The following is a 113610-nucleotide window of genomic DNA, read 5'->3' as shown; positions in this document are numbered from 1 at the left end:
ATCAAAAGTTCAACCATGATAGGGCTGTACTCACGTTCACGTTCATAGACAGAAGTACGTAAGGATAGGTTCATTGCCACTTGCCCTACGAGTTGTTTATCGGCTTTAAAAGCATTATAGATGGATTGTACCCCTTCGATAGGAAGAGTTTTGTCTTCGAGAAGTTCGATTAATGTTGCGGTATCAGAAGCCGCAATAGCATTGCGAAGAGCAGTGTCAGCCATAATTATTTCCTTTCATATTATTGTGATAAAAATAATCGTCATACTATCAAAAAGTGATTAAAATGTAAGTATTAGTTATAGCATGTAAGTCAAAAAAAAGGGTGAGCTGTATAAGAAAACGTAAAATAACGGGCAATCATGCTTTATTTCGATTTTGTGATAAATATGTAACAAATTGTAATGCTAGTGTGTATCAAAAAAAGTAATTTACCGTTTATTAAGAGTCTCATCTCTATAATGGAAGCGGTAATTCCGTAAATTAACGCACCAATGTGTGCAGATTCAAATAGAAGAAGGAGCACGGATGAACAGATTGCTAAGAACACTATGTGTTGCGGCATCACTGTCGGCATCGACCGTACTAATGGCAGCCGATGGGTATAAGGATAATAATATTCTTATCTCTGCCGAAGAAGCGGCCAAGCTGATTGGTAATCCAAAAGTGATGTTCGTATCGGGTGATAACGAAGATATATATAAATTGGGCCATATTAAAGGGTCGGTTGAGATGTACGCTCACCATCTACACCATTCAGAGATTGATGGTGAGATGCACTGTGCACCCCTTTATCGCTGTATCGATGATGCCGAAAAGTACATTGGAGGCAAAGGGGTTAGTAATGATATGACCATTATTGCGTACGATGACTTCAAAGGTCCGAATGCAACGGGTGTGTATTCATTTTTTGACAGCTACGGTCATAAAAATGTAAAAGTACTAAACGGCGGGCGTGCGGCTATGATGGCAGTCGATCCGGCTCAAAAAGAGTACGATGCTCTCAATAAAGAGCTAAAAGCAGCGACTAAAGCAGCAAAAGAGGCTAAAGAAGCATTGACAAAAGAGGGTGCTGACAAAGCTGCTCTTGATGCAACAATTGCCAAAGCACAAGCGGACAGCAAACTGTTGAAAGATAAAATGGCTGCAGTTGAAAAACGTCTCCTTGTCGTCAAAGGGGATGAAGTCTTAACGCCAAAAACCTATAAAATTGATCCTAAGAAAATCAAATGGAACGTAATTGCGGGTAAAGAAGAAGTGAAACACGCAATGGAAGATATCCTTAAAAACGGTAAAAAATCCAAATACGTCATTATCGATTCTCGCGGTATCGCTGAAGTCGTCGGTGAGCGGAAAGTGGATAACGTTGCACGCGGCGGGCACGTTCCGGGTGCAACATTTATCGAGTGGAGTCAAATCTCTGATGCTGATAAAAAGCTCTCTTTCAAATCAGCGGCTGAGATTCAAAAAGTATACGATAACTATGGTATTACACCGGATAAAATAATTTACGCATACTGTCACGTAGGTGCGGGACGAAGTTCGGAACATATTACGGCACTTCAATTGTTGGGTTACAAAAACGTCAAAGTATTCACAGGAAGCTGGGATGTTTGGGGTAACGACATGAACCTTCCGATTAAACGATAAGGCTAAGACTATGACAAAAGTAATGAACAATCAACGCCGTGACTTCCTGAAAGTTTCAGGGATGACGGCAGCGTTAGTAGCCTCACAAGGTTCACTATTCGCTAAAACCAATGTAATGTCAGTTGAAAACGGTAAAGAAAATTATCCGAATACCAACTATACTGAAGATATGTATCGTAACGAGTTTTCGTTTACTTATGGGAAGAAAGAGGAACACGGGTTTGCATACCACTGTGTTAACTGTCAAGGTAACTGTGCTTGGGAAGTTTGGTCTCATAACGGTGTTGTAACCCGTGAGAACCAATCGGCTCGTTATCCGGTAATCAATGCAAAAATCCCTGACTTTAATCCTCGCGGATGTAACAAAGGGGTACAGCATTCACAAGTCATGTACCAAAAAGACCGTATTCTTTACCCGATGGTTCGTGTCGGTGAACGCGGTGAAGGTAAATGGAAACGTATCAGCTGGGATGAAGCGGCTGAGCGTGTATGTCAAGAGATTTTCAATTGTATGACTGATCCTGAACGCGGTCCGGACAAATTGATGGTTCACGCCGGTACGGGTCTTCTTACTGAAGGTCGTCGCGGTGCCCCATTGCGTTTCTCGACACAGCTCGGTGCGATTCGTATTTACCCATCATCCTACCTCGGAGATATGTTCTCGGGTGCGGCGATTGCGTACGGTGAAGGTAACCTTGGTTGTACATGGGATTTCATGTATAACGTCGATACTGCGGTAATGTGGGGCGGAAATCCATCGGTTTCTCGTATTCCGGATGCTCACTTCGTGTGGGAAGGGAAATACAACGGGGCAAAAATCATCACGATTACCCCAGAGTTCAATGCAACGGCTAAATCATCCGATCTTTGGATCCCGATCAAAGCTGGTTCAGATAATATCCTTGCAATGGGTGTTATCAACGTTATTTTGAACGAAAAACTTTACAAACCAGAGTTTATGAAAACCTTGACCGATCTTCCGTTCTTGGTTGATACTAAAACTCAAAAAATGATCCGTCGCACCGACATGGAACATGCCGCGAATGATGAAGATCATCACAAATACAATGAAGAATTCTATTGTATGAATAAAGCAACCGGTAAAGTTGCATTGATGCCGGGTACTGAGGGGAGCAGTGAGAAATCACTCCGCCTTGATGATCACGGTATTGTTCCTGAACTCGAAGGGTCATGGACAATTAAAGATATGCACGGGCACGATCGTAACGTGACCACGGTATTCGAAATGCTCAAAAAATCAGCGGCAAAATTCAGCCCTGAATCGATCCAAGAAGTGACCGGTGTTCACCCTGATACGACTCGTCAGCTTGCACGTGATATCGCGATCCCTAAAGTCGTTGAGATCACAACCGGATTCTCGTTGAACAAATATTTCAACGGTGTAATGACCATTTGGAATATTGCGTCTATTTGTGGGTTGACAGGACGTATGGGACCATACGGCGGGATTAATACGGAAAATGAATTTACCCTCTCAGGTTTGGGTGCACTTTCTGGATTTAGCGGCAAATACAACGCACGTTTCGGATCAGGTTTCGTCGGTGAGTTCGTATTTGGTGACGGTATGAAAACGTTTGATCAATACTTCGGTGACGAAGACGTTAAACGCGCTCAAAACGGTATGTCTAAAAAAGAGTACATGGCGGTATTGGGCGAAATGCTTAAATCAGGTGAAAACGATAAAGTGAACCAAGCTTCTAAACACGGTAATGTGAATAAACCGTGGTGGCAGCCCGATTGTGCTCTGATCGTAGCCGACTCAAAATTCCGTCGTAATAAAGGGAATGAATATCGTAAAGCGTTCTTGAACAAAACGAAATTCTATGCGTATGTGGATTACCGTATGTCTGAAGCGGCACAATATGCTGACATCTTGCTTCCGGCGAAATCACACTATGAAGTGTATGACCTTCGTACTTCTCCGGGTTATCACCGTTTCACCAACTTGGCTCAGCCGGTTGCAAACATCAAAAACATCGGTGAATCGATGGATGAATGGTCAATGTTCACTTTCTTGGCTAAGAAAATGGAAGAGTTGGCAAACCGTTCCGAAAACATCTCTAAAGCAAAAGTTAAAGATCATCCGAAATTCGCGAAACCGGGTTTCCATGATTTGACTATTTTCCACAAAGAATTTACCAACACCGATGCCGAGTCTGAGGGTGCGGGTGAAGTCTACCTCGGAACCGATAAAATGGCAGTACAAGCGGCATTGGAAAAATGTGAGCAGTATGAGCCGTGGACGATGGAGAAAATGTACAAAGTGGGCGGTTTCTTGCTGATCAATGAAAAAGCGGCAAAATCATCTCCATTGTATTCTGACCGTCCGTTTAACTCGAACGAAGACCATTTGTATAAAATGGAGCGTTTAGAGACGGTTTCAGGTCGTCAAACATTCTACGTTGACCATGAGATGTACATCAAAATGGGTGCGGCAACCAACACAGGTATGGAAGGGATTCGTCCGCAGTCGAAAGACTATCCGTACGTGTTTATGACACCGCATGCTCGTTGGTCTATCCACTCGAACTACAAAACGTCACGTACGTTATTGCGTCTTCAGCGCGGCGTCCCTGCAGCACAAATTAACCGTGTGGTTGCAGAAGCTAAAGGGATTAAGGATGGTGAAACTATCCGCATTTACAATGCTCTCGGCGAGTTCTATGCGATGGCGAAACTCTCTTCATCTGCACCGGCAGATGGGTTGGTTCTTGAACATGGATGGGAACCGTACATGTATTTGAAAAACAAAGGGCACAATGAAGTTGTACCAACGTCATTGAATCTGCTTGAGATGGCTGATGGATGGGGGCACTTGAAATTTGGTGGCCTATGGGATGGTAATCAGTACGCTTATGATGGCGCCGTGAATTACGAAAAAGCAAAAGACGTACAGTATTAAGGGGTTTAGATGTCTAAAAGACAATTAGCAATGGTAATGGACCTGAACAAATGTATCGGGTGCCAAACATGTACCGTAGCATGTAAAACGCAATGGACGAACCGTAACGGTCGTGAATATATGTATTGGAATAACGTTGAGACCTATCCAGGTACCGGTTATCCAAAAAACTGGATGGAACTTGGCGGCGGATTTGACGCTGCAGGTGACCTTCAGCCGGGTGTAATCCCTAACCTCGAAGCCGATTACGGGGTACCTTGGGATTACAACTACGAATCATTGATGGGCGGACAAAGCGACAGCAACCATTTTCATCCGCACGTTTCTCCAACATGGGGACCGAACTGGGATGAGGACGAAGGTGCGGGTGCATTCCCGCAAGACAACTATTTCTTCTATTTGCCGCGTATTTGTAACCATTGTACAAATCCGGGCTGTTTGAGTGCGTGTCCTCGTGATGCGATTTTCAAACGTGAAGAAGACGGGGTTGTATTGGTTGACTTGGATCGTTGTCAAGGTTACCGCTACTGTATCGCGGGATGTCCATACAAAAAGATCTATTTCAATCCGAAAATCTCTAAATCAGAGAAATGTATCCTTTGTTTCCCACGTATTGAGCAGGGCTTGCCACCGGCATGTGCGCAACAATGTGTCGGACGTATCCGTTTTGTCGGATTCTTGGATGATGAAGAATCGCAAGTCCACAAATTGGTACACAAATACAAAGTAGCGTTGGGTCTTCGTTCAGACTACGGTACGCAACCAAACGTATACTATATCCCTCCGACCGAATCTCCGGCGAAATTTGACGCTGAGGGTAAAATCATCGAGGGCTCAACCCGTCTTCCGATTGGCGAACTTGAAAAATTGTTCGGACCGGAAGTTCATGCTGCGATTAAAACACTTAAAGCGGAGATGAAAAAGCGTAAAGAGACCGGTGTAAGTGAGCTTATGGATCTATTGATCGCATACCAACACTCCGATATGTTCCGTTTGGACAACAACTACTACCAACAAGTAGCGAAAGAGAATAAACGTAACCCATTGGCTCCGGTCGATACACGTTACATCGCCGGTAAGTTTACAAAAGCTGGAGGACACCACTAATGAAAAAGCTTCTTACAACTATTCTTTCATTGGGTCTTGCCGCTTCTGCGGCACTCGCGGCTGATCCCGCGATTACAGCACTAAAAGTATCTGAACCTTTGGATACGATTAAAGCTGATTCGGCTGTATGGTCAAAAGCAAAGTTTGAAACCGTAATGCTTTATCCGCAAACCGCAATCTATATGAACGATAAAAAAGCCAATTCGCTTCCTGAAAATGTAAATCCAAAAGCAAAAAAAGCACAGGTTGCTGCCCTTTATGATGGCAAAAACATTGCCTTGCTTGTTAAATGGGCTGACGGTACGAAAGATGTGCAATCGAATGTCTCGACAACCTCTTACAGTGACGGTTTTGCCGTTCAATTTGCTGGGGTAACGAAAGTACCACAAGTACTTCCATACATCGGTATGGGTTCAACCGGCCGTCCGGTAGTCGTACACCTCCAAAAAGCAATGGAGAAAGTGTACGAGCCAAACGGTAATAAAGACGTTGCTCATCAGATCAATCGCCAGCAAACGGGAGTATTTGGTCAAGAACTGGCTGAATTCGACGCGAAAGTGGCAGCTTTGGCAAATCACGACTATGAGAAAGTTTTTGTCGGTGAAGGGTACCGTTCTTTGACAGAAATTAAAGACGGATCTGTCAAATCAAGCTCAGCTATGACGTATGCAGCGAACGGCTGGAGTGGAACACTGAGCCGTCCTCTTAAAGACGAATATGTAAACTTGAACGGTACCGTTCCTGTATCGATCGCCGTATGGGACGGTACAAAAATGGGACGTAACGGTATCAAAAACTTAAGCCCATGGATTGCTATTAATCTTGAGGGGCAAAAATCGAATGCAGCAATGCTCGCCGAATTGTCAACTGATTCAAAAGGTAATGTGGCAAAAGGTAAAGAAGCGGCTGCCGCAAACGGATGTAACGGATGTCACCAAATCGAGACGGTTGATCCGACGTCATTTTTGGCACCGTCACTGAAATATGTCGGGGGTTACTCTTCAGTTGCCTATTTACGTGAGTCAATCGTAAAACCCTCAGCCGTTGTCGTGCCGGGGTATAACCGCAATGCACATGCCAATACCCCTTGGTACAATATCGAAAAAGGGAAACGTGTTTCTACGATGACCGATTATGGTTTCTTGGACAAAGATACGGTTGAGAATATCGTAGCGTATCTCAAATCTCTCAAAGCGGAGGTAGAATAATGAAAAAGCTGTTATTGCTATGCGCTGCACTGGTATTTAGTGCATTCGCCAATGAGCCAGAAGAGTTTGAAGGTCTCCTAACAACTCCGGGATGTGCCGCTCAAGGTGCATTTGCCGATTGTTATTTGGAAAACTATGTGTGCGGGTCAGACGGATGTTTTCGTACAACTGAAGCCGGTGTAACGACAAAAGATGCGAAATATGCATTGTATCAACACGCTACCGGTAAAGTTTATACCATTGACACCACTAAACTGAAACTTTCTGAAATGCGAGAAGGGATCAATAAAAACGGCGTTATTGTTATCGGTACACTTGATACTGCTACCAATACGATTAAAGCAACTGAGTTTAAGTCTCCTCCACCGCCGAAAAAATCGTTTTTTAAAGGGTGTTTATAAGCACCTTTCTAACCCCGTTGGGGTTAGAATCTTAATTGTCCAAACTTTGCTGTCTTAAAGTCCTCCTATGACACAATCCCTTACTTTTTTTTAGGAACATTTTGAATGAATAACGAATACCGACTTTATATTTATGCTTTTTTGTCTCGCGTCATGAGCGATACCCCTGACCGTCGTTTTATCCATGATCTCAAAAATAATGCATCACTCTTAGAGATTATAGGTGAAGAGACAGAGAGATGGATTAGCTCTTCAGAGATAGAAGAGATATACGATCAACTCAATACGGATTACACCTCAATGTATATCCTTAATACCCAGCCGGTAGAGTCGTTTGTCCTCGATGCGAAGAATGAGACGCTAGTAGGGCTTCAAAATCCTGTTATGGGATTTTATTTTACCCATGGATTTGAAGTCAACATGGATCAAACGCAGATTATGGCACCGGATCATTTGGGAATCGAGTTTGCCTTTATGCAAACACTGGTTTATCGAAATGAAGAAAAGTCGCAATTTGAATTTTTAGATCAGCATATATTTCCATGGGTAGTTCCGTATATGATGGGGATGAAGAGTATGGCGGATACGCCGTTTTATCGGGATATGTGTGATTTTATCATCGAATTTTTAAGTGCTGACTATGAGTATTTGTCTCAAGGATCACAGAATGGGTAACATTAATTTTGTTCAAAAAAGCAACCTTTTTAGCTATACGGCAACCCGTTGTTTACGAAATGAGTATTATCACAACGATTGTACAATCTGTATCGATCTTTGTCCTAAAGGGGCTTTTCATATCGTCCGTAACAAGCTGACACTTTTTGAAAATGAGTGTGTCGAATGTGCAGGGTGTATCGGAAGCTGTCCAAGCGAGGCGCTGGAGATCGAGAGTTTCGATCCGAACGGCTACGCTGCATCGTACCAGCATATCGAAGAGGCACCGACGCTATCGTGTAAAGTTACGACACCGTGTTTGGGTGTTTTTGATGTTGAGCATTTTACGGTTATGGCATTGCGAGGTGAGCGAAACGTAACGTGTGATATGAGCCACTGTAGCGGATGTGTTCTTAATGAAAACGGAAAGTTGGAAACATCAATTCGTGAGAAGATCACGGTGACAAACCAGTTTTTAGAGACGATTCAAAAGCCTCATCGTATTGAAACCATTGATGAAAAAGAGGAGCAAGCAGATCGTCGTGCCCTTTTTAGAAAAGGGTTTGAAAAAGTAAAAGAGTCTTTGGTTGAGGAGTCAGTTGCTCATGTTTCGATGACAACAGCCCATCATAAGCTCCCTGATCAGAAGATGCCGCTCAAACGCATTTTGCTTAAAAACTCTCTCAAAGAGATTGTTGTGGGGCTAGAGCAAACAGAGTTTAAAGAGAGCAGTCCGCTGTTTTTTAATAAACAAATTAATTTTGAAACCTGTACCAACTGCGGAGACTGCACCCAGTTTTGTCCTACCGATGCACTTTTTCCAACCAGTGATAAACAGGGGATTTATTTTTCTCAGGGCAAATGCATCGGATGCGGTATTTGTGAGGATATCTGTAAACCCAAAGCGATTAGTGCCAAAGAGGGCTTTGATTTGGTGAGTGTGGCGTATGAGCGCTCAGAACAGCTGGTTCGTTATGAGATGGTAACGTGTCATGAGTGCCGCTGTCCTTACCCCTACAAAGGGGGCGATCCGATCTGTGATCGTTGTAGCAGTTTTATGGTCAATCACGCCAATATGTTTACGTTAGCGCGGGATATGTAATCCGCGCTTACTTTTTATCCATCGCGTCTTTTGCACCTTTAAGGGCACCTTGCATCGTTGATTTTGCAACACTCCACGCTCGTACCCCCATCGCTTTTGCATCCTGAGCCGATTTTGAGTTGAGAATTTTTGCACTTTTTTCAGAGACGTTACGGGTTAGTTTTGAAAGACGATTTCGCAGAAGTTCAACGGTCTCTTTGGAAAGATGTTTGATCTCTTCGGTATCGAACCGGATATCATCGCTGATAGCTTCTAAACGCCCGATCATGACCGATGAATTACGGTTTTTTAGGGAGTGGATCACTTGGGTGAAAAGGGTATCAATATTATCGAGCTCTTCTTCAATCGTTTTGTACTCGGCACGGTAAAGGGCTTTTACCTCTTCAGGAACGTAGAGGAGGTATTGATGGAACTTTTCGATCGATTTGTAAAGCGCTGAGCGGATACCGAGCAAGGTGCCGCGTAAAATGCTCTCCGCTTGGTTTGGTGTTGCTTCTGCCAGGTTTAATGCGCTTTGGAGGATACTTCCTAAGATTCGTCGAATACGAACGGCATTAAGGACATTGGCATTAAGGGTTTCAAAGGTGATCTCTTTGATGATTTCATGGAGTGTTTCTTCAATGTCGGAACCTTTTTCAAGGGTTGTGATAATGGCACTTTCAATCATCTCCTCGAGAATATCGAGAAGATCGACGGATTGAATCTTGATTTGGTGGAGTTTCTCCAGCATCGTCTCGTTTTCACCAAATAATTTTTCCAATATATCAAAAAAGCGGTATTTTAATTGTTGAAGTTCATCGCTTTTTCGGGAAATGTGACGCTCAATCTGCTCTTTTTGAGCCATGAGATCTTCGAGCTCATTGTGAAAAGAGCGGGTGGATTCTTTTAAAAAAGCAGTCGTATACTCACGCAACTCTTGTATGGGCATATCAGGGATATTTTGGGCTGAAAAATGCTCTTGGATATCCGTCGTATATGTGTCTGTATTCATTGTTTGATCCTTTAGAGTACCATTTTAACGTGTTGATGAGCTTTGAGTGTTTCATAAAAATAGGTACGTTCGTCCTCATTATGCACCAAGAGTTCTAAGTTCATGCTGATGTACTTTCCCCCTTTACTGGTGTTTGAGGGGTTGAGAGTATAGTGACGTTCGGTAAAGATTTCCATCACGGCGATCTCGATACCGGCACGCTCAAATCCGACTACTTTATAGCACCAGTTGCATGGATACTCTAACTTTAGTTTTTCGGTTTCATCGTTGATAATCACCACTTTTGCCTCCTGATTTTGTTTCAAGTTGAATCGGACCGATCACCATCCCTTTATCGATGGCTTTGAGCATGTCATAGATCGTGAGCAATCCGATACTTGTTCCGGTCAATGCTTCCATCTCGACCCCTGTCTGACCGCTCAGTTTTGCAGTAACACTCAGGCGGAATCCCGGTAATTCGGGAAGCTCATCAATGTCGCAGTTGACACCGCTGAGGTTGAGCGGGTGGCACATCGGGATAATATCTGAGGTTTTTTTCGTCCCCATTATGGCGGCAATTACGGCGGTTTGAAGGACAGGCCCTTTTTTTGCGGTTTGTTGGATGACTGCATCAAATGCGTCTTGACTCATTGTAATCAGTCCACTGGCAACTGCTACACGCGATGTGGTATTTTTATCAGAGACATCGACCATTTTTGGACGGTCACGCTCATCGAGATGGGTTAAATTCATGTATGTACCCTAATAATCTTTTTATTATTATAGCTTAGAGTTGTAAATCGGGCATTGATTAAAAAATAACCATATTGTTGATAAAAAATGGGCTATAGTTTTGTCATGAGATTTTGGTGGTGCTAAAGGATAGTACGTAATTCCGAAATGTTCATAAAACCTCCTTCAAGATTCCTAAGGATTGCCCTGCAGTGATGACTACAGTGCGGGGCAAGACTGATAACTATAATTACACAATTAATTCGCCTTGAAAAGGCAAAAACTAAAAAATAAATTATAAGTGAAAAATGATGCAAAATTTAGTACGAAGCTATGCCGCAAATGCCCCGTTGATCGAAAAATTTATCCTTACTTCCTTAGGTCGAGTCAGTTTAAAAACTTTCAATGTACAGCTTGCCGAGCGTCTTTATAAAACATTTCCGAGTTTGGAACTCATTTACAAATGCGATGAAGGATTTGTCCAAAATTCACCCAATATTTATGCGGATCGTGAAGAGGGACACCATGCCGGAATCGATCGTGCCTATTTGGTTGATGAGGTGGCTATCCAAAAAGGGTGCCAGGTCAGTGAACCCTATATCTCAACTGCAACCGGGCATTTGTGTATAACGGTTATTTATGCAGTTTCAGACGGGTATCTGTTTTTGGATTTCCGGGTACGGAGTTTGTTAGAGAGATTTGATCTGATTGAGAAAAATGATGTATTTAAACGGATCAATCGCTCATCGTATGCGGTTATCGGCGGCGGATTACTCTTTTTTGGGGTATTTGTTGTGCTGTACGGCTTTTATACTTTTATCGGATATTTGGTTGGAAGTGAACCTCTCAGTATGGATACGGTTTTTAAACCGATTATCGCTTTAACGCTGGGACTTGCCGTTTACGATTTAGGGAAAACGATTTTCGAGCAGGAGGTATTACCGCGAACCCAGCATGTCAGTGATGCGTTTAATGCTAAAACACTGCTCAATTTCTCCGTTTCGATCATTATCGCTTTATTGATTGAGGCCCTTTTGGTTGTCTTTAAGATCGCGCTTCATGATTATAAAGATTTACCGTATGCATCGACGCTTATCGCGGCATTGGCATTTTTACTGTTGGTGTTTGCCGTCTTTATCTATTTGGTACGAAAAAGTGAAAAAGAACCGTGCAAAAGATGTGAGGAAGAGGAGAAAATGAATGTTTAGCGTTAAATACGTTTAAGTGCCTCTTGGTACTCGTGCGGATGGTTGAGGTTAGCAAACGGCTCTTCATCCGTAAATTCAACGTAAAGCGTATTAGAAGAGGCAAGGAGTTTGCCCAATCGGTGATCCCCTTCGGCTAGCATCCGTTCAAACTCTTCGAAAAGAGATCGGTGGTAGATTCCGCACAGCGGATGGCTTCCTGTTTTTGTTGTGGCGATTACTGCATCCAACTCTTCACTATCCGAATCAATCAATTTTTGAAATATCGATGCATCCACAAAAGGTGTATCGACACTTAAAACCATTATCCGATCATCGTTGATTGCTTTAAAAGCACTGACAAATCCTGCCGTAGGGGCATAATCAACTTCAATCGGATCGAGAATAAATTCTGCCTTAAAAGAGAACTTGTCAGCGCTTTTGGTTGAGATGGCTACATGCGCAAAGAGTTGGGTGAGGCGTTGGTATTGAAACTCGCTCAGCGATGAGAACCCTCCGAAGGGGAGGAGCGATTTATCCTCACCCATCCGAGAGCTTTTACCGCCTGCAAAAATAATGCATGGAAGAGAGAACATTATTGAGCAAACGCTGCGGTGAGGATTTTATCCATACCCGGAGTTGCACCGCTTTGAAGATACTCAAGAACCAAGGGCGAGAATTTATCGATCATCGAGGCGTCCATCCCTAAAAATGAGAATTGAGAGCCCAAAGAGCCTAGTCCGAGTAAACCGGCAGGTGCGGCATTGAGAAGTGTGGATGCTTGGGGTACTTGCTTGGTAAGAGCTGCGAAATCGGTTGGTTTCATGTTCCCTTTCGCATCATTAATCACGGCTGCTGCTCCTCCGATCGCTTGGGTCGGCGTAACACCGAGGGTTGTCGTGATGTTTTTAATCAACGGGTTAGAGGTGAGGGTGCTATCGGCGATAGGGGCAGCGCTTTGGGCTACGGGAGCAATGCTTTGCATAAGTGAACCGAAATCCAATGCATTCGCATTGGAAACCAAAAGCAATAAAGCGGCGAGAGTAAGTGAACGCATGGTAATCTCCATCTATACTATTTTTTGAATTATAACGGGATACCCGTTATCTAAAGAGCTATCACATTATTGTGAATACTTTGAATGCTTACCCGATTGGCAATTTCAGCTTTAAAAAGTAATTTTTGTTCTTCTTCGATAAGTTTACTGTATCTTTGTTGAACTTGTGCGACGGTCTCTATATCGGGAGCTGTTTTAGATAAGATGAAGCGGATAGGAACCCCGCTCTCATCAACTACAGGCACAATGTGCAGTTTTACCCAGCAGCTTTGAGCTTCTTTGTACCGATATTTAACATACCCTTGCCATGAAATATTATGACTTATGGTATCCCACATGGTTGTATAGATACTTTTGGGCATATCAGGATGGCGTAAAATTTTATGCGAAACTCCTATTAGTTCACTTTTTTCATAGCCGGATATTTCATAAAAAGTTCGATTGGCATATGTAATCGTATCAAACTTGTCAATTTCAATAATCATCGGTGTACCGGCATAACAAACAGAGTTATCAAAAGAATTGTAAATCACGCTTTTCTCCTTTTATGGATGTCGTCAAGTTATTGACAAGTAATACGTGAAGTATAAAAAAACAATGTGAGTGGATTGTCGCATTTTGATGGGTGCACGTGAGGGGGAGGGAAAATCTCTATAGCGATAAACCCTTCATCATCGTCGCGTGGTTTTCGACCCGTTTTATCATCGATGTTCATATACTGGAGCCGATGATGATCGGCGAGGAAGATACTCAAATATTTACTCAGCGGTTGGAAGAGGTTATTAAAAAGGCGTTCACCCTTTATCGGGTATCAAATCTGGCATAAGTTTCGATGCGAAAAATGCGTTGAATTTTAATCGTATATCCCCTCTTGGAGAATCGGTAGTTAGATAGTCCATTTCCAATAATTTCTTAATCAATGACGAAGCGGTTCGTTGGCTTTTGCCGATAGTTTTTTCAACTTCGCCTCGCGCTAGTTCCCCGACAAGAAGCAGTTTATTAAACAGCATCTCGCTATTTTGGGGGAGAGGTTCGATGTTGTACATCCCTTTTTGAGAAAACTCCACGAATCTTTCGATTCTCGCACTCAGTGTACTGAGCTTTAAGCTTTCATCCATAAATCGAATCTGATCGAGTGCGCTCTCCAACATAAAGTGCAAATAATATTTTAATCCCCGTAAGGACAAATCACCGTTTCCATCCGTCGCGCCTTGGCGAATCATATCGGCATGGGAGAGATATTTTTGGTAGCCGCTTACGTCTCGCGCTAAGCCCCGCGAAATATTCCATAACCCGTATCCATGAAGATTCATACTTTTTAAAAGGGCATCGAAATAAAGCCTAGAGACCCTGCCGTTTCCGTCTAAAAACGGGTGAATCCATGTAAGTCTGTGGTGTGCGGATAATGCGCATAAAAGCTGCATCGCTTTGGTTGTATTGTGAGCGTATTGACGATACATTTTCTCGAAATATCCAAAAATCATCTCAATTTCTTCGTTTGGAGGGGCGATATGGTTGCCTACTTGTACATCATTGGCGCGGAATTTCCCCGGAACCATTTGTAGAGTATGATCCTCATGTGTAATCGTCAAAAATGACTCCATCCCCTCTTGGGTATAGAAATAGTGATGAATTTCTCGAACAAAATTGCGATCATATACCTCGTTTTGGATAGATAGCTTTTCAATATGGCGTTGTGTCTGTATGTGTGCCAAAGAGAGCTTCTGCAACGATTTTTGAGACGAATTAGATGAAAAGTCTTGACGCATTGCTTTTTCAATATCGATGGGGTGGGTGCTTTGCGCTTCGATTCGGTTGGAATAATAGCTGTTGGTCACACGCAGAAGCTCTTGGATTGCTTCAATATTATGGATATTGAGACCTCCCGCTATCTGTGCGCTTTCGATACACACTTGCTCAGAGAGAATCAATAGTTCATGATCAAATACACCGTTGATGTCGATGGGTAATAGCGGAGATATTTTCATTGTGACCCCTTTTGGAAAGTATACATCATTGCCACTAATTTTGCAAGTAGTAACAAGCAAATTCATTCCTATTTTATGGCTATTTAAACAAAATATGTACCTAGTTTATAATAGTAAATTGCCACTATTTATACATCACTATTTTCTAAATCGTGCCAAATTTATCGTTATAAAATAACATTTCAAGTAAAATTATATGAATTATGAGTTTGTGTCGCTTCCTATATTGGGTAAGTGTTTACTCAGCAGTTGGAAGAGGTTATTAAAAAGGCGGGGGAGAGGGATGTATAGGTTTCAGAATAAATTCAGCAAAACACCCGTAATATTTCTATATGTCTAAGTTTTTAGGATTATAGTTATGAAAACCATTGATATCCATACTCACCTCCTCAGCAGTGACGTTGTATTCCAACGCTCGTACGACAAACTCGCCCTCCGCTTTTTCGCCAAAAAGTTCGGGATGGATCCCAAAGCCCTCGTGCGTGATCCGTATGGCGAATACACACGCGCACTGGTTTCATCGGTCAGAAACTCTCAGCACATCGAGAAAATCGTCCTCTTCGGCGTCGATGATCGGGTCGATGATGCGGGGAAAAGTCTCCACAAAGACATCACCGTCTGTGCGACGAATGAAGATGTAGCGACGTTGTACCGAGGGAATGAGGATGTCATCATCCCCTTTTTCTCGATCAACCCTAACCGCCCCGATGCCCTCGATCTCATCGACCGCTACGCCGATGCGGGATTTCGCGGGGCGAAATTTTTGCAAAACTACTGGGGGGTCGATACCCGTGAGGAGCGTTACCGCCCCTATTTCGACAAACTCGCCGCACGGGGATTGCCGCTGATCGTCCATGTGGGGAGTGAGAGCAGTGTGCACTCTTTTAAATCGTGTGAGAGTATCGAGATGTTGGATCATCCGCTGGAAGCGGGAGTGCAGGTGATTTGTGCGCATATGGCTCTGAGCTATGAACCGCGCCGTATTTTTCAGGCACTCTCCAAAAACCCGAAAAATTTTAATGACGAGTATTACATTCTCCTTGAAATGCTAAAAGAACATGATAATCTCTACGCCGATATCTCCGCCCTCCTCACCCCCGTTCGGGCAAAAGTGTTGCGCCATCTGAGCCGACAGAGTGACATCCATCACAAGCTCCTCTTCGGCACCGATTTCCCCGTCCCTTTTAGTACGGTGTTCAACAGTTATGATCTCCCGTATCGCAAACGGTTCGAACTCTCCCGCGAAGCAAACCCGTTTGATCGTTACAGCAAAGCGATTTTAGAGTATTTCCCCGCAGAGAATCCCATTTATACCAATTACACCAAGATATTAGGAACAGAAGCATGAAAACCAATTACACCGATGTCCTCCCACCCGAATGGAAACCGATGTCCGATATCTTTACCGCGTTAGGGGATGAACACCGGCAGCGGATGTTGATGCTGTTTGAACCGGATGAGCGGCTCACCGCAGGACAAATATCGGAAGCTTCGACACTGGCGCGTACCACTGTCTCGCATCATCTGAAAATCCTCCGTCAGGCCGAAGTATTGCTGAGTGAAAAAAAGGGGAAAGAGGTATGGTTTTGGATTAACAAGCCGTTACTCGAAAAAACGTTCGGAAATGTACTCAACTATTTGCAAGGAAACACTCAATGATTAAAGCGATTTTATATGTGATCGTCCGCTTTTTATTTCGGGTCAAGGTGGTCGGAGAGTTCCAGCGCGAAGAGAATCACACGGTGATCATCGCCAACCATCAGTCCTTTTTGGACGGGTTGATTTTGGGGCTGTTTTTGCCGATTCAGCCGGTATTCGTCGTTAATACCGAGATTGCCAAACGTCCTCTCGTTCGGATGTTTTTATCCTTGAGCGAATACCTCGTCGTTGATCCCTCCAATCCGATGGCGATCAAACAGATCATCCGCCTCGTCGAGAGCGGACGAGCTGTGGTTATATTCCCTGAGGGGCGGATCACGACCACTGGGAATTTGATGAAGATTTATGAGGGGTCGGCATTCGTCACCCTCAAAACCGAAGCGACGATTCACCCTGTTATCATCGAGGGGGCGACGTTTAGCACCTTATCGCGTATGGGAAGCGATCATCCGACACGATGGTTTCCTCAAATCACTCTCACTTATTGCACCCCGACACGACTGCGCATCAGCGAGGGGGGGAGTGGACATGAGAGACGGACTAAATCGGGTGAAGCGATGCGGACACTGTTGCAAAAATGTCTCTTTGAATCACGCCGTCCGAATGATCTCTACGGTGCATTTCTCGATGCGCTGTCGATCTATGGAAGCTCACGAAAAATTATCGAGGATACCAAACAGATCGAATACACCTACCGCCAGCTTCTGGCGATGACATTGGGGTTGGGTAGATTGCTATCACGTCACAGTGTGCCCTCAGAAGCGATCGGGGTATTGATGCCGACGGCGGTTCCGACATTGGCCCTGATATTGGGGCTTAGCGCGCAAGGGCGAACCCCTGCAATGCTCAACTTTACCGCCGGAGTTGACGGACTGCAAAATGCGTGCGAAGGTGCTCAAATCAAAACGATCATCTCCTCCAAAGCGTTTGTGGAACAAGCGAAACTCGAAGCGAAATTGGGTGCATTAAAAAATGTCCGTATCCTCTACCTCGAAGATTTAAAAGAAGAGATGGGGTTAATGGATAAGCTCTGGCTGATGGGATATGCCCGCTATTTCCCCAACTGCGTACGGGTTAAATCCGATCCCAAGACACCCTGCGTTATCCTCTTTACCTCCGGTTCGGAGGGGAAACCCAAAGGGGTTGTCCTCTCGCATGAAGCGATTTTGGCGAACATCGCCCAAATCCGTGCTATCGTCGATTTTTCAACCGAGGATAAGGTGCTTAACGCATTGCCGATTTTTCACTCCTTCGGACTCACGGCGGGGACACTGTTACCGATTTTGGGAGGGATACGCCTCTTTTTGTACCCATCACCTCTGCACTATCGGGTGATTCCTGAGATTGCGTATGACCGATCGTGTACGATACTCTTCGGGACGAGCACTTTTTTAAATCATTATGCTTTACACGCCCATCCGTACGATTTTTATCGCCTCAGATACGTCGTTGCCGGGGCAGAAAAGCTCTCGGCGAGTGTCAAAGAGCTGTGGTTTGAGAAATTCGGGATACGGATTTTTGAAGGGTATGGAGCGACCGAAACGGCTCCCGTTATTGCCGTCAATACCCCTATGGCGTACCGCAGCGGCACCGTAGGGCAGGTTTTACCGGGGATTGAGACGAAACTCATTCCGGTACCGGGGATCGATGAGGGGGGGATTTTACACGTCAAAGGTGCCAATGTCATGAGCGGCTATCTCCGCGCTGAACGTCCCGGGTTTTTAGAGAAACCGAGTTCCGAGGCCGGAGAGGGGTGGTACGATACGGGGGATATCGTCACGATCGATCACGAGGGATTTGTCCGCATAGCGGGGCGGGTAAAACGGTTCGCCAAAATTGCGGGGGAGATGATCTCGTTGGAATCGGTCGAGAAACTCGCCCTCAGCGCTTCACCTGCATGCTATCACGCCGCATCGTCTCAAAGTGATGAGAGCCGTGGTGAAGCCCTCGTCCTTTTCACTACCGATAAAGAGATGAAGCGTGATATTCTCCAACAGAGCGCCCGCTCAGGCGGATACCCTGAAATCGCCGTCCCGCGCAAAATCGTCTATGTCGATGCCATCCCCGTACTAGGCACTGGTAAAACCGACTACGTCACCCTCAAAGCAATGGCGGCGGATGCATGAGCGGTCCACTCTATCTCCTTAAAACCCGCCGTTTTGCTCCGCTGTTCGGAACCCAGTTTTTAGGGGCGTTTAATGACAATCTCTATAAAAACACTCTCGCGGTACTGCTCACCTTTCAGGCTGCTGAGTGGACATCGATTTCATCCGCACTTCTCGCTCCTTTGATCGGTGCGGTTTTTATCGCCCCGTTTTTTCTCTTCTCGGGACTATCGGGTGAGATTGCCGATCGACTCGATAAAGCGCGTCTTGCTCGGATCGTCAAAGTGTGGGAAATGATCATGATGATTGTTGCAGCGGCAGGATTTGCAAATCATTCCTTTACGACACTTTTGATGGTGGTATTTGGGATGGGGATGCACTCGACTCTCTTTGGTCCCATCAAATACTCGATCATTCCGCAGCATATGAAGGAAAACGAATTGATCGGTGCCAACGCTTTGATCGAGTCGGGGACATTCGGAGCCATTTTACTGGGTACGATTGCCGGGGGGGCACTCGCCGCGATCCCCAATGGTGGAGTGATCGCTTCATTATGTGCGCTGGTGGTGGCCGTAGTTGGGTATCTTTTTAGCCGTTACATCCCCTCTGCACCGCCGCCGAGCCGTGAAGAGCCGTTTGCGTTCGGGTTTTGGAAACATACCACGGATGCAATCGCTTTGGCATACCGGGATCGGCTTGTTTTTTTGGCAATTTTAGCTATCTCGTGGTTTTGGCTCTACGGCGCACTCCTCCTCTCGCAATTTCCCTCCCTCGTCAAAGATTTATTGATGGGAAGTGAGGGGACGGTAACATGGATCCTCGCCCTCTTTACTTTGGGGATCGGTATCGGTTCGGTGCTGTGTGAACGGCTAAGCCATCACCGTGTCCGCTACACTCTCGTGGTCGCCGGAGCCGTCGGTATGGCGGTTGCCGGGGTCGATTTCGCATTGGGGATCGGGACGTTTGAACCTGATGGTATCTTGAGTCAGAACCCTCATTTCTGGCGGATCGTTGCGGATGTAACACTGCTGGGAATCTTCGGCGGACTCTACAGTGTCCCTCTTTATGCGCTGTTACAGGAGCGAAGTGCACCGGAGGCCAGATCGCGGATCATCGCCGCAAATAACATTCTTAACGCACTTTTTATGGTTTTGGGAGCGGTAGCGACGATGGCAATCCTCTCAATGGGCTACAGCATAGCATGGTTGTTTGGAATTGTCGCGCTAGCAACGGCACTGGTGGGGAGTATTATTTATAAAGTGAGGAGAGAGAAATGAAAAGAGTGGTAATGGGAGTTTCATGTGCGTTATTAATCATAACAGCCCCTGTATTTGGTGTAGATCACACACAATCGGATCTGTCACATATTGTTGATAGTGCCCGCCATAATGACGCGGTAGCGGTAGAGAACCTGATCCAGCGTTCTCTGATACTCCGAGAAAAGATCCCTACGTTTGTAGAAGCGGCGGATAAAGCAACAAAAGAGCACAATGGGGCAATCCCCTCCGCCCTTTCCGTTTCTATCGCCTCTTCTATCGGAGAAGCCGATGCGATCCGTACCACCTTGTTCCCGTACGCACTGCGCTATCGAAATACCCTCTATCGTACCGATGAATCACTGGATGACCGTGACCGTATCGAGTCGATTTTAATCTCGATGGCTGCTGCGCTCACTCTTTATGACAATGCCCATTTTATGGAGGAACAGTTTGCTTCCAAAAGTGCTCTGCGAGAAAAACTCAACGAAGCGTATCCTGAATACGGTGTAGAGGGTAATTTCTATAAAGATTCTCTGATGCGCGCCTCGACTCTCACCTACCGTTCTTCCATGCTTGACGCGATCCGTTTTTTTGAGGGAAACCGCCAAAGTATTGCGTATCATATTGCGAAAGCCGATCCCGCCATCCAATCTCTTTATGCGTACATCGATCACTCTGCAATGCGTGCAAAACTCGGAGGGGATAACGCCTTTACCCAAATCTCCGATCAAGTTGGTGTACTGCTCTCCCGAACAATCGAGTTGCCGTTTAGTACGGTTGAAAAACTCAAATTCAATCTCTCCAAAGGGGTTGGCAACACGATGGGAATGGTACGATGGAGAAGCGGTAAACTGCGTAATGATCGGGTGTTTCTATCGGAGTTCTCAGAACATCTGAAACCCGGTGATATTCTCCTCGAGAAGACCCCGTTTGCTCTGACGGATAAAACGATTCCGGGACATTTCGGACATGCGGCGATTTACATCGGAACCTATGATCAGCTCCGCGAAATGGGAGCGCTTGAAACCCCGTTTGTCCGTAAACATCTCGATCAAATACGCGAGGGAAAAGTAATCCTCGAAGCGCTTCGTGAGGGGGTGGTACTGAACCGTGTGGAAGATTTTATGAACATTGACGATGTTGCGGTGTTACGCCCGAGCCGAATACAAAGCGACGCGATGCGTACGTCGCTTGATCTGGCGATGAGCCATTTCGGGAAAAAATACGATTTTGATTTTAACGTCAACACCACAGAAACAATCGTCTGTTCTGAACTGGTCTATGCGGCTTATCCGCAGATCGATTTTATGACCAAAAAGGTTTTGAGCAGTTTCACCATTTCACCCGATGACATTGCTAAACTCGCTTCAGGAGATACAGCCGCTCCATTGGAACTCACATTTTTTGCGCATGATGGGAAAAAGGTGTATGTAAAAGGGGAAAAAGAAGAAGGGGCTAAACTCTATCGAACCCTTGTTGGGATCGAAGAGAAGTATCGTTAAGAGAAAATTTCTTAACTTATGGTTGCAGGATCAGTGATATATCCTGTAATTGCCGAAGCGGCAGCCACGGCAGAATTGGCGAGATAGACTTTCGAGCTGCGTGAGCCCATACGTCCGACAAAGTTGCGGTTGGTGGTTGCAACCGCAACTTCGTTATCACCTAAGATACCCATATATCCACCCAAACATGCACCGCACGTCGGGTTGGAGACAACGCCGCCCGCATCGATGATGATATCCATGTATCCGAGTTTTGTCGCTTCACGTGCGATACGCTGTGTCCCCGGTGTGACGATAAGACGGACATCCGGATGAACGCGTTTGCCGTTAAGAATTTCAGCGGCGATTTTAAGATCACTCAAACGACCGTTGGTACAGCTTCCGATAAATGCCTGATCGATTTTGATCTGATCAGAGACAGCTTGGCTGAGGCTGTGACCGTTGGATGGCAAGAACGGATAGGCGATAACAGGTTCGAGCGCAGCAACATCGATTTCAAGGATTTGAACATACGTTGCATCTTCGTCAGAGTAATGGATCTTCGGTTCACGTGCGAGAGGTTTATCGGCTAGGAACTCTGCCGTGATCTCATCATACGCCACGATCCCGCTTTTCGCCCCCGCTTCGATCGCCATGTTGCACATACTGAAACGATCATCCATCGTGAGGTAAGGGATCGTGCTCCCGACGAATTCGAGCGTGCGGTAGAGTGCGCCGTCAACCCCGATCATGCGGATAACTTCGAGGATAATGTCTTTCCCCGTTGTATAGGTTCCCGGTTTTCCACTTAATACTACTTTGATAGATTCAGGAACTTTGAACCAGTTTCCTCCGGTGATCATTGCAAACGCGAGGTCAGTTGAACCCATCCCTGTCGAGAATGCTCCCAATGCACCGTGAGTACAGGTGTGGGAGTCGGCACCGATGATGACGTCACCCGGGATAACCAACCCTTTTTCCGGAAGCAATGCGTGTTCGATTCCCATGTCTTTTTCATCGAAAAAGTGTTTCATTTGATATTTTTTAGCGAAATCACGGCTGATGCGCGCTTGGTTCGCTGATGCGATATCTTTGGCAGGGATAAAGTGATCCAAAACGATGGAGAACCCCTCAGGGTTGGCAAGCTTTGTTGCACCCGAATCTTCGAACGCTTTGATCGAGATGGGGGTGGTGATGTCGTTTCCGATGACCATATCGATCGGTGAGCGGACGATTTCACCGGCATAAACGGTGCGTCCGACGTGCTCGGAGAAGATTTTTTCAGTAATGGTTTGGCGCATAAGAGTTACCTTTTAAGGGTCTAAATAATGGCGCGATTATACCATATCGAGTCTTAGCGTTTTGGAGTTGGTTTGACACTTTTAGGGGTATCGCAACTTTTTGCTCCGCACGATTTGCTTTTGTCGTTATCACACCCTTTTTTCGCACTGTCGCACATTTGAGGGGAAGTGATAAATTTCATATGGTGTTGATACATCCCTATGAGGGTCGGAAATTGTTTTTTTTGCTCATCATTTAAAACCAGATAAATGGTGTCTAAGAGATCGATTTGCGCTTTGAGTGCTTTTGCATCGGGCGAGTTTAGTGCGTAAGCCCCCGGATTGAAATTACCGCCTTGGAATGCTTCGGTAGGGATCAAAGGGGTTAATGAACGAACCTCTTTTTTATAAAGATGGATAGCGGTTCGAATATCGCCGTTCTCCCCCATCCCCATTTGATCCAATGCATAGGTGATCGGTTCGATCAACGGGGGTGTATTCTTATATCTCCCACCGCAACTGTTGGAAGGGTTAGAGCAAGCGAATGCTGTAATAGTCAAAAAACTAAGGGCGATAAGTAAAGGTTTCATAAGGAACTCCTGATTCTGGATGGGTAAATCATACACTCGTATATTATAAGAAAAACTAAATTAATTGTGCTAAATAATTTCTACAAAATTTTAAACAATCTGAAAATAATCATTTTCAGATTGACAAAGTGTTAACACTCCAGTATCTTAATCCGTCTATAATAGAAAAACTAAAACAGGAGTTGTTATGCGCCATTTTTCACCCTCATTTAGAATCTGGCATTGGTTGAATGCCATTGCAGTATTCGGACTTTTTATCACCGTTGTGTTGAGAGAGAGTGTTATGCACAAGGCAAATATCGGTGCAATCGTACAAGCCAAAATGGCTGAGCTTGGGACTATTGTCACCGATGAGCAGGCAGTGATGATCGGCAAAGCAGTCCGTTCACCGATGTGGGATTGGCACATCTATTTAGGAATTGCGGTTGCCGTTTTATTAGTATGGAGATTGGCGATAGTGGTCAAAAACGGATTCGGGTTCGATGATAATCCTGCCATGCAAAAGGTATATCTCCTTTATCGAGCGGTATATGGGGTGATGGCGATTATGTCTCTCAGCGGTTTGGCGCTCTATTACAAGATTACCGGTGAAGCCAAAGAGAATGTTGAGACATTACATCTGGTCTTAGGCTGGGCAATATTTGCTTTCATCGCACTCCATATCATCGGCGTGATACTTGCCGAGAAAAAAGATCAAAGCGGTTTGGTATCGCGGATGATCAATGGGAAGTAAAGCTTAAGAGCTTCTATGGTTTCGTTTTCTCATCCTTTAGAAACTCTTTCTTGACAATCCAAAGATAAAAAATCGGAATTAGAATTAAGGTCAATAATGTCGATGTGATCAATCCGCCAAGCATTGGGGCCGCTATTCGTCCCATTATTTCGCTTCCTACCCCTTTGATGTAGAGCAATGGCATAAGTCCTGCCATAAGACTAAAAACTGTCATCAGCTTAGGCCGTATTCTCTTGGCCGCACCGTCTATGCACGCATTCAGCAATGAAACGTATTCTCTTTTGCCTTCCAGTCTTTTTTCATCAACGGCTTCTTTGAGGTATATAAGCATCACGATGGCAGTTTCTGCCGCAACCCCAAGAAGGGCTAAGAATCCGACTATTACGGCGATACTCATAGAAAATCCCAGTAGCTTTACAGCAAGCAGACCGCCTACGAAACTAAACGGAAGGGTAAAAAAGACGAGCGCCGTAAGACGTATATCCCTAATCGAGGCGAAAATCAGCATAAAGGTAAGAAGCAGACTGATCGGAGCAATAAGAATCAGCGTTTTTTTGGCGCTTTCGAGATATTCACTCTGTCCTGTCCATTCATACCGGATACCTTGCGGTACTTTGATTGTTTCTATCACTTTTTGTGCTACTTGCTTATACTCAGAGGGGGTTATCGTCTCTTTTGGCATGATATAGATGTAGCCGACCGGCAGCGCTTTTTCGGTTTTTATCTCCCCCGGTGCTTCTATGTAGCTGATGTCGGCGAAATCCGAGAGAACATGTTGTCCTAATTCGGTTTTGATGAGGATGTTTTTGATCGCTTCTATGTCACCCCTTGCTGAGGCATCCAGCCTTACAGATATAGGGTATCTGTGTGTTCCTTGGATCATCGTGGAAACACTTGATCCACCTACGCTTAGTGCTATAGTCTTGAATATTTCGTCTCTGTTCAGCCCGTATTGGGCTATCATATCGTCCTTGGGTTTAATATCGAGATAATATCCCGTAGCAGCCTTTTCGGCAAATACTGCCGAACTTCCTTCCAGTTTGTTGAGCGCTTTACTGATTTCGTTCGAGTATTTTTCAATATCCTCAAAATTTTGACCGTAAACTTTTATACCAAGCGGTGTCCTAATACCCGTAATGAGCATATCTATACGCCCTCGGATGGGGTAGGTCCATGAATTTGTCAGCCCTTCGATTTGAAGTGCTTTGTCCATCTCCTCCATCAGCTTCTCTTCGCTCATTCCGGCTCTCCACTGATCTTTCGGCTTTAGCGTGATAATGGTTTCTATCATCGCGAGGGGAGCGGAGTCGGTCGCCGTATCCGCTCGTCCGGCTTTACCGAATACGGTTTGGACTTCTGGGAATTTTTTGATAATTTGGTCTGTTTTCTGGGTAATACTTGATGCCAAATCGACGCTAATACCCATAGGTGCAACAGGCATATACATGAAAACTTCTTCGGAAAGTTTAGGCATAAACTCCCATTTAAGAGTGTTGTATAACGGGTAGGAGAGCACCATAGTGCCGATAAATAGTATTAAAGCCGTCTTTTTGTAGCCCATAATTTTACGCAGTAAAGTCTCGTAGTGCTTTATAAAAAAGCTGTTTATCCGTGAATCTTCTTCTGCTTTAATCTTATCATTTAAAAATATGGTCATTAGTGCCGGAGTGAGGGTAATGGCGATAATGGCACCAAAAAGCATAGCAAAACTTTTGGTAAATGCCATTGGCGAAAAGAGCGCTCCCTCCTGACCCGTCAGTGCAAAGATCGGCATGAAGCTTACGATAACGAGCATGAGTGCAAAGAAGATCGGGCGTCCTACTTGCTTTGAGCTTTCTAATATCGCGTCAAGTTTGATGGCATAGGTGAGCGCTAGCCCCTGTTTCCTTTTTTCAATGATATGCTTATGGGCATTTTCAACGAGGACGATGGACGCATCTACCATGGCACCTATCGCAATGGCTATTCCTCCAAGACTCATGATATTCGAGCTCATTCCAAACGATGTCATCGCTAAAAAAGTAAGCCCGATAGTAAGCGGAAGGGTGAGGACGATAACGGCAATACTTCCTGTGTGTCCGAGAAAAATTGCAACGATGATGGCGACAGCGATCGCTTCTTCGATAAGGGCTCTTTTGAGGGTATCAACCGCTTTTTCAATTAATTCACTTCGGTCGTAGACGGGTACGATCGTTACATCCGGGCCGGTAAGTGTTTTTAGCTTTTCTTTGACATCTGCTATGACTTTATAGGCATTTTCTCCTATTCTGGCGATAACGATACCCCCTACCGTCTCGCCCTCTCCGTTTAGATCCGCAACTCCTCTTCGCTCCGAAGGGGTAAGATTTACGCTTGCAACATCGCGTATACTCAAGGAGAGACCATTGTTGGCAAGGAGCGGTGTATTAAGTATCTCCTCCTCGTTTGCATAGTATCCGCTGGTTTGCACCATATTTTCAAAGCCATTTCGCAGTACAACCCGCGCACCATCTGAGACGTTCGTTTTTTCTATGGCATTTGAGATATCCAAGATGGAGAGATTGTAGTTAACCAGCGCATTTTGATCTGCGGTGATTTCATAATTTTTGACGAAACCCCCGATACTTCCTACTTCACTGACGCCCGGTACTGAAAGCAGTCCGAAACGGAGAAAATAGTCTTGATAACTTCGCATATCGGCTAGATTTAATGTCGCGGAGGTAAGGGCGTATTGGTATACCCAGCCAACACCCGTGGCATCCGGCCCCAGCGTTACTGAGGCGTCTTTCGGAAACGATTTTATGCTTTGGCTGAGCTTTTCGAGCACCCTTGTTCGAGCGAAATACAAGTCTGTTTTGTCTTTGAAGACAACATAGATCAGTGCCGTTGAAAATCCGCTAAATCCTCTGACCGTTTCGACATTGGCCAAAGATAAAAATGAGGTTGTTAGCGGGTAGGTAACCTGCTTCTCTATGATTTGCGGGCTTTGTCCTTCCCATTTAACCTCGATAACAACCTGTGGCGGAGTGAGATCAGGCAAAGCATCGAAAGAGGCATTTTTTACCCCCCAAAAGGAGGCTAGAGATAAAAGGGTAAAAAGTAAAAAGATAAAAATTCGGTTTTTGAGTGAAAACTCAATAATTTTTTCTATCATCTTAGTATAACCCGTTTATTTTAGCGTCAGCATCAAGCATGAACAACGCATTGTTAGCCACCTCTTCACCTTGCGTGATACCGTCTACTATTTGATACGTATAAGCATCTATCTTTTTAGCCGTTATTTCCAGCGGTTCGAATTTATTATCGACTTTGACGAAAACAAACTGCTTTTTACCCCGCTCAAGTACGGCAGTTTTCGGGAGCGCCAAAATCCTCCCCCCCTTGGATTCAATACGGGCTTTGGCAAACATATTGGCGACCAAGTGTCCATCGTTTTGCAGGCTTGCACGAGCGGTTAGGCTCCTGTCGTTCTCATTGATTTCGGGAAGAATTTGGCTGATCTTTGCCTTGTAGGTTTTAGATGCCCCGTTAAAGCTCAGGAGTACGGTAGAGCCTTTTTGCAGTGTAGGAATATCACGTTCGTATATTTTGATATCTACCCAAAGCGTCGAGGTATCGGCGAGTCTCATGAGCGGTTTACCTGCTTCTGCGAACGAGCCGGCAAATAGAGATTTTTCCACTACTGTACCGTTGTAGGGGGAGTATACGGCAACTGTTTTGGACGCGGTTTTGGAGGAGAGGGTTTTGGCGATGTCTGCGTTTGAAACACCCAGTAGCGCGAGTCTTTGCTTTGTTGATTCAAGTAACGATAGTGCCGTTTTTGAAAAAGTCTCATCCTCAAACGCTTTTGATTTTTCGACATACTCTGCTGTTTTTATGAGTTCCTCTTTTAATGCTAAAATTTCAGGACTGTACACAGTAAAAAGTAAAGAACCCTTCGAGACTTTTGCATACTTTTCATCTACCGATATCTTTTCGACAAAACCTGAAAACTTTAGGGTGATTTCTTTTGTAGATGCTTCTTTAAAAGAGGTTTTTGCAAAAAATTCTTTTTGGGGTATGTTGTGTGTTTCTTGGACCTTAACGGTTGATATTTTGTAGTTCTGTGCATATACGGTAACGATGAGGATCGTAAGCAAAAGGGCTTTTTTCATAGTTCTTCTCCGCTAAGTTTTTTGATTTGTGCGAGAGCAATATTGGCGTCATAGGTGTAGTTTATCAACTCTAATTCAAGGCTAAGGGCATCTTTTATGGCACTTATGACATACGCTTTCGACGAATCGGTTGTTTTGAGTGATGCAAGGGCTGATTCGAGTAAGTGTGAGAGTTGCGTTTTTAGAATTTTATCGGTTAATGCGTAGTTTTTTTGCGCACTTTCTAACTTTATTTTGGAGCTGTCAAGTTCATACGAAAGGGTATTCTTAAGATTTTCACCTTCCTCTATTTTGGCGCTTAATTCGTATTGTGTCTTCTTGATTAGGGCATCTTCTCTGCCGTATATTTGCAGTGGGATGCTGACTCCAAAAAACCAATAATTACGAAATTCAGAATCAGCGCTGGCATACCCTAGGCTTAGCCCTATGTCCGGTATTTGTGAGAGTTTCTCGCTCTGTAACTCTTTTCCTAATGAATCAACCGTCGTATTGAGAGAGGCGTACTCTTTTGAGTCCTCTATGACTATGGATTTAACGTCAGTATTCGGTACTGAAAATGGTATCTGAATCTCTTTCTCCACTTTTACCCCAAAACTTTGAAGCTTTCTAAGTTGAGTTTTCTCTTCGCTTTCCAAATCGATCATTTTGCGCATAAAAAAGGCGATTTCCATATCACCTCGAATAAGTTCGTTATGAACTGTATTTCCAACAGTATTGGAAGCTCTCAAAAGTTCCAATGCAAATTTAAGTGTTTGCAAATATTTGTCGTATGTTTTTTTGGTTTCTTTTGCTTTTGCTAGATCGTAACCGCTTTGTTTAAGAGCAAATTCAAGATTTAGCTTTTTTTGTGACACCGTGTGTTCTAAAGATTTGGCAACTAATTCTTTTACCTCTTTTTTTACACTTAGTTTCGCTGTAAGGGGGATGTTTTGTGATATGCCAATCATTACCTGCTGCATAGGTTCGATATTTCGTTTGGTAGGATTGGTAAAGTCTATGTTGGTTACTTGTACATCGAGTTGAGGGTTGTCCAGTTTACCCGCGATCTTTGCATCCTCCTGCGCCGCTTTTACTTCGGCCTCAAGTGCCTTGATCTCAGGATTCTGCACGAGAACATCGGCTATGAACGCATCAAACGTTTGAGCATTTAATACACCTGCACAAAGAAGCGCCAAGATAACCTTGTTCATAACTACAAACTGACTGAAGTTTTGTATCGTTTTCGTTTGCCATCCGTATCTACTATGGTTACAGAAACTTGCCATGTGCCACTCATAGCAAAGTTAAGAGAGCCTTTATAAATACCACTCTTCCCTTTTAAATTCATTTTATCACTCATCTCCGGCATCCCCGGCATTTCAGGCATAAACGCTTTGATTTCTACCGATTTTGGGGCAAGCGGTTTACCCTCTTTGGTTAGGGTAATCGTCAGATTGTTTTGCCCTACCATTAAATCTTTGTCAGATTGTATTTTTACCGTTATGTCCGAGGCTTTACCGCTCGTATTAAGCGGTGCAGCAAACAAAGCACCTATGGATAGTAAAAACACCAATATAATTTTTTTCATTTTTTTACCTTTTCTGTTGTGATAAGCATATCTTATAGCAATAGAATCAATAAAGCAAGAATGAAATGTTAATAGTATTAATTAGGAGTCTTATTCTTGGGCTTCGTGAGTATCTTTAAAGGTTTCGCGAATGGCGAGAAACTCACCTAATCGCTCAAAAAAGATGTCAACGAGATGAGGATCGAAGTGCCGTCCTCTCTCCTCTTTGAAGAGGGAAAAAATTCGCTCATCATCCCACGCTTTTTTATAAACACGGTCGCTTCCAAGTGCATCAAATACATCGGCGAGCGCTGTGATACGCCCATAGATATGGATCTCTTCTTCTTTTAATCTTTTAGGATAACCGCTACCGTCCCATTTCTCATGATGTTCATGGGCAACAATGGCGGCGGCTTGGAGCAGGGCTCTGTTGGAGTGTTTAAGCATCTCATACCCTAAGGCGGCGTGGGTATCCATGATGCGTCGCTCCTCTTCGTCAAAACGTCCCGGTTTGTTCAAAACCGCATCGGGGATGGCGACTTTTCCGATATCGTGCATCGGAGAAGCCTGTTTGAGCATTTCCGCTTCCTCTTCATCCAATCCGTAATACAATGCGAGAAGTTTGGAATATTCTGCCACCCTTTTGACGTGATTTCCTGTCTCCTTGGAGCGGCTTTCCCCGATAGAACCCATCGTAAAGACGACTTCTCTTTGGGTCTCTTCGATTTCTTGGTTAAGATCGGTGATTTCGTTTAGGGCATGACCCATTCCGCTGATCATGGTATTGAAAGATCGTGAAAGCTCTCCGATTTCATCGTCTCGTTTAATGTGTACTTGCTGGGTGTAGTCGCGTGTACGGGTAATTTTTTTAGCGGTATTGGAGAGGGTCATGATCGGTTTGATCAAATGCGTTGCGATGAAATAAGCGGCAAGTGCAATAAAAACAGCACCGCCGAGCAAGAAGAGGATAAACCATAGTTCGTATTTGTACAAAAGACGATAGGCAAATTCTTTTTTCTCTTCCAAGACGACGGTGAGATCGGGAGCATTTTTAAGTGTTTTGGATACTTTGAGAGAATCCTGAAAAAGAGAAGGACGTAGGGATGTCGTTCCATCGGCATGCTGAATGTAATAGTGTCTTTGTTGCGTATTGGAAAAAAAGCGTTTGAAATTTTCTACCGGATAGCGTACATGGAGTATCCCGATCGGTTGCGTTGAGAATGTCGAGTAGACGTTAACGCTCAAAAAAGATTTGAAACGGTTTGTTTTTCCAATCGTATTGAAATCACTGGAAGCGATAATCATCCCATGGGGGTCGGTAAGATAAAAATCCCCCACTATTTTTAGATCATTTTTTTTCGATAACAACGCATTACTGATACGTCGATCTAAGTCTTTGGTATAAACATCGTTCATGATATCCGATTTTGCTAGGAATGCCATATCATTGTGCAGCGTTAGCAGATGTTGGTCGATACGTTCAACACTCAAGTGCAGTTGGGTATTCATCTCCTGCGTAACGGCATCGTAGAGTTCCTGACGGAACGAGTTGCCTACCAAAAACATAGTTAGAGCGTAGGGGATGAGGCTGACCGCTAGAAAGAGAAGAATCGTTTTGAGTTTAAAACTCATAAATGACCTTTACACTCGAATCAACCATCGAGGAGGGGATGTACCCGATTGCTCCTTCGACATTTTGGACGAATGCTTTGATGGATTCATGAGAAGGCTGAGTAATGGGAGGGGTTAGCCCTTGGAAATGCTGTTTGACCCAGTAGGTATTTAGACGGTCTCGATCCATTTTTAAAATTTCATTTTCGAATGTAATTCGAGAAGGGTCTTGACCGAGTAGATTGAGCGGAATGATCTTTTGATTCCCGATGGCGTGACGTTTCATCAAAAAGAGATCCCGTATTTGTTGGGACGTAATTTCTGAAAGAGTGATCTTTTTAGAGATAATAATACTGTACTCCGCACCGAATAAACTCCCATAAAGAAAGTAAAAAATCAACAATTTTTTCATCAGAAGAGTACCGAAAAGGAGAGTAGGGTACGGTTCTCATTTTCTTGAGAATGCCACTGATATTCCCCTTTGATAGAGATAGGATAAATTGGACGGTAGCTGTATCCGAAAATACCGATGTGGTCTTTATAATCACGATGCTGATCATCGTAATATTCGTAACGTCCTACAATAGCGTGTTCGTTTGAAAAATGATAGACGCTTTGGAAATATCCGCTGAGGGTAAGATCGCTTTTGGCATGCTGATAGTCGGTTTGAGCTGTAATGGCTTCTGCGCTTAGGAGGAGAGAACCGTTATCGTATTTTACATTTCCTTGTAAAAAACGTGTTTTTTCATCCGAGTTTAATGCGATAAATTCCCCGATACTTCCGCCGAAACTTGTTTCCATGGAGAGCTCATGTTCTAAGGATAAACCGTAAAAATGGGTATTTGGGATATTGATATACTCTTCATCCATATCGTGGGTTGCTTGGCCGAAGAGATGATAGCGGGTTGTACTGCTTTGGGGTAGATAGCCGTTCATATCGATACCGGTCAAAAATTTCGGGAATAAAAGAGAACTGTAGAGGGGGTTGGATGTGGTGTCTCGTAGAACATTAATCGGTTCAAGATTCCAATATCCGATCGGAGTTATCTGTTTACCAACGCGGAAATTAAAGGTATCGGACATCCAAATATCCATGTATAAACGTTCGATATGAAACTTTTGACTTCCCCCTTCATTCCCATTGGTAAGGTGTTTATGATAAAATCCGACTGCTTCGAGTTCTGCTAAATACGAAACATTAGATCCGATATTACCGTATGCCATAACGGCAACATCGTCGATTGTAAAAGTATCTGCTTGTTGATTGGATTCAAATTCAGTGGAGACATAACCTCCCGCTGTTAAAGAATCATGAAGATTGAATCCATGACCAAATTCGTAAGGGGTTGCATAGAGAGGTGAGGTTAAAACTATGAGATAAAGGGATAAAAATCTAAACTGCACAAACAATCCTCAATAACTGAATCTTTTCAAAATTGTTTTTATCGTATCATAAAGTCAGATAAGATTTGCTTGTAATTTAGCTGTTGAGCTTAAATTCCAGAGTAAAATCTATCTCTATCGGTAGAGACGGAAGGAAGTTATAATACCGCTAAAAAAGGATAATACTGTGACAACCATCTGGCATAACCCGAAATGTTCAAAATCACGTGAAGCGTTGAAATTGCTCGAAGAGAAAGGGGGATCTTTTGAGGTATTCAAATATCTTGATACCCCCCCATCACGAGAAGAAATTACCGCTTTGTTAAAAAAACTAGGGATTTCAGCTCGGGAGCTGATGCGGACGAAAGAGGATCTGTATAAAGAGTTAGGGTTGGCAGAAGTGAATGATGAGGAGAAGCTGATCGATGCGTTAGCGGAATATCCTAAACTCATTGAACGCCCGATTTTGATCGAAGAAAATCGAGCGGTGATTGGTCGTCCGGTCGAAAAAACGATAGAGTTTTTAGGCTAAGTTCGGAATTTTTGGAGCTTTTGATTTAAATCTACGGTATTGAGATCAAGTCCATGTGCGACATTGGTAATCTGGGAGATACTGGTTGTATTGGACGTGGCAATGACATTGATTGAATCGATTTTGGTTGAAATCAACTGCATCCCCTCATTTAGTTCTACCAGTCCCTGATTGGAGTGATGGATACTCTTTGCCGCTATCGTCATGAGTGATGATGAGGTTTGAATTATCGTTTGAACCGCATTGGAATCTTTGGAAACCAGCTGGATCGAAGTAGCCGATTTATCCATTTTTTGGCTTGTATCGGTGATCGCAGCGACGATTGTACTGATGGTACGGTTGATCTTTGACAGGCTCTCTTGGGTCCGTTCGGCAAGTTTGCGTACTTCGTCGGCAACGACGGCGAATCCTCTTCCGTGTTCTCCGGCACGTGCTGCCTCGATAGCGGCATTAAGCGCTAAAAGATTGGTTTGATCGGCAATGTCCCCGATGATATTGAGTACCCCTTTAACCTCTACCGCTTGAGAGCTAAGCGTTTTAAGATCATCCGAGAGAATCAGTTGGGTTTGGGAAACGGTATGAATATCGTCATTCATCCGGGTAATTTGTTTACTGGCCTGGGTGAGTTGCGTAGAGGCTTCTTGGATTTTAGTATTCGTTTCTTCAGACATGCCGGTAGAGGTATGAATGATTTTTTGGAGGGTGAGGATATGGTTATGGCTTTGAGAAATATCGGTTGCGCTGGTTTCCAAACGCTGTTTAATCACTCTGCAAACACTGTAAAGTTCTTGGGCCGAGGAGATACTGTTATCGGATGAACATTTCATGCTGCTCATCATTTTTTGCAACTCTTGCATCGAATCATTCATATCTTTGGCCGCTGTGGATAACTCATCATTTCCGTTTGAATCGATCCGTTCAAGAAGATTTCCTGATCGAAGATGTTGTGCAATCTGAGTGAGATCGGCGATTTTTTTGAGTAAATATTTGGTGATATAATGAAGCACAATATGGACGATAATCATTCCGATCGGGAATGAGAGGAGAATGAGCCACAGCGTTTTTTGAAAATCTTTTTGAGCAATAGTATAGAGATTATTGGCATTGGTAATCTGTAACTCGATCAGCTCGTCAAGCTGTTCGCTGGCGGGGGTGATACTGTAGGGAAAATCACTTTGGATCAGATCTAACACGCTCATCAATTGCTTATCTTTTATGGCTTGTTCGAGTAATAGGATAGAACGTTCGGCGCGGTCTATGATTACTTTTGCCGATGAAATCTTTTGTGCTTCTTCGGGTGTGACCGCACCTTTGAGATACGCATCCCATTGTTCTTTAAAATGCTTATGGGATTTTTCGACCGATAACAGCGCTGAGTCGAAATCTTCTGTCCCTTGTGAAAGGTTCGTTGCTGTGATTAGAATCTCTTTGTCGATGGAATTTTTACAGCTGCGAAGATTCTGAAGCGGTTGAAGACTTTGGGTATGGATGGTCGTTAATGAGGTATTGGATAAATACATCCCTATAACGCCGATGATGATTGCGACTAGAGCAAACAACTGTGCCATGATGACAATGAGGGTAATCTTTTGACGTATTGAAAGCCGTGCGAAAAAGGAGAAAGACATACCGTACACCTTTGATGGGGGTACGGCAGTTTAAAATCTTATGGTTACAATGAGGTCACATTAATATTCTCAATAGATAATTCGGTCATTTTTGTCGAGCCATTTTGTGAAAAGTTCTTTTCCTCTTTCCGTATCGACAGCTCGAAGATCAAGAGCTGTTTCGGGATCGCGGATCATGGTATAAAAAATCCTATCATCAAACCCGCCTTTTGCGGCATCGTCCATGGATGAAGCATAATAGACGGTAGGGATTCGTGCCCAAAAAATCGCTCCCATACACATGGGGCACGGATAGCAGGTGGTATAGAGAATACAGTCGGAGAGATCGGATTTTCCTAATATATGAGAGGCTTTTCGGATGGCATTGATCTCTGCATGAGCGGTGGGATCGTTGGTCTGCAACACTTCATTATGCGCAGAAGCTATTATAAGCTCATCACGCATAATGAGTGCACCGAATGGCCCTCCGTGGTTGTTGAGCATCCCAAATACCGCTTCATCGTAAGCGATCTGCATCCAGTGATTCATGGTGCGCTTATTTCCCTGCACAAGAAGGGGCGAAGAGTTCAGGACGGTATTCAAAATGCATGGTGTCATAGTGATACCATCGTCCTCCCCAGATAAAGCCGTGTTTTTCAAAAATACGAACAATAGAGAGCGGCATAGTATTGCGGTAGCCGATACGGGCGGTTTCGGAGGGAGCTTCATCTTTCCAGTATTGGGTCGTATTCGGAGCCAAATCGATGGCGATTCCGTAGCTGTGCATCGATAGGCGCTCAGTGTCTTTGATCACACGATAGCAATAGGTGGTGGCCCCTTCCGCCCAAATGCGATCCGCTTTAGGAAGTTTTGCGATCTCTTGACCGATGAGAAAAAGTTTTTTATCGACTCCTCCCACTTTATTAACCGGAAGTTTTACGGAGCCTTTGAGTGTCGGCCAGTTAATACGGACGAGATTTTTTTCGATGGTTTTTTGATCTTTGCCGTAGAGGGCTTGGAAAAACGGTTGGTAGCGGAGGCGGCCCGGACTAAAGAGATACGGCGGGGGTGTCTCTATTCCCCCTGCATCATAGGGTTGCTCTAACTGGGTAGCGAGATCGGCATTGTCGATTTTTTCATTCCACGAGGTTTGAGGTTTTTGGGTGTGGTAAGGAAAACGTGTTCCGTCTTTGAGGATGATGGCCGATTCATCCGCTGAAGCGATGAGGTTCGGGTATCCATCCAAATAACATTGAGGACTACTCCATCCCAATGTCGCCGCAAGGGCTAAGACCCCTGAAAGTGTAAAAAGTTTCATATTTTCTCCTAAGTGGATGTTATTTTACCCAATTATCATCCTAAACATTTCACGTTTCCTTCACACTGAAATGTCATGATACCTCCATCTTAACTCTAGGAGTATCCTATGAAAACGATTCAACCTTGGATGGTGGTTATGACTGCCGCAGTAATTTTAACATCAAATGTGTACGCTTCAGGCGGACATGATCGGGGAGGATATGATCGAGGTGGGCGATATGAATCTCCTCGACATATGAGAATGTCGAATTATTCTCATAATGACCGCCGACATCATAGTGCTAATTGGGTTGTTCCTCTCGTGATCGGTGGGGTACTCGGGTATGCTCTCTCTGAACCGCGACGGGAGTCTGTAACCTATGTTTCCAGTGTACGCTCTCCGGTCGTTTATACGCCGCAGCCGGTTTATGAAGAACAATGGGTCTATTTTAGCGATTGCGATTGTCAGCGTCGCGTATTGGTGCCGGTACGCTGAGGTATTTCTCTTTTTTTGCGGTGTACATTGAGATGTCTGCCGCTCGGATTAAATTTTCTTCATCTACGGCATCGTCCGGATAAAGTGCCATTCCGATACTGGCATGGGGATAAATAATCGTTTCATTTTCGATATTGATAGGTTCACAGATAGCGGTTTGTATGGTTTCTAGAATAGTATCCAAATGATTTTCTCCTTTAATGTCTTCAATAATGACAATAAATTCATCCCCTCCGTAACGACAGACGGTATCGGTATTGCGCAAGCATGCCTGAAGATTTTGCCCGATACTTCTTAGCAGTATATCTCCTGCTTCGTGGCCGTATTGATCATTGATTTGTTTGAAATCATTGAGATCAATAAAATAGAGGGCAATCTTGTTACCGTTGCGTTGAGCGCGAAAGAGTGCTTGGGAGAGACGATCGTTCATCGCGGTTCGATTGAGGGTTCCGGTCAATGCGTCGTATTGCGCACGGTAGGTGAGGGCATCAACATGAGAACTTAGCACCGTAATGTCGTGCAGATTGGCGATATAACTGACCAGACGGCTGCGGTGATAGATGGCGGTAATCGAGACACTGAGGACTTTGCTTTTTCCCTCAAACGATTTTGTAATGCGCCCTCTCCAGGTTTGTTCGGCATTAAATTGGGATTTTAAGGTACTAAATGTGAGACGATCTTCAAATAAAAAGGTTCCGATATGATTGCCGTATACGGTGTCGGGATCACTGATGTTGAGGAAAAAGAAGCTTCGGTTGGCGAATTCGATAAACCCTTTTTCATCGGTGTAAAAAATGGCGTCACCGGCACCCTCTAGGGCCGTAGAACGCTTATGCAAATCATCGAGGATTTTTTGGGAGACGGTGATGTCTTGCGCCATACATAACATCTCTCCATCGGTCCCCTCAAGCAACCGGTTTCGCCATTCGCAAAAGATCTCTTTGTAGTGGCGCGTAACATTATAATTTTTGGAGTGACTAAGCCCATCTGCTGAGGCTTTTTTGAGAATAGTGTAGACGTGCGCTTTGTCAAATTGAGGGACTAAAAAATCGATGATCTCTTCCCCTATTGCTTGGTCACGTTCCCAGCCGAAAATGATCTCCGCTGTTTCATTCCACTCGATAATTCTATGGTTTTTATCGATAACGATATGGGCGACGGGAGAATCATTAAAAAATTGTTGATAGCGGTTCTGGCTTTGGAGTAAGCGGCGATTGAGAAAAACGGAGTGTACAACCCATAAGGCCAGTACGATAACGAGAGAAGGGACCGCTAAAAGCTCCATCACATATTAAAAATGCAATTGAAATCAGTAGGTTGAATGGAAAATAAACTACTGATGATAAAAGAAAAGAACATGCGGGAACTCATGGGAACAGGTGATATCCTTCGTTAATTTTGATCATTATATTGCGTTATTAATTATTTTAACATTAAACAATTTTGTATAAAGCTCTTTTTTTTGAGAGTTCTAGCGTTATAATAAAGAAGCATAACAAAAAGGTATACCTATGTTTTTCCCAACCCTTGGGTTAATCGCAACAACAAATGTGATAACGGTTGATATCCATCAGAGTATTCAAGATGCCCTGAATAAAATGCATTTGCATAATCATCGCAGTATTATTGTTGTGAATCAAACGCTTCATCATATTATTTCGACCAAAGACATTATTCGTTTAAAGCTGGAGGGAATCTCGTTTTCAACCCCCCTTTCTCAGGTAATGCTTCGCCCTTTGCCGATGATTGACAAAGAGAGCAACATCGTCAGCGCTCTGAATCTCACCAACGATATCGACGAGCATATTTGTGTCTGCAATGCGGATGGAAGTTTGTACGGATTGGTGACCAACAGCGATATCGTCGCGAGCGTTGATCCTCAGGTGATTCTCGATTCGCTTCAAATTGCCACGATTTTTGAAAAAAAATACGGCTACAAAAGCTTTGCTCCGGATACCCCTATGTCGGAGATTCTGGAGTTTATGAAAGATTCTCTGAGTGATTGCGTGATTATTCAAAAAGGGGGCGAAGCGGTTGGAATCCTCACTTCAAAAGACATACTTCGATTTATCGGAGATGAAGCACACAGCAGTATGAAAGTGTCAGACATCATGTCTTCTCCGGTCGAAACTCTCAACCAAAAAGCTTCGATCAATGAGGGGTTGGAATATCTGCGCAAACGCCCCTATAAGAGAATCGTAGTAACCGATGATGAGGGGCATGTTGCGGGTATCGTGACACAGCAGGATTTGATCTCCAGAACGTATCTCAAATGGTCACAGCTGATGCAGGATCATTTTAAACAGTTCGAAGAGATCACCCAAATCCTCCAGCAAAAGAATCAACATTTAACGCAGCTTGCGACCAAAGATCTTCTCACAGATATCCATAATCGCCATATGTTTATTGAACTTTTTTCGAAAGAGCTTTCTCAGCTGAAGCGTCAGAGTAATAAACTGGCGTTGGTGATGATTGATTTGGATCATTTCAAACAGATTAACGACACGCACGGACATAACATCGGTGATGCAGTTCTTAAACAGTTTGCGTCATTGGTGACCGGTTCGGTCCGTGAAGCGGATCTTTTTGCCCGTTGGGGCGGAGAGGAATTTGTCTTGCTGCTCCGTAATGCAGGATGCGAAGAGGGGTATGGTGTGGCGGAAAAAATCCGCTCACTTCTCGAAGCGGAAAACTTCGACGGGGTCGGACAGGTGACATGCAGCATCGGAATTACCGAAGTGAAGGGTGAAGACACTCTCCACACGGCGATAGAGAGAGCGGATGATGCGATGTATGCGGCCAAAGATGCAGGGCGTAACTGTACGATTGCGTGCGAGAGCAGAGAGTGAAGCTGATTACCTTAAAATCGCTCCTCTCCGAGAGTCCCAGAGCATTGCAGGGCGATCAGAGCATAGCAAATGCTCTGGCGATGATGACGGAGCTCTCAATCAGTTCGATTATCATCGTAAACAAGGAGAACCGCCCGATCGGGATTTTCACGGAGCATGATGCTCTGCGTGTTGTTGCGGATGTGATTAGCATAGAGACCGCTTTAGCGGAAGTGATGACAACGGACCCTTTTTGTGTCGAGAATACCCTTTATTTGCATGATGCCTATACGTTGATGGAGGAGAAAGGGTATCGCCATTTGGTCGTTGTAGATGAACTCGGGTTGTTTGCGGGGGTAGTGAGCGAGGGGGATTTTCTACGACATATCGGCTTTGAACAACTGGGAAAATTCAAGGTCGTTTCCGAAGCAATGAGCAGTTCGCCGCTCATTCTTGCTCTGGATACCCCTCTTTTTGAAGCGGCAGCTGCAATGCGGGAACGTAAATGCGATTATGGGGTGGTTCTTGAGGGTCCCCATCCTGTCGGAGTCGTTACGGAGAGAGATATTGCTCACTGGTGTGCTCAAAAAGAGATAGGGGAGACGATGGTAAACGAACTCCTCCATCATGATTGCCATCTGATCCACAAAGAGATTCCACTCCAAGAAGCGGCAACATTGATGGAAGCGCACGGTATTCATCAGCTGATTGTTGTGGATGAGACAGGGAATCTTGTAGGACTGCTCAGCCGGCATGATGTTCTTCATGCGGTACACGGGGCCTATTTTGAATATTTAATCCGAGTTATCGATCACAAAAATGATACGATTAGCAAAATAGGGGAGCAGAAAAAAGAGCTCAAAATCGAGAAAGAGTCGATTGAAAAAAATGCGTTGAAGCTTCGAAAATTGTTCGAAGCCCTTCCTGATGGGGTTGTTCTGCTGGAGAGTAGCACCATGAGAGCGGTCGAGTTTAATGAAGCGGCTTACCAGCAGTTGGGATACGATTCAGAGGAGTTTGCCCTGTTGGGGATTCCTGATTATTGTACGACGGAAACACCCGAAGAGACCCGTCAGCATATCGAAGCGATTGAACGTGAAGGGAAAGACAGTTTTGTGACGCAGCATCGTACCAAAGATGGGAGTGTGATCGATGTGTGGGTGAATGTAATCGCGATTGATTTAGGCGGAGTCCCACACATGATCGCGGTTTTTCGTGATATCACCGAGCAAAAGAGGATTGAGAGACATTTACAAGAACAGCAGGCAGAACTGGCACATCAGAGCACTTTTTTACGAACCCTATTGGACAATATTCCCGATTTGATTTTTTCAAAAGATTTAGACGGAAAATATTTGGCCTGCAATACTATGTTTGAACGTTTCTTCGGTGAAAAAGAATCCGCAATTATCGGAAAAACCGATTTTGATTTTGTGGATGCGGCATTGGCGCAATTTTTTCGTGATAACGATCACGCGGCGATTCGGGGAGGAAAACCGCGTAATAATGAAGAGTATTTGATGTTTGCCGATAAAAGCTATGAGGGGCAGTTCGAAGTTACAAAGGTCCCGATGAAAGATGCTTCGAGAAACGTGATCGGAATGCTCGGAATTGCACGGGATATTACGGAACGGAAGCGTTATGAAGCACAGTTGGAAACGTTGGCAAATTACGATCCTCTAACGGGTTTGGCGAATCGTGCTTTGTTAATGTCACATCTTCAAAATTCGATTGTTCAGGCGAAGCGGCATACGGCACAAATAGCACTCTTAATGTTCGATTTGGACCGTTTCAAAGACATTAACGATAGTTACGGACACCATGCCGGAGATGAACTGTTGCAGGTTGTCGCAGAGAGGTTTTCATCCCGCTTGCGAGAAGGGGATATTATCAGCCGTTTGGGGGGTGATGAATTTGCCGTAGTGCTGGAACATTTAGCCCATGCTGAGGATGCAGGACGATTAGCGGAAGAGATGATCGAGGCGTTGGGAGCGGAGTATAAGCTCTCCAGTGGAGCGTCTATTCATATCGGTTCAAGCGTAGGAATTGTTTTATTCCCCGATCATGGAGAGGATGCGTCAGAGCTTTTGCAGCATGCCGACGCGGCACTTTATAAAGCCAAAGCAGAGGGGCGGGGAACCTATCACTATTATACGGATGAACTGACCGATTCGGCACGTAAGCGGATAGAGTGTGAAACACGTTTACGGCGTGCGGTGATGAATCAAGAATTTGAAGTCTACTACCAGCCGCAAGTGCATATCGCAACGGGTCGTATTGTCGGAGCCGAAGCATTGATTCGCTGGAATTGTCCTGTGCGAGGTCTTGTCTCTCCTACCCTTTTTATCCCGATCGCCGAAGAGACGGGACTGATCGGAGAGATTGGGGAGTGGGTACTGAATGAGACGTGCAGACAGGGGAAAATCTGGCTTGATCAGGGGCATCGTCTGACGTTAGCCGTTAATCTTTCCGCCCATCAGGTTCGCCACCAAAATATTCCGGCGATGGTCGAAGATGCTCTTAAAAAAAGCGGGTATCCAGCGGATAGGCTTGAACTCGAACTGACCGAAAGTGCCTTGATGCAGCGTGAAGAGGAAGCGGTCGCCATGCTGCATACCCTTCGTGCTCACGGTATCCGTTTGGCGATTGATGATTTCGGTACAGGGTATTCATCGCTCTCGTATCTCAAACGGTTTCCGATCGATGTGTTGAAAATCGATAAAAGTTTTGTGGACGATATTCCGTTTGAATCGGATGATATGGCGATCGTTACGGCGATCATTGCCATGGGGCAAGCTTTAGGCTTTCAGATTCTTGCCGAAGGGACAGAGCGTATCGAGCAGATTGAATTTTTGAGGGAAAAAGGGTGTACGATGTATCAGGGGTATTTTAAAAGCCCGCCGGTTCCGGCAGCGGAGTTTGCAAAACTCCTCGCATGAGGATAAACGTTCACGTTATTCGACGCGATTGCGTCCACGCTCTTTCGCGAGATAGAGTTTTTCATCGACTTGCATGACAAATTGATCTATCGTATCTTGCTGGATGGGTACTGAGCTGCCAAGAAGGACGGAGACCACTCCGATACTGACCGTGTAGCGGATGGATACTTCATCCAACAAGACCTCTTTCTCAGCCGTTATATCACATATTTTTTGCCCAAGGAGAAGCGCCTCTTCTTTACTTGTCGTGGGAAGCAAGATCATAAACTCTTCTCCTCCGAAGCGAAAAATATAATCGGATTTACGAAGTGTCTGCTCCAAAATACCGGAAAAATGTTTAAGTACGATATCTCCTACTGCATGACCGTAGGTATCGTTGATCTGTTTGAAATGGTCCAAATCACACATCATCAGAGAAAACTCTCTGCCGGTTGCCTTGGAGATATCGAGCTTATTGAGCATGATTTTATCAAACAGCCGACGGGTTAGCAGATGGGTGAGCGGGTCTTTGGCGCTCTCTTCGATCTCGTTAAGAAAAGCAATCTCATTTCCGATCTCAAGAGAATAGTAATCGATCCGCTGCATAAGATGGATCAAGGTTGCAGGGCGAGCTGTTTTACTTTTGCAATAGTTGATGACATTGGCTGCCAGATCATGGAGATTGATATGGAGTTTGTCGATCACTTTAAAATGGGATGTTGAGAGGAGATAGGTGGTGGTTGCGCTGTGCATCCACTGGCCAAATTCACAGAGGTTTGGGTTAAGTTGGGGATAGGTATCGTCAAATTTATTCTCTTGGACATAGTGAATCAGATTAAGTATCCAACGAATATGGGACTCATAATGGATCATAAATTTTTTATCGGGCATGATCGCGATATGGGAGAGGCGGAGTTCGCCTTTAAGGGTAAGCTGCATGAGAAATTTTTGCAGGTACAAAACACTGATTCGATCTTCATGCCCTTCAAAATAGCGGTTTATTTCACCAATATTCTCAAAATCCTGTTGTTCGATAAGGGTGCCGAGAAGTTTTCGGGCGACGGTGATGAGCTCACTGTATAAAAAAAGGTAGGATATCTCGTATTCGATGGTAAATTGGACGAGCGTGAGGGTGTTTTTTTCAATCTCTTCTTCGGTGCTCGAGAGGAGAAGATCTAAAAACAGCTGTTTATGCTCGATGAGAGCTTGGGTGTAGAGACGGCTATCGGTGCTACCGGTATGCATACTTTCGAGATTAATACCGAAATCATGGATACACTCTTGAATATCCGGGAAATAGCGTTGAATCGTTTGCATAGGAACTCTCTTTATTGGATGAGCTTTATGAAGTATTGTAACGAAAAAATAAGAATAATGAATAAAAGTGCTTGTCCGCAGAAAAGAGAAGTTTTAAAAACTCCTCCTCGGGTATTATTTTAAGGTAGCGATATGTGCGGCGAGAATTTTAAGATCATTGTCACTTAGACCATCTAAAGAGGCTTGCATCGTCACTTTTTGATCACCGCCGAAACTTCCCGCTTTGTATCCCATGAGTTTTGTCAATGCCGCCGTATCCCCTGCGATCGCTTTGCCGGAGATGGCAGCATCTTTGCCGTCTACACCGTGACATTCGGCACATTTGGCTCCGTAGAGCTTTGCCCCATCGGCGGCTACGAGGGCGGAAACACCCAATACCATCAACATCAATATTTTTTTCATGCTGTTCTCCTTTTTACTATCGTATGGGGTTTATTGTAGCACACTTATTTTACCATCTCCATAATGCCCATAACAATTTCGACGGCGATGAGGACAATGATGATCCATTCTAAAAATTCACTTTTTTTGTGGTTGATGATGTCCATAACGAGCATGACATCCTCTTTGATTTGAGAGAGTTTGGAGAGGGCGATTTCGTGACGGTCGTAGAGCTCGAGGATAAAGGCAAGACGGTTATAGAGATTTTCCGCTTCTTCGTTATCCCATAGAATATTGGGTTTGTCGAGTAACAGCAGATTACTGACCATATCATGGCGGGTGAGGGCAAGACGTTTGGCAAACTGCATGAGATGCGAACGCCGGCTGATCGAGAAATGATGAATCGATGCCACGATTCGACGGCTTTGGGAGAAGAGGGTGTCGAGCCGCTTTTCGTAATGTTCCAATCCGACGCTTTGCGAAATCGCCAGAGCGATGACATTGAGGCTTAACACGGTATCTTCTCGGAGGATAATCACTTGATTGGTGATGCTGAACGCTTCGGGGTGATTCGGATCGATTTGGATGGGGTAATCTTGGGTGATCAGTTTTTGTTCATCTTCCATCGATATGCCCAGCGTTGAGAGAGCGCTCAAAATAGTTTTTTTCTCATCCGCAATCAGTGTCAAAACGCCAAAAGGGGCAAGGAGCGCATGCAGGGTATCATTCCGGCCGTAGTAACCGTTTTCAACCCCTTTGTTCATGGTTAAATCAAAGGAATACTCTAGGGCTGATTTACTGATTGGATGATCGAGATAAAGAGATAATAGGTTCATGATTTTCTCCTTTAACCGAAGATTGGTTGTTGATAGTGTATCATTCCTTTATTACAGTGAGGTGATAATGCAAACTAAAATAGCTATCGGACTACTAACACTAGGGCTCAGTTGGGCTCATTTGAGCGCTGATGTATCGGAGATGATTTTTTATCCGCAAGCCGATTTTTCAGAAGGAATTTTTCACTTTAATTATCAAGGTGCTAAAAATAAAAACTACGGATTTATGTTTGATCGCGGATTTGATTCAAATCGGATTGTTTATGTCCGACCTGAAGAGCATTCGATTGAAAAATTGAAAGACGGAAGCGTTAAACTCTCTTTTGCCAATACCGATCGCTATTCGTATGTGCAGCGTGCGTATAAAGACGATTTTTTGGTATCGGAAGAGAACGGTGTCTATAAAATACTCCTCAGCGGCGGGGATTGCAAGGGGAGTCCTGATTGTGTGACGGCAGAAAATATCCTTACCGTTAATGTACCGAAAGGGTATGGTGTCCGTAAATATCAGGGATTGGATCAAGATCTCAAGCCCCTTAAAAACCCGATATGGCAGGCAAAAGGGAATACGTATACGCTGACCGCCCGTGATGTCAAAGGGGCGTGTGTGATGATGGAGATTGAAAAACTCAAACCGGGTCAAACCATAACGCCGATGGTAGTTGCCGCCAATGAGATCAAACCGCTTAGCGCGCCGGAACCAACCCCAACGAACGTTCCGGTATTAACGCCTCCGGTTGCGGAAGTCAAACCGGTCGCTGTTGTCCCTGTGAGCAAAATTACGGCACCGGCAATCATCACACCAACCCCTATCGTAAAAACCGAACCGAAAGTTGAAAAACCGATTGCGGTTGCGGCGAAGCCGATCATTGAAAAACCCTTAGCAACAACTCCAGCACCGGTAGCGTATTTCCGCAATTTTCAGCTGTTTGACAATCGGATAGTCGCCCTCAACGAAGCGGGAAAAACACGGTTGAATGAGTGGGCAAAAGTGTTCAAAGTCTCTGGAAACAAATCGATTATCATCAATTCGTATACCGACGATATTCCGCCACAGCGTCTCAAACATCTTTATGCAACGAATGAGATTATCTCTGAAGCACGGGGAAAAGTGGTCGCGGAGTATTTGGCAACGCAGGGGATTGATCCGAGTATCATTACGGTAAACGGGATGGGAGATGCCGATCCGATTGCTCCCAATACGACCGAAGAGGGGCGATCCAAAAACCGACGGATCGAATTTATTCTTAATTAGACCTCTTGTAGAACTATTAAATCCTACATCTGCTCATAAAGATCGAACAGATCGACCCCATCGGGGAGGCGCGGTTTGCCGTCTCGGAAAGAGCGGGTATGCGCGATAAGCCGTTTGAAATGTTTACGCAGATGATACGCATCCGGGACATTGGGACGGAACCAATCCCCTTTGGCACTAAAGAGCCAGTCGATAACCGCTTTCACATCCAGTAGGGTATATCCCCCTGTTTCAATGAGGAGTTTTATCTGAGCGGCCCAGCTCATGACATCGAACGGCTCTTCGAATTGAGGGTCGATGGAAGAGAGATGGCGGATGAAATATTGCGCCATCTCGAACTCTTCGGTGGTCGGTTTTGCCTCAGCGAGGGTTTGCTGCGAAGCGATAACCGGAGCATTGGAAGCGATCTCTTTGCGTACCCAACGCTCAAACTCCGCACACCAGTCGAATGAACGGTTGTTTTTAGAGCGCTGATAGAGGTTAAAATCTTCAAACAATTCTCGACGTAATCCCTCTCGGTCACACAATTCGAGCGCGAAAGCGTGGAGTTCATCGAACGTATCGTTGTTGATATTGAGAAAATAGCTGCTGTCGCTGTACTCGCTCGCTGTGAGAGCCATAACCGGTGATGGGAGGGTGGCAATCGGTGCAAAGGCATAGTAGATCATTACCCCTTGCGCTGTTTTGCGGCGGATCGTTTTTAAAATCCCTTTCTTCACCATAATATCGAGTGCTTCGATTACTTCACGAGGGCTATGACGAATCACCTGGGCGAGGGTAGAGGCATCGATATCACCGGGTTTGTCACCCCACTGCTGGGTATGACGGGCGATGAGGGGGAGAAGTGCGCGTTCCATGAGACTGAGATCTTCACGATCGATCAAAGCGAGCGGGAGAGTAATCATTTTTGCTTGACCGATCGGAGCAATTTGGCTTTGAACCCTGCGGCAAGGGTCGTGTTTTTATCGCGTTCACGACGCAATATTTCGTTACGGTACTCGTGGGTGACACGAGTTTCAAAGAGGCTCCGGTCGAGTGAAACATAGTCGTAAATCCACCGTTTACTGAGGGCTTTTACCACGTTAATATCGGTCTCATCGAGTAGACTTTTTTCTTCACCCTGACGTTTGATCGAGGTAAAACGGATAGACTCGAACCGCTCAAGCGCACTTTTCTCCCCATCTCGCACCAGACTGATCTCGCGGTGCAAATCGTACATCAGAGCGTAGAGCTTTTGCGCTCTCTCCTGAGCCTCTTGATCGATGGGGGTAAGCATCTCACCCTCAAACTCTTCGGCAATCAGGGAAATCTTTTCAAACCCGCTTTTATACGGCATAGAGCGTGACGAGAGGCGGCGAAAAAACTCACGATAATGGGAGGGCTGAATCGTGCGCACTAAGTCGGCAACGTGCGCGCGGAGGTTGATATCCTCCTCGATTTTGAAATATTCCATCAACGAAGTGACGAATTGGGCGCGGATTTGATCTTCGGTTGGTCGGTTTTGCTGCATGTTTTATTGTATCAAAAAATGGCTTTAAGAAGTGCGGTGTCACTGCACGTGGGCTTTGCGCCGAGTAAAACACAGTGTTAGCGTAGGACAAGGGGCTTTGCTCCTTGTACGTGAAGGATACTCAAGTGGCAAAAAATAAGGTAAAATGATGACGGGTATTTGCAAAGTACCCTAAATTTGCACTAAGAAGAGTTTTATGCTCACAATTAACGAAACGGTTATCCCTGATGGGGATGATGAACTTGGCGACAACCTCCTCTATTACGACTATAACATCGATCATCTTCTCTCGTTAGAGGCCAAAGGTCTTACGATGGAAGATGAGGGGTATATCAGTGCATTTCGTTCATTCGAGGGAGAGGTGTATGAAAATTACATCTACGAAAAACTTCTCCGTTACGCCGCTAACGAACCGCAGATTAAAAGTTTTATTATCAAAGGTCCCCACAAACATCGTACCCGCGCCCAAAGCGATGCCCTCTCGGTAAGCTGGAAAGGGCAGATCATCTACCGAGCCCGTCACAAAGAGATCGGCGAGTTTGACGGATTGCTTTTTACCGATAAAGAGCTCTTTTTTGTTGAGATGACCCTCGTTAAATCGGTAAGCAATCTGAAAAAACGGCTCCGCAAAAAACGGGCACTTCTCGAAGTCCTTTTTCCCCGTTATCAAGTGAAAGCTTTGTTGGTTTTAAATGAGGGGGCAACCGGGACTTCCGATCTTCCGCCGTATGCCTCGGTATGGCTTACCAAACCCTACAGCGCCCGTCATATTTTAGACCGCCTCAGCAGTAAATCCAAGCGCGATCCGATGATTCGTGTCGAGAGTACTAAGATTGCCCATGCCGAAGAACTCAAAATTGCGGCATTTAAATATTACAGCACATTAACGTGGATGAGCCGATCACTGCGCGCCAAAGATCCGATCGATGTGGAATTTTTCCGACGCAATGCAACCCAGCGTTATCATGATATTTATACGAAAGTCTATGTCGGGTATCTCTCTGTCGAAGATTTTAAAACCCTTGCCCCTGATCTCTCCTGGAACGGTTCAAATGCGTCGCGTGTTGTCGTCGCAATCGAAAAAGACCACTCGGGCGGATATTTTCTTACCTATTTTATCCGTCATAGTTCCAAGAAACTCGATAATGTCACGATCTCTTCGGGGATAAGCAAGGTGGCGAAAAAAGATCCTTTTGGGATTACCCTCACCGAGATGAATCATTTGGATAAAGTGATGGATCAGAGTTTTGCCCTCACGTTGGGACAGCACAAAGAGCTTGAAACGATTTTAAGCAAACTGACTCATTAAGGTCTATTAACCGTCAATTATCCTTTTTTCTTTTATACTTTCGTCAGTTAATCAGGTATAAGGATCTATTATGAAAAAGGTTATCATTTTGTTGATGGTTGCACTCAGTGTTTGGGCGGCTCCGTATAAAGTAGGTCAATCGGTAATGCCGCTTGATCTAAACGATCAGTTCGGTAAACGTCTTACCCTCAAAGCGATGCCGAAAACGCTGATTATGGCGTTTGAAAAAGGGACGGGAGCCACGGTCAACGAGTATCTTACTGTTCAAGAAAAAGGGTATCTGGTAAAAAATAAAGCGGCATTTGTGGCCGATATCAGCCAAATGCCAAAATTTATCACCGAAAGTTTCGCATTGCCGAAAATGCGCAAATATACCCATACGGTGCTTTTGATCCAAGATGAAGAGCAGGGGCTTAACTTCCCCTATCAGGAAGATAAAATCACCGTGATGAAATTTCGCGGGAACTTTCTCACCAAAGTTGAATTTATAGAAACTACAGCCGAACTTAAAAAAGCGATTGAGCAGTGATTACACCGCTCAAAGCTCTTCGTAAAAACCGGTTTAAAACGGCCCTCATTTTTATCAGTATGAGTGTTTCGATTGCCGCTATTTTCCTCATCAGTGCTATTTCCGGGGGTGTGGTGAGCATGTACAGCTCGATGCTCAAAACCGATGGGGATATTATCGTTACCCAAAAAGGGATTGCCGATACGTTTTTCAGTGATATTAACCGCTCCGTTACCGTAGAGATTTCCAAAATGGGAGGGGTCAAAGAGGTGAGTGCCCTCATTTTAGGGGCAGCTCCCGTCGATCCGCTTCCTATTGTCGGTATTTACGGTGCAAGTGAAAACCGTTTTAAAAGCTATACATTGACAAAAGGCTCTTATCCACGCTCCGGTGAAGTGATGCTGGGGTCTAAGATCTATGAAACCCTTAAGCACCCTGAAACGATATCTCTTTCAAAAAAAGAATTCAAAGTCAGCGGTGTGTTTAAAAGCCGTATCGGTTTCGAAGACGGTGGGGTGGTTATGAATCTGGGGGATGCGGGAGAGGTATTTCACAAAAGTAGCTCTATTTTTCTGATCGCACTCGATGATTTGAGCCAAAGTGATACCATCATAGAGCAGATCAATACTGCAAATCCTGAAATGGAAGCGAAAACAACCGACGGATTTATCGATTCGTACAACCAGTTCAAGATTATCAAAACCAGCTCCGACGTGATCGGGGCCATGGCGTTTTTAATGGGGATATTGGGCATCGTGAGTATGATGAGTATGGTGGTGAATGACCGCAAGGGGGAGTTTGGAATTATGCGTTCCATCGGGCTCTCTTCGAGCACCATTATTTTAAAGCTTCTAAGTGAGACGCTGATTATCGCGGTTCTCGCCTATACCGTAGCACTTGGGGCTTCGCTGGGGATATTGGAGATGATAGAGCATGCCGATAAATTTCAAGGATACATCAATGGAGAGATCACGTTTGCGTTAGCGTTAAAAGTGTTTATTGTATCGGTTACGATGGCGCTGTTTGGAACACTTCTTCCTGCCATTTATGCTTCTCGTATCGACCCGATGAGCTTGATTCAACGAGGTGGAGCATGAAGATCGAAGCACTGGGACTGGAACACTTCTACGGTCATGAGAAAGTGTTGAACGGGGTTGATATCGAGATTTTACCGGGAAGCTTTACGGCGATTATCGGCGAGAGCGGAAGCGGGAAAACAACGCTTCTCTCTATTCTCTCAACGTTATTGCAACCATCGCATGGAAGTGTCCGATACGATGGGAAAACCCTGAGTGAATTGGGGAATATCGACCATTTCCGACGGGAACATATCGGGTTTGTTTTTCAATTCCATTATCTGATTTCTTATTTGACGCTCCGTGAAAACGTGGCGTTAGCAGCCCTCGATCCGACATTAATTGATCCACTGATGGGAAGTTTGGGGATTGAGCGGCTGGGGAAACGCTATAGCGATGAGGTCTCCGGCGGAGAGCGCCAGCGTGCCGCGATCGCCAGAGCCCTTATCAATCACCCCTCCGTCGTGTTCGCGGATGAGCCGACGGGGAATCTGGATACGAAAAATGCGCTCGGGGTGTATGAACTGTTTAGAGAATTTTCACATCAAGGGACAGGATTCGTGGTTGCATCTCACGACAAAAAAATTGCTGACTACGCAGATATAATTATTGAGATGGAGGATGGTCTTGTTAAGCAAATTCATAAACAATGAACTCCCTCTCGCGCTTGTTTGGCTGATTTTCGGACTCTTCGCAGGGCTCGTTTATGCGGTCGAGATGTTGGGGCTGGACGGGTCGATGACGCTCCTTTCTCCTGAGAGGGCACGGTCGTTACATATTTCGCAGATGTTGTACGGATTTTTCCCGTTGATGCTCTCACTGCTGCCGTTTGCGCTGTTTCAAAAAGAGGGAGTTTTGTCCGAAAATGCGATAGGCCATTTGCGCCGTTATTTCGTTGTTTGGAACCTCTTTTTACTCTTCATGTCTATGGCACTGCTGTTTGGAAATATTCGGGGATTGCCGTTTTACGATTTCCCTTATCAGCTGAACTTCCTCCTTGCTTTTAGCGGAGTGTTTTATCTCCTTGCCCTCGTAGATGCCTTGCGCCGCTATGAAAAACGTCCTTTGTGGGTCAATGTATCGCTTCTCGCTGTGATTGTTGCACCGATTGCATTGGTGGTGTTGATGAACCCGCAATACGGTCAAGTAGAACAGACCCTTGTCGGACCCCACGGTGATAATACACTGGGGATGAGTTTTACCCTTATTCCCCTCTATTATCTGCTCATCAAGCTTGTTGCCACACAGGAATTCAAACCTCGCTGGCATGGGTTATGGATTGTGCCGTTGGTCGGTTATGCACTCTCTCTCATTATCCGTAACTTCTTTCATAATCTCAGTTACAACGAAGAGTGGTTTTTTCAGTATTTGACGCTCCTATATCTTCCGCTGTTATGGGTTTGGCTCCGTGATGCGGGGGTGAATTTTAAAACGAATCCGTATCTGATCCTCTCGATTGCAGCATTCGTCTTTGTTGATTTGCAGGGAAATTTCCTCTTTATTCCCGAAATCCGCGCTTTGATCCATCGTAACGATTTGGTGGTCGGACATGCCCATATCGCGATGGGACTTGGGGTGGCGTTTATGGCACTTGCGATCATGCACCATCTTTTGCCTAATCTCTTTCGTCGAGTCTACGCCGTACTTTGGACGGTATTGATGGCACTGATGGCGCTAACCCTTAGTGTCGCCGGAATCATTGAAGCAGGAGGATTTATCGGAGCGATTGAGCCGTTTTTGGGAATACGTGCCCTGATTGGTGCCTTACTCGTTGTCATGGTCCTTTGGATTACCTATGAGCGGATTCGATTTCGACTCGATTCGCCCCTCAAATTCTATCATTTGAGCGGTTTTTTGAGTGATGCAGGAGGAGGGGTGATTCTTATCCTCGGCGGTGCGGCACTATTTCCGTTACTTGGATTTCAGTTTAACGGGACGTATGAGTACATTGTTTTTGCTTTTATGATCGGGACAGGATTGATGCACTGGTATGGAATCCACAGTGATCCGCACCGTTTTGCGGAGCTTAGTGCGAGCGTGAGGGTTTTGTGCGCTTCCGTATTTGCCGCACTCTATATGGCGGGTGCGCTGGATGGAATTGCCCTCTTGGTGGCACTCTATGACACCTCATTTGCTTTGGTGTATTGGTTGTTTTTACGAGGCAAACAGTGAACCTTCTCGTTATTGTACTCAGTTCACAGCTTCTGTATTATCTCCTTATCGCACAAACAGGGGTAGTGGGTGCGTTTGATTCCCATATCCATGACCTTTTTACCCTCCCTATCGGCGGAGTAATGGGGGCACTTTTTAATGCGCTTTGGCGACACAAAGATCTAAAAACTGAACTTTACTTTTTGTTTGGGGTTCAGATTATGATTTCGTGGTTTTACCCCAATTACTCGCTTGGGATGTTGTTGGCACTCGGTTTTGTTGTCGGATATACGACACCACTTCTCCTTTATATCTTTGGTTCGCAAGGGAAGCTTCAGCTCTCGTTCGGGCTTGCTATTTCGTATGCCATAGGGACAGCTATGTATACCTATCCTTTTGAAGATAGAGGAGTTATCGCTCTTGTTTTGCCCCTTATTTCTATTGTGGCCTTACGGTTTTTTCATCTCAATCGTCTGCTACAGATTGAGTACAAAAAATTTCCGTGGCGGCTTGTAATCGTGATGATGCTCTGGATCTTTGCCGATTCAGCCCTCTTTGAAACACTGAGCCGATCGGAAGCTATGGACATTTGGAGCGAATATACATTGCTGATTATAGCTTCTCATTTAGTGGGAGTTTATGCCGCATACCATTTTGGGGATGAACTCTTAAAACAGATTCCTGTTGTTTTGGGACTGTTCATTGTGAGTTATATTTTGTATTGGCTAGAAAAACCTATCGGACTCGCGATTGTCTATCCGATTGCAATTTCGTACTATAATGTCCTTGTATTTCATAAATTGATTCAACTGCGCAATATCAGAGTGACCGCTTTGGCGATGATCGGAGTTGGATGGATTGCAACATCGGCTGCTAACGCTATTGCGTTAGAACATCAGCTTTGGATTGCTGTGACGGTACTCGGGGTATTTTCCCTTCTTTTTCCATTTTATTTTAGGAGAGTTACATGAAAAAAATAGTGAGTTTAGTAGTGGTTTTAGTGGCAACGTCCACATTTGCGGGGAATTTGAGCTTTGAATCCGGAAGCATTAAAGCACATACGGAAGTTTTTGGGGATTCAAGCATTGACCCTGTGACGAAAAAAATTGTTTCAGATCTCAGTATGGATAAAGATCCTTCGACATTGAAAGGTTCAGTAGAAGCATCGATGCTCGATTTGATCAGTGATAACAAAAAGCGTGATGAACATATGCGTGAAACGATGGAATGTGATCGATTTCATATGGCGGTATTTGATATCAAAGAGGTCGTGGTAAAAGGGGGAGACAACGTACTCCTTAAAGGTTCAATGAACCTCCATGGTGTAACGAAACCTATGAGCTTTGAGGGGGCTGTTACACAAGACGGCAGTAAAGTCCGTATTAAGGCTTCGGGTATGATGAAAATGTCAGATTTTGGGATCAAACCCCCGAAAATGGTTTTTTTAACCGTACGTGATCAGGTTGATTTGAATGTTGATATTTCGCTGAAACGATAAATCTCTCCGATACGCAATGTGCGCGAATGAAACGGATAGGGCGCGGACAGGGTTAGTTGCTCGAACCACTCGATCGGCTCATCCAAAGTATCGTCTGAGAGTTTAAAGGTTCCGTAATGGATCGGTATCAGGGTTTTTGCCCCTAAATCTCGTGCCGCTTGGAGCGCTTCAGGCGGTGAAATATGGAAATGTCGCATAATCGGCTCGGGTCGGTAGGCACCGATCGGTAAAAATGCTTCATCGATATCAAATCTCTCTCTAATCTCTTTAAAATGCTCCCCCATCGCACTGTCACCGCTATGGTAGAGCGTATGATCGCTGTTTTGGATCACATATCCACCCCACAACGCTTTGTTCATGTCAAAATGGATACGATTGCTCCAATGCTTTGAGGGGACAAGAGTGATAAATAATCCTCCTACCATGACCGATTCCCACCACTCCAGTTCAAAGCATCGTTCACGTGTAATTTTCCCTTTTAAATATCGCCAAAATCCATTCGGTGCAACGATAATCGTTTTTGGATTTTGTTGCAATAAAAATAAAACGGATGCTTTGTCGTAATGGTCATAGTGGGCATGGGTAATGAGGATGACATCGGCACGTAATTGCTTTTTGGGGAGGGGGAGTACACTGTATCGGCGATACAGCGGGAGATTTCCGAGTACCGGATCGATTGCTACCGTTGTCTCTCCCATCTTGAGCCACAAAGATGCGTGTCCCAGCCAGAGGGCATACTCACCGCTTGGTAAATCTTCTTGCGTTATGATGCTCCGGTTGGTCGCAATTTTCTCACGACGATGCAGTAATTTGGATAATTGCCATTTTAGAATCGTTGTTAAAGAAATTTTCGGTGACGTATAGTGTTGCATTAACCCTGCTGGTGTGATCCGTCACAGTAGGGTTTACGCCCTGAACGCCCACATCGGCAAAGCCATTTGTCGGTTTCTACTTCGACGGAAAATTTGATGGGTGTTTTGTCGGTTCCACTATGGCTCCCATCACAAAACGGGAATGTTTTTGAAAGACCGCAAGTACAATACAAATACTCGGTATTGGCATCGAGTGATGCTTTGAAAGGCTCATTAATAAACTTGGTTTCCATGATACACCTCCATTTTTTGATTCCATAATTATCATTATAACCGCATTTTAGAGAATTAAAAGGGGGTTCGCAATAGTATTCGCTTAGTACAATTAAGGCAGAAGATGGAACCGTTTGCATTTATTATCGGCTTATTGCTTTTGGGTGTTCTTCTCCAGCGAACGGATGCCCCGGTCGATTTGGCCAAAAGTCTCAATTTTTTTGTTATTTATGTCTCTCTTCCTGCAACAATATTGCTGCAAGTTCCTAAGATCCATATGGATATGTCAGCATTGGGTGTCGTGCTTATTCCATGGTTATTGTTGCCGATTACCGTAGCTATCGTTATGGTAATGACAAAAAATCATCCCCCTGAAGTTCGTGCCGCTTTGTTGCTTGTCCTTCCGTTGGGAAATACATCATTTGTCGGGATACCGATTGTTCAAACACTTTTAGGAGATGCGGCAATCCCTTATGTCCTAATGTACGATCAGTTCGGGACGTTCTTGATCCTCTCCCTCTATGGCAGCGCTGTTTTGGCCCGGTATGAAACGGGACACATCCATAAACGGCTGATTCTCAAAAAACTTTTTTTGTTTCCCCCTTTTTTGATGCTGCTGGTAGCGATGATATGGGGCGAAATGCCCTCACGCATGATCCCTTACTTACAGATACTCTCTGCTACGCTTGTACCGGTAGCCTTGGTATCGGTAGGGTATTCGCTCCGGATTCGAGGGGGGATTGATTATCCTCTCTTTACAAAAGCTCTTATGGTCAAATTGATGGTAATGCCGTTGATTGCATTTGGAATTTTGTTTGCGATGGGAACTGAGCCTCTCGCACTGAAAACGGCGGTGCTTGAATCGGGGATGCCATCTATGATTACCGCAGGTGCATTGGCAATTGCGGCAGGATTTGCTCCGGCACTTAGTGCGGCGTTGGTCGGTTACGGGATTATCATTGCTTTGGTCACTTTGCCGATAATCGCTTATCTTTTGGAGCGGCTATAGCTATTCGAGCATCTCTTCAGATTCACCGAGCTGCAAGACACCTTGCTCCGCCAAGGCTTGTACCACATCGACAATTCGGCGTTGCGCGGCTTCAACCTCTTTCATTTTAACTGCACCTAAAAATTGGAGTTCTTCGATAAAAGCGTCTTTGGCACGTTGGGACATATTGGCAAAGAATTTCTCTTTGAGCTCTTCGGCCGCATTTTTCAGAGCCAGCATCAGATCATTTTTATCGGCTGATTTGAGAATTTCGCGAATACCGGCACCGTCGAGATCGACAATATCTTCGAAGGTAAACATCATCTCTTTGATCGATGAAGCCAGTTCTTGATCCAACTGCTCGATTTGTGACAAGGTCGCTTTGGAGACTTTCGTACCCAAACGGTTGAATACGTCGGCAACAGAACGCGGTCCGCCCACCTCGACTTTGTAGCTTGCCAATGATTCGAGTTTGGATTCTAAAACCGTACTGACCCGTTTGATAATCGCAGGGGTAATATCTCCCAGTTTTGCCATACGCATTGCCACTTCAGCGCGCAGTTCATCGGGGAAGATATAGAGTGTTTCAGCCGCAGCGGAAGGGTCCATATGGGCTAAGATCAATGCAACCGTCTGCGGATGTTCCGTCATAATAAAATCGGCCAGTTGCTGAGGCTTGATTTTGGCCAAAAAGGCAAAGTTTTGGCTGCTCTGCATCGTTTTACTGAGACGTTCCAATACTTTTTTCGCTTCATCCGGCCCCAGCGCTTTGTATAAAATCTCCCGGGCGTATTCAAGACCGCCCGTGTTTAGGTATTGATTGGACTGGACAATCGCGTAAAACTCTTCTAAAACTGCCGCACCGATATTCTTTTCAATACTATTGTTATTAGCGATATGTTTGGAAATTTCAGTAATGGCTTGGATGCTCATTTTTGAGAAAAGGGCAGAGGTAACATCTTCACCCAATTGAACTAAAAGGATGGCAATCTTTTGGGTCATGCTCATTTCATCAAAATACGCCTGCTGTGTCGGAGATAAGTTCATAATATCGCTTTAGTTTGATTCAATCTGTAATAGCTGATATTATAACTCATTGCTGTGGGTAAACGGGAAAAAAAATGTTTTTATTTTTTTTGTCGGGAGAGTTGATTGTATATTCCGGTTCCCACGATGAGCAACGTTACCCCAATTATGAGATAAAAAGCGTTAATGAGTTGACTGTAATCATCCAACACAATTTTAAATACGGCCATAAGAGATTCGATCGAGAGAGCAATAATGATGGAGGTCAAAAATTTACTGAGTGTTTTGTTCTGGAGGTCGTTGCCGTAATTGAAGGTTTTAAAGAGAACCTCGTTTTCAATCAGTGTTTTGGCCAAGTCGTAGATCGCAAGTCCGATCGTAATTGAAATGATCGATGTGAATATCTCATGCATAACAAGCTCTTTCGACATGGAAGAGGTCAGCATATTTAAGAAGATATAGGCTCCGTAAAAGATTAAAAAAACTGAGACAAGACCCAATAGTAATCCTCCGCATCCCATGACAAAGCGGTTGATTTTTTCAAAAGCACTGTTGTGTTCAATCAAACGAAGCTCTTCAAGCAGTTTGAGCATATCAAAATCAGCAACAATATAACGGTCATTTTCTTGTTTTACGGCGGTCAATGTCGGCAATCCCGTAATGTGATGAAGATAAGGATTGCTGATATGAATCGGTTCTTCTACAAAACTGACCCATTTGAAATAAAAAGATTTATCGGCACCGTTGCGATCCTCATCAATGTAGTTTCGGCCAAAATCGGGTGAGGATTGGGTAAAGGTATTATCGACGGAATAGATAACTTCAGATGATCGTTCACTTTCGAAAAATCGCCGCATATCTTTAGCGTCATTTGTGGGAGGATGGAAATTTGCTATTGCGGTACGAAGATAAAATTGAACACTGTTTTTGTGTTCGGTATAGATACTGATGATCCGTTTCATGAAAACTCTCCTTCACTGAATTTTCAATCTATGTTGTATCACCTATAGCATTAAGAGCCGTATGCAATATGAAGGTATATATGAAAGTTAAGGATATGTTTGTGAATTGAGGGTTGAATAAATGTTAGGAAGAAGATTTAAATGTGATGGCGGGCCACCAAGGATTTGAACCTTGGGAGGTATAACCCTCGCCGGTTTTCAAGACCGGTGCAATCGACCACTCTGCCAGTGACCCGTATAAGAATGAAGCTATTTTTTACATTTTGGAGGTGGTACCCAGATTCGAACTGGGGGTCAAGGTTTTGCAAACCAGCGCCTTACCGCTTGGCCATACCACCATCCATTTGTGGTGCCCGGAGCCGGACTTGAACCGGCACAGTGTTACCACCGAGGGATTTTAAGTCCCTTGCGTCTACCGATTTCGCCATCCGGGCAACGATAACAAAAAATACCTCAGTTAAAGCATCGGTTTCTCGATATTTCAACTGAGGCATATGGAGCGGGAAACGAGGTTCGAACTCGCGACCCCAACCTTGGCAAGGTTGTGCTCTACCACTGAGCTATTCCCGCATTGTTTTTGTGGACTGGAAGTATAGCAAAAAAAGTATGGTGTGTAAAGAGTTTAGCCTCTTTTTTTGTTATTTTTTTTGAGGTATATCTTTTTAAGAGTTCCACTGCGCTATAATCGCGTCAATTTAAACCAATATAATACTAAAGGAATCCCATGCGTAGTGATACTATTAAACGCGGATTTGATAAAACCCCCCACCGAAGTTTGCTCCGAGCAACGGGATTGAAAGACGAAGATTTTGATAAACCGTTTATCGGGGTCGCGAACTCCCATATCGATATCATACCGGGGCATTTTTTCCTCCAAGAATACGGCCGAATTGTGAAAGAAGCAATCCGTGAAGCGGGCGGGGTTCCATTCGAGTTTAACACCATCGGTGTCGATGATGGTATCGCAATGGGGCATGATGGGATGCTCTATTCGCTTCCAAGCCGTGAGTTGATAGCCGATTGTATCGAGACGGTGATGAACGCTCACAAGCTGGATGGTTTGATCTGTATCCCTAACTGTGACAAAATCGTACCGGGGATGCTTATGGGTGCGTTGCGGGTTAATGTACCGACGATTTTCGTTTCCGGTGGACCGATGAGCGCAGGGCATAAAAAAGACGGTACGCCGATCGATTTGGCGACGGCGTTCGAAGCGGTCGGAAAACATGCCGATGGTAAAATGTCCGATGAAGAGCTCTATGAAATCGAGTGCGAAGCGTGTCCGAGCGGTGGGAGCTGTTCAGGAATGTTTACGGCTAACTCGATGAATACTCTTTGTGAAGCGATGGGGGTTGCCTTGCCGGGTAACGGTACGGTGCTTGCGATGACACCGGAACGTATCGAGATGGTAAAGGCGGCGGCACGCCGTGTCGTCGAGATGGTCAAAGACGAAAACAGCGCGAAATGGAATATGCGCAATATTCTCAATGATAAAGCGATTCACAATGCATTTGTTATCGATATGGCAATGGGGGGAAGCTCCAATACGGTTCTCCATTTGCTGAGCATTGCTAAAGAGGCAGAGGTTGATTTCGATATTACAAAAATCAATGAAATCTCTGAAAAAGTGGCGCATATCGCGAAAATATCTCCGTCATTATCGACCGTTCACATGGATGACATTAACCGCGCAGGCGGTGTAAATGCCGTTATGAAAGAGGTAAGTCGACGTGGTGGTGTATTGGAACTGGATGCGATGACGATTACGGGTGAGACATTGGGTGAGCGGATCAAAGATGCGGTGATTAAAGATCCGAATATTATCCACACCAATGAAAATGCCTACTCTCCGGTCGGTGGTCTCTCGATCTTGTTCGGTAATCTGGCTGAAGAGGGTGCGGTGGTTAAAACGGCGGGAATTACCCCTAATATGCGACAATTCAAAGGTTCTGCCGTTTGTTTTAACTCTCAAAACGAAGCGATTGCCGGCATTATGGGCCATAAAGTTAAAGCGGGTGATGTTGTTGTTATCCGCTATGAGGGTCCTAAAGGCGGTCCGGGTATGCAAGAGATGCTCGCCCCTACGGCACTTATCATGGGAATGGGATTAGGGGAGAGTGTTGCTCTCATCACTGACGGACGCTTCTCTGGGGCAACCCGTGGTGCATCTATCGGTCATGTGAGCCCTGAAGCGGCTGAGGGCGGTTTGATCGCTCTTATCGAAGACGGTGATGAGATCGAACTCGATGTTGATAGCCATCTTTTGCAGCTCAATGTCAGTTATGAAGTATTGGAGCAACGCCGTCTCCATTGGAAACCGATCAAAAAAGAGATCCATTCCAAATGGCTCAAACGCTACAGTCTCCTCGTCTCCAACGCCTCTAACGGTGCTGCGTTAAAAACAGAACTGTAAGTCTCATTTTTTCCCCACACGGTCACAGTATCGTTTTGCATTTAAAAGACGTTCTTTATGCCCTGCATCGGAAAGGGCTTCGGGAACGACGTTGCGCAGGTAATATTCGACGTATTTGCACAAATTTATGCTCCCTTGTATTCCGGCTTCAGTTTTAAATTTTTGGATCAGTGTTGAGCGTTCGGAATTGAGAAAAAGTGCTTGATTGAATTCATATCCGAAGAAGTTGAGAGATTCGCTAAATTGATAGGTAAGTTTTTCTTTGACCTCGTTAAAGTAACGTAAGAATTCCTCTTTATGGGCCTCTTCGAATGTTTTTAGTCTCTCTTGTATCTCTTCGAGCTCATGCCGATGGCTTCCGATAATATGGATAGTATCAACTTGGTCTCGGCGTACTTTTTTGAGCTCATTTTCATACTCATCTTTATTGGCGATGGAATCGACATCTTGTTTGAATTGTAGTTCCATCACTTCACGTTTAGCGCTTAGCCCTTGTTCTTTAGTAATGAGCATTTGAAGTTCCGCTTTGAGGAGTTCAAATTGATGCTTTTGCTCAACATACCCCTCTTGTGCGAGTAAAAAGTTTTTTGTATAGACACGCTGGGCAATGTTGGTTCGTTGCTCAAAATCGTTGTAGCGTTCGCTCAGGTAGCGGATGGTGTTAAATTTACTGATAAGTTCTTGATTGTAGATGGTGGTGTCGATATCTTTAAACATTCCGGCGGCGGAGTAGATGAACTCTTTAAAAACATCGAATCGAAAATCTTCGTCAAAATCAAAACCGATAGCATTAAAATATTTTTTTACGAGTTTAATATCATCTTCAAAAAAGTTCATAACTACTTGTTTTTGAGATATAGAAAGAGGTATCATCAATTTTGCTCACTCACGCGTACTTATGGTTGGGTTATGATAGCGTATAATTGTGAAAAAAAAGGTTTCACGTGTGCGGAGTATTTGGAATTATCGGTGACTACTCTCCTTCCAAAGCACGTGAAGCCTTAAAGAGATTAGCGCATCGCGGACGGGATCATTGCGGCATTGTGGAAGGGGAGGGATACTTTCTGTCGCACCAGCGTCTTTCGATTACCGATGCGCATGCACGGTCTCATCAGCCGATGCGCAGAGGTCGAGTCCTTATCAGTTTTAACGGTGAAATCTATAATCATACGGCACTTCGGGAAACACTGCATCTTACACATTGGGAGACGGACAGCGATACTGAAGTGATTTTAGCCGCGTATGAACGATGGGGGATTGCATGCGTAAATCATCTGGAGGGGATGTTTGCATTCGCTTTGATCGATGGGGATAAGCTTTATCTCGTCCGTGATCGATTCGGAAAGAAGCCCTTGTTCTATCATCAAAACACGGACACATTGGTGTTTGCTTCGGAGATAAAAGCGATTAAACCTTTTTTATCCTCGGTTCGAATGAACGATGAAGCGCTCCATTCGTATCTCTCTTTTTTAGCTCCGACACCGCCGCATACATTTTATCAGGGTATAGAAAAATTAGAGAGTGGTGAGTGGCTCTGCTATGAACACAATAAGGTGACAAAGCATCGTTATTATAATGTGTTGGAGAGGTCATTTCCGATGATAAGCGATAGGAATGAAGCATTAGAACGTATTGAAGAAGAACTGTACCGTTCTGTCGGTGCAAGGCTTGATACGAACGTACCCGTTGCGGCATTGCTTTCAGGTGGATTGGACAGTGCTATGATTTGTGCGATTGCGGCACGTCAGGGTAAAAAACTCCCCGTCTTTACCCTTGGATACGATGAATACGGTGCGTATGATGAGCGGGTAAACGCTGCTATTACAGCGGAATATCTTGGGCTTGAGCATACGGAAGTCATTATTTCACAGAATGATTTTCACGAGCATCTGGACGAACTATTGATTCACATGGATGAACCGCTCAATGATCCTGCCGCATTGCCGCTCAGCTTGTTGATGAAAAAAATCGGCTCGCAAGGGTATAAAGTCGTCTTAAGCGGCGAAGGCTCAGATGAACTTTTTTTAGGATATCGGCAATATTTTGAATATTTCGATATCGAAAAAGCGGCTTCTTTGCACCATAAAAACTGGCTCAAAAAATATTTTCACAGCCATTTTTCGATGAACCGTGAGTGGGAATGGTACAAACGGGTTTTTGATGAGTCATTGCTTTTTAGAACTTCGGGAGAAAAATTTACCGATTTACAGCAAAACAAATTGTTACGTCGTAATGTTCGGGATAATGAATCACTCCGATTTTTGCAAGAGTATCGTGAAATATTTGAACAAAGCGGACACAATGATCCGAGTATGTGGTACAGCATGATCGATCTGAAACTCTTTGTGGGTGAACACTTTCTCGCTAAGCTTGATCGGGTTTCGATGGCACATACGATTGAAGCGCGAACCCCGTTTTTGGATCATACTTTGGCGGAAACCGTTTTAAGTATTGATCCTGTATTACGTATCGGAAATGGGCAAACTAAAACATTGCTAAAGCAGGTTGCTCGAAATTATCTGAGTGATGAGATCATTAATCGTCGTAAAAAAGGGTTTGCCAACCCGTATATGGAGTGGTTGATTGCCTCGGAACGTCTGGAATTGATACGGGAAGTGAATGATAAAACGGGATTATTTTATCCCGAAGTGATTGAAGAATATCTGGATTTGGCCCGTCGAGGAAAATTTAAACAACACGTATGGGGACTTTATGTCCTCAGTCATTGGATTAAGAGGGAGTTATTGTAATTTCCCCAACATTTCAATGGAGCCTTTTTCAAACTTCGAAAATGCAAACCACTTTTTACCCAAATCTTTGAGACTTGCACCGATATGATATATCTCCTCGTCATCGAGGATCAAAAAACGATCATGTGATGCGGAAAACTCTTTGATCTGTATGGGTGGATATTGGGCATTGTGTTTTTTGAGATCAAGTGAGAGTTGTGAAGTAATCATTTTCGTGTAAATGGTCGCTTTGCAACCATCGGCTCTTTTGGTTAACAGAACCAACACACTCTCATCCACATAATTATCGATGAGGACAATGGATCTTTTGGCACTTTTGATCAGATCACTAACAAACACATAAGCATCGAAAATCTGATTTTCATAAAATATTCCATAATCAGGTCGTAGATCTTTGGATTCGATTGCACTAAAAAGTTGATTGAATTTTGCATCATGCTTTAAAAGCTTTTGCTCAATCGTATCGATTTTTTGAAACAGCACCCCATTATGGGAAATAAATTTGCGCATGGTAACAAAGGTTCGTATGATTTTTACACTCATGTCCACTGCCGTCGGACTCTTTAAAATAGCACTGAGCATCGAAACACCTTGTTCTGTAAAGGCATAGGGTGCTCTTCTAAGTCCCATTTTCTCTTTATTGGAAGTCACAAATTGTGACCTCCAATTCTCCAACTCATCTTTCGTCAGTTGAAACATAAAATCAGAGGGGAATCGCTCACTATTGCGTTTGATGGCTTGATTAAAAACTTTTGTCTCCACCCCATACAACTCTGCCAAATCTCTGTCCAACATCACTTGTAATCCGCGAAGAGTGTAGATTTTGTTTTGGATGTTGTGTTCGTCTATGATAGAAATTTCATTCACGGCAAATCCTCATCATCGTGCAGGATACTATTGTGCGATTGTACATTACCCGATGAAGAAGATAAAAAATATGGCAATTTGAAATAAAAAATATTAAATTATATTCACCCTTCGACCGGCTCAGGGCGAACCGTTACTAAGAGTTTATTTTTTCTCCATGAGTAGTGCCAATTCCAATGTTCCGCTGATATAGTTGGCAAAGAAGCTCATAATCCCTTCATCATTTTCAGTAAAATCACCGTGGTATTTATTGAGGAGTTGAATGACACCGATTACTTCTTGACGCGAGTTAAAGATGGGAACAGCGAGGATATTTCGGGTCACGAAACCACTTTTTTCATCGATTTTGGCTAAAAAACGGCTGTCTTCATACGGATTATTGACGAGTTGCGCTGTTTTTTTATGAACGGTGTCCCCGACGATTCCCGAATCGATACCGATCGCAATCCGGCCGATTCCATCACTTAGTTTTGTCCAGAGCATTCCACCGCTTTGATCCACGATAAAAATAGAGCACCGCTCTGCACTGACGATGGCTTTTGCTTCTTCGGATATTGACGGCAAAGTCTCTTCAATATGGTTCAAATGACTGAGCCGTTTGCCGAAATCGGCGATTCGTTCATAGATTTTTAAACTCATTCTATCCCCTTGTTGAGTAGTGTCGCTTCATCATCGAATAGCATTGCAAGCTCTAAGTAACCGCTGATATAGTGGGCGAAAAAAATCATAAATTTAGCATCTTCTCGGGTAAAGCCACCGAGTTTATTCAGAAGCTGAAAGACACCGATAACATGACGATTGGAGTCAAAAATAGGAATAGAGGCAATATTTTCCGTTACAAATCCGGTTTTGTTATCGACAGCATGGAAAAAGCGATCATCCTCATAAGGGTTGTTCACCAAAATAGGTTTTCCCTCTTTAAGGGTACTTCCTACAATGCCATCGTCTTTGTGAACCATTATCTTTTCAACACCATCGGCTAGGGTGGTCCAGAGCATCTCGATTTTTTGGTTATAGATAAAAATAGAGCATCTCTCAGCTCCGCTGACTTGTTTTGCATACTCCGAGATCAGGGGCAGCCCCTCGGAAAGTGTCGGACGCTTGAGCAAAGAACGGCCAAATTCGGCCAGTGCGGCATACGAAGTGGTGGATATCATTCAAGTACCTCTTAGGTGAGTTCACGAAAAAGTAAATCGTATCCATTTAAAGCTAAAAAGTAAATCAACAGAAATAAAATAGAGATGAGGAAAATCCCCAGAGTGGGGATTGAGCAAAATTTAGAGGTTATTGGCTTTTTTGTATTCGATAATCATTGCATACGCTTCGTCTTTAAGCAACAATTTTTCTTTTTTAAGATTTTCAAGTTCAACATCGCTCATCGGTACTTCACCGCTCTCAGCTTTAGCAATTTGGTTATCAAGATCGTTATGGCGATCAAAAATTTTCAAAAAGTGGGCATTTGCCGCATCATTTTGTTTTATGTGGGTGATTACATCACGGTATTCGTGCAACATTCAGTGTCCTTGCGTGGAAATTTATCGCAATTGTACCACTACTTAATTTAAAATCCGTGGAAGGGTGATCCCCTCTTGCCCTTGGTATTTACCGCTTTTATCTTTATAGCTGGTTTCGCACATCTCATCTCCTTGTAAAAAGAGCACTTGTGCAATCCCCTCATTGGCATAGATTTTAGCCGGAAGAGGGGTAGTATTCGAGATTTCAATGGTGATATGTCCTTCGAATTCCGGTTCAAAAGGGGTGACATTTACGATAATGCCGCAGCGTGCATAGGTCGATTTGCCCAAACAGATGGCTAAAACGTCACGAGGAATTTTAAAATATTCTACCGTGCGAGCCAATGCAAAGGAGTTTGGCGGGACGATACAGACGTCACCCGTGAAATCAACAACATTCATATCGTCGAAATGTTTTGGGTCAACAACCGTAGAATTAAGATTGGTAAAAATCTTAAATTCATTCGTCACTCGGATATCGTAACCGTACGAACTAAGGCCGTAACTGACGACTCCTACACCCACTTGATCTTCGCAAAATGGGGAGATCATCCCCTCATTTAATGCCTTTTCTCGAATCCATCCGTCGCTTTTGAGACCCATCTTCATATCCGTTGTTAATTTTATTTGTGGTAGTATAACACATCTATTACCCTACTTTTAGGAGCATTTTCCGATGGATATGAAACAAATCAAAGCACTTTTGCAAGAGTTTGACGCAAGTACTCTTTCAAAATTAAAAATTACTCAAGACGCTTTTTCGATTGAACTTGAAAAAAATATCGGTGTTGTTGCAGCACCGGTAATGGCAGCACCTATAGCGGTTGCTACGACTGCAGTTGCAGCACCTGTAGCCGTTGAAGCAGCAGCTCCTGTGCATACTGGCGACATGATCGTTTCCCCAATGGTCGGGACATTTTATGGCTCTCCTTCTCCTGATTCAGCTCCCTTTGTCAAAGTGGGCGACCGTGTAAAAAAAGGTCAAGTCATCGGTATTCTTGAAGCGATGAAAATTATGAATGAACTTGAGGCTGAGTTCGATTGTAAAATTGTAAGCATTCTTGTTTCTGATTCTCAAGCGGTTGAATACGATATGCCACTTTTCGCGGTCGAGAAACTCTAATCATGGCGGAAATCAAACGTATATTAGTGGCCAATCGGGGCGAAATCGCTCTGCGTGCCATCCGAACAATCAAAGAGATGGGGAAAGAAGCAGTAGCAGTTTATTCGACTGCTGATAAAGAGGCTTCCTATCTTAAACTTGCGGATGCGGCGATTTGTATCGGCGGGGCTCCAAGTTCTCAAAGTTACCTCAATATCCCCGCAATTATTGCTGCGTGTGAAATTAGCGGATGTGACGCGGTATTTCCGGGTTACGGATTTTTGAGTGAAAATCAACATTTTGTTGAGATTTGTACCCATCACGGAATTAAATTTATCGGGCCGACTCCTGAAGTTATGGTGATGATGTCCGATAAATCCAAAGCGAAAGATGTCATGATCGCCGCAGGTGTTCCGGTTGTTCCGGGATCTGATGGCGCTATCAAAGATATCGCCGAAGCAAAAGTTCGCGCCAAAGAGGTCGGTTATCCGGTTATCCTCAAAGCGGCAGCCGGCGGCGGCGGACGCGGGATGCGCGTTGTCGAAGATGAAAGTTATATTGAAAACGCATTTTTAGCGGCAGAAGCGGAAGCGATCGGCGCATTCGGTGACGGCACGATTTACATGGAGAAATTCATTAAAAATCCTCGCCATATTGAAGTACAAGTGATTGCCGACAGCCATGGAAATGTATTACATATCGGTGAGCGTGACTGTTCCATGCAGCGTCGTCACCAAAAGCTGATCGAAGAATCACCCGCCGTTGCCCTAACCCCTGAAATTCGTGCTGAATTACACGCGTCAGCGGTTCGTGCTACCAAGTATATTAAATACGAGGGCGCAGGGACATTTGAATATCTTCTTGATGCCGATAAAAAGTTCTATTTTATGGAGATGAATACCCGTCTTCAGGTAGAGCATACTGTTTCTGAGATGGTAAGCGGTTTGGATTTGATCGAGATGATGATACGTGTTGCTGAGGGAGAAGCTCTTCCATCACAAGAGAGCGTTGTCCTCACTGGGCATTCAATCGAGTGTCGTATTACAGCAGAAGACCCTATTAAATTCTTGCCAAGTCCGGGAAAAATCACTCAGTGGATCGCTCCGGGCGGACGTAATGTTCGTATTGATACTCATGCTCATGCGGGTTATATCGTCCCCTCGACGTATGACTCAATGATCGGAAAGCTTATTGTTTACGGAAAAGATCGTGATGAAGCGATTGCACGGATGCACCGTGCATTGAGCGAATTTACGATTACGGGGATTCGAACAACGATCCCTTTTCATGCAAAAATGATGCAAAACCCCGATTTTATCAACAATAACTTCGATACCAAATACCTCGAAAACTATCAGGGGTAATCCCCTCCTCGTCATACCGTACTTGATACGGTATCTATTTTCTTAAGAACTTAGATTCCGTGTCGTAGCACGGAATGACAAAATTTACTCCGGTAATCTCAAAACTTTTATATCCGCACTTAGACGTAAACGCGTAAAATAGTCATTCAAAACCTGATTTCGTTTTTCACCAATAATTGCATTTGAAATTTGAGGACGCAACGATTCGAGATTTTCGGTAACAACGTTCAGTTTATCGCGCATGTAAAAGCTCATAAAACTATTTTGCCCATTAGGGATGATAGGGCTGAAGCTGCCATTGGGCGTTTTGTTCAGGAGTTGAGCCAACTGAGGATTGATTTTTCCAAAAGGGATAGACTCGTCTTTGGTTTGAATGGCTTCAACATGACGCATCGGATCGGCAATTTTTGCTGCTAATGCTTCTTGGGAAGCAGAAAGATAGGCGGTTACCTCAAAACTCTCAGGACGTGAAAACTCATCGAGATGGAGTTGATAATATTCTGCTTCTTCCTCAGCCGTTGGTTGGCCCATTTTAGAAAATGCAATAGCGCTATAGAGCTTTTGTCCTTTGATACTCTCTTCGACTTTGGCCTTAAGATCTTTTTCGCTGAGCCCGCGTACACTCTGCATTGCATTTAAAAACTGCTCCATAGAGAGGTTGTTTTGGGCTGCCATGCGGGTTAACTCTTCGTTGATTTCGGTTGTGGAAACGGTGATTTTTTTCTCTCCGGCTTCGAGTTGCTCAAGCTTTTTGCGAATCAAGTTGTCGGCACTTTGTGTAGCGTTTGTGCCACTTTGTTTCATCTCTTGCTGTACCTCGAAAAGGGTGATAGGGGTGTTTTTGACCAATACTGCCACACCGCCGATAGGGGCGCTCCATAAAAAAGTGGCGAGTAACGCAGAAAGGGTAATCGAACGCATTGATGCTCCTATGCAAAAGTTTCCTATTTTACCCGCTTTTAACATAGCCTTAACTAAAATTGCGCAATTGCATCCAAAAAGGATTTTGAACATGGTAGTAACCAGATTTGCCCCAAGCCCGACGGGATATTTACACATCGGCGGATTGCGTACCGCCCTTCTTAGTTACCTTTGGGCACGACGTAACGGCGGAAAGTTTTTACTTCGTATCGAAGATACCGATTTTAGCCGAAATGATGAAGCGGCAGCCCTTGCGATCGTCGAAGCGTTTAAATGGGTCGGATTAGAACATGACGGCGTAATCGAGTATCAATCGAGCCGTTTGGCAATCTACCAAGAGTACGCCCAAAAGCTCCTCGATGAAGGGAAAGCGTACAAGTGCTATATGTCCAAAGAGGAGCTTGATGCACTTCGCGAAGAGCAGACGATGCGCAAAGAGAGAGCAAAATACGACAACCGATATCGTGATTTTAGTGGAGTAGCACCTGAAGGGCGTGAAGCGGTTATCCGTATCAAAGCTCCGTTGGAAGGTTCTATTACGGTGCATGATGGAGTCAAAGGGGATGTTCTTTTCAATGTAGCCGATATTTTGGATGATTTTATCATTGCCCGCTCTGACGGTACCCCGACCTATAACTTCGTCGTTGCTGTCGATGATGCCCTGATGGGAGTGACCGATGTAATACGAGGAGACGATCACCTCTCCAACACTCCAAAACAGATCGTCGTCTATGAGGCGCTCGGGTTTCCGATCCCCCGCTTTTTCCATGTCCCGATGATCCACAATCACGAGGGTAAAAAACTCTCGAAACGTGACGGTGCGACCGATGTCATGATGTATAAAACGATGGGGTATACCCCTGAAGCGCTACTCAACTTCCTCGTCCGTTTGGGATGGAGTCATGGCGATCAGGAGATATTCTCGATGGCGGAGATGTTGGAACTTTTCGATCCGAGCGATATTAACCGCTCCGCATCAGTTTACAACGTCGAGAAACTCGATTGGCTCAATAGCCATTACATTAAAAATATGTCTAACGACAAATTGTGCGAACTTTTGGAGTTTCACGGGGTCATGCTGGTAAGCCACGATAAACGTGAAATTTTGCTCGATGCGCTAAAAGAGCGTGCAAAAACATTGGTCGAGATGGCAACGCTGATCAATGAGATTTTGGTTCGTCCTGCGCTCTTTGATGAAGCGGCTCTTAAAAAAGGGTACAAAGAAGAGAGTAAAGCGATTTTGGAAGCTTTTGCCCAAGCGCTTAAAAATACTACAGAGCTTCATCTCCCGAGTGATTATCATCATGTGATGGAGAGTGTAGTAGCACAGTTGGAGATTGGGTTCGGGAAAATCGGTCAGCCGTTACGTGTTGCGCTGATGGGGAAACTATCGGGACCCGGGCTGGACAGTGTTATGGCGATTATCGGTGTCGATGAGACGTTGGCACGGATTGATGCGCTGTTAAAATACTAGACTCAAAATATAAAATCTTTTGCTTTTTAGCTACAATCGCTCGGCACTTATGGATGTCGAGTAGATTAATAGAGGAAAAGAAGTGAAAAAAGATGTTTTTATCGTTGGTGTAAAATCGGTATTTCCAAAAATTTATAATTCTGTTGATGTAATTGATAAATTGTATAGCGAAAAACTTTCTTCTGCAAAAGTAAATAAATTTGCGACAAGGCTTGGATCAAATGTCCAAATTAAAAATCGAGCTATCAGTATTGATTTGGAACAATTCCCCCGCATTGTAGTTCCTGATGAAAATTCTCCGGTTTTATGGGCAAGCGGTATCATTAAAAGTTTTTCAGACACTATCCGCGATGATAGTAAAATTGAATTCATGTCAATCTCTTATAATGCAAGCTCACATGCGGTAACTCTTCCTAATCTTACGTGTCAAATTGCTCATGAATCTGCACTTGACTTAGCCTATCCTCCTGAGGAGATTGTCAATTATGGGTGTACCTCGGGTATTTTTTCCATCCAATCTGCGGTTAATTTCTGTCAAAAAAATGATTCTTTGGCAACGGTTTTTGCATTTGAACAAACATCATGGACATTCAAGCCGCTTTACGATGCGTCAGATATAAATTTTAGAGCATCTTTGCGAACACATGCTATTTTTGGAGACGGTGGTGCCGGATTACTCTTAGCTAGTGGAGCTGAAGCCGAACATTTTGATAAAAAGCTAAAAATCATCGATATAAAATTGGATTACCAATATGGGGATGTAATCAAAATGGAAGATGGCGCTTTTTTCACAGGTGATGGCGTAAAGGATGTTATGCCAAAGCTCGTGAGTCAAAATATTATCAAACCAATTTTACAGCGAAACGGACTGAAGATAGAAGAGGTCGCTGAATGGTCGTTGCATCAAGGCGGCTTACCTGTTGTTGATAGCTTTATGAGTCAAGAAGTACTAGGATTAAGTGAAGAGCAAGTAGAAATATCAAAAAAAATGTTTGTTGAATACGGCAACATCAGTACGCCAAGCAATTTTGTTGTTTTAGAACATCACTTAGAACAGGGCAAAGGACAAATTGGGGACTATGGCTTAATCGTTGGATTTGGTGCCGGTTATTATTTCGGAGCGGTCCTTTATCAACACTGCTAAACTATAAGTATCTTATGGCTCCCAAGGAAGGGGCCAATCTTTTGTTTTTTGCCTCTCTCACAAACGCTTTGTATCCTCTCTCCTCTTTTATCCCCACTTTATAGCTGATAAATTTTAGATAATGGGTAATTTGTGCGGGGCTAAGAGTGCTTCGGCGGGATGCATCCATCAACATATAATAAGGAATTTTGACTCGTTTGGCGACAAATGCGCGGCTCAGGCGTTTAAGCTCATCTGTGTGATTGTGAGTACAAAGGAGTGCAAAGACAAACGGCAATCTTGTTCGTTCATGCCAGATTTTTCCAAGATCAATATGTTCCCCTCCGCCGTAATAGTATCGGAGCGCCTTATCGCCGATCAGCACCTCACCATGAATATCGAGTATGCGTGAGAGGAGGTTTGAGGTCGCCGAATCCTCATCGGCTTTATCGGCATTGGGGAGAGAGAGGACGCTGAGTACTTCACGTTGTGCGACGATACCAACCCCGAAATGGCGGCAGTTTTTAGCGGTAATACTGGAGATAAATGCCGCATCGATCCGACGCATGGCAAACTCGCGATTAAGGGCCGAAGGGACTCCTTTGTGATAATGAAGGCTTTGGTTAAATCGAGTGCTTCGGGCATAGCGTTTGATAAAAACGTGGAAGGGGAGGAGATTTAAAAAATCAATTTTTCCGAAAATCAAAACTTCTCCTCTGCAAAAATAAAACTCATTATACTAATTGATCCCTGACAAGGCACTGTTAGTTCTCTTTCGCTATAATTTACCACAATATAACTACCCAAAAAGGGGAATTGTCATGGTGACAGTCGAATTTTTAGGACCGATTCAAAAGGCTCCGTTAACTTTGGAAGCTTCATCATTACGTGATGTCGCCGAGGCATTGAAAAAAGATTCCGAAATGGCACAGTGGTTAGAGAACTGTGCGGTAGCGGTTAATGATACGCTGGTCGCATCTCTCGATACACAGCTAAAATCGGGGGATAAGGTATCTTTGCTCCCTCCGGTATGCGGTGGATGAAGATGCTGGAGCTTTATGAGGGAGCGCTTAACGTTTCCGAAATTATCACGCGGTGGTACTCCGAAGAAGCGGAGTACAACTACGGTGCATATATTCCGTTTATCGGGACGGTACGTGAAGAAGACGGGATCGAAGGGCTCAGTTTTGATCTCTATGAACCGATACTGGGCGCATGGTTTGAAGCATGGCAAGCCAAAGCGGAACCGCTTGGTGCAAAGCTCAAAATGGCTCATAGCCGAGGGGATGTATTGGTGCATGAATCCTCATATATCGCAGCGGTATTTTCACCAAAACGACGTGTAGCGTTGGAGACGATTGAGAAATTTGTCGAAGATTTTAAAGCCTCCGCCCCCATTTGGAAATACGACCTTAAAAATGGAGAGCGTCTTTACGCAGCGGATCGTTCAACAGCGATTGCAGGTGCGGGAATTTTGGGAGGAAAGATATGATCTCCTATGAAACGTCTCAAAATATGATCACTCTTCTTAGTATCGGGAGTATCCGCAGTGAGCAAATTTTTCTGACTCACGCGTTAGGTCGGATTTTGGCGGAAGACATTGTCGCCGACAGCGATTATCCTCTCCATCCTACGTCAGCGATGGATGGGTATGCGATCCTCCACAGTGATTTGGAAGAGTATGTGTCACTCGAAATCCTCGGAGATAACCCCGCCGGAGCCGATGAGATTGGTTTCGTTATAAGCGGAGCGTGTATCAAAACCTTTACCGGATCGCTCATGCCGCAGGGAACCGACACATTGATTCCGATTGAGAATGTACGTGTTGAGGGATCAAAGATTATAATCGAGAAACCGGTTCCATTCGGATTTGCCGTCCGTCCGATCGGCGAGAGTTACCGAGAGGGTGAAATATTGATTTCCAAAGGGACGAAGATCGGGTTTGCCGAGATCGGTGTTTTGGCCGGGATCAATCGGGTGATGATCCGTGTAGCACAACGCCCCCGTGTTGCGATCATCGCAACGGGGAGTGAGATTCTCGACATTGGTGAAACTGCTCGTCATGCAGGACAGATCCGAAGTTCCAACAGCTATACCCTTCAAGCTCTTGTCGATTCTCTCGGAGGCGAGAGTGTACAGATGGGGATTGTCGGAGATGATAAAGCGGCCATTATGGAGCGATTTGAAGAGGCGATCAGCTCGTGCGACATTGTGGTGAGTACGGGTGGAGTGAGTGTCGGCGATTACGATTTCGTCAAACATATCGTCCCCAAACTCGGTGCTGAGGTAATCTTCAAAGGGGTTAATATCAAACCGGGGCAGCACGTGATGGTGGCTCAACGGGGATCGAAGTTCATTGTCTCTCTCCCTGGGTTTGCCTACTCCTCGACCGTCACATTTATTCTTTATGCCGCACCGCTTATGGCACGGATGATGGGAATTGAAAATCCCAACGACGTGATCGAAGCTACTCTCAAAGTGCCGTTTGCGAAACGTTCCAATAAAAGCGAATTTACCGCCTGCAACCTTAGTTTTGTCGATGGGCGATACTGGGTCGATTTTGAGGGGAAAAAGAGCGGAAGCTCTGCCATTTTGACGAATCTTCTTGGAAATGCGGGACTTATGATTTGCGGTGAAGAGGATGGGGATTTAGAGGCGGGGACGCTAGTGAGGGTGATAAAACTCTAATGGCTTCATTCTTTTGTTTGTCATCCTGAACTTGATTCAGGATCTAAGATTGCGGATTAAGTCCGCAATGACAGGTTACTTAACGATTTTCGCTTTAATAGCCTCTTCTTCAACCATATCTTTACGATATTTGACCGCGACGATATTTTCGGTCTCATTGATATACCACTCCGCAATATGCTCATGTTCCAAGTTACCCAGTTTCTCCATATCTACATGATCGACAGAGATATAAAGATGAGAATATCGGTGCGGATTCGACATTTTAAACGTCCACAAAAGCCAGAGTGTTGTTACGACAATCAGCCCGATGGCCAACGTTTCACGTGTTGAGTATTGTAAGGCGATACCGGCAACGGCTCCGCCGATAAACGTCATGAAATAGGCGACTCCGTTAGCAATCCCGAGAGCCGCCCCTTTTTGATGAACACGGGCGTATTTTGAAATCATCGACTGAACCAGTGGCTCCATCATATTAAACGCCATAAAAAAGGCAATGACTCCGAGGACAAACTCCCACCCTTTGGTTGCAAATCCTAATAGGGTAAACGCGACGATAAAGAGGACGATAGAGAGCAAAAAGATTTCGCGCGGTTTGTTGTATTTTTCACCGAACACGGCTGCCGGTCCCATCGCGATGAGTCCCATTAGCATTGCCGGAACATATACCTGCCATAGCTCTTTGGCTTCCCATTTGAAAATACCCGCACTGTCCAACAGGAGGATCGGAATGAGGACGAACGCAACCGTCATAAGCCCTTTTTGCATTCCGTTGGTGATAATCATACTAAGGAGATTCGGATCTTTGAGGATATCTGCCGTGGTAGTGGTAGAGTGGTAAATATGGCGGATACGCGGAGGGGTAGGGACTTTCGTAAAGAGGACGAGCATCGCCAATATAGAGAGCACCGCAGTGATCCAAAACAGTGATGCGACACCTGCATAGGCACTGATAACAGGACCGGCAGCCATAGCAAGGGCGAAACTGATTGCGATGGTTCCCCCCATCAGTGCCATCGCTTTACCGCGAGACTCTTCATGGACGAGATCGCTGATCATGGCGGGGATTACAGCACCGATGGCTCCGGCTCCTTGTAAAAAACGTCCTGCCATCAGAGTATAGATGTCGGTACTCACGGCACAGATGATAGAACCGACCAAGAAAATGACGAGTCCGACGAGGAGTGTCGGTTTACGACCGATTTTATCACTCATTACTCCGAACGGAACTTGGAAAATCGCTTGGGTGAGGGCATAGCCGCCGACGATAACACCGACTAAAAATGGAGTTGAACCTTCGAGATTCAAGGCATAAGCCGAGAGGACGGGAAGAACGAGAAAAAGACCGAAAAATCGGAGTGAAAGAATTGCTGAGAGCGGGAGAACCGTTTTAAACACGTTGTCACCTTAGATGAGCTAAAATTTTCGTCATTATAGTACATTCGGCATTTAGGCGGATGGTTGAGGAAGAAAAGTGCGTGAAATTATAGAATTGCTCCACGATCGGGAGGTTTTTCCTTACACCGATCTGATAGAGGGATTTGAAATTATTGAAGACGGTGACACGTTTAAAGAAAATGCGCTGATCAGCGGCATCAGTGTCGATGTATTGGGCGGTGCTCCGGGGATTTACAGTGCGAGGTACGGCGGAGAGGGTGCGAGCGATCGGGATAATCTTCTTAAACTCGTTAAATCATTAAAAGAAAAAAATTTCCAAACCTCACCTGCCCATTACACGGCGGCAATTGCGATTGTTTCCCGTGAAGGGGAGAATTGTGTGCACGGGTGGATGCACGGGGATGTGATTACTGAACTTCGGGGTGAAAACGGTTTCGGATATGATCCGATTTTCATTCCAAGCGGATATGTGCAGACGTTGGGTGAGTTAGCGAGTGATGTAAAAAAAGGGCTTTCGCACCGTTCCAAAGGGTTGGAGTTGGCGAAGATTTTGATTGATCAGATTAAGTTTTTACGCTCTCACGCCGGAAGCACCGCTACAAAATAAAAGAAAATGATTCCGACAACGATTCGATAAATCGCAAACGGGGTAAAGGTGTGGCGGCTGACGAAGGCGACAAAAAGTTTGACCGTTGCGAGGGCAAATACAAACGCCGTTATAAACGCAATGGAGAGCATAAAATAATCATCCACGACCATTTCATTGCGGTGCTTGATGAGATCGTAGGCGGTAGCGATGATCATCGTCGGAATGGCGAGGAGAAACGAAAATTCTGCGGCACTTTTTCGGCTGAGTCCCATAATCAATCCGCCGATAAGGGTTGCACCGGAGCGGCTGGTTCCGGGGATCATCGAGAGGCTTTGAAAGACGCCGATGGTAAAGGCCTCTTTGAAGGTAAGCTCGGTGATATCTTTTCCTGAATCGATGGGTTTGTCACGGCGAAGATACTCGAAAGCTAAGAATACTATCCCTCCAGCGATGAGCATAATACTCACTGTTTCTACTCCGAAAAGGGCTTTAATCTGTTTGTAAAACAAAAATCCCAAAGCCCCTGCCGGTAAAAAAGCGACACCGATTTTCAGCCACAGTGTTTTATCCTGGAGGAGTCTTTTGGCGTATAAAAATAAGACGGCGAGGATACTTCCGAGTTGGATGGAAACCTCGAAGGCTTTATGGGCATTGGTTTGCTCCAATCCCAACAATTGTGAAGCGAGGATAAGATGTCCTGTTGAAGAGATCGGGAGAAATTCGGTGACTCCCTCCAGCGCGCCAAGAATCAATGCATCAAATAACGTCATTAAATAAGCTCTTTTTTTGATGCAATTGTACCATAGCCTCACCCCTTAAACCTCCCCTAACCTCAACTAGGATAAAATGCGCGGATTTATGACCATTTCCCTCAAGGAATTTTTGAATGTTACTTTTTACCCCCGGTCCTACCCCCGTACCTGAGTCTGTTCGTGTCGCGATGGCAGGCGAGACGCTTCATCACCGTACCCCTGAGTTCGAAGCGATATTTGAGCGAACCCGCACATTGTTGTTTGAACTCCTTGGGATGGATGAGGTGTTGATGTTGGCATCCTCAGGAACCGGAGCTATGGAAGGGGCAGTCATCAATCTCGCCCATTCCAAACTCCTCTCAATCAATTCGGGAAAATTCGGTGAGCGTTTCGGCAAGATTGCGCTAGCTCACGGGATTGCGAATGTCGAAATCAAGCACGAATGGGATACTCCTGCCAGTGTTGAGGAAGTTCAAGCGGCATTGAACGCTAACCCTGATGTCGATGCGATTGCGATTCAAATTTGTGAAAGTGCGGGCGGATTGCGCCACAGTGTTGAAGAAATTGCAGCGGCGGTTAAAGCACACAACCCATCCATCATGGTGATTGCAGATGGTATCACGGCGGTGGGCGTGGAGAAAATCGACGTCGCGATTATGGGGCTTTCCAATGCGGCGATAGAGAAAATCGGAAGCGGTAAAGGGTATTACTTTAACCTCGCTACCGAGATCAAAAATCAGCGTAAAAACACGACGGCATGGACAGCGGCAGATAAGTTGTACGCCGATACGGCGCGTCGGGCATATGCAACCCGCGAAGCGATGGGTGCGATCGGCCTCTCTATCTACCCAACCAATCCTGCCGATTCGATGACAACGGTAGGGGACGCTGCATGTTGGGCAGCTAACGCGGTGGAACTTTCTCTTGCTGCAATGGGCCGACGTACATATGACGGAACCGCGAACCGCGTGTTTAACACCGTCTATTTTGGACTCTGATATTATGGTATTTGAACACGAAATTCCTGAAGGGTCCAAGCTCTACTTTGCCGGAACGGCGAAGACCAAGCGAATCATAGAAGCCAAAGCAAGCACCCTGTTGAGCGATGCCGGATTTGAAGAGATATTAACACCGCTCTTTTCGTACCACCAGCACATGAGTGTCTGCGATCAGCGTGAGCTTATCCGTGTTAACGACAGTGAAAACCATCCGATCAGCCTTCGTGCCGATTCGACGATCGATGTGGTACGTATACTTAACAAACGTCTCGGCGGCAATACGGAACACAAAAAATGGTTCTATATCCAGCCGGTTTACCGTTATCCTGCGGATGAGCAGTATCAAATCGGGGTTGAGATTATCGATGAGCCGAACCTTTCGGTAGCGCTCACCCAAGCGACACGGATTCTCAATGTTTTGGAATTTTCGCCGTTATTGCAAATATCCAATATCAATATTCCTCGAATTCTCAGCGAGATGTTGGATCTGACGTTGGACGATTTCCGTCATGTAAACATCGAAAAATTTCTAGCTCTCAAAATCGACTGGTTGACTCGATTGGTCTACATGCAGCATGCCGATGAGATCGATGCAGTTGCGGCAATCGTACCCGATGCGATCAAACCGGAACTCCTGAAAATCAAAGAGCTGTGTGAGGGGCTGGAATATCCTAATGTAGTTATCGCTCCCCTTTATTACGCTAAAATGCTTTATTATGACGAGCTTTTTTTCCGCGTGATCGAAGGAAATGAAATGTACGCTATGGGCGGACGCTACAAAAGCGACGAGACGGTTTCCGTCGGATTCGCCATTTATACCGATGCGTTGATCGACGCATTACACCAATAACTAAAAGTAGGATTGTTTATGAAAGCAGATTTAATAGTCGGTATCCAGTGGGGTGACGAAGGAAAAGGGAAAATTGTTGATTTGCTCGCGCAAAAATACGATTGTGTTGCCCGTTATCAAGGGGGACATAATGCCGGTCATACCATCGTGGTTGATGGTAAAACGCACGCCCTTCACTTGATCCCGTCAGGGATTTTGAACCCGAAAGCGATCAACATCATCGGTAACGGTGTCGTTGTCTCTCCCGAAGCATTGATCAAAGAGATGAAACAATTTGATAATTTGCTTGGACGCTTGTTTGTCTCTGAATCGGCGCATATGATTTTGACGTTTCACACGTTGATCGACCAAGCAAAAGAGAAACTTCGCGGTGAAAAAGCGATCGGTACGACAGGTCGCGGTATCGGGCCTGCTTACAGCGAAAAAATCGCCCGTGCGGGATTCCGCCTCGGAGAGCTTCGCGATGTTACAACTCTTACAAACCGCGTAATGGAATATTTTGAACAAAATAGTGCAATTTTTCAAGCATTGGAAATTGCATTGCCGAGCAAAGAAGAATTGACGGTAGAGCTTACGACATTTGCAGAGGCATTGGTTCCATTTTTGGCAAACACAACCCAAATGGCGTGGAAACTCATGGATGAGGATAAAAAGATCCTCCTAGAGGGTGCGCAGGGGACGATGCTCGATATCGATCATGGAACTTATCCGTATGTCACCAGTTCATCGACGATTTCAGCCGGAGCGTGTACCGGTCTTGGGGTGAATCCAAAAGACATCGGTGAAGATCACGGAGAAATCGGTGAACGTTTACGCAAAGCGGGGCATGAATTCGGAACAACGACCGGACGTCCTCGCCGTTGTGGATGGTTTGACGCCGTAGCGTGTCGCTATGCGAGCCGTTTGAACGGATGCGATGATCTCTCTATTATGAAACTCGACGTATTGGACGGTTTCGATGAAGTTCAAGTGTGTGTTGCGTATGAAATCAACGGTGAAGTGATCGATTATATGCCGCTTGATTTGGAGAATGTGAAACCTGTCTATAAAACGTTTGCCGGATGGGATAAAACCGAAGGGGTTCGCCGATTTGAAGACCTTCCCTCAACGGCTCAGGAATATCTTCGTGCCATTGAAGAACTGACTCAAACTAAAATCGGTATGATTTCTACGTCACCGGATCGAAACGACACCATTACATTGTAATACTTCAAGGAGCACGTATGGGCAAGTCGCGTTATGCGCCTTTAGTCAAACTCAAAAAGAAGAGTCTTGATAATGCCGAACGTGCTCTTATCGGTGCGAATAACGCACTCTCTTCTGCCTCAGACAAACTTAATCGAGCCTACGAAGAGCTTTCGCTCATGACATTGCCTACAAAAGGCTCCGTAGGAGAGTTCACCCAAGCAACGGCTATGATTCATGCGCAACATCAAAGTATTGAAGAAGCTCAGCAAACATTGCAAACAGCACAGAAGCGTCAAATACAAATGAGAGATCGTTTTAAAGAGGCTATGGTCGATTTTGAAAAATTTAAATATTTGGAAGTTCAAGAGATGAATGGACAACTCAAACTTCTTAAAGATCAAGAGGCTAAAATGCTTGATGAGATTGGGACAATGACCTATAAAAGAGAGATTTTATGAAAATAATATGGGGAATAACGCTTTTCAGTATAACATTGCTTTTGGGTGCACCGGCAACGAAATCGTATGAATGTACGAAGATTTTTGAAGATCGCAAAAACGAGTTATTGGTAGAACTTGAACGTATTGATGAACAGAAGCAATCACTTGATTCCCTTAAACGTGCAACCGAGGAGCTTCTCCGTAAAAAAGAGGCGATGGTACAAGGCAAAGATACCAAAGTCGATCAAAAATTGGCCGAGATCAAAGCCAAAGAAGCATCAATTAAAAAAATGGTAGAGGAAAATAAAAAAGTTTTAGACGAAATGAAACAACTCAAATCGGATAAAGTCTCTCAAGCATTTTTAAAAATGAAGCCGGCAGCTGCAGCGCAAATCCTCTCCGAGATGCCCTCTTCAGAGGCATCAGAAATATTGATTACCCTTAACTCTAAAGTTGTCGGACAGATTTTAGGCAAAATGAACCCGAAAAAAGGGTCGGAAATTACGGACAAAATGCGAAAACTACCTCAACCACCTAAATAATCCTCCATTTCCTCTAAGCGATTTGAGAGGTATTTTAGGGTAAAATGCAAAAAATTTCACTCAGGGCTGGCAATGAAGGTTTCACTGACACACGTACCCCATATCGCGACGCGAATCGCTGTCGATCTTAGCCGCAGCGGTTTGGTTACCATGACCAAAGGGCTTGAGACTACCGCCAAAGAGGCCGAGACCATCTTGAGCACTAACATTAAAAAAGAGATGGCTTTAGAAGAAAAAGTAAAAGAGATCGTCAATGCCAATGAAGAGCAGATCGATTTCTATCTCGCCGATGCGTATGAAGATCGTTATTCGGATATTGCTCACCAGATTCTCGATGTACTCTACGAAGAAGATTTGATTAATTACGATGTGAGTGAAAACCGTATTAAAAATATTATTTTCGATGCAATCACCGGATCAATCGCCGACTCCAGCGAAATTGAATCAGCTGTTTATGAAAAGATCAAAAGTTACAAACGCAATTTGATTCCAGGTACGGATGAATACGAGATCGTGTATGAAAAACTCTATAAAGATGAATTGGTTAGACGGGGGATGGCATAATGCGTGATGTTTGGATTTATCTCGAAAACGGCACCTATCTCAGTGCCAAAAGTTTTGGTGCAGACACTACTGCTGTCGGGGAAATCGTTTTCAATACGTCGATGAGCGGATACCAAGAGATTATCACTGACCCTTCGTATGCAGGTCAGTTTGTTACCTTTACCATGCCGGAAATCGGGAATGTGGGAGTTAACAGTGAAGACATGGAAAGTTCTCGTGCTCACTGTAAAGGGATTATTGTTCGTCAATACCAACGCGATTATTCTTCGTTTCGTGCAGAGGAAGCATTGCATACCTTTTTGGAAAAACACGGGATTATCGGGATAACGGATATCGATACCCGCTATATCACTAAAATGCTCCGTAGCGAAGGGGCGATGATGATGATCGCCTCGACGAAGGTTTCGGATAAAGATGAACTCAAAAAAATGTTAGAGAGTTCACCTCGAATCGAAGAGATCAATTACATCGAAGAAGTGAGTACGAAAACCGCCTATACTCATCGCAACGGCATTTATGATCCGTTTAACTTCCGTTATAATGAGGCTCCTGCTGCTAAAGCACGTATTGCTGCAATCGATTTTGGGGTTAAACGCAATATCCTTAATGAACTCACTGAAGCGGGATTGGAAGTAGAAGTATTGCCGAACACCTTTAGTGCGGATGAGTTGATTGGACGTTATGACGCAAAAGAGATCGACGGTGTATTCCTCTCGAACGGTCCGGGAGATCCATTGGTATTGAAGCGTGAACAAGAAGAGATTAAAAAACTGATTGAGCGCAAAATCCCATTGTTTGGAATCTGTTTGGGGCATCAACTCCTCAGTATTGCACATGGATACGATACCCATAAACTGAAATTCGGTCATCACGGCGGAAATCATCCGGTCAAAAATATTCAAACGGGGATGGTAGAGATTACGGCTCAAAACCATAACTATAATGTACCCGAGTCTGTCCGTGAAATCGCGACAGTTACCCATGTAAATTTATTCGATAATACCATCGAAGGGCTACGCTATAATAGCGGTCATGTTTTCTCGGTACAACACCACCCTGAATCAAGTCCGGGACCTAAAGAGAGCCGTTACATTTTCAGCGAATTTCTTCAACTTCTTCAACGTTAACTGGAGATCAGGGGATAAAATCTCCTGATATGACGGTAATAAAACCTCCAAGTGTTACTTTTCTACCCCTAATTCTGTAAATAAACTTAAATTTATTGTTAAGTTCCAATACTGTGAAAAATATTTAATAATTTAAGATTCTTCAAATACTCTGATTGCTATCATTAGAGCGTCTAATAGCCTACTTTTGTTACAAAAGTGTTAAGGGCATCTCTAAAAGTTGGAACTTCAACTCTTAGAGGTGCCCTAATAGGCTCTTATGCTTTGAATCTTTAAGGAGGTCGTAAATGGAGAATCGTCCATTGGAGTATGATTACACGGTTGCAAAGTGGTTTATGCTTACAACTGTTGTTCTCGGTATTGTCGGGATGCTTGTCGGCGTTATTTTAGCGTGGCAAATGGCGTTTCCGGGTGTGAATTTGATGGCGGGAGAGGGATTGGCTGAGTATACCAACTTTAGTCGTCTTCGTCCGTTGCATACTGACTCAGTTATCTTTGGTTTTACCCTTAGCGGTATCTGGGCTACTTGGTACTATGTAGGACAACGTGTTCTAAAAGTATCTATGGCTGAATCAAAGTTTTTGATGGTACTTGCTAAATTGCATTTCTTCATCTATTTATTGGTTGTTGTTGCAGTAGTCGGTACATTATTACTTGGTATTTCAACCGGTAAAGAGTATGCAGATTTTGAATGGCCGATTGATATCGCGGTTGTCGTGGTATGGGTTATTTGGGGTATGTCAATTTTTGGTTTGATCGGTATCCGTCGTGAAAAATCACTTTATATCTCTATTTGGTATTACATTGCAACATTCCTCGGAATCGCTATGTTGTATCTTTTCAACAACATGGAAATTCCAACGTATTTCGCATCTGGCGGAATCGGCAACTGGTATCACTCTGTTTCAATGTATTCAGGTACAAATGATGCGTTGGTACAATGGTGGTATGGACACAACGCGGTTGCGTTCGGATTTACTGTACCTATCGTTGCAATGATCTATTACTTCCTTCCAAAAGAATCAGGTCAAGCGGTTTATTCTTATAAACTTTCATTGCTTGCTTTCTGGGGATTGATGTTTGTTTACCTTTGGGCAGGCGGACACCACTTGATCTATTCTACCGTACCGGATTGGATGCAAACCATGGGTTCTGTGTTCTCAGTTGTATTGATTCTCCCATCATGGGGTTCTGCGATCAATATGCTCCTTACGATGAAGGGTGAATGGCAGCAAGTAGCATCTAGCCCATTGATCAAATTTATGATCCTTGCGTCTACATTCTATATGTTCTCTACACTTGAAGGTCCTATTCAAGCGATCAAATCAGTTAATGCTTTGGCTCACTTTACAGACTGGATCGTTGGTCACGTACATGATGGTACACTTGGATGGGTTGCGTTCATGATTATGGCTGCACTTTTCCATATGGCTCCACGTGTATTCAAGCGTGAGATTTATTCTAAATCGTTGATGAATACTCAATTCTGGGTTCAAACTCTTGGGGTTGTTTTGTATTTCACATCTATGTGGATTGCAGGTATTACTCAAGGTATGATGTGGCGTGCGCACGATGAATTCGGTAACTTGGCTTACTCATTTATCGATACTGTAACGGTATTGCACCCATACTATACTATCCGTGCTGTTGGTGGTACTTTGTACCTCGTAGGTATGTTCTTGTTCGCGTATAATATGTACAAAACAATGACAAGCTCTCGCCGTGTTGAAGAGAGTGAACTTCAAAACGCATCGCCTATGGGCGCTTAATAAGGAGGGGAAAAATGTTTCACTGGTTAGAAAAACACCCGTTCTTTTTCGCGGTAGCGGTGTTCTTAACAATCGCGTTTGCAGGTCTTATCGAGATTTTGCCAAACTTTGCGCAAGCATCTCAGCCTGTTGTAGGGACTAAACCTTACAGCACGTTGGAACTTGCTGGTCGTCATGTTTATATTAAAAACAACTGTATGGGATGTCACTCTCAATTGATTCGTCCGTTTAAATCTGAAACTGACCGTTACGGTCACTACAGCTTGAGCGGTGAATATGCGTATGATCGTCCATTCCTTTGGGGCTCAAAACGTACTGGTCCGGACTTGATGCGTGTAGGTAACTACCGTACAACAGACTGGCACGAAAATCACATGAAAGATCCTGCGGCAGTTGTTCCGGGTTCTATCATGCCGGCATATCGCTGGATGTTTAAAAACACTGCGGATATTGATACTGCGTATGCAGAACAAGTAACCGTTAACAAAGTGTTCAATACACCTTATAACGCTGAAATCCCAATGGCAGATGGCACAAAAGCTACTGTAGCATTGGCAGCAACTTTGGATGAAGCAAAAACAGCGGCACTCGAAGAAGCTAAAGTGATTGCAGCTGATATGAAAGACCAAGACGTTAAAGATGCGGTAGCAGCGGGTCAAATCCCTGAAATCGTAGCGATGATCGCGTATCTTAACAGTTTAAAATAAGGATGATAGCGTGGATATAGGTACGATTCAAGCGTATGCTTACTTTTTCTTCGTTGCGTTTTTAGTGGTGGTGTTGTACTCGTACATTTATCATCTCTACAGTTCGCAATGGAAAGGGAAGCGCGATTATGAAAAGTACGGCAATATCGCGCTCCATGACGAGATTACTGATCAGCCGATTGAAGAAATCTCAAAAAACGATGATAAAAAAGTAGGAGGCATAAATGAATAAGACAGTACTTGCTGCTATCATAGTTGTAATTGCAATGCTTGGCTTCACCTATGTCGCTGTCGGAATGGCCGGCGGTATGGGTGGAGAAGGTGACTGGGTTAATAAACTCGCCGTATTAGGCGCAGTTGTACTCGTTATCGTAACATCATTTGTAAACTGGGACGGAATCGGAGAATATAAAAACGAACTTCCTTTTGGATGGGCGGTTATTTTCTTGGGTCTCACTATTTGGGCAATCTGGTATTTCCTTGCGGGATATCCGGTTAATGCGTATTCACAAATCGGTGAATACAATGAAGCTGTAGCGGCGCACGATGCAAAATTCGAAGCGGAACATGCTAATATGGATGAAGAGACACTCAAAGAGATGGGTGGATCAATCTTCATCGTACAATGCGCACCGTGTCACGGTCTTCAAGCAGACGGTATCGACGGTAAAGCGGCGAACTTGAATGCACGTTTGGAAGAAAAAACGATTAAAGACGTTATCAACAAAGGTTCAAACAACCAACTTCTCGGTATGGAAATGCCTATGCCGGATCGTAATGGTTTGATGAATGCCAATACTGGCGCTTTGGTTACCGATGCAGAGATCGATGCGGTAGCTAAATATGTTGCTGGCGGAATGAAAGGCACAGAAGGTGCTGACGTATTTGCCGGTACATGTGCTGCTTGTCACGGAGCTGATGGTAAAGGTGTCGATATGGTTGGACCAAGCATTGCTGAGTTCAATCCAACTTTGGTTGCCAATGTTCTTAAACATGGTAAAAAAGGTGCTATCGGTGCAATGCCTGCATTCAACAATTTGACTGAAGCTCAAGTAAAAGCGCTTGGTGCGTATGTCACCAGCCTTAGCAAATAAGGAGAGTCATAATGGAAAATCGTGGTATTTTTACATTGGACGGTATTACCGGTATGTTAATCGCAACTGTATTGCTTCTCTCTATCCTCGTCGGTTTGACCGTATGGGGATTGGGTGTTCAACAAGGCAGTGCAGCGAACTATTACCAAGTTGAAAATGAAAAAGACATCAAGATGTTCAGCACCGAAAACGCTGCACATCGTGTTGATGTAAAATAAGGGGTTTAATATGGCAAGTATCATGGATAAACTCATCACAATCGCATTAGTGGTTTCTGCAGCGGTAACGTTGTGGGCGGTTATAACACCAAATCACCTTTACGTCGGTTAAGGGTAGCTTTTGTTACTCTCACGAGGGCTAGCGGCCCTCACCCTCACAATTCTATTCTCACTATCTCTTCATGCTGAATATTTATATAAAGATGATGTTGTCAAAAATCCTCAGTTTTCTGAGCAAATTAATGCCATCGGTGCGGAACTCAAAGCCAAAACAGGGGTGTCTCTCTATCTGGTTATGGTACGTGATACGGAAGAAAATCAGAGCATTGCTGATTTCGAAAAACAACTCTCCACTGAGCTCAAAGAGCCTGCTGTGATTATGACGTTTATCGAGCTCAAGCAAAAAGTGGATATTTTGGCGCGTCCCGTCTCTTTATACGAATATTTTAACAAAGCTCAAGTTTTAAGTCCGAACGCAACTTTTATGGGTTCGGTTGTAAGTGCAGTTATGTTTGCACGCAGTTTTGGTGAAGCTTCAGAACTTATCAGTAATCGGGGTGGAACAATTTTGCCGATTTTGGCAGAACGAGCCAAAGGTGCGGAAATTGTCTCTAAATATTCGGTGGCAATGTTCAACGGTTACAGCGATGTTGCCGAGCAAATCGCGGCGCATCACAATGTCACCTTAAGTTCATCTGCGGGTAGCGGCAGTAAAAATTTCATCGATATTTTGAGAGTCATATTTTACGGTATCATTCTTTTCGCAATTTTCAAATATTTGCGCGGAAAATATTTGCGTAGAAAAGAGGACTCTTCTAATGTTTAAAAATCCCGGAACAAAATGGCCGATTATCATTGGGCTCTCTATTGTCGGTGTGATCGGTGCATGTGTCGTAACGATCAAGGCCGCACTCAATAATCCGGTAGAATTGTCCAATTACGGGATGCAGGGGTATCATCAGTATGATGCCAATGCGAACGATATTATCAATGCAAAGATAGCGTTTGACCAAAATTACACGATTGCCTTTTTAACACCTCAGATCGTTGAGAAAGGTTCAATTATTGAATACAAAGTAAGCGATAAATCAGGTAAAGCAGTCAATGATGCAAAGGTAGAGGTAATCCTCACCCGCCCTGATTTAAAAGAGTTCGATATGAATCTCAGTAATCCGAGCGTAGCAGAGGGAAAATATACCTTTGCTCCGGTCGATCTCCCAAAAGTGGGTCGATGGGACATTATGGCTAAGGTGTCTGTCGGGAGTGTTCAACGTTACTACAACCTCAAAGCTGACACCCGTAATCCGAATACCTTCGAGTTTTAATTTCCCTTACCCGTTCGCCCTGAGTGGGCCAAAGGGTTCTTCTCACGTCATCCTATAGACTCGTCATTCCGTGTTGCGACACGGAATCCATCTTGTCATTTTGTCATCTTCTATCACAATTTCTCATAATTTTTGTATAATAAGAGTTATTCAGTAGGTTGCCATTGGATGCAATTGAAGCTATAGAAAAAAGAGACAAAAAATAAAATTTTTCATCCTGTCATATTTTCCGCCATTTTTGAGCGACGGGGTACAATGAAGCAAAATTTTAGGAATCACCGATGAACAAAGTCACCGCCTCTATCGACGAAACGATCAAAACCAAAATCTACACCATTCGCGGTATGCAGGTGATGTTGGATAGTGATTTGGCGGAGCTTTATGGGGTAGAAACTAAAAATCTAAATAGAGCCGTAAATAGAAATAGTGACCGATTTCCTCAAAACTTTATGTTTCAGTTGAGTGAAGAAGAGCATCAAAACTTGAAGTCGCAATTTGCGACCTCAAGTTTAAGTGATTCTTTAAGGTTCCAAAATGGCACCTTAGACGATGAAGAATCTTTAAGGTCACAATTTGTGACCTTAGAAAATAGTAGAGGTAAACATAGAAAATATTTGCCTTACGTGTTTACAGAACAGGGAGTAGCGATGCTCTCGGCGGTACTACGAAGTCAGAGCGCAGTGCAGATGAGTATCCATATCATCAATGCTTTTGTAGAAATGCGAAAATTTATCTCAAACAATGCCTTGATATTTCAAAGACTTGATTCATTGGAGCAAAAACAATCCAAAACGGATGAAAAAGTTGAGGCGATATTCAATGCCATCGAAGACAGATCCATTAAACCGAAACAAGGTATTTTTTATGATGGGCAGGTGTACGATGCGTATCTGTTTGTATCGGATCTCATTAAAAGTGCCAAAGAGAGCATCATTCTGATCGACAACTATGTCGATGAGAGTGTTTTAACGTTGCTATCCAAACGAGATATGAAAGTAAATGCGACCATCTACACCAAAAATATCACGAAACAGCTCGAACTTGATTTACAAAAATACAATACACAATATCCAACGATAGAGCTAAAAAAGTTTGATTCATCCCATGATCGCTTTTTATTGATCGATGAAAAGGAAGTGTATCATATCGGAGCGAGTTTAAAAGATTTAGGAAAAAAATGGTTTGCTTTTTCGAAGTTAGATATGGGCGCATTAAATATATTAGAAAAGTTGAACAATGAATAGAGAATGTATCGTTTATACTACCGCACGATGTGTTCGTGAAGCGGTAGCTCAGTGGAGCGAGGGCTTTCTCCCCCATACTATGACGATGGGAGAGTTTCTTTCACGTGCCTATGTCTCTGTGGGCAAGATCGTACCGGATGAGGATCTACGCCTTTTGGCAATGCACGAGGCATCCGATTTTTCAGGTTTTACGGCACTCAACATCGAGCGTAACTTTTTCAGTTTTATCCAAAATTCGGAGTACCTGTTTCGTTTCTTCGAAGAGCTCTCCTCTGAGCAAGTCTCAGTAGAGACTCTCCAGTCTGTCGATGTCTACGGTGAATACGAAGAGCATATTGCGATACTCAAACGTCTGCGTGAACGCTACGGTGAGATATGCACTCGTGAGGGGTGGGCGGACCGGATTTTTAACTCTGAACATGCGACTTTACAGCACGATTTTCTACGCAATTTTGATTCGATTACGATTGTGGTTGAGGGGTATTTGAGCCGATATGAGATCGCTTTGCTGCAAGAGTGCGCCAAGCATTTGGAACTGACTCTGCTCTATAACACGACAGCGTATAACCGCAAAATGACGGCGCGGTTTGAGGAGATGGGGTTTGAGCTTAAAGAGGATATGGAATATCGGCTTTCCCTCAGTGAGATACGGATTATAAGTGAGCAGCTTCTTAGCCTGAACCGTTCAGTCACGTGTGAAGTCTTTCATATCAGACTGGCGCAAATCGGATTTATTAAGGCTTCCGTCGAGGCATTTGTAGAAGGGGGGCTTGCACCGGAGAAAATCGCCGTTGTTCTCCCTGATGAAGATGCGGCGCAGATGTTAAAAGAGTTCGATAGTGAAGGAAATTTTAACTTTGCGATGGGGAAGCCATTTTCTAACAGTACTATGTATCGTGAGTTGGAGAGTATAACCCTCTTTTTGGATGAAGCAAGTGTCTTAAATCGAGAACGTATCCGAAATATCAAAAGCGATGTCATCGATTGGTTCAAAGCTCGCTATGCTCAAAAATTCCAGTTTTCACAACTCGAAGAGTTGATTGTATTATGGGAAGATTCTGATGCGGAGTCGATTGAAATAATCCAAGACGAACTACATCGCTTTAGCCATCTCACCCATGCGTTGGAGCAAATGGACTTTAGGGCGGTGTTTCGAATCTTTATGAACCGTTTGCGTCAGCGGAGCATTGATGATGTCCGGGGCGGCAAGGTAACCGTGATGGGATTGTTGGAAACGCGGGGTATTGCGTTTGATGGGGTCGTGATCGTTGATTTTAATGAAGGATACGTTCCTCATAAGAGTGAAAAAGATCTTTTTTTAAATTCTAAAACACGAGAATATGCAGGTTTACCCAGCGCACATGATCGTGAATCGCTCCAAAAACATTACTACTCTATCCTCTTTAACCGAGCTAAAAAGGTGGCTATCGGATGTGTCCAAAATACTGAATCGGTACCGTCACGGTTTTTGCTTCAGCTTGGGATCAAGAGCATTCCATCCGTATACCGATACGAAGAAGTTTTGTTTCCTGCAGCATGTTTTAACGAACGACAGGTTCGAATGTATGAGAGTGAATACGACTTTACGGCTCAGCCGCTCTCCGCAAGCGGTATTAAAACTTTTTTGAGCTGCAAAAGACAATTTTACTATCGCTATATTGAACACTTGCGTGATCATGAACTGCCGCGTGATCTTTCAGAGGAGAGAGACATCGGTAATGAACTCCACAGTGCTTTGGAGAGAGTGTACAAACTCCAAGAGCAATATCCCAGTGCAGCTCAGATCAAAGAGGCACTTTATAGCTTATGGGAAGAAAAAAAATCGAATGATTCGCTGGAACGGTATATGAAACGGCTATGGATTGATAAGTTAGATCCGTTTTATGCCTGCGAAGCATCACGATTTGCTTCAGGTATGAGGGTTCTTTACACCGAAAAAGAGGTGAGTGTCGAAGTAGAGGGGATACGACTCAATGGCAGGATCGACCGTATCGATGAAAATGGCGGTGAACTCGAAGTGATCGATTACAAAAGCGGCAAATATCCTGACACTGATAAAGAACCCAAAGAGAGCGATGTTGATTATCAACTTAGTGTTTATGCTCTTCTCGCTGGGGAGCTGGGGAAAGTGGCGCGATGCGGTTATTATGATCTTGGGAAAGGGGAACTAAAATTCGAACAGTTTTTGGAGGCAAAAATCACCAAGCTGAGAGAGATTTTGGCAACTATGGCATCCGAGAGAGTCTGGAACTGGGAGATGTGTGAGGATTTGAGCCGATGTCGCTACTGTCCGTATGTTTATCTCTGTCATCGGGAGGTGATGCGTGGAGTTTGAACCGTTTTTAGCTTATGAAGCGAGTGCGGGGAGCGGTAAAACTTTTAATCTCGTCGTCCGATATTTGAGCCTCCTTTTTATGGGGGAGAACCCATCCTCCATCGTAGCATTGACCTTTACGAACAAAGCGGCGAATGAGATGCTGGAGCGTATCATTCTCACCCTCGAAGAGCTTCCCACACGGAGTGAACTGCCTCAAATTGCTCGTCTCACCGGGATCGATGAGCGGGTCATTTTAGAGGAACGTCCCAAAGTACTTTCACGATTTCTCCGTTCCGACATTCAAATCTCCACCCTCGATAAATTTTTTGGTCGGATATTACGCAAATTTGCTCTCAATGCGGGGATGATGCCGACCTTTAAAACGGTTCAGAATCATCATGAGAGCGCACTGCTCGAGAGGTTTTTGAATGAAGTGGAGGTCTCTCGTGCCTCTGAAGCGCTGGTGCATCTATCTCTTTTGAGCGATAAACGGCTCAGTGATTTGTTTGGACTTCTTTCCGCCCTTTATTCCAAATACAAAGAGCTGGATATGCAAAGCTATGAGGGGATCAACGCACCTGAAGAGGCGATAGGATACGCAATGTCTCTTGCCGGGGAACTCTCAGCAATGATTTTGTCTAAACCGCTCAGCGATCGTGCCCGAAAAACGATGCAGTTTGAGAGTTACGAAGAGCTGCTGGGAAAAACATGGCTCATGAAGCCGAGTATAGAGTATTGGGATTTTAAAAAGATTTATGAGCCTCGGATGGATGAGTTGCTTCACGAGATACAAGGTGCAGTAGCTTCTCAGATGCGTCGTCGTGAAGTGCTCTATTTCAAAGAACTTTTTGCTATCCTCAAACTCTACATCAAAAGTCGTCGCTCCATGGCGGTACAAAGTAATGAACTGAGTTTCGATGATATTACCCTAAACGTCCACACGTTGTTGCGGGAAAAATTGGAGAGCGAGTTTCTCTATTTTCGGCTTGATTCGCGCCTCAAACATCTTCTTCTCGATGAATTTCAAGACACCAGTGTCATTCAGTTCGATATCCTCCGTCCGCTGATCGAAGAGATCCGATCCGGTACCGGGGTGAATGAGGGTGGGAGCTTCTTTTTTGTCGGGGATGTTAAACAATCGATCTACCGTTTTCGCGGAGGGGTGAGCGCGCTCTTTCATCAAGTGGCAGAGTTGTTTGATGTCCGTTTGGAACCGCTAAAGGTGAACTACCGCTCCAAAAGCGCAATCGTCGATTTTGTCAACCGAGCATTTAAGGGAAAAATCAACGGGTATATTCCGCAACAGAGTCCGCAGAGCTCGATAGGGGGGTATGTCGAGGTTCTAAACAGCGATGATCTTTTAGAGACGTTGAGCGAGAGGGTTGCATTGCTGATTGCTAAAGGGGTTGTCCCCGAAGAGATCGCTATTTTGACTGCCACCAACAAAGACGGGAGTGCAGTGGAAGAGATTCTGAGCGAGAGAGGGTATGACGTTGTAACGGAGACGACTGCGCGCCTTATCGCACAGCGGAGTGTTCGTGCTATCATCGAGTATCTGCGCTATTGCTATTTCGGAGAGTCAATTTATCGCTCCAATTGTGCGGCACTGCTTGGTATTCAGAGTGAGATGATTGAGCGGGTATCTGCTGATGAAATATCGACGGCTGTGATTGCTTTTATCAAGAGATTTAGCATCGCCGATAAAAGTGCCCTGATGTTTGTCGAAGCACTTCGAGGGTATCGTGACATCGAAGAGGTGGTGTTTGAAATTGACCGTTTGGAGAGCACGTCACCGCAAAGCGATCTCAAAGGGATTCGGATTATGACGGTACACAAATCCAAAGGGCTGGAGTTCGAACACGTCATTGTCCTTGATAGGCTCGGAACCGCCAGAAGCCACAATGACGCAATTGTTTATGAGTATGAGGGGGCGCAATTACGGGCTCTGCACTACCGGATTAAAGGTCGTGAAGCGCTGGACCCGGTGTACGCTAAAGTTTTAGAAGCGGAAAAGAGAGCCGGCGATGAGGATCAGCTCAATGCCCTCTATGTTGCTCTAACCCGTGCGGTGGAATCGTTAAGCGTCATTTCTAAAACCAAAAACTCATGGTTTGACCCTTTAGAACTGGTTGCTTCTGAATGGGGTGTTTTAGACATAAAACCCCGCAAGGTAGAAATGCCTCTCACGCAAAAGGTGTTGAATTTTAAAGCACTCCAATTCGGTCGTCAAGAGGAGAGTCTCCGATCAGTGAAAGAGGCAACGCATGACTATACAGCGGTTCAGTTTGGGTTGTCACTCCATTATACACTGGAAATGATGGGTGATTTTACCTCCATATCTCTGCAAAATGGACTCGAATCGACCCGTAACCGTTATGGCGCAATGCTCTATGAGGGGGCAATAGAGGAGATTGAAAAGAGAATCAATCGTTTGATAACCGATGAACTGTTTCGTACCCTTACACAAGGCAACTGTTACAAAGAACAAATGATACGCCATAAAGGAAATCTCGGAGTAATCGATCTGCTGGTGAGGGGAGAAGAGGGGTGGATAATCATCGATTATAAAAGCGGCCGTGAAGAGGAAGCAAAACATCGTGAACAGGTGAATCGCTATTGCGAGGCGATACGCACATCGACGAATGAGATAGTTGAGGGATATTTATGCTATTTATTGGATGATCGGATCGAATGGGTAAAGTGCTTATAAAAAACTTAATTTCAGCAGATTATAAGTTTAAAAGGGTACAATTTCGCCACTATTTATAGAGACTTTAAAAGGAGACTCAAGATGAAATTTACTAAAATTGCTTCACCTGAGCAAATCGAACGTAAATGGGTTTTGATCGATGCGGAAGGGAAAACATTCGGTCGTATTATGACAGATGTTGCTACTCGTCTTCGCGGTAAAGATAAACCTTATTTTACCCCAAATATCGACTGTGGTGACTTCGTTGTTATCATTAATGCTGAAAAAGCGATTATTAACGGTAACGGCAAAACCGCTACTAAAACATACCACCGTCACACAGGTTACTTCGGTAACGTAAAAAGTGAAAAATTTACAGAACTTTTGGCTACTAACCCAGAAAAAGTTTTCAAACTTGCAGCTCGCGGTATGCTCCCTAAAACAAAATTGGGTCGCGCGATGATCAAAAAACTAAAAGTCTATGCAGGTGCTGAACACCCTCACTCTGCACAGATCGCTAAGTAAGGATAAATAATGGCAAAAACGTATGCAACCGGAAGAAGAAAATCTTCGATCGCTAAAGTATGGCTTGCTCCGGGAACAGGTAAAATTACTGTAAACGGTCTTTCACTCGATGCATGGCTCGGTGGTCTTGAAGCAAAAAAATTGCGTGTTACTCAACCGCTTTCTTTGACAAAACAAGACGCTTCAGTAGACATCACTGCTTCAACTATGGGTGGTGGTTTCTCAGGACAATCGGATGCACTTCGTCACGGTATCTCTCGTGCTCTTTGCGCATTTGATCCGTCTTTCCGTGCTATCTTAAAACCATTTGGTATGCTTACTCGCGATGCTCGTATCGTTGAGCGTAAGAAGCCGGGTAAACGTAAAGCACGTCGTTCTCCTCAATTCTCAAAACGTTAATCGTTTTTATTCTTCCCTTCTTTGGGAAGAACTTTTCCTTCACACTTTCTTCACCCATTACAGATTACTTCTTTCACCGCCCATTCAACAATACTGAATGTTATTTAGCGACTCTAAACAGCTTTTTGTTGTACATATCATCCATAACCGTTACAAATGCCAATGCGTCACGTTCAAGCTCTTTGTCATGAGGAGCACTTAGAAGGCGCTCTTTATCATAGATAAACGTTGCTGCCTCTTTGTTTGGCTGAATAACGGCGACTTTGTTACGGTAGCGCAGGGCAAACGTATCATTGAACAGCATTAGTGCGATCTCTTGCTTTTTATCACTGTAAATGGAGTGTCCCAAAACGGGGTAGGTGAGATTAACCCCGATAAGATCCAAAGCGGTAGCCAACACATCGGGCTGGGTGGAGAGGAGATCAAATTTTTCAGCTTTCACCCCCTCAGCTACAATGAGTGCAGGGATATGGAACATATTGACCGGAACAAGATCATCCCCATAAACGCGGATATTATGATCGGCAACGATGACAAAGACGGTATCTTTGTAGTAGGACTCTTTTTTTGCTAACTCAAAAAGGCGTCCGATGGCAAAATCGGCGTATTTGACTGCATTTTCAACCCCATTTTTTGGTTTTCCGGCAATAAACTCTATCTTTCCTTCGGGCAGTTCAAACGGAGAGTGGTTGGAAGATGAGAACATTACGCTGACAAACTTTTCACCCTTTGCCGCGTGGGCTTTGAATTTTTCATTTGCTTTGAGGACTAAATCTTCATCACTGACTCCCCAAGTACTGACAAAACCGGGATTCTCATAATCTTTTTGTTCGATTACTTCATCAAAACCATTTCCCATGTACCAGCTGCGCATGTTGTCAAATCGTCCTTCACCGCCGTAAATAAAGCTCGATTTGTAGCCTAAAGGCTTGAGCAGTGAAGCAACGGTGAAAAAATCACTTTGGGATTTGTTCCGTTTGACGACTCCCTCTCCGGGAAGAGGCAAATATCCCGAACTCATCCCCGCTAATCCCTGGATACTCCGTGTCCCGTTGCTAAAGAGGTTGGTGAAGGCAATTCCTTCGTGTGAAAGCTTTTCAAGATTAGGGGTAATACTCACATCCCCTCCGCTAAATCCGACGAATTGGCTCCCCATGGATTCTTGGATAAATATCACGAGATTTTTAGGTTTTTGAGCCGGAAAATGGGTCGGCTCATCGCGGTTAAACGGATGTTCTCCGCTCGGAATAAGATTGAGTTTGGCTCCGACGCGTGCATACGCTTCGCCAAGCTCTATTTTTCCGTAGGGTTTCACCAAATTTTCCTCTCTGGTATAGCTCTTGTAGGCGTATCCGATCGAATAGAGGGAGTTTTTGGCAATTTCATTTGCCATGCGGTTGGTGCTGTAAAGGGCATCTGAGATGTTGGCGGGACGGTGGCCGAACGAGGAGCGGATGCCGATAAAGAGCAATGCAGCAACAAGCGGGAACAGTAGGAGCCGTTTCCACAGCGGTGTTTGGATCGCTTCCACCAAACGCAGCGGTGAGAAACGGAGATATGCCCACGCCGTAGCTACGAGCATCCCGAGTGCAACAGCCAATTGTAGCGGATACTCTTTGAGGATCATAGAAGTGACCTCTTGAGGGTATTTCAGATATTCGATAAAGAGGTAATTGGGACGTACATCATACTGAGCGACAAAAGGGAACGTAGCATTTTCCACATAAAGGGCTACCAGTAGAAAAAAGAGAACATAACCGCTGAGAAATCGTCCTACATATTTAGCCCCGCTTTGGGGAGTGATGGCAAGCAGCAAGGCGGGAATGACTAAGATAATTGACGCAGTCATCGTATCGAGTTTTAAACCATAAAGAAACGATAAGAGCGATTCAGTGAGGCTGATATCCCCTAGACGGTCAAAATAGAGACCGTAAAGTCCAAGCCGACCGAGGAAAAAGAGTGCGATAAAGAGGAGGTAAATTTTGATAAGTTCTCGGATCATATATTAGTATTCCTGATAAAAATGTCTGTATTTATAGCATACGCTTGGATAACATTGGAGTAATGTTATAATTTCATAAAAAACGGGTTGAGATTGAAATTATTATTGCTACTTTTACAAAGTGTCTGGTTGATTGCTTCGACACTTCATCTCAGTGCTTCTTCAAACCCTGCACGTCTAAACCCTCTTATCGCAACCGATTCGGCAAGCTCTTCAATCGCTGGATTTTTGTTTAGCTCTTTGGTGAAATATGATGAGAGCGGTCAGAAAATTATCGGTGATCTTGCGGAGTCGTACCGTTTTATTACTCCGACCCTTATTGAGTTTAAACTTCGTCAGGGGGTTAAATGGCATGACGGTAAGCCGTTGAGTGCTGCGGATGTTTTGTTTACCTACAATTTGATCAAATCCCCGACAACTATTACCCCCTATGCCTCTGATTTCAGAGTGATTAAAAATGTGAGCGTGATCGATGATTATACCCTCCGTGTAGCGTATGAGAAACCCTATTTTAAAGCGTTGGAAATATGGATGATGGGGATAGTCCCCAAACATATTTTGAGTCGTGAAAACGATATTATGGGCTCAAAATTCAACACCGCTCCGATCGGAACGGGCCCTTATGTTCTCAAAAAACTGGAATTTTCCAAACAGATCGTATTGGAAGCGAATCCTCATTATTTTGAACACCGTCCGAAGATTGATAAAATCGTTTTTCACGTTATCAACGATCCCATGACACGGTTTTTGATGCTTAAATCGGGTCAAATCGATGTGGACGGACTTGATCCGATGCAGTATGAACGACAGTTGGATAAATCGTTTCACAAACAATTCGCGACGTTGGAACTTCCTTCACACAGTTACACGTATCTGGGATTTAATCTGCGTCTGAAAAAATTTCAAGACCCTCGCGTACGAGAAGCGCTCTCTTTAGCGATTGATCGAGAGGCATTGATCGATGTTCTTTTTTTGAAACACGGTAATGTGTGTACGGGCCCTTTTCTTCCGGGAAGCAAAGGGTTTAATGATGAGGTTAAAGCTCCGAAGCGTAATTTGGCACGGGCGAAAGAACTCCTTAGCGCTGCAGGCTACAGTAGGAGAAAACCGTTGGAATTTGAAATTGCAACTTCAAATTCCAATGCGATCCGCCCGTATGCGGCTGAGATTTTACAACGGCAATTATTGGATGTCGGAGTCAAAGTGACCCTTCGCGTCATGGAGTGGCAGGCATTTTTAAATACGGTGGTAACGCCGCGAAAATTTGATTCGGTTTTGCTCGGATGGTCGCTCTCTCTTACCCCTGATCCTTATGCGCTATGGCATTCCCAGAGCGATGTTCCGGGGGGATTTAATCTGGTCGGATATCATTCGGTGCGTACCGACAAACTGATAGAGCAGATGGAAAACTCAACGGAGCCTGAACAAATTGCCTCCTTGCAGCGTCAAATCTTTGGTCAAATAGTGGGAGACAACCCGTATCTTTTTTTAGTGATCCCCAATGAGATCAATGTGTACAGCCGATCGATACGAGGGATAAAGCCAACCATTAACGGGATATGGGAAGATTATATTGATTGGGAAAAAAAATGAAAAAAATAATATTGTTTGATTTGGACGGGACATTGATCGACTCGACGGAGGCTATTTTAGAGAGTTTTTACCATTCGCTTCGAACACATAATTTGGGTTTAGAAGTTACGGAGTCGATGATTACTTCACAAATAGGACATCCCCTTGAGGTAATGTTTGCCGGTGTCGGCGTTCAAGCAGATCTGGTCGATACGCATGTAAGCACGTATAAGCTCTATTATCGGGAGATTTCATGCCAAAAAACGTTTTTGCTCCCCAACGCGATAGAAGCGATAAAAGAGGCGTCTTTATTTGCGAGACTGGGGATTGTAACGACCAAAACGGGGCGCTACTCACGTGAACTAATGGAACATTTTGAAATTATGCACTACTTCGATGTTCTGATCGGATTTGAGGATGTTGAAAACCGAAAACCCCATCCTGAACCTATTTTGAAAGCATTGCTCCAGATGGGTCATGAAAATCAAGAGGCATGGATGATCGGAGATACCTGTTTGGATATTGAATCATCTAAAAGAGCCGGTATTGAATGTGTGGCGGTAACCAGTGGATATGATAATATAGAACAATTACTCACATTAACAGATGTTATACAAAGAGATGCTCTTGAAGCGGTGCGATACATCGCTCTGCGGGGATGAAAGTAACACTTTGTCTTTGGTTTGAAAGCTCGTAAATGGTGAAAAGCTACATTTAAGAGCAACTTTCATAGAATACGTGTACTGATTAAAATTAAACTTAAGAACTTAAGTCAGAGGGAGAATTCATGCTAGAAATTCGATGGCATAGTCGTGCCGGACAAGGCGCTGTAACCGGTGCCAAAGGTTTGGCCGATGTTGTATCTACCACCGGTAAGCATGTTCAAGCATTTGCATTTTACGGTTCCGCTAAACGTGGGGCCGCTATGACCGCCTATAACCGTGTTGATGATAAAGTCATTATGAACCATGAAAAATTCATGGCTCCAGATTATGTTTTGGTAATTGACCCCGCACTGGTTTACGTGGCAGATATTACAGCAAATGAAAAAGAGAATACCGTCTATATCATTACAACGCATATGGGTACGGAAGAGCTAATCGCCTCCCAACCTAAACTTGCGGGTAAAAAAGTTTACACGGTAGACTGTATTAAAATCTCACAAGAGACAATCGGGAAAGCGATCCCTAACACACCGATGTTAGGCGCTTTGATGAAGGTATCAGGAATGTATGAGATGGACTTTTTCAAAGAGAACATGATACGGGTATTGAAAAAATTACCGCAAAAAATTATCGATGCTAACATGATCGCGATTCAACGCGCGTATGATGAAGTGAAGTAAGGAGCACATGATGGAAAAACAAGGATGGGATGGGTTCGAAATCGGTGCCATGCTCCGAACATTTGATGGAGCAGTTCGTGATATTGCAACAACGCTTCCTGAAAATCGCCCTTATTCACAATCAAGCTCATTTACTGCGAGCGTAGCTGACTGGCGTATCGAAAAGCCTTTGTTTAACAAAGACTACTGTATTGATTGTCAATTTTGCTGGGTGTATTGTCCGGATATGTCGATTATTTCACGTGATAAAAAAATGATCGGAATCGATTTTGATCACTGTAAAGGGTGCGGGATCTGTGTCGAAGTGTGTCCGACAAACCCAAAATCACTTTTGATGTTCCCAGAACAAAAAGATGAAGAGAGTGCCCTTGCCGAATGGCCTAAAAAAGAGAAAAAAGCTGATACTGAAGTGAAGGAAGACTAATGGCAGATACAATCGAACTACGCGATATTGAAGTCTGGGATGGAAATATGGCTGCAAGCCAAGCGCTCCGTCAAGTACAAGTTGACGTTGTAGCGGCTTACCCGATCACCCCTTCGACTCCTATCGTTGAAAATTATGCCGGTTTTACGGCAAATGGCTATGTTGACGGCGAATTTGTCATGACCGAATCCGAACACGGTGCAATGTCATGTTGTATCGGTGCTGCAGCTGCAGGCGGACGGGTTGCAACGGCTACATCATCGCAAGGTTTTGCCTTGATGTTGGAAACGCTTTATTCCGCATCCGGAATGCGTTTGCCGATCGTTCTCAATCTTGTAAATCGCGCTATCGGCGCACCGTTGAACGTTAACGGTGACCACTCCGATATGTACATGGGGCGTGATAGCGGTTGGATTCAATTTGGTGCTTATTCTCCGCAAGAGGCATACGATTTGAACTTTATCGCTTTCAAAGTTTCCGAAGATCATGACGTTCGTTTACCGGCAATCGTTAACCAAGACGGATTTATGACATCGCACACGGCTCAAGGGGTTCACACTCTGAGCGATGAAGCGGCTTATAACTTTGTCGGCGATTACAAACCGATGAATGACATGCTGGATCTTGATCATCCGGTAACTCACGGGGTACAAACGGAAGAAGATTGGCATTTTGAGCATAAAGCACGTCAGCAACATGCTCTTATGACAGCAGTTATCCCTAAAATCGAAGCAGCATTCGACGAGTTCGAAAAATTGACCGGACGTAAATACAACATCGTTGAATCGTACAATATGGACGATGCAGAAGTAGCCGTTGTATGTATGGGAACATCGGTCGAAACAGCGCGTGAAGTTGCTCTTGAGATGCGTGCGCAACAGGGTATTAAAGCGGGTGTTATCGGTATCCGTGTATTCCGTCCTTGGCCATTAGAGCAAATTGCAGACGCATTGAAAAATGTAAAAGCAATCGGTTCATTGGATCGTTCAAGCCCGCACGGCGCAATGGGAGCTCTTTTCAATGAGCTTTCAGGTTCATTGTTCAACACTGACACCAAAGCGGTTCTTACGAACTACATCTACGGATTGGGCGGACGTGATTTGACCAAAGCACACTTAGTGAGTATCTTCCAAGATCTTAAAGCAAATGCGGATGCGGGCAAACCGACAACGCCATTGCAACAATATATCGGTCTTCGCGGACCGAAACTCTCTTTTTTCTAAGGAGCCAATGTGTCAGAAATGAAAAAAATTAAAAACCTCAAAGAGTTTTCCACTTCGGCGGATCGTTTTGAGGGTGCTAACCTTCTTTGCCCGGGCTGTGCCCACTCGATTATCGTTCGTGAAGTTTTGAACGCTACGAATGATGATTTGATTCTTGCGGCATCAACCGGATGTTTGGAAGTATGTACGGCCGTTTATCCGTATACGTCATGGGATGCTTCATGGATTCACATCGGATTTGAAAATGGCTCATCTGCGGTAGCGGGAGCTGAGGCAATGTACAAAGCGCTCAAAACAAAAGGGCGTTTGAAACAGCCGGATCGTACCCCTAAATTCGTTGCATTCGGCGGAGACGGTGCGACTTATGATATCGGTTTCCAATGGATTTCCGGGTGTTTCGAGCGTGGTCATAACATGATGTACGTTTGTTTGGATAACGAAGTGTATGCGAACACGGGTGGACAACGTTCATCTTCGACTCCGATCGGTGCATCCGCGACGACTACTCCTGCAGGACGTATCAGTTACGGTGAAAAACGTAATAAAAAAGATATGATGGCGATTATGGCGGCACACGGTGCGCCATACGTAGCTCAGGTTGCTCCGAACAAATGGAAAGATATGGTAGCTAAAATCCAAAAAGGATTTGCGGCAGAGGGCCCTGTTTATATCAATGCGATGTCAGCTTGTACAACCGAGTGGAAATTTGCACCGGAAGATACGATTTCTATCTCTGATTTGGCAACCGATTCTTTGGTTTTCCCATTGTATGAGATTATCGATGGAACTCAACTTAACATTACTTATCGTCCGAAAAATATTATTCCGGTACGTGACTATCTTGGTGCACAAGGGCGTTTTAAACACCTTTTCACTAAACAAAATGAATACCTTATCGATGAGTGGCAAACACGTATCGATGCGAAATGGGATTATCTCCAACGCCGCGAAGAGGCAAGTGTCTAATTACAATAACGCCAACGGAGCAAAGCCCCGATTGGCTACGCTAATGCTAAGTTCTCTTCAGTAGAGGACTCACGCGTAGTGAACCACGCTTTATAAACTTTCTTTCTCTTTTTTTCAACTTCATTTTCACTTTTCAATTACATTTTACCGTTATACTGGGCCATTATATTGTCAACGGAGGATAGTTGATGGCACATTACAAAATTGATGCAGTTGAAGGTATTGGTACAGTATACGGTGAAAAGTTGCGTTCATCCGGTATTAATGATACCGGTGAGTTGCTCACTGCTCTTTCAACGCCGGCTAAACGTACAGCAGTAGCCAAAGAGACGGGAATAACGGAGAAGAATATTACACGATTTGCCAATATGGTTGATTTGTTTCGGATTAAAGGGGTCGGTCCTCAGTATTCAGAATTGCTTGAAGCATCAGGTGTGGATACAACAAAAGAGTTGGCTCAACGAGTTCCATCCAATTTATTGAAAAAAATGGATGAAGTAAACAGCAGTAAAAATCTCAGTAAACGCATTCCAACGGAGAAAGAGCTTGTTCGGTGGATTGAAGAGGCAAAAAGTTTACCGCGCGTAATCGAATATTAAATTCATAGAGGTGTTCTTTTGTGGAACCCTCTTTGCTTTATCCTAATCAATAAAATATTTATTGGATTAGCTATGTATCGTATGACTTATAACCACTCCGGTGTCACCGGATGTTCCGCACGAGGTATTGCCAAACGCGAAAGTGAAAAAGAACTTCAAGAACTGGCAGAACAACTCAAAGACTCCATTTGTAATATTCGTATTGAAAAAGTGAAGGATGATATGGATCAGCATCTTCCTATGGATGTGTTCATCAATATGAAAGAACTTCGATGAACTGTTATTTCCTCGTTATTGATGCGGGGACGGGAAGTATCCGCGCTATCATTTTTGATGAGTTGGGCAATCAAATCTCTATAGCACAGTACGAGTGGGAACATATTGCAGAAGCAAATGTTACCGGATCGATGGGTTTTGATTTTATAAAGGGATGGGAACTTGCCAAGCGGTGTATCCGAGAGTCAATTGCCCAAGCAAATATCAAAGCGTCTGAAATTGTGGCAGTGTCAGCATCAAGTATGCGTGAGGGAATTGTGGTTTATGATGGCGAAAAGCGCGAACTTTGGGGTGTTGCGAATGTGGATGGACGCTCTGGTGCGGAAGTAGCCTATCTCAAAAATAGCTATCCAACATTGGAAGCGGAGCGTTATGCTATCAGCGGGCAAACCTTTGCACTCTCTGCCGCCCCGCGTCTTTTATGGTTGAAAAACAATCGCCCCTCTCTCTACGAAAAAGCCCGCTATTTTACGATGATCAGTGATTGGATCCTTTTTAAACTTAGTGGTGAATTAGCCAGTGAACCATCAAATGCCGGAACGGCAGGAGCCTTTAGCCTCCGATCACGAGATTGGGATAAGAGCGAGTTTGAACAATGTGGACTCAAAGATTTGTTTGTTCCGATACAAGAGAGCGGAGAGGTTTTAGGTCATATCAGTGCTGAGGCTTCAAGCGAAACGGGTCTAAGCCGTGACACCCTCGTGGTGATGGGGGGCGGTGATGTGCAGATCGGCACGGCGGGGCTCGGAGCTTCGTCGCTGGGCGATGCAGTCATACTTGGCGGGAGCTTTTGGCAGCAGGTGGTCAATATCCCAAGCACTGCCGTCCTCTCAGATGAGATGCTGTTACGTGTCAATCCGCATGTTGTTCGAGGGATGTCTCAGGCAGAGGGGATCACCTTTTTTACGGGGCTGGTGATGCGCTGGTTTCGCAACAGCTTCGGGTGTGGGAAAAGCTACAGCGAGCTTGAAGCAATGGCTTTGTCGGTTCCGCTTGGCTCGTACGGGATCACCCCCATCTTTAGCGATCGGATGAATTACGGAGAGTGGATACACGCTTCCCCCTCATTTATCGGATTGGGATTGGATGAGTCCAAATACAATGTTGCATCAATGTTTCGTGCATTGGAAGAGAATGCGTGTATCGTCAGTGCGATCAATTTGGAGAACATCAAAGCTTTTTGCGGCGTTTCGCCGACCTCGATTACGTTTGCCAGCGGTGCTTCCAATGGAGCATTATGGTCGCAGATACTCGCCGATGTTACCGGTTTGGCAGTAAACGTTCCGGTGGTCAAAGAAGCGACGGCATTGGGTGTGGCGATGGCGTGCGGGATCGGTGCAGGGGTCTATAAAAGCTTTGAAGAAGCGGGAAACAATATCGTCAAGATGGAACGCACCTATGAGCCGAATATGTCGAATTACGTACAGTATGGCGATATCAAAGAGAGATGGCTCAAAGTCTACTCCAAACAGATGGAGTTGGTCAAAGAGGGTGTTTTAGAGCCGATGTGGAAGGCTCCCGGAATTTAGAACGGATACGATTTTTCGTCGAGAAGGTCTAACTCTTCCGTGTATTTATCGTCCACAAACGGCTCATAGTGCGATTTATAGTACGCATAATGCTCTGTGTGCTTATGCCCCTCTAACGACTCTTCATCTGCCCACGACTCGACGGCGAAAAACTTGCGCGGATTATTCTGTGACTGGAAGATGTAATAAAAGAGGCATCCCGGCTCTTTCAGTGAGGGAGCCACCATATCCTCCAACAATTTTTTAACTGTTGTGATATGTTCCTCTTTGGCAATAAAGGTCACTTTTTTGGTAATTTTCATGGTTTTCCTTGTAGTTTGATTTTAGTCCCGTTCGCCCTGAGCTTGTCGAAGGGTAAGTTCATGGTTCGACAAGCTCACCACGAACGGTAATTATTTTTTCAATTTTGCCTGCTCTAATTCCCAGTATTCCATCTCGAACATCTGAGCCAGAGTAAGTGAACCCCATCCACCGAGCTGTTCGGCGGAGAGGATAGCGGTGATGGTGTGTTTAACGATTTCACCGATGATACGGGACTCTTTTTCATCTTTGCCGAGTACCACGATACCGACTCCTTTAACCACGGCATAGCGGGGGGCGAGATCGAGGCAGATATGTTTCGGTGAAGCGTAGGTGTCGAAGTAGCTTTGGTACTCATGGGTAAATTTGGCAATTCCTGCGGCTATATCATGGTCGATAATAGCGGGGAAGGGTTTGATGCGGATAACGTGTTCAGGGGTTAGTCCACCCCTTTTTACCAGAGCTTCGAGATTGGGGAGAATGCTAAAGAGTTGCGCACGGGGCGAATCGATAATCAGAGGGAATACCGCAGCCCCCCGAAGTTTTTCGACTTCCAATGCGACAGCTTTTGGAAGAGACGGGTCGCTTTTCCCCTCGCAATCTCCGCATGCCAATGTGACGTGTTCGGTTAGATACGTTTCGGCAACGGTGACGATGTCGATCATCTTCTCATAAGCGCGTTTGGCATCATTGTCAAAGGTAAAGACGCCGTGATGCATTAAAATCATCCCTGTTATGCTGTTCCAATCAATGTTTTTGGTTATCTCATAGATATGTTTTGCCAGTTCAAAGCCGGGCATCACGTAATCGATGATGAGCATATTCTCCCCGTAGAGCTTTTCAACCAATGCTTTTCCATTGGGGGTATTGGTGAGGGTGACGACGGCATCGGCATGAGTGTGATCGACGAACTCATAGGGGATGATAGCGTGAAGGATCGCTTCGATGGAGGGGTTCGGGAAGCTTTGATCCTGCATCGCGGCACGTTGCTCCGCAACCATTTGGGTGTCGCTCAAGCTTTCACGAGTAGCCATTTCGAGCAGTACACTCAAATCAACGGGGGAGAATCCCCCTTTTTCGATCGTATCGAGGTTCCAGCCGCTCCCTTTGACGTAGAGGGTATTATCAATCTTCACTGAGGTGTTGCCACCGCCGTGGAGGACCAGCTCTTTGTTTTGACCCAAGAGTTGCGAGGTGTAGACACGCATTGCCAAAGGATCATTTTGGTATTGCTCGGCAATGGTATCGTCAAAGAGGCTTGTCATAATTTGAGTTCCTTTTATTAGTGGGCAAATTATAGCGATGCAAGGATGAAATATGTTACTATTGCCACCATTAAAGATAAATTTTCAAGGATTATCATGCCGTTACTTGATAGCTTTACCGTTGACCACACCATTATGCCCGCTCCTGCGGTTCGCCGTGCCAAAGGGATGAAAACACCCAAAGGGGATGATATCACCGTCTTCGATCTCCGTTTTTGCCGTCCGAATGAGGCCATTTTGTCTCAAGAGGGGATTCATACTCTGGAGCATTTGTTCGCGGGATTTATGCGCGATCATCTCAATTCCGCTCAAACGGAGATCATTGATATCTCTCCGATGGGATGTCGCACCGGATTTTACATGTCTGTAATCGGGACGCCGAGTGAAGAGGTCGTTGCCGATGCGTGGGAAGCGTCGATGAAAGATATCCTCGCAGTGGAAAAACAAAGCGATATCCCTGAACTCAATATCTACCAATGCGGTACCTATACAATGCACTCATTAGAGGACGCAAAGGCGATTGCAACCGAAGTACTCCGCCGTGATATCGATATTATGGATAACGAAGCATTGAAACTTGACCTTTCCAAGGTGGAAAAATAATGTTGCTTTTGTTGCCGATGGATGGGGATGATACTCAGGAATCTGAACTTACGGGTATTTTATCGGCAAAGTTCTGGGCAACGGTCGAGGTAGAAGAGGGGCGAGTTGTAGAGATCAACTTCACTACTGACCGCAGTGAGATCGAAGGATGGCTAGACGCCGTGATCGTCACCAACAACTATGAACCCGTTATGGAGTTTATCGATAATCAGATGATGGTTCTTGTTGCTCATACTCAGCGCACTATCGATGACATCGTCGAAGCCTATCTTTTCCGCGAGTTGCACGACCTTTCATTGTGATTTTGACGCCATCGGAATGCATCCCGATTGGCTACGTTAACACTGGGTTTCCCTCAGCGGGAAGCTCACGCACGCTTGCGTGCTTTAATCCACTAAAAGTGAATTTATGATCTCCTTTTGCGATCTTTTTCAGACCTCGCCTCAGATGAAAATTCTGATCGCAACCTCTCATTCCGATGCACTGATCGATGAGGCTTGCACTTTTTTAGAACCTTTTAATGCAACCCTCGATCTCTCCCTCTATCCCGGGGAACATATGAAACACTCCTCTGCCGTTATCGGTAAAGTCGATACGATTAAAGATTTTAACTCCCCAATTCGTTCTGCTACCCGCGATTATGAGACGATCATTCTCCAAGATGTTTTGCACTTGCATTCTCTTCCTCTAAAGCTCTTACAGCTCGTCTACCGATCACTCGAAAACTCGGCAGAGGTGATTGTTATTCAAAAGTGTGGGATGATGGAGACATTGGAGGTGGAGGCTCTTTTGGAAAAATCGGAATTTCGTGCGGCGAATACAATCACTGATTTGATAGTAGGGTACGATGTGATTGTGGCGAAGAAAATGCATATGTGGGGAAATGGATTATGAACCGGTGGGTACAAAGCGAAGACGGAAGCTATACGGCATATTCTCCCGAGTATGACGAACATTACCACTCGACTAAAGACGGCGCTCTGAACGAATCGCTCAAAAAACACATCGAACCCGCTTTTGCACTGCACAGCGCGAAAGATCATCTCCGCCTCATCGACATCTGTTTCGGACTGGGATTTAATACCCTCCTCAGCCTCTATTATCGAGACACCTATTACCCCGATACGACGCTCGAAATCTACTCTCCCGAACTTGACGGCGATCTGGTCGCTTCACTAGAGGGTTTCCCCTATCCCGAAATCTTCGAACCCTATCGTAACATCATCACCGACATTGCCACACTCGGCGGCTACGAGGATGAACGGACCGTGATCACGGTTGATATTATGGATGCGCGGGTGGCAATGCGAGAACTGGATGGGGAATGGGATGTCTGCTATCAGGATGCGTTCAGCCCTTCGGTCAATCCGCTACTTTGGACACGGGAATATTTTGCCGATGTCGCGCGGCTGATGGGAGAGGATGGCGTGGTCACTACCTATTCGACCGCTCTTGCTACTCGACTGGCTCTCTATGAAAATGGGTTTATGGTTTATCTCAATTCGGGTGAGGGGTATCGCAACGCGACAATTGCATCACGTCGTGAATTAGAGCGATTTGAGAAAGTCGATATGGAACATAAAATCGCGTGTAATCCGAATACCAAAAGCTTTAGAGACGAAAGTTTGGCTCTTTGATTCGATAGTGCTCGATAAGATGGCGCAGGCGGTTTTCATTGAAGCGCCAAAAATGTTTCGGATCAAAATCGTGATGCTCGGTCATCATTTGAAACAGAGACTCTTCATCTAGATGGGAGTGGGCATTGTTACACTCCACCATAATCCGCTCCAGCAATTCTACCGATTCAGGTGTCGTATCATCATCGGCGAGAGGCTTTTGCGGGAGAAAGAGATACACTTTATAGAGGGTCAGGACAAGTCCACTGGCAAAAGCAAGTATCATTATGAGTTCAATGGTTTTCAAATACTTCTCCTTCTGCCTCGAAAGAGGCAAGCTTTAATGCCATAACGGCAAGGGTAGCCAAAGGGATTTTATTCCTTTGGCATTCTCAATAAAGTGACTGGATGTGTTCAATATCATTCCAGCTCATCCCTTGTGCTTTGGATGCGGTAAGGATATGGCGTATATAGCGGGCGAATACGTCGGTTTCGATATTGACCCGTGTCCCTTTTTTGTAAGTGCCGAAAAGAGTTTCGCGCATCGTGATCGGGATGATAGTGAGACGAAACGCGTTTGTCATAATCTCGTTGACGGTGAGACTGATTCCATCAATCGTTATGGAGCCTTTTGGGGGGATGAGAGGGATAAATTCAGCGTCGACATCGACGATGACATCGTAGCTGTTGCCGTTGTCGGTGATGGATCGGATGGTTCCGATCGTATCGATATGCCCTTGGACGATGTGCCCTTCGAATCGATCCCCCATCATCATGGCGGGTTCGATGTGTACGGAACCGTTCAGTTTTTCGGTAGCAATGTGTTTGAGGGTTTCGGGAGAGAGTTCGACGCAGAATCCATCCGATTCGATACTGACGACGGAGAGGCAGGTGCCGTTAATAGCGATCGAATCGCCGAGTTTAGGTTTGTGTACAGCTTTAAGTGAGAGGCGATTTCCGCCGAAGCTTTTTACCTGTGCCATTTCTCGAATTAAACCTGTAAACATACAACCCCTTTGTTAAAATACTATTTTACCTTCTTCTTGCAAAGAACGGATAATACTTTTCGCTTTTTCATGACCGTTGTAGGCGGCTTTGCGGCACCACTCCAGTGCCGTGTCGTGATCGGCTTCGCATCCGAAGCCCTGATCATACATCAATCCCAAATTATACTGTCCTTCGGCGAGATTCATAGTTGCGGCGCGGGAAAAACAGATAAAGGCTCTAGGGTAGTCTTGTAGTACACCATGCCCCTCTTTGTAGAGGACTCCAAGATTATTAAAGGCATGTGCATTGCCCCGTTTCGCCGCTTCTTCGTACCAAAAAGCCGCTTCGGAGAAATTTTGGGCACATCCAAGCCCGCGCTCCAGCGAGAGGGCCGTTTCATATTGAGCCTGCGGAAATTCCAGCACGGCTGCACGGAGAAGTAATTCAAAGGCTTTAAATTGATCATGAGCGACCACAACGCCATCGGCATACATCAGGGCAAGGTTATAAATTGCAGCGGGTTCATTTAGCTCTGCCGCTTGAGCATAGAGATGAAAAGATCGCTCCAGTGAACACTCAACCCCTAACCCTTTTTGGTGCATGTAGCCTAATGAAGAGAGAGCGGTAGGGTTATTCTGAAGGGCTAATGTCTCGAAAAGTTCTAACGCTTCATTATAACGTCCGGTATTAAAAGCATCAAATGCACTTTGGAGCATACAAATTCCTAGTCAATTTTTGGAGGATTATAACAAAGCGCACTTAACGGCGCACTTTTTTGTCCTCGCGCTGTTTTTCTTTAAGTTTGGTTATAACGTCTTTGAGTTCCTCTTTCTTTTTGAGAAGCTCATCGCGGATGAGGTATTCGTCTCCTCCGTCGATCTCTGGATCGTATTCGAGAGGCTCAGGATTGTAGTTTTTAAGAAGCTCTTCCAATGTTTTGGTGTTTAAGCTATCCATTTTTGTCACCCGTCATCAAAATATTTTCTTAATTGTAGGCTATTTTTCCTTTCTCTTTTTATAGGTTTCAACAAGGGAAGCTATAATTGCATTAATAATTTACGTAAAAAGAAGTAATAATGAATTATGACGTTATCGTCGTTGGCGGAGGACACGCCGGAATCGAAGCCGCACTCGCCTCGGCACGGATGGGTCAAAATACCCTGATGGTCTCTATTTTAGCGGAGCAGGTGGGGGCGACGAGCTGTAACCCAGCCATCGGCGGATTGGCAAAGGGGCATCTGGTTCGCGAACTTGATGCGCTTGGCGGAGAGATGGGACTGCTGACCGATGAAGCGGGAATCCAGTTTCGTATCCTCAATATCACCAAAGGGCCTGCCGTTCGCGGAAGCCGTGCGCAGATCGATATGGATCGCTACCGCGTTATCGCCCGTAACAAAATCCTCACTACCCCCAATATGTCGTTAATTCAAGAGACGGTTAATGCCCTCCTTATCGAAGAAGGTGCCGTGGTCGGTGTCCGTACCCATTTGCTGAATGAGTATCGAGCCAAGAAGGTGATTTTGACGACGGGAACCTTTCTCAACGGCGTCGTCCATATCGGTGAGATTACCCAAGAATCAGGACGTTTTGGAGAATTTCCGGCCAAAGGACTTACCGATTCGCTCCGCGCGGCGGGACTGAATGTCGGACGTTTAAAGACGGGGACGTGTCCTCGCGTTGACAGCTCCTCGATCGATTTTTCGGTGATGGAGATTCAAGACGGCGATGAACTTCCCAATCCGTTCAGTTTTCGCACCGACCGTGACGAATTCGCTCGGACGAAAAAACAGCTCCCGTGTTACATCGCCTATACCAACGAAGATACCCATAGTCTCATAGAGGGGAATTTTCACCGCGCACCGCTCTTTACGGGACAGATTGAGGGGGTAGGGCCACGCTACTGCCCGAGTATCGAAGATAAGATCAACCGTTTCCGTGACAAAGAGCGTCACCATCTTTTCATTGAACCTCAAAGTGCGGAAAATACCGAGTGCTACATCAACGGAATGTCCACCTCTCTCCCGCCCGATGTTCAGCGCGCTATGATTCACTCCGTTCATGGTATGGAGAAGGCAAAAATCGTCCGTTACGGCTACGCGATTGAGTACGATTACGTCGATCCGACCGAGCTGAAACATACGCTGGAGACGAAAAAAGTTAAAAATCTCTATTGCGCCGGACAGCTTAACGGAACTACCGGGTACGAAGAAGCGGCAGCTCAGGGGATGATGGCGGGGATCAATGCCTCATTATCACTACAGGGGAAAGAGCCTCTGATTTTACGCCGTGATGAAGCCTATATCGGGGTATTGATCGATGATTTGGTGACCAAAGGGACGAAAGAGCCGTACCGTATGTTCACCTCCCGCGCCGAATACCGACTCTTGCTTCGCGAAGAGACAGCGGATCTGCGTTTGGGCAGATACGGTCATGCTTTGGGGTTGATCGATGACGCGCAGATGGCGCGGATCGAGACGAAACGGACTCAAATCGCCGAAGGATTACGTCTTCTCGAAGAGACGATCTATACTCCGAACAAAGAGTTTTTGGCATTTTTGGCCTCTATTGACGAGGAACACATCACCGACAAACTCACCGCTACCCAGCTTGTCTCTCGCAAGAGTTTTGAGCTGGATAAATTGGTCAAACTGATACCGAGTTTTGCAGATTTAGATCCTTATATCCAAGAACAGATTTTGATCGAAGCGAAATACGCCCGTTACGTTGAAAAACAAAGTGACGACATCGAGCGAATGTCGAAGATGCTTCATATCGCTATTCCTGAGAACTTTGATTTTAAATCGGTTTCGGGACTCTCCAATGAGATCGTTGACAAACTCAATAAATTTAATCCGCCGACCTTACAGGCGGCATCCCAAATTAGCGGGATGACTCCCGCCGCACTTGATATTCTCCATATTTATATCAAAATGGCCGGGAAAAAGTAAAAAAATTCATAAAATCAGCTCAAGATTTTTGTTTCTTGCGCTGTAATGCTTTAGAGATAGCTCACCAATTCGGAGAGTTCGGAACGATGGAGCGGCGGTTGTTCGTTGACACGGTAGCCAAACGGCACGAGTAATGCAATCCCGTACTTGGACGTATCGATCCCCATGATTTTCTCTACCGCTGCTTGGTCAAACCCTTCCATTGGGCATGAATCGATGCCGATAGATGCGGCAGCAGACATCATATTAGCCGCCGCAATATAAACCTGACGTGCTGACCAACACTCTAAAGCCTCGTCGCTTCGCGGATCGATCCACTGGCTGTACATCCCTAACAACGCATCGGGATAATGAAACTTCTCAAATTCGTTTTGGACATAAGCGTCGGTACTGCGGACATTTTTTTTGTAGCCTATCGCGATCACTTCCGATGAGGTAGTGATTTGAGGCTGATTCCATGCGACAGCTTGGATCGCTTCGCGCATAGCGGTGTCACGGATCACGAAAAATTGCCATTGCTCCATTCCAAACGAGCTAGGGCTGAGGCGTCCCGCTTCGAGGATAAAGGTTAAATTCTCACTACTCATTGTTTTAGTTGTGTCGAACAGTTTGCACGCATGGCGGAAGTGCATCGCTTTTTCAAAATCGTTTCGCATAAGATTCTCC

At 44.6% G+C, this 113610-nt stretch carries 118 protein-coding genes, 4 tRNA genes and 2 pseudogenes (1 of these 124 only partly in view); 71 read left to right on the top strand and 53 right to left on the bottom strand.

Features of this window, described 5'->3' with window-relative positions:
• On the bottom strand, nucleotides 1-224 hold the 5' portion of the coding sequence (locus tag B649_RS11700) for a hypothetical protein (RefSeq protein ID WP_015654734.1). The gene continues 382 nt to the left of window position 1, outside the view; the window shows 224 of its 606 coding nt (coding positions 1-224); it begins with the start codon at nucleotides 222-224; its stop codon lies off the left edge, out of view.
• A gap of 304 nt (nucleotides 225-528) precedes the next feature.
• On the opposite strand from B649_RS11700, the gene B649_RS11695 reads away from it, so the two are divergent.
• The 7 genes from B649_RS11695 (at nucleotide 529) to B649_RS11665 (ending at nucleotide 9045) form a co-directional block, all read left to right on the top strand.
• Nucleotides 529-1650, top strand: coding sequence for a rhodanese-like domain-containing protein (locus B649_RS11695; RefSeq protein ID WP_015654733.1), 1122 nt, complete (start codon nucleotides 529-531; stop codon nucleotides 1648-1650).
• 10 nt (nucleotides 1651-1660) lie between these two features.
• Nucleotides 1661-4573: a molybdopterin-dependent oxidoreductase gene (locus B649_RS11690; RefSeq protein ID WP_015654732.1), complete on the top strand. Its 2913-nt coding sequence runs from the start codon at nucleotides 1661-1663 to the stop codon at nucleotides 4571-4573.
• A 9-nt stretch (nucleotides 4574-4582) separates the two neighbouring features.
• Entirely contained in the window at nucleotides 4583-5680 is a 1098-nt protein-coding gene (locus B649_RS11685; RefSeq protein ID WP_015654731.1) for a 4Fe-4S dicluster domain-containing protein, read from the top strand.
• Complete coding sequence (locus tag B649_RS11680; protein ID WP_015654730.1) at nucleotides 5680-6888, top strand: ethylbenzene dehydrogenase-related protein; 1209 nt, start codon at nucleotides 5680-5682, stop codon at nucleotides 6886-6888. Before B649_RS11685 ends, B649_RS11680 begins: the two co-directional genes overlap by 1 nt.
• Complete coding sequence (locus B649_RS11675) at nucleotides 6888-7289, top strand: hypothetical protein (RefSeq protein WP_015654729.1); 402 nt, start codon at nucleotides 6888-6890, stop codon at nucleotides 7287-7289. The genes B649_RS11680 and B649_RS11675 overlap by 1 nt, the downstream gene beginning before the upstream one ends.
• 105 nt (nucleotides 7290-7394) lie before the next feature.
• Nucleotides 7395-7964, top strand: a complete 570-nt coding sequence (locus B649_RS11670; protein ID WP_015654728.1) for a molecular chaperone TorD family protein — start codon at nucleotides 7395-7397, stop codon at nucleotides 7962-7964.
• On the top strand, nucleotides 7957-9045 hold the full coding sequence (locus B649_RS11665) for a 4Fe-4S binding protein (protein ID WP_015654727.1): 1089 nt from the start codon (nucleotides 7957-7959) through the stop codon (nucleotides 9043-9045). Before B649_RS11670 ends, B649_RS11665 begins: the two co-directional genes overlap by 8 nt.
• A gap of 7 nt (nucleotides 9046-9052) precedes the next feature.
• Here the strand turns inward: B649_RS11665 and B649_RS11660 are convergent, their stop codons facing one another.
• Genes B649_RS11660 through moaC form a run of 3 tightly spaced genes read right to left on the bottom strand, consistent with a single transcriptional unit; the run spans nucleotide 9053 to nucleotide 10768 of the window.
• A complete protein-coding gene (locus B649_RS11660) occupies nucleotides 9053-10036 on the bottom strand; it encodes a DUF6781 family protein (RefSeq protein WP_015654726.1) in 984 nt (327 codons plus the stop codon).
• Nucleotides 10037-10047: 11 nt separating this feature from the next.
• The gene (locus B649_RS11655; RefSeq protein WP_015654725.1) at nucleotides 10048-10317 is read right to left on the bottom strand and encodes a DUF493 domain-containing protein; all 270 of its coding nucleotides are present in this window, start codon (nucleotides 10315-10317) and stop codon (nucleotides 10048-10050) included.
• Nucleotides 10298-10768, bottom strand: coding sequence for a cyclic pyranopterin monophosphate synthase MoaC (moaC, locus tag B649_RS11650; RefSeq protein WP_015654724.1), 471 nt, complete (start codon nucleotides 10766-10768; stop codon nucleotides 10298-10300). The genes B649_RS11655 and moaC overlap by 20 nt, the downstream gene beginning before the upstream one ends.
• Nucleotides 10769-11055: 287 nt before the next feature.
• Here moaC and B649_RS11645 point away from each other — a divergent pair, with 287 nt between their 5' ends.
• Nucleotides 11056-11955, top strand: a complete 900-nt coding sequence (locus tag B649_RS11645; RefSeq protein WP_051013673.1) for a hypothetical protein — start codon at nucleotides 11056-11058, stop codon at nucleotides 11953-11955.
• A gap of 2 nt (nucleotides 11956-11957) precedes the next feature.
• Here B649_RS11645 and mobA read toward each other — a convergent pair whose 3' ends face one another.
• From mobA to B649_RS11630, 3 genes are read right to left on the bottom strand one after another with little or no spacing between them, the layout of a single operon-like run.
• Entirely contained in the window at nucleotides 11958-12479 is a 522-nt protein-coding gene (gene mobA, locus B649_RS11640) for a molybdenum cofactor guanylyltransferase MobA (protein WP_291750906.1), read from the bottom strand.
• 47 nt (nucleotides 12480-12526) lie between these two features.
• On the bottom strand, nucleotides 12527-12988 hold the full coding sequence (locus B649_RS11635; RefSeq protein WP_015654721.1) for a DUF2780 domain-containing protein: 462 nt from the start codon (nucleotides 12986-12988) through the stop codon (nucleotides 12527-12529).
• 50 nt (nucleotides 12989-13038) lie between these two features.
• Nucleotides 13039-13521 carry a PAS domain-containing protein gene (locus B649_RS11630; RefSeq protein WP_015654720.1) on the bottom strand — a complete coding sequence of 161 codons (483 nt, stop codon included), beginning with the start codon at nucleotides 13519-13521 and terminating at the stop codon, nucleotides 13039-13041.
• Nucleotides 13522-13619: 98 nt separating this feature from the next.
• On the opposite strand from B649_RS11630, the gene B649_RS12675 reads away from it, so the two are divergent.
• Nucleotides 13620-13814: a hypothetical protein gene (locus B649_RS12675; RefSeq protein WP_291750905.1), complete on the top strand. Its 195-nt coding sequence runs from the start codon at nucleotides 13620-13622 to the stop codon at nucleotides 13812-13814.
• Here B649_RS12675 and B649_RS11625 read toward each other — a convergent pair.
• Nucleotides 13783-14976 carry a Fic family protein gene (locus B649_RS11625; RefSeq protein WP_015654719.1) on the bottom strand — a complete coding sequence of 398 codons (1194 nt, stop codon included), beginning with the start codon at nucleotides 14974-14976 and terminating at the stop codon, nucleotides 13783-13785. The two genes, B649_RS12675 and B649_RS11625, sit on opposite strands and share 32 nt — an antisense overlap.
• Nucleotides 14977-15334: 358 nt before the next feature.
• On the opposite strand from B649_RS11625, the gene B649_RS11620 reads away from it, so the two are divergent.
• From B649_RS11620 to B649_RS11600, 5 genes are read left to right on the top strand one after another with little or no spacing between them, the layout of a single operon-like run.
• Nucleotides 15335-16324 carry an amidohydrolase family protein gene (locus tag B649_RS11620; protein WP_015654718.1) on the top strand — a complete coding sequence of 330 codons (990 nt, stop codon included), beginning with the start codon at nucleotides 15335-15337 and terminating at the stop codon, nucleotides 16322-16324.
• Nucleotides 16321-16635, top strand: coding sequence for a metalloregulator ArsR/SmtB family transcription factor (locus B649_RS11615; RefSeq protein ID WP_015654717.1), 315 nt, complete (start codon nucleotides 16321-16323; stop codon nucleotides 16633-16635). Before B649_RS11620 ends, B649_RS11615 begins: the two co-directional genes overlap by 4 nt.
• Nucleotides 16632-18761, top strand: a complete 2130-nt coding sequence (gene aas / locus B649_RS11610) for a bifunctional acyl-ACP--phospholipid O-acyltransferase/long-chain-fatty-acid--ACP ligase (protein ID WP_015654716.1) — start codon at nucleotides 16632-16634, stop codon at nucleotides 18759-18761. The genes B649_RS11615 and aas overlap by 4 nt, the downstream gene beginning before the upstream one ends.
• Complete coding sequence (locus B649_RS11605) at nucleotides 18758-20017, top strand: MFS transporter (RefSeq protein ID WP_015654715.1); 1260 nt, start codon at nucleotides 18758-18760, stop codon at nucleotides 20015-20017. Before aas ends, B649_RS11605 begins: the two co-directional genes overlap by 4 nt.
• Nucleotides 20014-21501, top strand: a complete 1488-nt coding sequence (locus B649_RS11600) for a YiiX/YebB-like N1pC/P60 family cysteine hydrolase (protein ID WP_015654714.1) — start codon at nucleotides 20014-20016, stop codon at nucleotides 21499-21501. The genes B649_RS11605 and B649_RS11600 overlap by 4 nt, the downstream gene beginning before the upstream one ends.
• An 11-nt stretch (nucleotides 21502-21512) precedes the next feature.
• Here the strand turns inward: B649_RS11600 and B649_RS11595 are convergent, their stop codons facing one another.
• Nucleotides 21513-22781, bottom strand: a complete 1269-nt coding sequence (locus B649_RS11595) for a 3-isopropylmalate dehydratase large subunit (RefSeq protein WP_015654713.1) — start codon at nucleotides 22779-22781, stop codon at nucleotides 21513-21515.
• Between the two features lie 53 nt (nucleotides 22782-22834).
• Complete coding sequence (locus B649_RS11590) at nucleotides 22835-23350, bottom strand: hypothetical protein (protein ID WP_015654712.1); 516 nt, start codon at nucleotides 23348-23350, stop codon at nucleotides 22835-22837.
• A 187-nt stretch (nucleotides 23351-23537) separates the two neighbouring features.
• Here B649_RS11590 and B649_RS11585 point away from each other — a divergent pair, with 187 nt between their 5' ends.
• Nucleotides 23538-24083 carry a cytochrome b/b6 domain-containing protein gene (locus B649_RS11585; RefSeq protein WP_015654711.1) on the top strand — a complete coding sequence of 182 codons (546 nt, stop codon included), beginning with the start codon at nucleotides 23538-23540 and terminating at the stop codon, nucleotides 24081-24083.
• Between the two features lie 13 nt (nucleotides 24084-24096).
• Here the strand turns inward: B649_RS11585 and B649_RS11580 are convergent, their stop codons facing one another.
• The 8 genes and pseudogenes from B649_RS11580 to B649_RS11550 form a co-directional block, all read right to left on the bottom strand.
• Nucleotides 24097-27216, bottom strand: coding sequence for a CusA/CzcA family heavy metal efflux RND transporter (locus B649_RS11580; RefSeq protein WP_015654710.1), 3120 nt, complete (start codon nucleotides 27214-27216; stop codon nucleotides 24097-24099).
• 1 nt (nucleotide 27217) lies between these two features.
• Nucleotides 27218-28216, bottom strand: coding sequence for an efflux RND transporter periplasmic adaptor subunit (locus tag B649_RS11575; protein ID WP_015654709.1), 999 nt, complete (start codon nucleotides 28214-28216; stop codon nucleotides 27218-27220).
• Nucleotides 28213-29406 carry a TolC family protein gene (locus tag B649_RS11570; RefSeq protein WP_015654708.1) on the bottom strand — a complete coding sequence of 398 codons (1194 nt, stop codon included), beginning with the start codon at nucleotides 29404-29406 and terminating at the stop codon, nucleotides 28213-28215. Before B649_RS11570 ends, B649_RS11575 begins: the two co-directional genes overlap by 4 nt.
• Before the next feature lie 2 nt (nucleotides 29407-29408).
• Nucleotides 29409-29783 carry a FixH family protein gene (locus B649_RS11565; RefSeq protein WP_015654707.1) on the bottom strand — a complete coding sequence of 125 codons (375 nt, stop codon included), beginning with the start codon at nucleotides 29781-29783 and terminating at the stop codon, nucleotides 29409-29411.
• Between the two features lie 90 nt (nucleotides 29784-29873).
• Nucleotides 29874-30518: pseudogene (locus B649_RS11560) on the bottom strand (HD domain-containing phosphohydrolase); the annotation flags it as partial.
• Between the two features lie 78 nt (nucleotides 30519-30596).
• Nucleotides 30597-30653, bottom strand: a pseudogene (locus tag B649_RS12670) (hypothetical protein); the annotation flags it as partial.
• Nucleotides 30654-31383: 730 nt separating this feature from the next.
• Nucleotides 31384-31785, bottom strand: coding sequence for a hypothetical protein (locus B649_RS11555; RefSeq protein ID WP_015654705.1), 402 nt, complete (start codon nucleotides 31783-31785; stop codon nucleotides 31384-31386).
• On the bottom strand, nucleotides 31785-32777 hold the full coding sequence (locus B649_RS11550) for a hypothetical protein (protein ID WP_015654704.1): 993 nt from the start codon (nucleotides 32775-32777) through the stop codon (nucleotides 31785-31787). Before B649_RS11550 ends, B649_RS11555 begins: the two co-directional genes overlap by 1 nt.
• A 166-nt stretch (nucleotides 32778-32943) precedes the next feature.
• Between B649_RS11550 and arsC the strand changes: the two genes are divergently transcribed.
• On the top strand, nucleotides 32944-33288 hold the full coding sequence (gene arsC, locus B649_RS11545; RefSeq protein ID WP_015654703.1) for an arsenate reductase (glutaredoxin): 345 nt from the start codon (nucleotides 32944-32946) through the stop codon (nucleotides 33286-33288).
• Here the strand turns inward: arsC and B649_RS11540 are convergent.
• The 3 genes from B649_RS11540 to B649_RS11530 all read right to left on the bottom strand — a co-directional run bounded on the left by B649_RS11540 (nucleotide 33285) and on the right by B649_RS11530 (nucleotide 36213).
• A complete protein-coding gene (locus tag B649_RS11540) occupies nucleotides 33285-34916 on the bottom strand; it encodes a methyl-accepting chemotaxis protein (RefSeq protein ID WP_015654702.1) in 1632 nt (543 codons plus the stop codon). The genes arsC and B649_RS11540 overlap by 4 nt on opposite strands.
• 69 nt (nucleotides 34917-34985) lie before the next feature.
• Nucleotides 34986-35444: a nucleoside deaminase gene (locus B649_RS11535; RefSeq protein ID WP_015654701.1), complete on the bottom strand. Its 459-nt coding sequence runs from the start codon at nucleotides 35442-35444 to the stop codon at nucleotides 34986-34988.
• A gap of 7 nt (nucleotides 35445-35451) precedes the next feature.
• Nucleotides 35452-36213 carry a M15 family metallopeptidase gene (locus tag B649_RS11530; protein WP_015654700.1) on the bottom strand — a complete coding sequence of 254 codons (762 nt, stop codon included), beginning with the start codon at nucleotides 36211-36213 and terminating at the stop codon, nucleotides 35452-35454.
• A gap of 108 nt (nucleotides 36214-36321) precedes the next feature.
• Between B649_RS11530 and B649_RS12665 the strand changes: the two genes are divergently transcribed.
• The gene (locus B649_RS12665; protein ID WP_291750904.1) at nucleotides 36322-36690 is read left to right on the top strand and encodes a hypothetical protein; all 369 of its coding nucleotides are present in this window, start codon (nucleotides 36322-36324) and stop codon (nucleotides 36688-36690) included.
• On the opposite strand, the gene B649_RS12375 is transcribed toward B649_RS12665, so the two are convergent.
• Entirely contained in the window at nucleotides 36644-37975 is a 1332-nt protein-coding gene (locus tag B649_RS12375; RefSeq protein ID WP_051013671.1) for a diguanylate cyclase, read from the bottom strand. The two genes, B649_RS12665 and B649_RS12375, sit on opposite strands and share 47 nt — an antisense overlap.
• A gap of 226 nt (nucleotides 37976-38201) precedes the next feature.
• Here B649_RS12375 and B649_RS12370 point away from each other — a divergent pair, with 226 nt between their 5' ends.
• Both B649_RS12370 and B649_RS11515 read left to right on the top strand, forming a co-directional pair.
• A complete protein-coding gene (locus tag B649_RS12370; RefSeq protein WP_015654697.1) occupies nucleotides 38202-39539 on the top strand; it encodes a diguanylate cyclase in 1338 nt (445 codons plus the stop codon).
• Nucleotides 39536-42457 (top strand): EAL domain-containing protein, encoded by a 2922-nt coding sequence (locus B649_RS11515; RefSeq protein ID WP_015654696.1) that lies wholly within the window; start codon nucleotides 39536-39538, stop codon nucleotides 42455-42457. The genes B649_RS12370 and B649_RS11515 overlap by 4 nt, the downstream gene beginning before the upstream one ends.
• Nucleotides 42458-42472: 15 nt before the next feature.
• On the opposite strand, the gene B649_RS11510 is transcribed toward B649_RS11515, so the two are convergent.
• The 3 genes from B649_RS11510 to B649_RS11500 all read right to left on the bottom strand — a co-directional run bounded on the left by B649_RS11510 (nucleotide 42473) and on the right by B649_RS11500 (nucleotide 44970).
• Entirely contained in the window at nucleotides 42473-43753 is a 1281-nt protein-coding gene (locus B649_RS11510; RefSeq protein ID WP_015654695.1) for a sensor domain-containing diguanylate cyclase, read from the bottom strand.
• A 114-nt stretch (nucleotides 43754-43867) separates the two neighbouring features.
• Complete coding sequence (locus B649_RS11505; RefSeq protein ID WP_015654694.1) at nucleotides 43868-44155, bottom strand: c-type cytochrome; 288 nt, start codon at nucleotides 44153-44155, stop codon at nucleotides 43868-43870.
• A 44-nt stretch (nucleotides 44156-44199) separates the two neighbouring features.
• Complete coding sequence (locus tag B649_RS11500; RefSeq protein ID WP_015654693.1) at nucleotides 44200-44970, bottom strand: RMD1 family protein; 771 nt, start codon at nucleotides 44968-44970, stop codon at nucleotides 44200-44202.
• 67 nt (nucleotides 44971-45037) lie between these two features.
• Here B649_RS11500 and B649_RS12365 point away from each other — a divergent pair, with 67 nt between their 5' ends.
• The gene (locus B649_RS12365; RefSeq protein WP_015654692.1) at nucleotides 45038-46225 is read left to right on the top strand and encodes an OmpA family protein; all 1188 of its coding nucleotides are present in this window, start codon (nucleotides 45038-45040) and stop codon (nucleotides 46223-46225) included.
• Nucleotides 46226-46248: 23 nt separating this feature from the next.
• On the opposite strand, the gene B649_RS11490 is transcribed toward B649_RS12365, so the two are convergent.
• The gene (locus tag B649_RS11490; RefSeq protein ID WP_015654691.1) at nucleotides 46249-47130 is read right to left on the bottom strand and encodes a hypothetical protein; all 882 of its coding nucleotides are present in this window, start codon (nucleotides 47128-47130) and stop codon (nucleotides 46249-46251) included.
• On the bottom strand, nucleotides 47127-47735 hold the full coding sequence (locus B649_RS11485) for a hypothetical protein (RefSeq protein WP_015654690.1): 609 nt from the start codon (nucleotides 47733-47735) through the stop codon (nucleotides 47127-47129). Before B649_RS11485 ends, B649_RS11490 begins: the two co-directional genes overlap by 4 nt.
• A 196-nt stretch (nucleotides 47736-47931) precedes the next feature.
• Between B649_RS11485 and B649_RS11480 the strand changes: the two genes are divergently transcribed.
• From B649_RS11480 to B649_RS11450, 7 genes are all read left to right on the top strand, one after another.
• Nucleotides 47932-49044, top strand: coding sequence for a hypothetical protein (locus B649_RS11480; RefSeq protein WP_015654689.1), 1113 nt, complete (start codon nucleotides 47932-47934; stop codon nucleotides 49042-49044).
• Between the two features lie 70 nt (nucleotides 49045-49114).
• Nucleotides 49115-49573, top strand: a complete 459-nt coding sequence (locus tag B649_RS11475; protein ID WP_015654688.1) for a hypothetical protein — start codon at nucleotides 49115-49117, stop codon at nucleotides 49571-49573.
• Nucleotides 49570-50649, top strand: a complete 1080-nt coding sequence (locus B649_RS11470) for an FtsX-like permease family protein (protein WP_015654687.1) — start codon at nucleotides 49570-49572, stop codon at nucleotides 50647-50649. Before B649_RS11475 ends, B649_RS11470 begins: the two co-directional genes overlap by 4 nt.
• On the top strand, nucleotides 50646-51281 hold the full coding sequence (locus B649_RS11465) for an ATP-binding cassette domain-containing protein (protein ID WP_015654686.1): 636 nt from the start codon (nucleotides 50646-50648) through the stop codon (nucleotides 51279-51281). Before B649_RS11470 ends, B649_RS11465 begins: the two co-directional genes overlap by 4 nt.
• Nucleotides 51256-52800, top strand: a complete 1545-nt coding sequence (locus B649_RS11460) for a cbb3-type cytochrome c oxidase subunit I (RefSeq protein WP_015654685.1) — start codon at nucleotides 51256-51258, stop codon at nucleotides 52798-52800. Before B649_RS11465 ends, B649_RS11460 begins: the two co-directional genes overlap by 26 nt.
• Nucleotides 52797-53750: a hypothetical protein gene (locus B649_RS11455; protein WP_015654684.1), complete on the top strand. Its 954-nt coding sequence runs from the start codon at nucleotides 52797-52799 to the stop codon at nucleotides 53748-53750. The genes B649_RS11460 and B649_RS11455 overlap by 4 nt, the downstream gene beginning before the upstream one ends.
• Nucleotides 53747-54277, top strand: a complete 531-nt coding sequence (locus B649_RS11450) for a YceI family protein (RefSeq protein WP_015654683.1) — start codon at nucleotides 53747-53749, stop codon at nucleotides 54275-54277. The genes B649_RS11455 and B649_RS11450 overlap by 4 nt, the downstream gene beginning before the upstream one ends.
• On the opposite strand, the gene B649_RS11445 is transcribed toward B649_RS11450, so the two are convergent.
• Nucleotides 54238-55149, bottom strand: coding sequence for an MBL fold metallo-hydrolase (locus B649_RS11445; protein ID WP_015654682.1), 912 nt, complete (start codon nucleotides 55147-55149; stop codon nucleotides 54238-54240). The genes B649_RS11450 and B649_RS11445 overlap by 40 nt on opposite strands.
• Complete coding sequence (locus B649_RS11440) at nucleotides 55149-55382, bottom strand: CDGSH iron-sulfur domain-containing protein (RefSeq protein WP_015654681.1); 234 nt, start codon at nucleotides 55380-55382, stop codon at nucleotides 55149-55151. Before B649_RS11440 ends, B649_RS11445 begins: the two co-directional genes overlap by 1 nt.
• Nucleotides 55383-55486: 104 nt before the next feature.
• On the opposite strand from B649_RS11440, the gene B649_RS11435 reads away from it, so the two are divergent.
• Entirely contained in the window at nucleotides 55487-56371 is an 885-nt protein-coding gene (locus B649_RS11435) for an AEC family transporter (protein ID WP_015654680.1), read from the top strand.
• Here the strand turns inward: B649_RS11435 and fliG are convergent, their stop codons facing one another.
• The 6 genes from fliG to B649_RS11405 all read right to left on the bottom strand — a co-directional run bounded on the left by fliG (nucleotide 56372) and on the right by B649_RS11405 (nucleotide 58908).
• Nucleotides 56372-57397 (bottom strand): flagellar motor switch protein FliG, encoded by a 1026-nt coding sequence (gene fliG, locus B649_RS11430; RefSeq protein ID WP_015654679.1) that lies wholly within the window; start codon nucleotides 57395-57397, stop codon nucleotides 56372-56374. It lies immediately after the preceding gene.
• 80 nt (nucleotides 57398-57477) lie between these two features.
• Nucleotides 57478-58338 carry a hypothetical protein gene (locus B649_RS11425; protein WP_015654678.1) on the bottom strand — a complete coding sequence of 287 codons (861 nt, stop codon included), beginning with the start codon at nucleotides 58336-58338 and terminating at the stop codon, nucleotides 57478-57480.
• A 147-nt stretch (nucleotides 58339-58485) separates the two neighbouring features.
• Nucleotides 58486-58573: transfer RNA gene (locus tag B649_RS11420), tRNA-Ser, on the bottom strand.
• A gap of 29 nt (nucleotides 58574-58602) precedes the next feature.
• Nucleotides 58603-58676, bottom strand: a tRNA-Cys gene (locus B649_RS11415).
• Between the two features lie 9 nt (nucleotides 58677-58685).
• Nucleotides 58686-58772, bottom strand: a tRNA-Leu gene (locus B649_RS11410).
• A gap of 61 nt (nucleotides 58773-58833) precedes the next feature.
• Nucleotides 58834-58908: transfer RNA gene (locus tag B649_RS11405), tRNA-Gly, on the bottom strand.
• Nucleotides 58909-59062: 154 nt separating this feature from the next.
• Between B649_RS11405 and ilvD the strand changes: the two genes are divergently transcribed.
• The gene (gene ilvD / locus B649_RS11400) at nucleotides 59063-60751 is read left to right on the top strand and encodes a dihydroxy-acid dehydratase (RefSeq protein ID WP_015654677.1); all 1689 of its coding nucleotides are present in this window, start codon (nucleotides 59063-59065) and stop codon (nucleotides 60749-60751) included.
• 3 nt (nucleotides 60752-60754) lie between these two features.
• On the opposite strand, the gene B649_RS11395 is transcribed toward ilvD, so the two are convergent.
• Nucleotides 60755-61588: a hypothetical protein gene (locus B649_RS11395; protein ID WP_291750903.1), complete on the bottom strand. Its 834-nt coding sequence runs from the start codon at nucleotides 61586-61588 to the stop codon at nucleotides 60755-60757.
• 107 nt (nucleotides 61589-61695) lie between these two features.
• Between B649_RS11395 and asnB the strand changes: the two genes are divergently transcribed.
• Nucleotides 61696-63501, top strand: a complete 1806-nt coding sequence (gene asnB, locus B649_RS11390; protein ID WP_015654675.1) for an asparagine synthase (glutamine-hydrolyzing) — start codon at nucleotides 61696-61698, stop codon at nucleotides 63499-63501.
• Here asnB and B649_RS11385 read toward each other — a convergent pair.
• From B649_RS11385 to dcd, 5 genes are all read right to left on the bottom strand, one after another.
• Nucleotides 63493-64368 carry an ORF6N domain-containing protein gene (locus tag B649_RS11385; RefSeq protein ID WP_015654674.1) on the bottom strand — a complete coding sequence of 292 codons (876 nt, stop codon included), beginning with the start codon at nucleotides 64366-64368 and terminating at the stop codon, nucleotides 63493-63495. The genes asnB and B649_RS11385 overlap by 9 nt on opposite strands.
• A 144-nt stretch (nucleotides 64369-64512) precedes the next feature.
• Nucleotides 64513-65007: a GAF domain-containing protein gene (locus tag B649_RS11380; RefSeq protein WP_015654673.1), complete on the bottom strand. Its 495-nt coding sequence runs from the start codon at nucleotides 65005-65007 to the stop codon at nucleotides 64513-64515.
• A complete protein-coding gene (locus B649_RS11375) occupies nucleotides 65004-65525 on the bottom strand; it encodes a GAF domain-containing protein (RefSeq protein WP_015654672.1) in 522 nt (173 codons plus the stop codon). Before B649_RS11375 ends, B649_RS11380 begins: the two co-directional genes overlap by 4 nt.
• Nucleotides 65526-65645: 120 nt before the next feature.
• A complete protein-coding gene (locus tag B649_RS11370; RefSeq protein WP_015654671.1) occupies nucleotides 65646-65882 on the bottom strand; it encodes a DUF465 domain-containing protein in 237 nt (78 codons plus the stop codon).
• 42 nt (nucleotides 65883-65924) lie between these two features.
• Nucleotides 65925-66485, bottom strand: coding sequence for a dCTP deaminase (gene dcd, locus B649_RS11365; RefSeq protein ID WP_015654670.1), 561 nt, complete (start codon nucleotides 66483-66485; stop codon nucleotides 65925-65927).
• Between the two features lie 73 nt (nucleotides 66486-66558).
• Between dcd and accB the strand changes: the two genes are divergently transcribed.
• Nucleotides 66559-67005, top strand: a complete 447-nt coding sequence (gene accB / locus B649_RS11360) for an acetyl-CoA carboxylase biotin carboxyl carrier protein (RefSeq protein ID WP_015654669.1) — start codon at nucleotides 66559-66561, stop codon at nucleotides 67003-67005.
• A 2-nt stretch (nucleotides 67006-67007) separates the two neighbouring features.
• Nucleotides 67008-68348, top strand: a complete 1341-nt coding sequence (locus B649_RS11355) for an acetyl-CoA carboxylase biotin carboxylase subunit (protein ID WP_015654668.1) — start codon at nucleotides 67008-67010, stop codon at nucleotides 68346-68348.
• Nucleotides 68349-68432: 84 nt separating this feature from the next.
• Here B649_RS11355 and B649_RS11350 read toward each other — a convergent pair whose 3' ends face one another.
• On the bottom strand, nucleotides 68433-69269 hold the full coding sequence (locus B649_RS11350; RefSeq protein WP_015654667.1) for a peptidylprolyl isomerase: 837 nt from the start codon (nucleotides 69267-69269) through the stop codon (nucleotides 68433-68435).
• Between the two features lie 91 nt (nucleotides 69270-69360).
• On the opposite strand from B649_RS11350, the gene gltX reads away from it, so the two are divergent.
• Both gltX and B649_RS11340 read left to right on the top strand, forming a co-directional pair.
• On the top strand, nucleotides 69361-70743 hold the full coding sequence (gene gltX, locus B649_RS11345) for a glutamate--tRNA ligase (RefSeq protein WP_015654666.1): 1383 nt from the start codon (nucleotides 69361-69363) through the stop codon (nucleotides 70741-70743).
• Between the two features lie 82 nt (nucleotides 70744-70825).
• On the top strand, nucleotides 70826-71887 hold the full coding sequence (locus B649_RS11340; RefSeq protein WP_015654665.1) for a 3-oxoacyl-[acyl-carrier-protein] synthase III C-terminal domain-containing protein: 1062 nt from the start codon (nucleotides 70826-70828) through the stop codon (nucleotides 71885-71887).
• A gap of 1 nt (nucleotide 71888) precedes the next feature.
• On the opposite strand, the gene B649_RS11335 is transcribed toward B649_RS11340, so the two are convergent.
• On the bottom strand, nucleotides 71889-72572 hold the full coding sequence (locus tag B649_RS11335) for an MqnA/MqnD/SBP family protein (RefSeq protein WP_015654664.1): 684 nt from the start codon (nucleotides 72570-72572) through the stop codon (nucleotides 71889-71891).
• A gap of 115 nt (nucleotides 72573-72687) precedes the next feature.
• Between B649_RS11335 and B649_RS11330 the strand changes: the two genes are divergently transcribed.
• From B649_RS11330 to B649_RS11320, 3 genes are read left to right on the top strand one after another with little or no spacing between them, the layout of a single operon-like run.
• On the top strand, nucleotides 72688-72909 hold the full coding sequence (locus tag B649_RS11330) for a MoaD/ThiS family protein (RefSeq protein WP_015654663.1): 222 nt from the start codon (nucleotides 72688-72690) through the stop codon (nucleotides 72907-72909).
• Between the two features lie 2 nt (nucleotides 72910-72911).
• A complete protein-coding gene (locus B649_RS11325) occupies nucleotides 72912-73358 on the top strand; it encodes a molybdenum cofactor biosynthesis protein MoaE (RefSeq protein WP_015654662.1) in 447 nt (148 codons plus the stop codon).
• Nucleotides 73355-74554, top strand: coding sequence for a molybdopterin molybdotransferase MoeA (locus B649_RS11320; RefSeq protein WP_015654661.1), 1200 nt, complete (start codon nucleotides 73355-73357; stop codon nucleotides 74552-74554). Before B649_RS11325 ends, B649_RS11320 begins: the two co-directional genes overlap by 4 nt.
• Before the next feature lie 75 nt (nucleotides 74555-74629).
• Here B649_RS11320 and B649_RS11315 read toward each other — a convergent pair whose 3' ends face one another.
• Nucleotides 74630-75952: an MFS transporter gene (locus B649_RS11315; RefSeq protein ID WP_015654660.1), complete on the bottom strand. Its 1323-nt coding sequence runs from the start codon at nucleotides 75950-75952 to the stop codon at nucleotides 74630-74632.
• 76 nt (nucleotides 75953-76028) lie between these two features.
• Between B649_RS11315 and B649_RS11310 the strand changes: the two genes are divergently transcribed.
• Entirely contained in the window at nucleotides 76029-76559 is a 531-nt protein-coding gene (locus B649_RS11310; protein ID WP_015654659.1) for a non-canonical purine NTP pyrophosphatase, read from the top strand.
• Here B649_RS11310 and B649_RS11305 read toward each other — a convergent pair.
• On the bottom strand, nucleotides 76532-77311 hold the full coding sequence (locus tag B649_RS11305; protein WP_015654658.1) for an undecaprenyl-diphosphate phosphatase: 780 nt from the start codon (nucleotides 77309-77311) through the stop codon (nucleotides 76532-76534). The genes B649_RS11310 and B649_RS11305 overlap by 28 nt on opposite strands.
• A gap of 116 nt (nucleotides 77312-77427) precedes the next feature.
• Here B649_RS11305 and B649_RS11300 point away from each other — a divergent pair, with 116 nt between their 5' ends.
• The 19 genes from B649_RS11300 to rpsI all read left to right on the top strand — a co-directional run bounded on the left by B649_RS11300 (nucleotide 77428) and on the right by rpsI (nucleotide 95289).
• The gene (locus tag B649_RS11300; RefSeq protein ID WP_015654657.1) at nucleotides 77428-78291 is read left to right on the top strand and encodes an aminotransferase class V-fold PLP-dependent enzyme; all 864 of its coding nucleotides are present in this window, start codon (nucleotides 77428-77430) and stop codon (nucleotides 78289-78291) included.
• Nucleotides 78292-78295: 4 nt separating this feature from the next.
• Nucleotides 78296-79141: an ATP phosphoribosyltransferase regulatory subunit gene (locus B649_RS11295; RefSeq protein ID WP_015654656.1), complete on the top strand. Its 846-nt coding sequence runs from the start codon at nucleotides 78296-78298 to the stop codon at nucleotides 79139-79141.
• 18 nt (nucleotides 79142-79159) lie between these two features.
• A complete protein-coding gene (locus B649_RS11290) occupies nucleotides 79160-80347 on the top strand; it encodes an adenylosuccinate synthetase (protein ID WP_015654655.1) in 1188 nt (395 codons plus the stop codon).
• Nucleotides 80348-80364: 17 nt separating this feature from the next.
• Complete coding sequence (locus tag B649_RS11285) at nucleotides 80365-80787, top strand: flagellar export protein FliJ (protein ID WP_015654654.1); 423 nt, start codon at nucleotides 80365-80367, stop codon at nucleotides 80785-80787.
• On the top strand, nucleotides 80784-81311 hold the full coding sequence (locus B649_RS11280; protein ID WP_015654653.1) for a hypothetical protein: 528 nt from the start codon (nucleotides 80784-80786) through the stop codon (nucleotides 81309-81311). Before B649_RS11285 ends, B649_RS11280 begins: the two co-directional genes overlap by 4 nt.
• Nucleotides 81312-81383: 72 nt before the next feature.
• On the top strand, nucleotides 81384-81875 hold the full coding sequence (locus tag B649_RS11275) for a DUF507 family protein (protein ID WP_015654652.1): 492 nt from the start codon (nucleotides 81384-81386) through the stop codon (nucleotides 81873-81875).
• A complete protein-coding gene (gene carA, locus B649_RS11270; protein WP_015654651.1) occupies nucleotides 81875-83002 on the top strand; it encodes a glutamine-hydrolyzing carbamoyl-phosphate synthase small subunit in 1128 nt (375 codons plus the stop codon). The genes B649_RS11275 and carA overlap by 1 nt, the downstream gene beginning before the upstream one ends.
• Nucleotides 83003-83289: 287 nt before the next feature.
• Nucleotides 83290-84771 (top strand): cytochrome-c oxidase, cbb3-type subunit I, encoded by a 1482-nt coding sequence (gene ccoN / locus B649_RS11265; protein WP_015654650.1) that lies wholly within the window; start codon nucleotides 83290-83292, stop codon nucleotides 84769-84771.
• A gap of 14 nt (nucleotides 84772-84785) precedes the next feature.
• Entirely contained in the window at nucleotides 84786-85478 is a 693-nt protein-coding gene (ccoO, locus tag B649_RS11260; protein ID WP_015654649.1) for a cytochrome-c oxidase, cbb3-type subunit II, read from the top strand.
• A 10-nt stretch (nucleotides 85479-85488) separates the two neighbouring features.
• The gene (locus tag B649_RS11255; RefSeq protein WP_015654648.1) at nucleotides 85489-85710 is read left to right on the top strand and encodes a cytochrome c oxidase, cbb3-type, CcoQ subunit; all 222 of its coding nucleotides are present in this window, start codon (nucleotides 85489-85491) and stop codon (nucleotides 85708-85710) included.
• Nucleotides 85703-86572 (top strand): c-type cytochrome, encoded by an 870-nt coding sequence (locus B649_RS11250; RefSeq protein WP_015654647.1) that lies wholly within the window; start codon nucleotides 85703-85705, stop codon nucleotides 86570-86572. The genes B649_RS11255 and B649_RS11250 overlap by 8 nt, the downstream gene beginning before the upstream one ends.
• Nucleotides 86573-86583: 11 nt before the next feature.
• Nucleotides 86584-86790 (top strand): DUF4006 family protein, encoded by a 207-nt coding sequence (locus B649_RS11245; protein WP_015654646.1) that lies wholly within the window; start codon nucleotides 86584-86586, stop codon nucleotides 86788-86790.
• Nucleotides 86791-86911: 121 nt separating this feature from the next.
• Nucleotides 86912-87616, top strand: coding sequence for a hypothetical protein (locus tag B649_RS11240; protein WP_015654645.1), 705 nt, complete (start codon nucleotides 86912-86914; stop codon nucleotides 87614-87616).
• Nucleotides 87609-88115, top strand: coding sequence for a FixH family protein (locus B649_RS11235; RefSeq protein ID WP_015654644.1), 507 nt, complete (start codon nucleotides 87609-87611; stop codon nucleotides 88113-88115). Before B649_RS11240 ends, B649_RS11235 begins: the two co-directional genes overlap by 8 nt.
• Nucleotides 88116-88396: 281 nt before the next feature.
• Complete coding sequence (locus B649_RS11230; RefSeq protein WP_015654643.1) at nucleotides 88397-89359, top strand: ORF6N domain-containing protein; 963 nt, start codon at nucleotides 88397-88399, stop codon at nucleotides 89357-89359.
• Nucleotides 89352-91694, top strand: coding sequence for a PD-(D/E)XK nuclease family protein (locus B649_RS11225; RefSeq protein WP_015654642.1), 2343 nt, complete (start codon nucleotides 89352-89354; stop codon nucleotides 91692-91694). The genes B649_RS11230 and B649_RS11225 overlap by 8 nt, the downstream gene beginning before the upstream one ends.
• Nucleotides 91684-94386 (top strand): RecB-like helicase, encoded by a 2703-nt coding sequence (locus tag B649_RS11220; RefSeq protein WP_015654641.1) that lies wholly within the window; start codon nucleotides 91684-91686, stop codon nucleotides 94384-94386. Before B649_RS11225 ends, B649_RS11220 begins: the two co-directional genes overlap by 11 nt.
• 81 nt (nucleotides 94387-94467) lie before the next feature.
• Nucleotides 94468-94890: a 50S ribosomal protein L13 gene (gene rplM, locus B649_RS11215; RefSeq protein ID WP_015654640.1), complete on the top strand. Its 423-nt coding sequence runs from the start codon at nucleotides 94468-94470 to the stop codon at nucleotides 94888-94890.
• Between the two features lie 9 nt (nucleotides 94891-94899).
• Nucleotides 94900-95289, top strand: a complete 390-nt coding sequence (gene rpsI, locus B649_RS11210) for a 30S ribosomal protein S9 (RefSeq protein ID WP_015654639.1) — start codon at nucleotides 94900-94902, stop codon at nucleotides 95287-95289.
• Between the two features lie 100 nt (nucleotides 95290-95389).
• Here rpsI and B649_RS11205 read toward each other — a convergent pair whose 3' ends face one another.
• Nucleotides 95390-97291 carry an LTA synthase family protein gene (locus B649_RS11205; protein ID WP_015654638.1) on the bottom strand — a complete coding sequence of 634 codons (1902 nt, stop codon included), beginning with the start codon at nucleotides 97289-97291 and terminating at the stop codon, nucleotides 95390-95392.
• 93 nt (nucleotides 97292-97384) lie between these two features.
• On the opposite strand from B649_RS11205, the gene B649_RS11200 reads away from it, so the two are divergent.
• From B649_RS11200 to lsrK, 9 genes are all read left to right on the top strand, one after another.
• The gene (locus B649_RS11200) at nucleotides 97385-98884 is read left to right on the top strand and encodes a peptide-binding protein (RefSeq protein ID WP_041192452.1); all 1500 of its coding nucleotides are present in this window, start codon (nucleotides 97385-97387) and stop codon (nucleotides 98882-98884) included.
• Complete coding sequence (locus B649_RS11195; protein WP_015654636.1) at nucleotides 98881-99525, top strand: HAD family hydrolase; 645 nt, start codon at nucleotides 98881-98883, stop codon at nucleotides 99523-99525. Before B649_RS11200 ends, B649_RS11195 begins: the two co-directional genes overlap by 4 nt.
• Before the next feature lie 125 nt (nucleotides 99526-99650).
• Nucleotides 99651-100208: a pyruvate flavodoxin oxidoreductase subunit gamma gene (locus B649_RS11190; RefSeq protein WP_015654635.1), complete on the top strand. Its 558-nt coding sequence runs from the start codon at nucleotides 99651-99653 to the stop codon at nucleotides 100206-100208.
• Between the two features lie 10 nt (nucleotides 100209-100218).
• Nucleotides 100219-100632, top strand: a complete 414-nt coding sequence (locus B649_RS11185; protein ID WP_015654634.1) for a 4Fe-4S dicluster-binding protein — start codon at nucleotides 100219-100221, stop codon at nucleotides 100630-100632.
• A complete protein-coding gene (locus B649_RS11180; RefSeq protein ID WP_015654633.1) occupies nucleotides 100632-101855 on the top strand; it encodes a 2-oxoacid:ferredoxin oxidoreductase subunit alpha in 1224 nt (407 codons plus the stop codon). Before B649_RS11185 ends, B649_RS11180 begins: the two co-directional genes overlap by 1 nt.
• Nucleotides 101856-101873: 18 nt before the next feature.
• A complete protein-coding gene (locus tag B649_RS11175) occupies nucleotides 101874-102821 on the top strand; it encodes a thiamine pyrophosphate-dependent enzyme (protein WP_041192764.1) in 948 nt (315 codons plus the stop codon).
• Between the two features lie 188 nt (nucleotides 102822-103009).
• The gene (locus B649_RS11170) at nucleotides 103010-103420 is read left to right on the top strand and encodes a DUF4332 domain-containing protein (protein WP_015654631.1); all 411 of its coding nucleotides are present in this window, start codon (nucleotides 103010-103012) and stop codon (nucleotides 103418-103420) included.
• A gap of 72 nt (nucleotides 103421-103492) precedes the next feature.
• The gene (locus tag B649_RS11165; protein ID WP_015654630.1) at nucleotides 103493-103696 is read left to right on the top strand and encodes a hypothetical protein; all 204 of its coding nucleotides are present in this window, start codon (nucleotides 103493-103495) and stop codon (nucleotides 103694-103696) included.
• A complete protein-coding gene (gene lsrK, locus B649_RS11160; protein ID WP_015654629.1) occupies nucleotides 103693-105225 on the top strand; it encodes an autoinducer-2 kinase in 1533 nt (510 codons plus the stop codon). The genes B649_RS11165 and lsrK overlap by 4 nt, the downstream gene beginning before the upstream one ends.
• On the opposite strand, the gene B649_RS11155 is transcribed toward lsrK, so the two are convergent.
• Together B649_RS11155 and B649_RS11150 are read right to left on the bottom strand one after the other, a co-directional pair.
• Nucleotides 105222-105527, bottom strand: coding sequence for a putative quinol monooxygenase (locus B649_RS11155; RefSeq protein ID WP_015654628.1), 306 nt, complete (start codon nucleotides 105525-105527; stop codon nucleotides 105222-105224). The genes lsrK and B649_RS11155 overlap by 4 nt on opposite strands.
• Before the next feature lie 90 nt (nucleotides 105528-105617).
• Nucleotides 105618-106790, bottom strand: coding sequence for a class II aldolase/adducin family protein (locus B649_RS11150; protein ID WP_015654627.1), 1173 nt, complete (start codon nucleotides 106788-106790; stop codon nucleotides 105618-105620).
• A gap of 96 nt (nucleotides 106791-106886) precedes the next feature.
• Between B649_RS11150 and luxS the strand changes: the two genes are divergently transcribed.
• The 4 genes from luxS to B649_RS11130 all read left to right on the top strand — a co-directional run bounded on the left by luxS (nucleotide 106887) and on the right by B649_RS11130 (nucleotide 109030).
• Nucleotides 106887-107393 carry an S-ribosylhomocysteine lyase gene (gene luxS / locus B649_RS11145; RefSeq protein ID WP_015654626.1) on the top strand — a complete coding sequence of 169 codons (507 nt, stop codon included), beginning with the start codon at nucleotides 106887-106889 and terminating at the stop codon, nucleotides 107391-107393.
• The gene (locus tag B649_RS11140; protein WP_015654625.1) at nucleotides 107393-107695 is read left to right on the top strand and encodes a hypothetical protein; all 303 of its coding nucleotides are present in this window, start codon (nucleotides 107393-107395) and stop codon (nucleotides 107693-107695) included. Before luxS ends, B649_RS11140 begins: the two co-directional genes overlap by 1 nt.
• 106 nt (nucleotides 107696-107801) lie before the next feature.
• Nucleotides 107802-108287, top strand: coding sequence for a hypothetical protein (locus B649_RS12360; RefSeq protein ID WP_015654624.1), 486 nt, complete (start codon nucleotides 107802-107804; stop codon nucleotides 108285-108287).
• Nucleotides 108284-109030, top strand: a complete 747-nt coding sequence (locus B649_RS11130; protein ID WP_015654623.1) for an MnmC family methyltransferase — start codon at nucleotides 108284-108286, stop codon at nucleotides 109028-109030. The genes B649_RS12360 and B649_RS11130 overlap by 4 nt, the downstream gene beginning before the upstream one ends.
• Here B649_RS11130 and B649_RS11125 read toward each other — a convergent pair.
• The 4 genes from B649_RS11125 to B649_RS11110 form a co-directional block, all read right to left on the bottom strand.
• The gene (locus B649_RS11125; RefSeq protein WP_015654622.1) at nucleotides 109005-109316 is read right to left on the bottom strand and encodes a hypothetical protein; all 312 of its coding nucleotides are present in this window, start codon (nucleotides 109314-109316) and stop codon (nucleotides 109005-109007) included. The genes B649_RS11130 and B649_RS11125 overlap by 26 nt on opposite strands.
• A gap of 85 nt (nucleotides 109317-109401) precedes the next feature.
• Entirely contained in the window at nucleotides 109402-110016 is a 615-nt protein-coding gene (locus B649_RS11120; RefSeq protein ID WP_015654621.1) for a riboflavin synthase, read from the bottom strand.
• A 12-nt stretch (nucleotides 110017-110028) separates the two neighbouring features.
• Nucleotides 110029-110712: a tetratricopeptide repeat protein gene (locus B649_RS11115; RefSeq protein ID WP_015654620.1), complete on the bottom strand. Its 684-nt coding sequence runs from the start codon at nucleotides 110710-110712 to the stop codon at nucleotides 110029-110031.
• 43 nt (nucleotides 110713-110755) lie between these two features.
• Complete coding sequence (locus B649_RS11110; protein ID WP_015654619.1) at nucleotides 110756-110953, bottom strand: hypothetical protein; 198 nt, start codon at nucleotides 110951-110953, stop codon at nucleotides 110756-110758.
• A 119-nt stretch (nucleotides 110954-111072) separates the two neighbouring features.
• Between B649_RS11110 and mnmG the strand changes: the two genes are divergently transcribed.
• On the top strand, nucleotides 111073-112944 hold the full coding sequence (gene mnmG / locus B649_RS11105) for a tRNA uridine-5-carboxymethylaminomethyl(34) synthesis enzyme MnmG (protein ID WP_015654618.1): 1872 nt from the start codon (nucleotides 111073-111075) through the stop codon (nucleotides 112942-112944).
• A gap of 50 nt (nucleotides 112945-112994) precedes the next feature.
• On the opposite strand, the gene B649_RS11100 is transcribed toward mnmG, so the two are convergent.
• Nucleotides 112995-113600, bottom strand: coding sequence for an NAD(P)H-dependent oxidoreductase (locus B649_RS11100; protein WP_015654617.1), 606 nt, complete (start codon nucleotides 113598-113600; stop codon nucleotides 112995-112997).
• Nucleotides 113601-113610 lie beyond the last annotated feature (10 nt).

Source organism: Candidatus Sulfuricurvum sp. RIFRC-1 (assembly GCF_000310245.1).
Taxonomy (GTDB): Bacteria; Campylobacterota; Campylobacteria; order Campylobacterales; family Sulfurimonadaceae; genus Sulfuricurvum.
This window is presented reverse-complemented; position numbering and strand designations above follow the sequence as displayed.

What these genes read in the sequence shown, in the direction of transcription:
- B649_RS11695 (WP_015654733.1), top strand. Translation starts at nt 529, where the DNA reads ATGAACAGATTGCTAAGAACACTATGTGTTGCGGCATCACTGTCGGCA.
- B649_RS11690 (WP_015654732.1), top strand. Translation starts at nt 1,661, where the DNA reads ATGACAAAAGTAATGAACAATCAACGCCGTGACTTCCTGAAAGTTTCA.
- B649_RS11685 (WP_015654731.1), top strand. Translation starts at nt 4,583, where the DNA reads ATGTCTAAAAGACAATTAGCAATGGTAATGGACCTGAACAAATGTATC.
- B649_RS11680 (WP_015654730.1), top strand. Translation starts at nt 5,680, where the DNA reads ATGAAAAAGCTTCTTACAACTATTCTTTCATTGGGTCTTGCCGCTTCT.
- B649_RS11675 (WP_015654729.1), top strand. Translation starts at nt 6,888, where the DNA reads ATGAAAAAGCTGTTATTGCTATGCGCTGCACTGGTATTTAGTGCATTC.
- B649_RS11670 (WP_015654728.1), top strand. Translation starts at nt 7,395, where the DNA reads ATGAATAACGAATACCGACTTTATATTTATGCTTTTTTGTCTCGCGTC.
- B649_RS11665 (WP_015654727.1), top strand. Translation starts at nt 7,957, where the DNA reads ATGGGTAACATTAATTTTGTTCAAAAAAGCAACCTTTTTAGCTATACG.
- B649_RS11660 (WP_015654726.1), bottom strand. Translation starts at nt 10,036, where the DNA reads ATGAATACAGACACATATACGACGGATATCCAAGAGCATTTTTCAGCC.
- moaC (WP_015654724.1), bottom strand. Translation starts at nt 10,768, where the DNA reads ATGAATTTAACCCATCTCGATGAGCGTGACCGTCCAAAAATGGTCGAT.
- B649_RS11645 (WP_051013673.1), top strand. Translation starts at nt 11,056, where the DNA reads ATGATGCAAAATTTAGTACGAAGCTATGCCGCAAATGCCCCGTTGATC.
- mobA (WP_291750906.1), bottom strand. Translation starts at nt 12,479, where the DNA reads ATGGGTGAGGATAAATCGCTCCTCCCCTTCGGAGGGTTCTCATCGCTG.
- B649_RS11635 (WP_015654721.1), bottom strand. Translation starts at nt 12,988, where the DNA reads ATGCGTTCACTTACTCTCGCCGCTTTATTGCTTTTGGTTTCCAATGCG.
- B649_RS11625 (WP_015654719.1), bottom strand. Translation starts at nt 14,976, where the DNA reads ATGAAAATATCTCCGCTATTACCCATCGACATCAACGGTGTATTTGAT.
- B649_RS11620 (WP_015654718.1), top strand. Translation starts at nt 15,335, where the DNA reads ATGAAAACCATTGATATCCATACTCACCTCCTCAGCAGTGACGTTGTA.
- B649_RS11615 (WP_015654717.1), top strand. Translation starts at nt 16,321, where the DNA reads ATGAAAACCAATTACACCGATGTCCTCCCACCCGAATGGAAACCGATG.
- aas (WP_015654716.1), top strand. Translation starts at nt 16,632, where the DNA reads ATGATTAAAGCGATTTTATATGTGATCGTCCGCTTTTTATTTCGGGTC.
- B649_RS11605 (WP_015654715.1), top strand. Translation starts at nt 18,758, where the DNA reads ATGAGCGGTCCACTCTATCTCCTTAAAACCCGCCGTTTTGCTCCGCTG.
- B649_RS11600 (WP_015654714.1), top strand. Translation starts at nt 20,014, where the DNA reads ATGAAAAGAGTGGTAATGGGAGTTTCATGTGCGTTATTAATCATAACA.
- B649_RS11595 (WP_015654713.1), bottom strand. Translation starts at nt 22,781, where the DNA reads ATGCGCCAAACCATTACTGAAAAAATCTTCTCCGAGCACGTCGGACGC.
- B649_RS11590 (WP_015654712.1), bottom strand. Translation starts at nt 23,350, where the DNA reads ATGAAACCTTTACTTATCGCCCTTAGTTTTTTGACTATTACAGCATTC.
- B649_RS11585 (WP_015654711.1), top strand. Translation starts at nt 23,538, where the DNA reads ATGCGCCATTTTTCACCCTCATTTAGAATCTGGCATTGGTTGAATGCC.
- B649_RS11580 (WP_015654710.1), bottom strand. Translation starts at nt 27,216, where the DNA reads ATGATAGAAAAAATTATTGAGTTTTCACTCAAAAACCGAATTTTTATC.
- B649_RS11575 (WP_015654709.1), bottom strand. Translation starts at nt 28,216, where the DNA reads ATGAAAAAAGCCCTTTTGCTTACGATCCTCATCGTTACCGTATATGCA.
- B649_RS11570 (WP_015654708.1), bottom strand. Translation starts at nt 29,406, where the DNA reads ATGAACAAGGTTATCTTGGCGCTTCTTTGTGCAGGTGTATTAAATGCT.
- B649_RS11565 (WP_015654707.1), bottom strand. Translation starts at nt 29,783, where the DNA reads ATGAAAAAAATTATATTGGTGTTTTTACTATCCATAGGTGCTTTGTTT.
- B649_RS11555 (WP_015654705.1), bottom strand. Translation starts at nt 31,785, where the DNA reads ATGAAAAAATTGTTGATTTTTTACTTTCTTTATGGGAGTTTATTCGGT.
- B649_RS11540 (WP_015654702.1), bottom strand. Translation starts at nt 34,916, where the DNA reads ATGTCTTTCTCCTTTTTCGCACGGCTTTCAATACGTCAAAAGATTACC.
- B649_RS11535 (WP_015654701.1), bottom strand. Translation starts at nt 35,444, where the DNA reads ATGAATCACTGGATGCAGATCGCTTACGATGAAGCGGTATTTGGGATG.
- B649_RS11530 (WP_015654700.1), bottom strand. Translation starts at nt 36,213, where the DNA reads ATGAAACTTTTTACACTTTCAGGGGTCTTAGCCCTTGCGGCGACATTG.
- B649_RS12665 (WP_291750904.1), top strand. Translation starts at nt 36,322, where the DNA reads ATGAAAACGATTCAACCTTGGATGGTGGTTATGACTGCCGCAGTAATT.
- B649_RS12375 (WP_051013671.1), bottom strand. Translation starts at nt 37,975, where the DNA reads ATGGAGCTTTTAGCGGTCCCTTCTCTCGTTATCGTACTGGCCTTATGG.
- B649_RS12370 (WP_015654697.1), top strand. Translation starts at nt 38,202, where the DNA reads ATGTTTTTCCCAACCCTTGGGTTAATCGCAACAACAAATGTGATAACG.
- B649_RS11510 (WP_015654695.1), bottom strand. Translation starts at nt 43,753, where the DNA reads ATGCAAACGATTCAACGCTATTTCCCGGATATTCAAGAGTGTATCCAT.
- B649_RS11505 (WP_015654694.1), bottom strand. Translation starts at nt 44,155, where the DNA reads ATGAAAAAAATATTGATGTTGATGGTATTGGGTGTTTCCGCCCTCGTA.
- B649_RS11500 (WP_015654693.1), bottom strand. Translation starts at nt 44,970, where the DNA reads ATGAACCTATTATCTCTTTATCTCGATCATCCAATCAGTAAATCAGCC.
- B649_RS12365 (WP_015654692.1), top strand. Translation starts at nt 45,038, where the DNA reads ATGCAAACTAAAATAGCTATCGGACTACTAACACTAGGGCTCAGTTGG.
- B649_RS11490 (WP_015654691.1), bottom strand. Translation starts at nt 47,130, where the DNA reads ATGATTACTCTCCCGCTCGCTTTGATCGATCGTGAAGATCTCAGTCTC.
- B649_RS11485 (WP_015654690.1), bottom strand. Translation starts at nt 47,735, where the DNA reads ATGCAGCAAAACCGACCAACCGAAGATCAAATCCGCGCCCAATTCGTC.
- B649_RS11480 (WP_015654689.1), top strand. Translation starts at nt 47,932, where the DNA reads ATGCTCACAATTAACGAAACGGTTATCCCTGATGGGGATGATGAACTT.
- B649_RS11475 (WP_015654688.1), top strand. Translation starts at nt 49,115, where the DNA reads ATGAAAAAGGTTATCATTTTGTTGATGGTTGCACTCAGTGTTTGGGCG.
- B649_RS11465 (WP_015654686.1), top strand. Translation starts at nt 50,646, where the DNA reads ATGAAGATCGAAGCACTGGGACTGGAACACTTCTACGGTCATGAGAAA.
- B649_RS11450 (WP_015654683.1), top strand. Translation starts at nt 53,747, where the DNA reads ATGAAAAAAATAGTGAGTTTAGTAGTGGTTTTAGTGGCAACGTCCACA.
- B649_RS11445 (WP_015654682.1), bottom strand. Translation starts at nt 55,149, where the DNA reads ATGCAACACTATACGTCACCGAAAATTTCTTTAACAACGATTCTAAAA.
- B649_RS11440 (WP_015654681.1), bottom strand. Translation starts at nt 55,382, where the DNA reads ATGGAAACCAAGTTTATTAATGAGCCTTTCAAAGCATCACTCGATGCC.
- B649_RS11435 (WP_015654680.1), top strand. Translation starts at nt 55,487, where the DNA reads ATGGAACCGTTTGCATTTATTATCGGCTTATTGCTTTTGGGTGTTCTT.
- fliG (WP_015654679.1), bottom strand. Translation starts at nt 57,397, where the DNA reads ATGAACTTATCTCCGACACAGCAGGCGTATTTTGATGAAATGAGCATG.
- B649_RS11425 (WP_015654678.1), bottom strand. Translation starts at nt 58,338, where the DNA reads ATGAAACGGATCATCAGTATCTATACCGAACACAAAAACAGTGTTCAA.
- ilvD (WP_015654677.1), top strand. Translation starts at nt 59,063, where the DNA reads ATGCGTAGTGATACTATTAAACGCGGATTTGATAAAACCCCCCACCGA.
- B649_RS11395 (WP_291750903.1), bottom strand. Translation starts at nt 61,588, where the DNA reads ATGAACTTTTTTGAAGATGATATTAAACTCGTAAAAAAATATTTTAAT.
- B649_RS11380 (WP_015654673.1), bottom strand. Translation starts at nt 65,007, where the DNA reads ATGAGTTTAAAAATCTATGAACGAATCGCCGATTTCGGCAAACGGCTC.
- B649_RS11375 (WP_015654672.1), bottom strand. Translation starts at nt 65,525, where the DNA reads ATGATATCCACCACTTCGTATGCCGCACTGGCCGAATTTGGCCGTTCT.
- B649_RS11370 (WP_015654671.1), bottom strand. Translation starts at nt 65,882, where the DNA reads ATGTTGCACGAATACCGTGATGTAATCACCCACATAAAACAAAATGAT.
- dcd (WP_015654670.1), bottom strand. Translation starts at nt 66,485, where the DNA reads ATGGGTCTCAAAAGCGACGGATGGATTCGAGAAAAGGCATTAAATGAG.
- accB (WP_015654669.1), top strand. Translation starts at nt 66,559, where the DNA reads ATGGATATGAAACAAATCAAAGCACTTTTGCAAGAGTTTGACGCAAGT.
- B649_RS11355 (WP_015654668.1), top strand. Translation starts at nt 67,008, where the DNA reads ATGGCGGAAATCAAACGTATATTAGTGGCCAATCGGGGCGAAATCGCT.
- B649_RS11350 (WP_015654667.1), bottom strand. Translation starts at nt 69,269, where the DNA reads ATGCGTTCGATTACCCTTTCTGCGTTACTCGCCACTTTTTTATGGAGC.
- gltX (WP_015654666.1), top strand. Translation starts at nt 69,361, where the DNA reads ATGGTAGTAACCAGATTTGCCCCAAGCCCGACGGGATATTTACACATC.
- B649_RS11330 (WP_015654663.1), top strand. Translation starts at nt 72,688, where the DNA reads ATGGTGACAGTCGAATTTTTAGGACCGATTCAAAAGGCTCCGTTAACT.
- B649_RS11325 (WP_015654662.1), top strand. Translation starts at nt 72,912, where the DNA reads ATGCTGGAGCTTTATGAGGGAGCGCTTAACGTTTCCGAAATTATCACG.
- B649_RS11320 (WP_015654661.1), top strand. Translation starts at nt 73,355, where the DNA reads ATGATCTCCTATGAAACGTCTCAAAATATGATCACTCTTCTTAGTATC.
- B649_RS11305 (WP_015654658.1), bottom strand. Translation starts at nt 77,311, where the DNA reads ATGACGTTATTTGATGCATTGATTCTTGGCGCGCTGGAGGGAGTCACC.
- B649_RS11300 (WP_015654657.1), top strand. Translation starts at nt 77,428, where the DNA reads ATGTTACTTTTTACCCCCGGTCCTACCCCCGTACCTGAGTCTGTTCGT.
- B649_RS11295 (WP_015654656.1), top strand. Translation starts at nt 78,296, where the DNA reads ATGGTATTTGAACACGAAATTCCTGAAGGGTCCAAGCTCTACTTTGCC.
- B649_RS11290 (WP_015654655.1), top strand. Translation starts at nt 79,160, where the DNA reads ATGAAAGCAGATTTAATAGTCGGTATCCAGTGGGGTGACGAAGGAAAA.
- B649_RS11285 (WP_015654654.1), top strand. Translation starts at nt 80,365, where the DNA reads ATGGGCAAGTCGCGTTATGCGCCTTTAGTCAAACTCAAAAAGAAGAGT.
- B649_RS11280 (WP_015654653.1), top strand. Translation starts at nt 80,784, where the DNA reads ATGAAAATAATATGGGGAATAACGCTTTTCAGTATAACATTGCTTTTG.
- B649_RS11275 (WP_015654652.1), top strand. Translation starts at nt 81,384, where the DNA reads ATGAAGGTTTCACTGACACACGTACCCCATATCGCGACGCGAATCGCT.
- carA (WP_015654651.1), top strand. Translation starts at nt 81,875, where the DNA reads ATGCGTGATGTTTGGATTTATCTCGAAAACGGCACCTATCTCAGTGCC.
- ccoN (WP_015654650.1), top strand. Translation starts at nt 83,290, where the DNA reads ATGGAGAATCGTCCATTGGAGTATGATTACACGGTTGCAAAGTGGTTT.
- ccoO (WP_015654649.1), top strand. Translation starts at nt 84,786, where the DNA reads ATGTTTCACTGGTTAGAAAAACACCCGTTCTTTTTCGCGGTAGCGGTG.
- B649_RS11250 (WP_015654647.1), top strand. Translation starts at nt 85,703, where the DNA reads ATGAATAAGACAGTACTTGCTGCTATCATAGTTGTAATTGCAATGCTT.
- B649_RS11245 (WP_015654646.1), top strand. Translation starts at nt 86,584, where the DNA reads ATGGAAAATCGTGGTATTTTTACATTGGACGGTATTACCGGTATGTTA.
- B649_RS11235 (WP_015654644.1), top strand. Translation starts at nt 87,609, where the DNA reads ATGTTTAAAAATCCCGGAACAAAATGGCCGATTATCATTGGGCTCTCT.
- B649_RS11230 (WP_015654643.1), top strand. Translation starts at nt 88,397, where the DNA reads ATGAACAAAGTCACCGCCTCTATCGACGAAACGATCAAAACCAAAATC.
- B649_RS11225 (WP_015654642.1), top strand. Translation starts at nt 89,352, where the DNA reads ATGAATAGAGAATGTATCGTTTATACTACCGCACGATGTGTTCGTGAA.
- rplM (WP_015654640.1), top strand. Translation starts at nt 94,468, where the DNA reads ATGAAATTTACTAAAATTGCTTCACCTGAGCAAATCGAACGTAAATGG.
- rpsI (WP_015654639.1), top strand. Translation starts at nt 94,900, where the DNA reads ATGGCAAAAACGTATGCAACCGGAAGAAGAAAATCTTCGATCGCTAAA.
- B649_RS11205 (WP_015654638.1), bottom strand. Translation starts at nt 97,291, where the DNA reads ATGATCCGAGAACTTATCAAAATTTACCTCCTCTTTATCGCACTCTTT.
- B649_RS11195 (WP_015654636.1), top strand. Translation starts at nt 98,881, where the DNA reads ATGAAAAAAATAATATTGTTTGATTTGGACGGGACATTGATCGACTCG.
- B649_RS11190 (WP_015654635.1), top strand. Translation starts at nt 99,651, where the DNA reads ATGCTAGAAATTCGATGGCATAGTCGTGCCGGACAAGGCGCTGTAACC.
- B649_RS11185 (WP_015654634.1), top strand. Translation starts at nt 100,219, where the DNA reads ATGGAAAAACAAGGATGGGATGGGTTCGAAATCGGTGCCATGCTCCGA.
- B649_RS11180 (WP_015654633.1), top strand. Translation starts at nt 100,632, where the DNA reads ATGGCAGATACAATCGAACTACGCGATATTGAAGTCTGGGATGGAAAT.
- B649_RS11175 (WP_041192764.1), top strand. Translation starts at nt 101,874, where the DNA reads ATGAAAAAAATTAAAAACCTCAAAGAGTTTTCCACTTCGGCGGATCGT.
- B649_RS11170 (WP_015654631.1), top strand. Translation starts at nt 103,010, where the DNA reads ATGGCACATTACAAAATTGATGCAGTTGAAGGTATTGGTACAGTATAC.
- B649_RS11165 (WP_015654630.1), top strand. Translation starts at nt 103,493, where the DNA reads ATGTATCGTATGACTTATAACCACTCCGGTGTCACCGGATGTTCCGCA.
- lsrK (WP_015654629.1), top strand. Translation starts at nt 103,693, where the DNA reads ATGAACTGTTATTTCCTCGTTATTGATGCGGGGACGGGAAGTATCCGC.
- B649_RS11155 (WP_015654628.1), bottom strand. Translation starts at nt 105,527, where the DNA reads ATGAAAATTACCAAAAAAGTGACCTTTATTGCCAAAGAGGAACATATC.
- B649_RS11150 (WP_015654627.1), bottom strand. Translation starts at nt 106,790, where the DNA reads ATGACAAGCCTCTTTGACGATACCATTGCCGAGCAATACCAAAATGAT.
- luxS (WP_015654626.1), top strand. Translation starts at nt 106,887, where the DNA reads ATGCCGTTACTTGATAGCTTTACCGTTGACCACACCATTATGCCCGCT.
- B649_RS11140 (WP_015654625.1), top strand. Translation starts at nt 107,393, where the DNA reads ATGTTGCTTTTGTTGCCGATGGATGGGGATGATACTCAGGAATCTGAA.
- B649_RS12360 (WP_015654624.1), top strand. Translation starts at nt 107,802, where the DNA reads ATGATCTCCTTTTGCGATCTTTTTCAGACCTCGCCTCAGATGAAAATT.
- B649_RS11130 (WP_015654623.1), top strand. Translation starts at nt 108,284, where the DNA reads ATGAACCGGTGGGTACAAAGCGAAGACGGAAGCTATACGGCATATTCT.
- B649_RS11120 (WP_015654621.1), bottom strand. Translation starts at nt 110,016, where the DNA reads ATGTTTACAGGTTTAATTCGAGAAATGGCACAGGTAAAAAGCTTCGGC.
- B649_RS11115 (WP_015654620.1), bottom strand. Translation starts at nt 110,712, where the DNA reads ATGCTCCAAAGTGCATTTGATGCTTTTAATACCGGACGTTATAATGAA.
- B649_RS11110 (WP_015654619.1), bottom strand. Translation starts at nt 110,953, where the DNA reads ATGGATAGCTTAAACACCAAAACATTGGAAGAGCTTCTTAAAAACTAC.
- mnmG (WP_015654618.1), top strand. Translation starts at nt 111,073, where the DNA reads ATGAATTATGACGTTATCGTCGTTGGCGGAGGACACGCCGGAATCGAA.
- B649_RS11100 (WP_015654617.1), bottom strand. Translation starts at nt 113,600, where the DNA reads ATGCGAAACGATTTTGAAAAAGCGATGCACTTCCGCCATGCGTGCAAA.